Below are 115,343 nucleotides of genomic sequence, written 5' to 3'. Positions count from 1 at the left end.
AGGATTTATGACTGGCAAAAGGCATATCTTCTTAATGAAAAGGGTGTTTATGCGGATATGATGGGTGATTGTTTTCCAGATTGTTCTATAGCTTATGAAACGGTCAATGGCGTACAATATCGAAAAAATACCGAGCTCAGAAAAGCGGTTGGAACAGCATTTTCCTATAATAGTGGAACGATGATTTCTGGAGCCGCCGACTTATATCGTGTTACGAAAGCAAAAAGCTATTTAGAAGATGGTAAGAAACTCGCCGATGCGACTTTTATTTATTTTGGAAAGTTAGGGCAGCAGATTCCTGAGCACTATACCTATGCAACAGATGGTTTTAATAATTGGTTTAACGGCGTGTTGTTAAGAGGATATACCGCTATATCTCCCAATTATAGCAAGGCTGGACTGTATGCAAAATCTTTTCAGGAAAACTTGGATTACGGCTATACCCATTTCTTGAAAGATGGATTTCTGCCGAATGACTTGCTTGGAGGCTGGGCAAATGATAAAAGTAAGAATGATTTGGAGGGAATGTTTATGTTTACTTATGCAGCACAGTATGCAACACTTGCGCAAGTTGAACCAACAAAATAGGTGCACGCTTGGACGGACACCTATTTTTATTCAGATATGATTATTTGCTTGTTCAAGATTTAGATAAAGCAGTTTGAGCGTCCTGAAATTCGGTAGGACTTTGGCCAAACTGCTTTTGAAAATTACGTGAGAAATGAGTAGCGGAACTGTAGCCCAATAAATTAGAAATTTCGTAAACTTTATATTGTTTTTGAATAAGCAGTTCTGCCGCTTTTCTGAGCCGAGTTAAATTAATCAGTTCATTGGGTGATAGGCTGGATACCACATTGATTTTGCGGTAGAGCGTAGGTCTACTCATACAGAGAATATCTGCCATTCTATCGACATTAAACTGGGGATCATCGAGATGTTGCATAATGATTTCTTCAATTTTCAGCAAGAACTCCTGTTCACTCTGATTCTGGCCGATCTGCTGTATTTGCGACATCGGGTTTTTAATAAAAAACTCCTTGACCTTAACTCTATTCTTTAATAAACTAGCTATTTGTGCTCTTAAAAAAGCGGGCGAAAAAGGTTTTTCAATGTAAGCGTCGGCACCAAATTCTAAACCCTGAATTTTTGATTCAATACTATTTTTTGCCGTTAAAAGTATAAGTGGAATATGTGCATAAGCGATATTTTCTTTAATTCTTTGACAGAGCTCAAAACCATCCATTTCCGGCATCATTACATCGCTTACGATCAGATCGAAGTACTCCGTGGACAATAAGTCCAAGGCCTCTCTTCCATTGGAACTTGTTGTTATCTGATAATCTTCATTGAGATCATCTGCAATAAATTCGAGCAGTTCGGTATGATCATCTACTAATAATAAATTGGATTTCGCATTCATAATTATGGGTTTGTATTGTGATTCAAAGGTAACGTCAAGCTAAATACGTTCAATTGGAGGTCGTTTGTGCTATATAACAAGATACCTTGGTGTTTTAACGTCAGAGATCTTGTCAATGCCAAGCCCAGACCGCTTCCAGGAACATTCTTATTTTGTTTTAAACGATTGAATGGTTCAAAAATTCTTTCCCTTTCTTCTGAAGGAATTAAAGCTCCGTCGTTTTTCACGGTCAATATAAAGATATTTTTCTGTTTATCCATATTCAAATTCACTTCGATATAGGATGATGAATATTTAAGCGCATTATTCAATAAGTTGTAACAAATCTTGTCGAAAGCGTCTATATCGACCTGACCTATAATATCGGGCATAATGTGCGACACAATCTGCTTTCCCTGTACCTGGAGTGTGACTGTAAAATTGTTGATGATTTCCTGAACCGTTTGGCTTATGTTTTCTGACTCAAAGTGTAATTTGAATCCTTCCGTTTCGACCTGTCTAAAATCCAGTAACTGATTGCTAAGCGCAATCAACTTCTCCGTATTGTTCTGCATGGTCAATAATAGCTTGTCTGTTACAGGATTGTGATCTACCTTATCCATAAGCTTTTCTAGCGGGGCTTTGATCAATGTTAATGGCGTACGTATCTCATGGGCGACATCCGTGTAAAAATTGATTTTTGAACGGTAGAGTTCCTGCTCACGGAGATTTTGTACGGTTAAAAGGTGCTGTCGATTGCGCTGTTTGATCTTTTCATTGAAATGATGAATCACAAAGATAATGAGTCCGGCAAGAATGAGTGCATAGCAGATAAAGGCCGGTACACTTGCCCAGATAGGGGGAAGAATGGTGATTTTAAGACTGGCAAAAGTAGGAATCGTATTCCCATTGGGATCTTCCGCTTTTACAGTAAAAACATAGTTGCCGGGAGCAAGTTTGGTAAAATAAGCACGTTGATTGCTTGTAATATCTATCCAGTTATCGTCAAGACCATCCATTTTATAACTATAGTGAATAGAGTGGGGGGCTTGGTAGTGTAATGCCGCAAAATCAAGACTGAAGGATGATTCGTCGTGTTTTAGTTTGATATTTTTTGTGAATAAGATTGATTTTGATAGAATACTTGCATCGGTATATTGATTGATCGCTCTATTGTTGATGTAAAAATTAGTGATATAAATCGGTATTTGATTCTTATAGTTAATTTGGTTTAGTTTTTCAGGGTTGAAACGTATAAGGCCATTGATAGTACCGAAATAGAAGTTCCCATTGTCGTCATCAAAAGATGAATTGTAATTGAACTGAATCGTCGGTAGGCCTGACTCCAAGTTGAAGATCCGTTTTCTACCGCTGGGAAGATGGTAGCGTACCAGACCTTTTGAAGTACTCACCCAAAGGTTGTTTTGCTTGTCTTCTAGAAAGGCGAGTGTCACATTACTTGGCATTCCTTCCGCCAAGCCAATGTTTTCAAAGCTATCTTGATTTGGTTTTTTCTTTGCCATTCCACCTTCTGTAGCTATCCAAATTTGGTTTTGCGAGTCCTCAAATAAGCTATTGACCCTATTATTGGGCAAGGCATTGGGATCGTTCTGGCGATGGGTAAAATGCTTGAAATACTTCGTTGCCGGATTATAACAAAAAAGCCCATCTCGCCATGTACCTACCCAGATATTTCCCTCTTTATCTTCCAAAATAGTCGTATAAAACATGTATTCAGGGACATTATCAATCAGATGGAATGATTTTTTTTCGAGATCAAAGCGGTATAATCCGCGCGTTGAAGCGGCGAGAATTTCTCCTTTTCGAGTTTTATAGAGATAAAATAGAAAATTGCTTTGTAGATCAGAAGGGTTTGCATTGTTATTGCGATCAATGTGATAAATTACTTTTTGAAGCTTTGGCGAAAATATGTCCAGACCATTGACGAAGGTACCGATCAGTAGTTTATCACCAATGGGAAGAACGCCATGGATATTATTGTTTGCCAGATTCCCCCGCTTATCGAAAAAGTTTTGGATATTACCCGACTTAGGGTCCAGTTTAGATAGCCCTCCATTTTCGGTGCCTATCCATATATTCTGATCGATATCTTTTTTGATAATGCGTACAACAGAGCCTTTTAGGCTCCCGGGGCGATCTTGCGGGAGGAATTTTTCGATGATACTATTGTTCTTATGATAATAGTTGATCCCACCAAAATAGGTTCCCAACCAAATACCTTCATCCTTATCCTGTAGGATGTTATAAATGGCATTGTCAGATATACCCCAAGGGTTTTCTTGTTCTTTCTGAATGTTGATGTAACGTCGGCTAGCAATTTGATAAATGAAGAGGCCAGACTCCGTTGCAAACCAATATTCATGATCATTTGGCTGTATAATATCTCTGACATAGAGAAATTGATGCAGTTGATCTGGTCCAAGGATGGACTTAAGGGATTTATCTTGAAAGCGATAGCTATAAACACCAGTTTTTGAGGTGCCAATCAACAAGTCTCCCTGGCGGTTTTCTGTTATTTTCTCAATACTAAACCAATCTTTAGTACCATATTTCGCCTGAAAATCAAGTATGAGTACGGGTTTTTCGGAAGGACCTATCTGGAAGATTTTGCCTTCAGGAGTTCCAAAAAATACAGAGCCACTTTTTGTGCAGCTGATGGAGGTAATATAGAGATCTGATTTTGTAAATTGTTGAATTGCGTGACTAACTAAATCATGGCAATAGAGCATTCCATTTGATATAAACCAGATCCTTTTGCGTTGATCGGTAATAATAACAGGGACGTCTGCATTTTCAAATTGTTTGCTCAAGAGTCTAAATTGTTCATCGACAGGATCGTAGCAATAGATTCCCTGATCTGTTCCAATCCAAATTCTCTTTCGAAAGTCTTCTTTCAAAGAGATGATATTATTGCCACCTAAACTGTTTTTTCCAGATTTGGAGGCATCAAAATGTTTGAAATTATTACCGTCAAAGCGATTTAGACCATCTTTTGTGCCAAACCAAAGAAAACCCTGACTATCCTGCATACTACAGATGACCGCATTATTTGATAACCCTTCATTGATTTGATAATGATTAAAATAATAAGGCTGCGCATGGAGCAATCTCGGAAGCAACAGAAAGAATAGAAAACGTAAAGACTTCAGGTTGATCATGATCATTTGGTTATTGATACAAAATAGTGCTAAAATGAAACAATTTAATCTTATAATTTCTAAAAAAATTAAGACTTTAGCCTATATATTGTAATCGCTAAAATTATAAAAAATCTAGAAAAGGACGCAGGTTCTATCTAAACAAAGATTATAAACCATTTAAAATATTACGAATGAAAGGAAAAATGACCTTGCTTGGTCTTTCTGCAATGTTGGCATTTTGTGTGTCTTGTCAGCAATCGACGGGTTCTAAAACTTCAAAAGCAGATTCTTTATCGGCCTTCATGGATACTGCACAGTTCAGCGGAACTATTGATCAAAAACAGGCTTATCTATATGAACTGAGCAATAAAAATGGCGTACAAGCTTATTTTACCAATTTTGGTGCACGTTTAGTGGGATTATGGGTACCTGACAGTAAGGGTGAATTATGCGATGTTGTTTTGGGTTTTTCTAAAGCGGCTGATTATAATAATCCCAAAGAACCATTTTTTGGTACTATTGTAGGGCCTTTTGGTAACCGGATCGCCAAGGGGAAATTTAAATTGGATGATAAAACCTATACATTGGCGGTAAATAATGGACCCAATACGTTACATGGAGGTTTCAAAGGAGTGCACTTTGCCAATTGGACCTTAAAATCGTCAGATAAATCATCCCTTACATTTGCCTACACCTTACCTGATGGGCACGAGGGTTTTCCAGGAAATATCCAGATGGAAGTGACTTATACGCTTAACGATAATAATGAATTGATGATTGCCTATCGTGCTACTTCCGATAAAAAGACAGTGATCAATTTGACCAATCATGCTTACTTTAATTTAAATGGTGAGGGAAGCGGTACAATTCTGGATCATCAGCTTCAATTGTTTGCGAATGAATACACACCAGTGGATAGTACACTAATACCAACAGGGCAATTGGCACCAGTAAAGGGAACAGCTTTTGATTTTACAACCTTGAAACCAATAGGAAAAGATATTAATGCCAATGATCAGCAACTGAGCTTTGGAAAGGGGTATGATCATAACTTTGTCTTAAGCAAGGAGAAAGATGGCGAGTGGTACAAAGCAGCCCATGTGATTGGAGATAAATCGGGTATTGTTATGGATATTCTGACTGCAGAACCTGGAATACAATTTTATAGCGGTAATTTTATGAATGAGCAAGTGCAATTGAAGAACGGTAAAAAAGACTCCTTTCGTACAGCTTTTTGTCTTGAACCGCAGCATTTTCCGGATGCACCAAATCAGCCTAATTTTCCAACAACTGTCCTAAACCCCGGGCAAGTTTATCAAACGAAATCCCTGTATCGTTTTTCGGTAAAATAATACATATTTAATAATGATTGGTTTGAAAGTACACCACTGAAAAGAGGTGTACTTTCTCTTTTTAATAGACTTTAAAACGTTTTAGGTCTATTTTATTTATTTGATACAAATAGGCAGTTTTTTGAGAAAAAACGAAAGTCTGTACGATTGAATATACCTTAATTTTGGACAAATCAATTATACAAACTAATCAATCTAGGTATGTTTAAGGGTCTTAAATGTCTGCCAATATCTGCTACATTGCTCTGCTGTGCGAGCAGTTTTATCCCCTTAGCTAAGGGAGCTAATTTAATGCCAGTTTCTTCTGATGGGATCGAGTTGCAAAAAGCAATAAAAGGGGTTGTTAAGGATAAGGATGGCAATCCGATCGTAGGAGCTACAGTCGCTTTAAAATCCAAACCAAATACAGCCGTCTCAACAGATGCAAAAGGTAATTTTAGTCTGACAGGTGTGAATGCCGGGGATCTACTGACTGTAAGTTCGGTAGGGTATATTTCAAAAGAAGTGGCAGCGAGTGCCGATTTGGCAATTACTTTAGAAGATGATAATGCACGTATCGATGAAGTTGTTGTGGTAGGGTACGGTACACAAAAGAAAGAATCTGTTACGGGTGCAATTACGGCAATTTCTTCGCAGGATATTTCGCGATCGGTGGCAACAACAACTTCTGGAGCCCTGGTCGGAAAGATAGCAGGGGTCAATAGCCGTATGTCAGATGGACGGCCAGGAGCAGCCACAGGGATCAGTATTCGGAATATGGGAACACCCTTATATGTAATCGACGGTGTTCAAAAAGATGAAGGCCAATTCAACAATTTGGACTTCAATGATATTGAATCGGTTTCGGTATTGAAGGATGCATCGGCCGCTATTTATGGTGTACGTGCGGCCAATGGTGTTGTTGTTGTGACGACAAAGAAGGGAAAGCGGGGCGATAATAATACTTTTAATATCAATTCCTATTACGGCTGGCAGAGCATGTTCCGCTTTCCCAAGCCAGCAGATGCCAGTACTTATATCAAAAGCTATATTCAGTCTGATGCTATTCTCGGAACCGAACATCCACAATATACGTTGGCGGATCTTGAAAAATGGCAACAAGGTACCGAGAAAGGATATCGTCCTTTTGATTGGTATGATTATATTCTCAGAACCAGCCCACAGACCTATGTTTCGGGTAATGTCAGTGGTGGATCGGAGAAAATTAATTATTACCTGAGTGTAGGACATTTGGATCAGCAATCCATCATCCGTAATTACGGCGGTTTTAATCGTACCAATGTGCAAATGAATATTGACGCGAATGTATCGAAACGATTAAAGATAGGGGCCAATTTGAACGGACGGATCGAACAGCGCAAACAACCTGGAGTACCCGGTGCTGACGATACTTGGCAGGCCTTATTTGCGATATATCGTAACCTGCCTACAGCGCGACCTTTTGCCAACGATAATCCTTTGTATCCAACGCAAACATCGCCTAATGCCGAAACCAACTTTGCGATGTTGAATTATGATCTATCGGGTACATATCAGGAAAAATGGCGGGTGATGCAGTTAAATTTTAATGCGGAATATAAGATCACAAATGATTTGATTGCTAAGGGGACAATAGGCTATTATCTGGCCAATAAATGGATGGATAATCAAGAGTTTACCTATAAACTATATGGCTACGATGAGAAGACAGATACGTATCCGGTCACTTTTAGCATGGACAACCCTTGGCGGGAAAGATCTATTTCGCAGGTGGAAGAAATCTCCACCCAATTTACCTTAAATTATAATAAGCGATTCGGTAAACATGGAATCAATGCTGTGCTTGCTGCTGAGTCCATAAAAAGGGATAATCCAGACGTTTACGTGCACGATCGTCCAGCATCCAATGCCTTGAGTTTGATCTATTTTCAGACAATGGACACCTACAATGATACGGGCGTGAATACCCAGGCGAGAGCAGGTTTTGCAGGTCGGGTCAATTATGATTATGATCAGAAATATCTCTTGGAGCTTTCTTCGCGCTATGACGGTTCTTGGAAATTTGCTCCTGGAAGTCGATGGGGATTTTTTCCTTCGGTATCTGCAGGCTGGCGTGTTTCATCCGAAAAATTTTGGTCTGAAGGTATGAAAAAGGTATTGGACGATGTGAAATTAAGAGGATCTTACGGTGTATTGGGCGATGATAATTTGGATGCCTGGGAATATTTTGCTTTTGGTTACTTAAGTGGATATAATTATTTCCGGAAACCTGTCCGTGACGGCTATCAGAATATAGTCGGTTCAACAATTGATGGGAATTACGTGATTGGTTCTCAGGCGAGAGGTCTTCCTGTTAAAACACTTTCTTGGATTCAGGCCCATATGCTAAATGTTGGTTTGGACTTTAGTACGCTAAAAGGTAAATTAACAGGTTCGGTAGATTTCTTCCGTCGAAAAAGAACAGGACTGCCCGCGAAGCGAGAAGATGTATTGATACCGAATGAAGTAGGCTTTAGTTTACCTTATGAAAATCTGAATTCAGATATTCACCAAGGTATAGATGGATCATTAATGTGGCGGAGTAGCGTCAATGGATTTAACTATTTCGTAGGCGGTAATTTCACTTTCGCACGGCAAACTGATGGTGAGCAATATAAACCACGTTTTGGAAACTCTTTGGATCAATATCGGAAATCGATCTATGACCGTTATGCCTTTCTCAATTGGGGATTACATTCCATTGGACAATTCCAGTCCTGGGAAGAAATTGCAAATTATGATGTAGACAATGACCGTAAAGGTAACTCATCATTACGGCCGGGTGATATCAAGTACGAAGATATTAATGGCGATAAAGTGATCAATGAGCTGGATGAGCGGCCAATCGGATATCGACAAGGCGGCCTTCCTTATTTCAATTACGGAATTAATCTTGGTGGCCAATTTAAGGGATTTGATTTGGCAATGGATTTCACCGGAGCAGCTTTTGCTTCCTTTAATCCGAGTTATGAGGCCGTATTCCCTTTTCATGATGGTGGCAACAATCCGCAGTACTATATGGAAAACCAGTGGATGTTGAGTGATATTACGGATCCAAATAGTGCCTTGATCCCTGGAAAATATCCTACGTTAATTAAAGGAAATAGGGATCATAGCAATTATTGGCATAGTGACTTTTGGCTTACCAATGTCAACTATCTGAAATTAAGAAATCTGCAGATCGGATATACTTTGCCGGATAAATGGATGAAACCTCGAGGAATTCAGAAATTGAGGATATATACCATGATGCAGAATCTGTTTAGCATAGATAATTTGGGTGATATGAAGATAGATCCGGAAATCACAAGTGATTCGGGCGTTCAGTACCCAACAAACAGAGTTATAAATGTTGGTGTTACCTTAACTTTTTAATGAAGATGATAAATAAGAAAGTTATTTTATTGGGTGTATGTTTGGTATGTACATTTTCAAGCTGCAATAAATTTTTGGAACGGGAATCACAGGCTATTTTTACGGACGATCAGATCTTTTCGGATCAGAATATGATAAAATCTGTGCTAGCGAATTATTATGGACGGATTAGCTGGGGACAGCAATTTGGCGACAATGGATCTTTTGCGATGTTAGACGAGGCCGGATTTTCAAGTGGTGGCCCCAATACAATGCAGGAATTTCCGAATGACTTTTGGCGTATGTATGACTATGAACTGATTCGCAATCTGAATCAATTTATCGTAGGTGTTCGTCAATCATCATTGGACGAAAATAATAAAAAGAGTATCGAAGGCGAGGCGAGATTTATTCGTGCTTGGACCTACTTCAATATGATTAAGCGTTTGGGAGGTGTGCCTTTGGTGGGGGATAAGATCTATGACTATACGGGTGGTATGGATCCGGCAGAGTTGCAGACACCTCGATCAACAGAAGCCGAGAGTTATAATTATGTGATTAGCGAATGTACCGAGGCGGCTAAAATGCTCGGTATAGAGAAAACCATAAATTCAGCTAGAGCGAATAAATGGACAGCTTTGGCACTCAAGGCGCGAGCAAGTCTGTACGCTGCTTCTATAGCGAAGTATAACTATAAAACACCGGATGTAAAAACGGCAGGGAATGAGGTGGGGATTCCGGCAGCCGAAGCCAATAAATATTACCAGATAGCTTATGAATCCGCATTGGATATTATCAGCAATAGCCCTTATGCGCTCTATAATGGAAATGCCGACAAAGGAAAGAACTTCTACCTTGCCGTAAGTTCAAAATCAAGTAGCAATGAAGTTATTTGGGCGAAGGATTATGCGTATCCGGGTGAAACACACTTTTTTACCAACAATAACATTGCCTCATCCGTACGTGGAGATATTGATGCCAATTTTGTTACGCCTGTTTTAAATTTGGTGGAAGCATTTGAATATACAAATGATCGGAATGGTACGTTGAAAACGAAGACTGCCACGGGAGATTACATTTATTACAATAACCCAGAAGAGTTATTCGCCAATAAAGACGCACGCCTATATGGTACTGTAATTTATTCTGGTGCTGATTTTGCTGGTACCAAAATCACTTATCAAGCCGGTGTTCGATACAAAGAGGGGGGTGTTTGGAAGACGATGACCGCAATACCCGGTGCTTCTGATTCCAAATTTGGAGGAATTATTACAAGCAAAGATGGCCCAACGACTTCCAACGATATGTATGTCAACAAAACTGGATTTAATATCAGGAAATTTATCGACGAAAATAAAGATGCCTCTACTCGTGGGCGTGGATCAGATATCTGGTTTGTGCGCTTCCGTTATGCTGAATTTCTGCTGATTGCTGCAGAGGCCGGACTTGAACTTGGTAAACCGCAAGCTGAGTTAACGGGATATGTCAATAAGATTAGGGAGCGCGCGGGGATACAGCCATTGACGACTATTTCTTTGAATGATATCATTCAGGAGCGCCGGGTTGAATTTGCCTTCGAAGATCATCGTTATTGGGATCTGAAGCGTTTGCGTATTGCCCATGAAATCTGGAACGGAAGTGCTGATAATTACAATGCGGTGCACTATGCCCTATTTCCATATAAAATATATGCTCCAGGGGATCCGAACGATGGTAAATGGGTTTTTGAGAAACAGAAATCGAGTCATACACTCTATCCAAGAAATTTTAAATATCAGAACTATTATAATTTCATCGATCAAGGCTGGATTAATAATAATCCTAAGTTAGTTCGAAATCCTTATCAATAGCATTAGTCTTATGAAAACTTTTTTTTGTAAATTAATAGTCAGTTTGTGTTTGATCGTAGGTGTATTTGCTTGTGGCAAAGATAACTATGATGCACCTAAAAGTACACTGAACGGCCGGGTAACCTACAATTCAGAACCTCTGGGAGTAAGGGGGTCAAATCAGTCCGTTTCACTTCAACTATGGCAAGATGGTTTTCCACTTCGATCTGCTATTAATGTGTATGTGACGCAGGATGGTTCATTTGCTGCAAAGCTCTTTGATGGGCAGTACAAATTGGTGGCAACCAGCGGAAATGGCCCCTGGTTGAATAGTACCGATACAGTGCTGGTGAATGTACAGGGCAATACAAGCATCGACTACCCAGTTAAACCTTATTATACCATGAGTAATATTACTTATAATGTTCAAGGAAATATGCTAAAAGCTTCTTTTGAGGTCAAGACAATAGATGCTTCAAGAACGATTGATTTTGCAACCTTATTGGTCAATGATACAAAATTCGTGGATTTGGGTCAATATACCTATAAAATGGAAAAAACTGGAATTAGTACGGGGCATGTCGACCTGGAGTTGGATATCAAAGATATTTTGACCAAGAGTGCTGCAGTATATGCGCGTGTGGGCTTGAAGATAAGCGGTATCACCGAGGCGCTATACGATAGTTCACCTAAGAAATTAAAATAGCAATGATCAAAAGAACTAGCTTTTTAAGCCTATTCATGGGCATCGGTCTCGCTACCTCTGCGCAAACAGGAATAGCAACAGCTGTAGACCAATTACCATTAACCGGTAAGAATACACAATATGTTAATAATAGGGCTCCTTTAAGACAGAATGCCTTGATAAAATTACCCGTGGGCAGTATCGTCCCCGAAGGTTGGCTTGGGAAGTATCTGGAGCTACAGAAAGATGGTCTCACAGGCCATTTGGGAGAAATTAGTGCTTGGTTGTCCAAAAAAAATAATGCTTGGTTAAGTACGGATGGGAAAGGAGATTATGGCTGGGAAGAAGTTCCTTATTGGTTAAAAGGCTACGCTAATTTGGGCTACATCTTGAAAGATCCTAAAATCATAGCGGAGTCAAAGATCTGGTTAGAAGCAGCGCTAAAAAGCCAGCGTCCTGATGGATACTTTGGACCATTGATCCTACGTAATAACAAACCGGATCTTTGGGGAAATATGTTGATGCTATGGTGTTTGCAGTCCTATTATGAATATAGCGGTGACCAACGTGTTTTAACGTTGATGACAAATTATTTTAAATGGCAAGCCAATTTGCCAGATAGTTTTTTTCTCAAGGACTACTGGGAGAATAGCCGTGGTGGCGACAATTTGCTATCCGTATATTGGCTCTATAATAGAACACAAGGTAATGAATGGTTGATGGATTTAGCGGATAAAATCCATCGGAATACAGCCAATTGGCGGCAGAAAGATGATTTGCCCAATTGGCATAATGTCAACGTAGCGCAGTGCTTTAGAGAGCCAGCAACCTATTATCTGAAAAGCCAGTCGACTGCAGATCTTAACGCAACCTACGATAATTTTCATTTTGTCAGACAAGTATTTGGTCAGGTTCCGGGCGGCATGTTCGGTGCCGATGAAAATGCACGTCCGGGATATACCGATCCCCGTCAGGGAGTGGAAACCTGTGGAATGGTGGAGCAGATGGCTTCCAATGAAATCCTTCTCGGGATAACAGGCGATCCTTTTTGGGCGGATCATGCGGAAGAAGTTGCTTTTAATACCTATCCAGCCGCTGTGACAGCCGATTTTAAAGCATTACGCTATATCACGAGCCCTAATATGACTATTAGCGACAGCCATAATCATGCTCCCGGGATTGATAACAATGGGCCATTTTTAATGATGAACCCCTTCAGTTCACGTTGTTGTCAACATAATCACAGTCAGGGCTGGCCATATTATGCGGAGCATCTGTATATGGCAACAAATGATAATGGTGTTGCGGCAGTACTTTATGCCGCATCAAAAGCTGACGTCAAAGTCGGAAACAATCAAGCCATTCATATCAGACAAGAATCCAATTATCCGTTTGAAGAATCGCTGCGATTTGAAATAGGAACACAGGGTAAAACGGTTGATTTTCCCTTTTATCTCCGTATACCAGCCTGGGTGAAACAAGCCAAAGTAACGGTTAATGGTAAAAGTCAGGCTGTGGAAGCCGGTGCAAAATATATTCGGATTCAACGGCAGTGGAAAGACGGCGACAAGGTCGAACTTTCCTTACCGATGACCATAGATCTGAAAACATGGACTGCCAATAAAAATTCAGTTAGTATCCAGCGTGGACCATTGACCTATGCACTCAAAATCAAAGAGAATTATGTGAAAAAGGATAGTAAGGCTTCGGCAATTGGGGATTCTAAATGGCAGGAGACTGCAGATCCATCAAAATGGCCATCCTATGAAATCCTTCCTGCAAGTGACTGGAATTACGGACTTGTACAAAGTCAGCTACAAGCTATTGACCAACTAAAAGTAGTCAAGAGGCCATGGCCTAAAGATGCATTTCCTTTCGACGCAGAAGCAGTACCTATTTCGATTCTTGTGAAAGCGAAACGTATTGATGGGTGGAAAATTGATGAAAATGGACTAACGGGCGTATTGCCCCTGAGTCCTGTGGAAACAAAGGGTGAGGTGCAGGAAGTTGAACTGATTCCCATGGGGGCAGCACGTTTGCGCATTGCTGCTTTTCCAACTGTGAAATAATGTAAATACGATATATAAATAAATGACTTAACGATTTTTTATGATGAAGAAAACCCTATTTTTTGCCAGTTTGATGATGGCAGCACAATTGAACTTTGCTCAGGATTGGAAACCCGCAGGGTCACATATATTAACTCCTTGGGGCGAGAAAGTAACGGCACAAAAGCCACATCCTGAATATCCTAGACCACAATTAACCAGAACCAATAACTGGCAGAATTTAAATGGACTATGGAAATATGCTGTCACTCCAGTAGGCACTAAAGAGATTCCTCGTCAATGGGACGGAAATATCCTTGTTCCTTTTGCTATTGAATCGGCATTGTCTGGTGTTGGTAAAGAGGTCGGAAAAGATAAAGCCTTATGGTATAATAATACCATAACATTGGACAAGTCTGTCAATAAAAATAAAGTCCTGTTGCATTTTGGCGCGGTAGATTGGCAATGTGACGTTTATATAAATAACCAATTGGTCGGAAGACATGAAGGGGGCTTTGATCCTTTTTCGATGGATGTGACAAGCTTTCTAAAAAAAGGAGCAAAACAGGAAATAGCCATTCGGGTATGGGATCCGACTGATGATGGATCTCAACCACGCGGTAAACAGGTAAATAAGCCGAATGGTATATGGTACACACCAGTTACGGGAATTTGGCAGACCGTTTGGTTAGAAAGTGTTCCACAAACTTATATAGTGAGCACCAAACAGACTCCGCGATTGGATGATGCTGTCTTGGCCTTTCAAGCTTCCGTAGAAGGAAGTCAAGCCGGTGACGAGATAAAGGTGCGTGCATTGGATGGCGGAAAGCTTATTAAAGAACAAATAGGACAACCCAATACATCTTTTGATCTTTCGGTACCCAATTTGGAGCCCTGGTCGCCGAGTAACCCTAAGCTCTATGATTTGGAAATTCAGCTAATTCGAAAAGGAAAAATCGTAGACCAGGCGAAAAGCTATTTTGCTATGCGGAAAATAGCTATGCAGAAAGACGAAAATGGTGTTCAACGTTTAATGTTAAACAATAAGTTTACCTTCCAATATGGTCCATTGGATCAAGGCTGGTGGCCAGATGGTCTACATACAGCACCCACGGATGAAGCGCTGAAGTTTGATGTTGTTAAAACAAAGGAAATGGGATTCAATATGATCCGTAAACATATCAAAGTAGAACCGGCGCGCTGGTACCGTTACTGCGATAGTATAGGTATGCTTGTCTGGCAAGATATGCCTAGCGGCGATCTTGGCGGAAACCATTGGGATATGCAACCGGGAAAAATATCAGGTGGCAATCGGGATAAAGTACGTTCGCAGGAATCTGAGGGTTACTACAGAAAAGAGTGGAAAACCATTATGGAGGTATTGCACAACTACCCAAGTATTGTCATCTGGGTACCTTTTAATGAGGCTTGGGGGCAATTCAAAACAAAAGAAATAACGGAATGGACAATGGCTAATGATCCTTCAAGACTCGTAAATAGTGCCAGTGGTGGTAACTTTATGGAAACTGGACATATCTTGGATATTCATAATTATCCGGACGCAGCCATGCCTGATCCAAATTTGTTTGGCGCTAAGCAAGTGCTTGCATTGGGTGAATTTGGTGGTCTGGGATTACCGATCGATGGGCATTCCTGGCAGCAAAAAGACAACTGGGGATACCAAAGTTTTAAAAATAAAACGGAATTATTGGAGCGCTATAAACGCCTGATCCATGACTTGACACGTCTAATTCCTATGGGATTGTCTGCCGCTGTTTATACACAGACAACAGATGTGGAAGTAGAAACAAATGGTTTGATGACCTATGATCGTAAAGTTGTCAAAATGCCTGAAGCGGAATTGAAAGCTGCACATCAGGCGCTTTATAATGCACCTACCAAATAATTGATAGCTATATGGCCGCAACTCGGGTTGCGGCCTAAATTTATCGCTGAAAGTATACCTGTCAACCTAAACCTATTTTATACGAAATCAATGAAATTAAAATTACTAATTGCAACGGCTATTGTGTGTCAATCGGTATCGTCGTTTGCACAAAAACAAGTCCTTAAGAATGAGCTTCGCGCGCCTGCCTATCCTTTAGTAACAATTGACCCCAATACAAGTGCCTGGTCCTATAGTAACGAATTAAATGCGGATGTTGTACGACATTGGACCGGAAAATCCTTCCCCTTACTGGGTGTCCTTAAAGTGGATGGGAAATCCTATCGCTTCTTAGGTAAAGAAGAAGCGGAACTCTTGCCTTTGGCACGGATGGGCGAACATGCGGCATGGACGGGAAGTTACGTTGTCAGCGAACCCGCTTCTGACTGGATGAAACCTTTATTTGATGCACGGCAATGGAAGACTGGGGCAGCACCATTCGGTACCAAGGACAAAGAACCCAATGTGGAGACTGATTGGCAGGAACCTAAAATTTGGATTAGAAGGGAAGTTGAACTGACTGAGGATCTGACAGGAAAATCTGTATATATAGAATTTACACATGACGATGACGCTATTTTGTACGTCAACGGTATTGAAGTTGTTAATACAGGTAATTCGACAGGTAAAAATAGTCGGGTCAAACTGCCCGAACATGTCGTAAAAACATTGAAAAAAGGAAAAAATATACTGGCGGGTTATTGCTATAATAGGGTAGCGAACGGATATTTTGATTTTGGACTCTTTACAGAAAAAGAAGGTAGCATTCAATTTGACAATGAGGCGAAGCAGATCGCTTCCAATGTGCAGGCAACACAGACACATTACACGTTTAATTGCGGGCCCGTCGATTTAAATATTACATTTACTGCGCCGATGTTTCTGGATAAATTGGACTTAATGGCTAGACCCGTAAATTATCTTTCCTATATGGTCCATGCGAAGGATGGCAAGAAACACCAAGTACAACTTTATTTGGAGGCAGCACAAAATTGGGCACTGAATTCTCCACTTCAAGATGCAGCAAGCAGCTCCTTTGTCTCAGGAAATCTCCAGTTTGTAAAGACAGGAAGCAAAAGCCAGCAGGTTCTAGGAAGGAAAGGTGACGACCTACGGATAGATTGGGGGTATTTTTATATGGCTGGTGCAAAATCAAAGACAAAGTCCGCGGTCGGAAGTAGCCATCAATTACGGTCTAATTTTCTGAAGAGTGAAAATAGCTCTTCTTCAAATGGAGGTCAACAATTGGCACTGATGCAAACTTTTGATGTCTCATCAAGCTACCAGGATAAGATCTTATTGGGGTATGATGACCTGTATTCCATCCAATATTTTGGACAAAATTTACGACCTTATTGGAATACCAATGGAAATAGTTCCATTGAGAAGCAATTTGAACTGGCCGACAAAGAGTATACTGCTCTCAAAAAGGCTGCTGATAAATTTGATGCCGAATTATGGGGTACAGCTTTGCGCAACGGAGGTGAGGACTATGCCGCATTATGTGCCTTGGCCTATAGACAGGCAATCGCTGCCCATAAACTTGTCAAGGCACCCAATGGTGATCTGCTTTTACTGTCCAAGGAAAATGACAGCAATGGATCAATAGGAACGGTTGATGTAACCTATCCTTCAGCTCCGATTTTCTTATACTATAATCCGGAATTGGCAAAAGCACTAATGAATGCTATTTTTTATTATAGTGAAAGCAATAAGTGGACAAAGCCTTTTGCCGCGCATGACGTTGGAACCTATCCTTTGGCGAATGGCCAAACCTACGGTGGGGATATGCCCGTGGAAGAATCAGGCAATATGCTGATATTAACTTATGCTTTAGCCAAGGTCGAAGGCAATGCAGCTTATGCCAAAAAACATTGGAAAGTGCTATCTACCTGGGTAGATTACCTAGTAGATAAAGGTCTTGACCCAGAAAATCAGTTGTGTACAGATGATTTTGCAGGCCATTTTGCGCATAATGCCAACTTATCAATTAAAGCTATTTTAGGTATTGCATCTTACGGTTATCTGGCCCAAATGCTTGGTGAAGAGACTACGGCGAGAAAGTATCTGACCGAAGCAAAAGCAATGGCGATGAAATGGAAAGAGATGGCCGAAGATGGGGATCACTATAAGTTAACTTTTGATAAAAGTGGAACCTGGAGCCAAAAGTATAATATGGTCTGGGATAAATTGCTTAAGATGGATATTTTTGACCCCTCTATCCGTGAAACTGAAATTAAATACTATCTCGGCAAACAAAATAAATACGGACTTCCCCTGGACAATCGTCAGCCTTATACCAAAACCGATTGGATTATTTGGACGGCGACCATGGCAGATGATAAGCCTACCTTTGAGACATTTTTAAAGCCAGTCTACCGTTTTATGAACGAAACAACAGACCGTGTTCCCATGTCGGATTGGACGTATACAGACCGTCCTAAGAGAGCTGGATTTAAAGCAAGATCCGTTGTTGGGGGCTATTTTATCAAAATGTTGGAAGAGAAATTGGGAAAAGCAAAATAGCTTTTCCTATGATATAGAAAATAATATAAATAGAATAATAAGATGTTGAATGCAATGTTGTTAAGATATTGGATTGGCGGAGTTGCCGTAATGAACCTGTTGAGCTCCTGTGGAAGCGCTAGAGGTTCAGTGAAGCAGTCGGGTCAAATAACAAATGCTAGGGCTCAGCATAAGACCTACAGCAATCCGGTTTTCGAGCCTATACTTGCTGATCCTACAGTCGTTAGAGATCCTCAGAGCAAAATGTTCTATGCGTACGGGACAGCCGATAATTGGGGCGACGGAAAGGGGCAACGTCTGGTGTCTATTCTACAATCGGCTGATCTTGCTCATTGGACTTGGATTGGCACGGCCTTCAGCTCAAAACCGAGCTGGAAAGCCGAGGGGGGAATCTGGGCACCAGATGTGGTGAGGTTAAATGGTAAGTATATATTATATTATGCCTATTCAACATGGGGAGACCCCAACCCCGGTATCGGTGTAGCCCTAGCAGATAGACCGGAAGGCCCCTTTACCGATCAAGGTAAACTTTTTGATAGTAAGGAGATCGATGTGCCGAATTCAATAGACCCTTATTTTTTTACAGAAAATGGGAAGAATTATCTGTTCTGGGGTAGTTTTAGTGATGCGAATACGCAGGGAACATATGGTGTTGAACTCGATGAAAATGGGACCGCGGTACCTGATTTAAATAAAAAATTTAAAGTTGCCGCAGGAGATTTTGAAGCTGTGGTGATCTATAAACGAAAGGGATATTATTACTTTATCGGATCCAAAGGCTCCTGTTGTGAAGGAGAAAAAAGCAGTTACCATGTTCTTGTGGGCCGCTCTCGCAATCTGAAAGGACCCTATGTGGATCAGGAAGGTCGCAATCTTACACAGCGGGGGAGTGGAACACTGTTGTTAAAAGGAAATGATAAATTTGTGGGGACGGGCCATACTTCGCGCATTATTGCAGACGACAAGGGAAAAGATTGGATACTCTATCATGGTATAGATCCAAAACAACCTCGTGTGGCTACGGGGGGAAATCGCCGGATGCTATTTTTGGATCAGATTGTCTGGGATAAGGACTGGCCCAAAATTGAAGGGGCGACCAGCAGTGTTGAGGGGCAACCAGCACCAACGTTTAATATTAAATAGAATTTTCAATAGTTAGCAGTGGATCGCCGATTTTTGTTGGTCTTGATTTTCGCTGTCGATAAAAAATATGATACATCAAACGAAGAAACATTTTGAACTTCTTGACGCCATGCGTGGGGTGGCCGCAATCGCAGTCGTACTGTTTCACTTTATGGAAATTGCGCAACCGGATTACCGCAATAGTTTTATTCCACATAGCTATTTAGCCGTTGATTTCTTCTTTTGTTTATCGGGGTTTGTAATTGCCTATGCCTACGATCAGAAGTTGGTCACAATTGGTCTAAAAAGATTCTTTCTCTTACGTTTGCTGCGATTGCACCCATTGGTTATAATCGGTACATTGATTGGTTTATTCGCATTTATTTACGATCCATTCAGTAATTTGGCCGGCTCATTTTCAGTCTTGCAAAAGATGGGGATGTTCATCAGTGGGATAACGCTGATACCATATCCCGCTGTACCAGAACGATATTTTAATCTTTTTCATTTAAACCCACCTACATGGTCGCTATTTTGGGAATATATCGCCAATATAGCCTATGCTTTGGTCCTGGTACGGATTCCAAAAAAGTTTCTTTGGGGAATAGTGCTCCTCGGTGCAGCAGCGCTATGTGCCGAATCATTTCGTTCCGGCTATTTAGCTGTCGGTTTTGGAGCAGACAATTTTTGGGCTGGCGGAATTCGCTTATGGTTTTCGTTTTCAATGGGACTACTTATTTTTAGATCCAACTGGACTATTTCTAACAAGCTTCCTTTTTTCAGTATTCTAGGTCTACTTGCCGCCGTATTTTTTATTCCATTTTCTGAAGCTTATGGTAAATATATTGATCCTATTGTCGTTATCTTCTATTTTCCTTTATTACTCATGCTGGGGATAGGAGGGCAGCCTGTTTTTGGAGGCGTCAAGAAGTTATGCAAGTTCTTAGGTGATACTTCCTATCCACTCTATATCATTCATTATCCATTTATCTGGATTTTTATGAGCTACGTGGAACTCCATCACCCATCGAATAAGCAACTGGCCGCGATAATTGTAATTGGAATGCTGTTGTTGATTTTTTTAGCTTTATTAGTCTTTAAATATTTAGATGAGCCTATTCGGAAATATTACGGTCGTAAACTAAAGTAAATGGCGATGAAGCCAGTTACTGATGAACTGGAATACCTCCATTTTGCAGTCTTCATTAAGAATTTCATGCCGCATACCTGCATACAATTTAAGCGTTATATCGGTTTGCCCCTGTGCACTTAACTGTGCAGCACTTTTTTCAACGCCTATTCCAAAATCTCCAATTGGATCATCCTGTCCGCTGATAAATACAATTGGTAGATTTTTTGGAATATTCTTGGTAGCCTCGATATCTGTCGCTTGCAAGGAAAGGTCTAAAACGGTATGAAATCCATTGTTGGTAAACAATCCTCCGCAAAGTGGATCTTCCAAAAATGAAATACGGTTTGCCTGATTTATGCTTAACCAATTGCTGTTATTTTGGTTGGGCTCGTTCTTAAATCTAGCATTATTGCGTTTGTCAAAAATACGATTGATCAATTTACTTCTTCTTTTGGGAGCAATATTATTGAGAAGAGTAAGTAAAAGGCGAAAGGCTGTGGATCCTTTTTGACGTTGGCCTGTCCCTACGACAATGGCCCCCTTAAATTGCCTGCCAATTTTTTGTAAAACACAACGCGTAACAAAGGATCCCATGGAGTGCCCTAAAATAAATTGAGGCAGTTGTGGATAGGCTTCACGTAAGAAGTTACTCATTGTAATGGCGTCATCAATGAGTTGTTCTTTAGCCCCATGTTGTTTAAAATACCCCAATTGATCGGCATCTAGAGCTGTCTTTCCATGACCCAATTGATCGTAGGTTAAAACCGCAAAATTCTGTGTCGTTAGATAATTGGCTAATTCTTGATACCGACCACCATGCTCCTGCATGCCATGTACCAGGAGTATTGTTGCCACTATCTGATTGTCGTCGGGTACATACAAACGATAGAAAGTTTTATGTTCATTTTCAGTCGTCGCGCTGATTGTATAAAAATTGGATGCTACCTTGCTCATTATACCGCTTTATTTTAAGTAAACTAAGATAATTTTAGTGCATTTGCAAGTTTAACAATCTTCTTTCCGATTTTGTTCGAATGAGACCGAAAGGCTTTAAGGGCAGTTGATCAATGAAAATTAGCACGATTAAATTTTGTGGTTTGGGAATATTTTTTAGATTTGCATTAATTTAGAATTAATTTAAATAAAGTAGTTGTTCTATTTTAAACATGGGCTTGTCTGTATGCAGAAATTGTTGTAAAAAATCGAATTCGGAAAGCTCCCATGTTCTTAAAATATACGCATTTACACTTATATTCTGATGAAACCTGCACGATGTATTTCGACCCAAGTTATCGTATGACTGAAGCTCAATTTGCTGAATAATTGAGTAGGGAATGAATAGGCCATGTTACTTCATCAACTTCAAAAGACAAATAAAAGGATGAAAAAGACACTTTTAGCAGCTTTATTATTCGCTGCAACTTATGCACAGGCGCAAACAAATTCGTTAATGAACGGCGAGTTTTGGAAAGGTAAACCTACCTTGACAATTGTTAAAGAAGAAATCAGCAAAGGAAATAGCCCTTCTCAGCCTAATGCGGCATCCTTTGATCCAGTCACAATGGCGATATTAAATGGCGCTCCGACGGATGTTGTCAAGTTTATGATCGAACAAGAAGGGAATAGTGTAACGAAGAAGACGCATCACAGCCGTAGTTATTTACACTGGGCAGCGTCAAGTGGAAATGCGGAGCTTGTCGAGTTTTTAATTGCAAAAGGATCGGATGTCAATTACCAAGATAGCCATGGTTACCCAATTATTGCTTATGCAGCTTCGACAGGAAATACAAATACTGCCGTCTATGATGCTTTGTTTAAAGCGGGTGTGAATCCCAAACAAAAATATGAAGGTGGTGCTACATTAATGATGCTTGCAGCGTCTGCAGACAAGGACCTTGCATTGACGGATTATTTCATAAAAAAAGGATTATCTATTCAAGATAAAGACGAGTCGGGCCGTACAGTGACGGATTATGCGGCTAAACTTGGAAATACCGAGCTAATGGAGAAATTCATCGCCCGTGGCGTAAAACCAACCAATAATGCGTTATTTTTTGCGACTCAGGGTTCTAGACAAGCATCGAATGGTTTGTCGGTTTATACCTATTTGGTTGAAAAGTTTAAATTGGATCCCAAGGCTATAAATAAAGAAGGAGCGACAGTGCTACATGCTTTAGTTCGCAGACCAGATATGGCCGTGATCAATTATTTTTTGGATAAAGGTGTAGATGTCGCAAAAGCGGACAACGAAGGAAATACAGCGCTTATGGTGGCTGCTAGTGGTAAGGATGCTAAATTGGTCGAGCTGCTGCTTACTAAAGCGAAGAACGTAAATGCAGTAAATGAAAAAGGCGAGTCTGCATTGACTAAAGCAATAGCGAATGGAACTCCGGAAGTAGCTGCAGCATTGATTAAAAATGGAGCCGATACCAAGGTATTGGATAAGGAGGGTAATAACTTAGCTTTCTATTGGTTTAATTCTTACAAAGAATTGCCACAGGGGGGCAGACCAGGTGGCCAGGGAAATGTGTCACAAGGAGATGAGTTTAAAGAAAAATTAACTATCCTTAAGACGAACGGATTGGATGTTGTTGCTCCACAAAAAAATGGTAGTACATTGTATCATCTGGCGGTAGCCAAAGAGAATGTGAAGCTTATCCAGAAGGCCAGCGAACTTGGCGTAGATATTAATGCACAGGATAAAGAGGGAACAACTGCATTACACAAGGCAGCTCTCCTAGCGAAAGACGATTCCTTACTAAAAACATTGGTTTCGCTTGGTGCAAAAAAGGAATTGAAAACAGAATTCGATGAAACGGCTTATGATTTGGCGAAAGAGAACGATTTCTTGTCTAAATCCAATGTGCAGCTTGACTTTTTGAAATAAAATTAGATACAATTGAAGATGAATAACATAGTTAAAACAACGATAGCCACTCTTTTATTTTCGATGGCGGCCTTAAGCTCTTTCGCACAGGCAGCTAAATATAAGTGTATGATCCAAATGAATGCCTATGAAGGTGAGAAAGCCTACGTGGTGATTTCACTGATTAATCCTAGTGGAGCTTACGAAAAAACACTCGCCGTATTGGGATCTGATAAACAATGGTATAATACAATCAAGGAATGGTACAAGTTCCAAAATAAAACCAAGGAAAAGCTAAATGCGGTGACGGGTGCGTCAGTTGGTGGCGGTGACCGTGCCATGCGGACATTGGATATTGATGAAACGAAGTTTAACAAAGGGTATAAACTCCGTTTTGAATCTGCTGTAGAGGAACAAAAATACCATACTGCTGATGTTGAAATTGCTTTGACAAAGGAAGCTATCACTGAAAAAGCTAATGGCAAGGGATATATCAAACTTGTTAAGTTAAATAAAGTACAATAAGAAAAGGGGTAAAAATGCTGGTATCTATTTGGAGGTATGCACATTTAGCCTTAGCTATTGTTTCTTCTATCTTTTTACTTTTATTATCGATAACTGGCGTAATATTGGCCATTGACGCCGTCAACGAAAAAATTCCGCCTTATCGGGTTGAACATATTGAAACATTAAACCTTGCGCAGTCAGTAACAGCTTTGCGCAAGGTTTATCCTGAAATCATAGCGATATCGGTAGATCACAATCAATTCGTGAGTATTGACGCTATAGACGCAGATGGCAACACCGTGAAAGGTTATATCGATCCGAATACGGGGCGTCTGCTTGGCCCCCAATTGAATAAGTCCCAATTTGTTCAATGGGTGACAGCTTTACACCGCTCACTCTTTCTTAAAGTGACCGGCAGGGTGATTATTGGTGTGGTTTCATTTCTGTTGTTTCTTATTACTATTTCAGGAATTATTCTGATTGTCAAGCGTCAACAGGGCGTTCGACATTTCTTTGCCAAAATCAACCGGGACTTTTTCGCACAGTATTTTCATGTTGTTTCAGGACGTTTATTTTTGATACCAATTTTGATATTGGCCCTAACAGGTACCTATTTATTCCTGGTGCGTATTGAAATCTTAAAAAAGCCGAACCAAACAATTGAATATCCCAATAAGATGAAGGAAGATGTCCAATTGGAGGTAGCGAAATTTTCGATATTCCAAAATACAAAACTTGTCGATTTGAAGACGTTGGAGTTTCCGTTTATGGAAGACGATCCTGATGAGTTTTTTATATTGAAGCTTCGCGATCGGGAATTGACCATAAATCAGTTGAATGGAAGCTTGCATAAAGAAGTAAAGTATCCCTTTACAGCACTGGCCGAACAGTTTTCTTTGGATCTACATACGGGCAAGACCAATATCATATGGGCCATTATATTGGGACTCGCATCTTTGAATATTGTGTTCTTTATTTACACGGGCTTTGCAATCACATTCAAGCGCACGCGTACTAAAATCAAGAATAAATATAAACCTGAAGAAGCGGAGATTGTTATTCTTTTTGGAACGGAAAATGGAAGCACGCTGTTTTTCGCCAATCAGATCCATAAACAGCTCTTAGCGGATGGGCAAAAATCGTTGTTGCTCGGAATGAACCAATATCAATGCTTTCCAAATGCCAAACATTTGCTTTTGTTTACCTCAACATACGGGCTAGGAACAGCACCCTCCAATGCACTTCAATTTGAACAAAAGCTCAACAGCCATCCACAAAAGCAAGATGTACAATTTTCGGTTCTCGGCTTTGGTTCGAAAGCCTATCCCGACTTTTGTGCCTATGCGCGCGAAATTGATCATTTGTTAGAAAAACAAGTATGGGCTTCTCGTCTAACCGAGTTACATACCGTTAATGATAAGCATGTTGATGAACTTATTTCATGGATACATCACTGGTCAGAAAAGACTGATATCGCATTAGCTTCTGCTCCTGCTATTTATAGTGCTAAAGTCGTCGGATTGACAAAATTCAAAGTGATAGCGAAGTCTACTGTTTCATCAACCAATACAACTTTTACGTTATTATTGAAACCTTTGAGTAAGGTTAAAATGCAATCCGGAGATTTGTTGGCAATCTATCCCGCCCAAGATCAACGTGAACGTTTTTATTCGATCGGCTACAAAGATGGGATGGTTCAGCTTGTGGTGAAATTGTTTCCTGATGGATTTGGTTCTAGCTTCCTTTATCAATTGGAACCGAATCAAACCCTGCAAGCACGTGTCATGGTTAATCCAAGTTTTCATTTTCCGAAAGCCGCTAATGCAGTCGCTTTGATTGCGAATGGTACAGGGGTAGCACCTTTTATAGGCATGATTTCAGAAAATGAAAGTATGACTCCTTTACGTTTATATGCTGGTTTTCGCCATCGAAATGAAATGACTGCGCACTATGTGGATTTTGCTGATGAACAGCTGAAATTAGGGCATCTGCAGCAGCTTGAACTGGCTTTCTCGCGTGAGGAAAATCCACAATATGTCATGGATTTGATTCGTCGGGATGCGCCGTATTTTGTCGAATTGCTTGAAAAAGGAGGTTATATATTGCTTTGTGGTGCATTGCGGATGCAGCATGATGTTGAACATACTTTAAATGAGCTTCTCTTAGCACATATCGGCAAAACTATTGCGGTCTACAAAGAAAATGGACAGATCTTAACGGATTGTTATTAGTAAATTGGTGGTACTATAGCAAATCCCATCACTAAGACTACTTTTGGTATAGATCGATTTTATAATTCCTTTTTAGATCAATCGCATGAAGAACAATAAACAATGTGGCCTATTTTTAATGTTTTGCTTTCTATCCATTACTTCGGGTTTTTCGCAGGTATTGGTTAAACGGCAAGTCACCCTTATGGGCTCTGTTTTCGAAATTAGCTTGGTAGATCGGGATAGCTCGATTACAAATCAGCATATCGATGAAGTCATCTCCGAAATAGATCGAATAGAAAATCTGATTTCAGAATGGCGTCCGCAAACCCAAATAGCTGCGGTGAACCGCAATGCAGGGATTAAGCCAGTTAAGGTGGATAGAGAAGTGTTTGATCTAACACAACGTGCAATCCAATATGCTCAAAATTCAGGTGGTGCTTTTGATATCAGTATTGTTGCCTTAGATAAAGTTTGGCTATTTGATGGCAGCATGACCTCGATGCCCGCAGAAGAAGTGATTAAGAGGTCTGTCGAGAAAGTTGGCTATCAACACATTCGCCTCGATAGTGCGGCTTCGACAATTTTTCTGGAGTTACCGGGTATGAAGATCGGTTTCGGCTCTATTGGGAAAGGCTATGCGGCAGATAGGGGCAGGGAAATAATGAAAGCAAAAGGGATTGAAGCAGGTATAGTTAATGCTTCCGGTGATCTGTCGGCTTGGGGAAGCCCACCCAATAGCGATGCCTGGAAAGTGGGCGTAAACAATCCGTTCAAACCCCATCGAATGGTCAAAGTTCTTCGTTTGAATGAAATGGCCGTAGCAACTTCGGGCAGCTATGAGAAATATGCGGAGATTAATGGAAAACGTTATTCACATATTATAAATCCGGTGACAGGTTATCCAGCTACGGGATTAACTTCAGTGACGATTTATGGACCCTCAGCGGAAATCGCAAATGCACTCAGTACCTCAATCATGGTACTGGGCGAGAAAGAAGGGAAAAAATTGATTCAGCGTTTCCCCGCATATCATTATATTTTTATTACCGATACAGGTAAGGTTATTCAGCAGCGCCGGAAGTCTTAAACCATGGTACTACTTTTTTATATTGCATAAAGTGTATAGAAAGCATAGCCTATTAGCTGATTATCTAGTATATTTATGCAAATAAAGCGTATACGAAAGACGACGAAAAAGGAATGTGTCATGTTGCTCATGCGGTGGAAGTCAGCTAGAAAGTAGATCCATGAAAATAATTTAAAGTAAAAGTTTGGCTGATTCGTCTAGGCTGCTATGGACATTGCATACCAAAATCATATGGCAGAGAAAAATTCCAGATCATTTACGGACACCGTTAAGACTTATGGAAGTCAGCTGCTACGTTTTGTTAAGGGTAAAGTAAAGAAAACGGAGGATGCAGAGGATATCTTACAAGAAGTATGGTATCAATTCAGCCGTTTGACCAATATGGATGAATTGGAAAATGCGGGAGCTTGGCTTTATGCCGTTACACGCAATAAAATTACGGACAGCTATCGAAAAAAGAAAAGTGAATCGCTTGATGATCTGATTGATGGCGGCGATGATAGCGAAAGTTCATTTCCTATTCGTCAGTTTCTTTTGGCTGATGACTCCAATAATCCGGAGCTAAAATTATTTAAGGATATTTTTTGGGACGAACTGATGAAAGCATTGGACGAATTACCTGAAAAGCAACGTCGGGTTTTTATGCTCAATGAACTGGAAGACAAAACACTTCAAGAAATTGCAGTCATGGAAAATGAGAATTTAAAGACGATCATCAGTCGAAAAGGGTATGCAGTGAAGCATCTGAGAGTACGGTTGCGCAGTTTGTATGAAGAATTAAAATTTTAAAGAATTAAGCTATGAATGGAAGAATAAAAAGGCAGCGGAAGGGTAAATTCGCTTTTATGTTTGTCGCTATTATCGTTGGTGTTTTTTTATTGGTAGCGTTGTTACAATATTTATGGAATACGTTAATGGTTGACATTTTCAATTTGAAAACAATTACCTATTGGCAGGCGCTGGGACTCTTTGTTTTGTCAAGAATCCTGTTTGGCAGGGGATTTGGTAAACCGGGAGGTGGAAGATTTCGAAAGGATTTTCCACGTCAGATGGAAAAAGGAGAGGATCTTTCCGAAGAAGAAAGGGAGCGTTTGCGTGAGGAATGGAAGCGTCGTTTTGGCGGACGATGCGGATTCTAAAAAAAGAATAAAAATTTTAAAGTAAAAACTGTTGTTGGGCGTCTTCTTCTATAAAGGCGCCTTTTTTGTGTCAATATCCCGAAAGAAATAACAGAACGCGATGATCTGTCAGAATGGATGTCGGCTAAAGTAATAGTTAATTAAAAAATATGAAGGTCAATGTTAAGCAGATGAAACTGTGTGCTAACGGAAACCTTAAAAAAGATGTATTCAAATGAAAAATAAACTTCGATTTATATTGCCACGCCTGATAGTGCTTACGGCAATAGCAGGATTAGCAACCTTAATTATTGGGACGATCTTTAAACTCTTATTGTTTGGAACAGTTCTGTTTGGAATAGGAAGCTTTGCCGCAGCAAGAATGCGCAGGAGAGATAGGCATACATTCAAAATGGATAAGGCTCCAGTGTACCCGAATGTTCAGCGTCACTATAACACAGTTGTAGCGATTGTGCCTTTAAAGGGACAACAACGTTCGAAGAGAGCAACAATAGTTCCCGTTTATTAATATTTACAAAATCGCAACTGTGGATGCAATCCGGCGATCATTAATTCACACTTAGTATTCAACATTAAAAATTAAAGACATGTTTAAAAGAGATAATTACAGCAGAGGATATTCAAATCATAATAAATTTTGCGGACAGCATTTCAAGGACCGCTTTGAAAAATTTCAACAGCATTTTTTTGAAGGTGAACACAGTTCAGAAGGGCAACAGTTTATCCCTGCCAATATAGCAGAAAATTCGGAATTTTACGAAGTCCAGCTTTTTGCTGCTGGCCGCAAGAAAGAACAATTCCAAGTCAGTATAAATGATGGGATTTTAAAGATTTCTTGTACAGAAAACACACAGGACAATGGTATCGACTACATTTATAAAGAGCATGAAGGACTGCCATTTGAACGTGAGTTTCAGTTGAATGAACAAGTACTTACTGACAATGTGCATGCGAGTTTCGAGGATGGTGTATTGACCGTTATTCTTCCGAAGGATCTTGAGAAGGTAAAACGTCCCCAGGAAGTTGTTATTGATTAGTAAAGACCAGTCTATAATCTGGGCGCACATCAAAGTAAAGGTTGCTTATGTGCGCAAACTTAATCAGTGCAAGCGCTAATTTTGAAAAAGGACAGCATCGAATTTTGCTGTCCTTTTTTGTTTTACGTATTATTTATCGCCAATCTCCAGGCAGTGCAGAGATTTTCTTGATCAGGACCTTTTAAGTTTTTCACGCAGTTGTTCTTTGCCAAACCGCCAAAAGAAGTAGAACAAGCCTATAACAACTATAATGGCCATAAAGGGCACAAATATGGCAAGTATGGTCAAAATAGTAGAACCGATGGTTTCCATTGTCGAAATCATAAAATTACCAAAACCTGCCGTTCCGATAGAAGAGGCGGCTCGGGTGCCTGCCAGGGCCGTGCTGATGGTTGCTGCAGTACCGCCACCGGCTATAATTGCCATGGCCCAACGGACAAACGGTGAAATATCTGTAAACTGTATGGCAAAAAGTAAGGTACCTGCTATGGTTGCTAAGGGGATGGATAGGCTGTCCAATATATTGTCAATAAAAGGAATGTAGTATCCCGCTATTTCTAAAATCATGGCTACGCTTGTTGCTACTAAAACAAGCGTTGAGCCCGCCCAAGCCAATTCGTTGCCAACTTGGAACAGTTCCAGCCGGCAGCCAAGGCTCAATAAAAATAAGGGCATGAAAATCCGGAAGCCGGTGGCTGCCGCCAGACTCACGCCTATAAATGCACTCACCAAAAATGTAGATAGTTCACTCATGGCCAATATTTTTGATTCAACCTAATTGTAGAATAATAAAAGAATGGCTTTTGTTTTAGCAACACCGAAAATCGTTATTTTCTGGAGTCTCATTAAAAGATGATTTTCAGTATTTTGTATAATTGTCTTTTATGGATATAGATTTTGGTTATAGTGTATCGAATCATTCGATGTACAAGTGGGATCGCATTTGTGTAATTTTATGAAAGTGGGAGTCAAACAATTTGATCACTTAAGGTATTATATAAATAAACTTTCTTTTCATATGGACAATAACGAAAAAGACATTAGCAAATGCCCATTTCACAATGGTACTATGCGCAACGCCGTTGCGGGAGGGGGAACTCAGAATCAGGATTGGTGGCCAAATAGACTTCGTGTAGATCTATTGAGACAACACGCGAGCAAGTCAAATCCAATGGACGAAGGCTTTGACTATGCAGAAGCATTTAAACAATTGGATTTAGAAGCCGTAAAAAAAGATTTGCATGCTTTGATGACCGATTCCCAGGATTGGTGGCCTGCTGATTTTGGTCTTTATGGACCATTATTCATCCGGATGGCTTGGCATAGTGCAGGAACCTATCGGGTGAGCGATGGTCGAGGCGGAGCTGGGTCTGGGCAACAACGTTTTGCACCACTGAATAGTTGGCCGGATAATGTTAGTTTGGATAAAGCACGTCGCCTGTTGTGGCCTATCAAACAAAAATATGGTAAGCATATTTCCTGGGCGGATTTATTGATCTTAACAGGTAATGTTGCTTTAGAGTCTATGGGTTTTAAAACTTTTGGTTATTCCGGTGGACGCGTTGATGCATTTGAACCTGAATTGGATGTATATTGGGGGTCTGAAAAAACATGGTTAGGCGGTGATATTCGTTATGCACATGGTTCAGAAGGCGTAGTGGAGTCACACGGTGTATTATCTGCCGATGATGATGCGGATGGTAAACAACATTCGCGAAATCTTGAAAAACCGTTGGCAGCGGTACAGATGGGGTTAATTTATGTGAATCCAGAAGGACCGGATGGAAATCCAGATCCTATCGCTGCTGCAAAAGATATACGGGATACTTTTGGTCGGATGGCTATGGACGATGAGGAAACTGTCGCTTTGATTGCAGGTGGGCATACTTTTGGAAAAACACACGGAGCAGGCCCTGCCGACAATGTCGGAAAAGAACCTGAAGCAGCAGGCATAGAACAACAAGGGCTTGGTTGGAAAAGTACATATGGCAGTGGAGTAGGAGCAGATGCGATCACTAGTGGTTTGGAGGTTATTTGGACACAGAAACCGACAGAATGGACAAATCTTTTTTTTAAAAATCTCTTCGAACATGAATGGGAGTTAACAAAGAGTCCTGCGGGAGCGCATCAATGGGTAGCCAAAGGTGCCGATTCGAATGTTCCAGATCCTTTTGATCCGAATAAAAAACGTAGACCAACAATGCTGACGACCGATTTAACGTTGCGTTTTGATCCAATTTATGAAAAGATCTCGCGTAAATTTTATGAAGATCAAGATGCATTTGCTGATGCATTTTCTCGCGCCTGGTTTAAATTAACGCACCGTGATTTGGGACCGCGGGAACGCTATTTGGGTGCCGAGGTTCCTGCCGAAGAACTATTGTGGCAAGATCCTATTCCTGCTGTCGATCATGCTTTGGTCGATGCTGATGACATTAGCACATTGAAATCTGCCCTATTGAACGCGGGGCTCAGCACTGCCGAGCTCGTAACGACCGCTTGGGCTTCGGCTTCTACTTTCCGTGGATCGGATATGAGAGGCGGAGCAAATGGTGCACGGATACGCTTGGCTCCGCAGCGCTATTGGCAAGTCAATAATCCAACGCAATTACAAAAAGTTCTTACCGCGTTGGAGCAAATTCAACAGGATTTTAATGGAAAACAACAGGACGGAAAGAAGATCTCATTGGCAGACTTAATTGTCTTAGGTGGTGTTGCTGCGATAGAGCGGGCGGCTCGCGCTGCTGGACATGAGGTCAATGTACCGTTCCATCCTGGGCGTATGGATGCATCACAGGAGCAGACGGATGTAGAATCCATGGGCTATCTTGAGCCAATTGCGGATGGATTTAGGAACTATCGCAAAGGTGCTTATACCGTGTCTACGGAATCATTATTGATTGATAAAGCACAATCGCTTACGCTATCTGTTCCAGAATTAACGGTATTAATCGGCGGACTTCGTGTTCTTCAAGCAAATTTTGATGGATCCCAATTAGGAGTGATGACAGATCGTCCTGGGCAACTGACGAATGATTTTTTTGTCAATCTATTAGATATGGGAACAGCTTGGAAAGCTATTTCTCAGGATCGGGAAGTTTTTGAAGGATCAGATCGTAAATCTGGTGTTAAAAAATGGGAAGCCGGACGGGCCGATCTTGTTTTTGGCTCGAACGCTGAACTGAGAGCTGTTGCCGAAATATATGGCAGTGCCGATGCAAAAGATAAATTCGTACAAGATTTTGTGAAGGCATGGACTAAAGTGATGGAGTTAGATCGCTTCGATTTGCATCGATAGTTTGATTTAATTACCGTCTCGTTCAAGAACAGTTGGGTCGAAAACTTATAATAATATATTTAGGGCTTGTATCTTTTTAAGTACGAGCCCTATTTATTTCTGATGTGATCTATCATCACTCCCGCGCCTATCTAATGATAACTGATATGCTTTCCATGCGAGCACCTGCACCCCGGCAGCGTAGTGTATGCTTTCTATATTTTCATGGTTTAAATTTAGCCTGCCAATTTTATAGTCTAATTGGCATTCTTCCATTTGTACAGCAAACAAATCCCATTCCGCATGATGGATTTCAAAACAATAGATCCCATCGGATTTGTCCAAATAAAGACAGTAGCGTTCCGTAAGCCAGATGTCAAGTTCGGATTTAAAAGTAATAGCTTCCGAAATATGAAATATGCTATTTAGGGTAAATTCTTTTTCGCTATTATAATTCTTATAACCTCTAGCGTCGCGTACAATAGTAGATTTTTCATAAGGAAGATCGGAGAGTTTTTTCGCAACTAATGTAGATAAATATTTACTTGCTTCAATATTTATAAAATACACCCCCTTTTTGCCGTTTTGACTGATATAGGTGCGTACATTAATTTCAAGAAAATCCGATATCGGCGAAAGCGCAGGAACATTTCTAGGGCGAATATTTTTCATTTCAAATGCCACCAAAGAAACGTAAGATCTACCCTGGTATCGATCAATGGATAATTCCTCGGGTACTAAAGATCGGAGCAGTTCATAATCGACCTGAAAATGTAAGAAGAGTAAATCAAGCCATTCTTGATAGAACTGCCATGGGCCCGAAGGCATAGGCCATGGACGATGAAGATTATCCTGAAGGATCGTTTTAATTTTCTTAGACAAAACCTCCAATTTATACCTCTAATATCATTTTAATCTCACCTTAACCAAATTTTAATTTAATATATAAAGAATTAGGGAATTTTCTTTGGGTGTTTCCTATTTTGTGAAATAAAATTCAAGATTTGTGCTACTTTTTCTTCTTTGATCGGTAGTAACTTTGTATTGGTCTCAAAGGAATCTTTGATACTTTGTTAGGTTAAAGCTATGTGGAAGCACTTTATTTTTCTATTTGCAGTACTGTTGTTATCATTTAAGAATTTAAATGCAAACAGTCTTGTACTGAAAAGTGATAGTGTCGAATCCCAGTTTTTATCCTCCAAAAATACGTCAAAACATGCGGACCATTTGCGCATCATCCATTTTTCAAACGATCATAGTCAATTTTCTTCGCTCCACCCATCGCTTCAATCCATTGTTGCCGAAATGGACGTGGAAGTGGCACAAGATTGGTTGATGGATCGTTGGTTGGTTACGGTTGATTTGCTTTGGCATGAACTACTGCCATCCCCGCAACAGAAAGATTATCGGTATGAACATACCCTAGATCTAGAGCCTATACCCATAGCTCGATTTTTGCTGTTTGAGCAAATCAAAATTCCATGCTAAAGCATACGCTTTTCTTCACATCATACAGGCAAAGAAAGCTTTCATTTCTTTTCTAAATTTATTTATTTCTTAAAATATACCAATGCACGAGCTAAGTATAGTAAAGGATATTTTTGATACTTTGACCTCGCATTATGAGGCTAGGGTGGATGATATTCAAAAAATTCAAGTTACAGCAGGATTGTTGTCCAACATCCAGCCTGTATTGATCCAAAATGCATTTGATGCTTTTATTGCTGAAAATACGCAATACCAAGATATGGAAATGGAGGTCGTGGTCAACGATATCATTGCATATTGTGAACATTGTCAGAAAAATTTCCCGGTTCATTTTCATCGATTTGTCTGTGACTGCGGACAACCTTCTAGTACAATTGTTCAAGGGAATGAACTCTATATATCAAAAGTAATTTTTAATCAAGACTAAAAATCGTTTATCATGTCAGACAATACTTCAAATCCTAAAAGTTTAGGTAACCGTGTAGGTTCGGTTCAATGTGAAAATACAACGCTACATTTATTAAAGGCAAATGATTTTGTCGCAAAAGCCATCCGCGATAGACTGAAAGATGTTTGTGTAATTAACGTGTGTTCTTCTCCGGGTTCGGGTAAAACAACTTTGATGCAAGAGACGGGAAAACGTTTGGCAAAAGATTTGAATATCGCTGTTTTGGTAGGTGATCCGGAAACTGAACGTGATGCGGTTCGTATGCGTGAGGTAGGCATTAATGCATTGCAGATTGTTACTGGCGGAATGTGTCATATTGAGGCACAAATGATCTTACAGGCTCTGGATCATATCGATATCGAAGGAATAGACCTGTTGTTTATTGAGAACGTCGGGAATTTATTGTGTCCATCAGCGTTTGATTTGGGGGAAGATTACCGCGTGACCTTATTGGCGACGACAGAAGGTGACGATAAACCAAAAAAATACCCACGTATGTTTTTAACAAGCGAATTGATGTTGGTTTCCAAAGCTGATTTATTACCATATGTACCTTTCTCGGTAGATGCGGTAACGAAAGATGCACGCGAGGTGAACCCCAATTTGGAAGTTATTACAATCAGTACATTGAATGGAGACGGACTGGATAGCTGGTGTGATTGGTTGAAAGAAAGAGTTCAAGCAAAAAAAGAACAGTATAAAGCACTTGAAGCTAAATAATAGAGGATAAATGTGATTGTCAGTATAACAGTGATCCATATTCATTGTTATGCTGTCTTTCGATTTAGGAATATCCATGTTTGAGCGATATAAACAGCGTAGAGAAAAGTCTTATGTCTGTGAATGACGCGAGAATAAAAGAGATTTACAAAAATGAATGAACTGCCGCTTCCAATAGATAAAATCATAGCAAACTATGCGTTTGCCTCTACTGAGGTCGATCAAGTGCAACTTGAATGGTACGAAGTCCATAAGAGACGTTTAACACGCCATACTACCGGTGGAAAATCTATTCTTATGCAATTGGAGCAAGGAGCTGAATGGCACCATGGCGACGCTTTATTTCATCAGGAAACTTTGCAAGCGATCTTGGTTGTCAAGCCCTCGTTGACAATAAGATTCAATCCAACAGATTTGGTGCAGCTTGCAGATTTCGGTTATTTCATTGGAAACAGACATCTTCCAATATTCAACATTGCATCGGAAGGATCCCTTCGTTTGCCTTATGATGGGAGGCTATATGAACAGGTGTTAGCAAAATATGGAACTTCGATCCAGTTGGAAGAGGCGTTGTTGCTGTCTGAAGATTTAATTCGTCAACAGGCAAAAACGAAGAAGAGCCCTGATGTAAAGGCAATAGACGAGCATACTGGCCTGAGTGAGCAAGTCATAAATGATAATTAAATGAAAGTGAATCGTGTTATGCCCCCAATGCTTTTGTTGTTGTGCTTCTTATTTGGCGCCTGTCAAAATCAGCAATCAGGAGGTCTTAATGATCGTGTAAAGGCGATTGATAGTCGAGGTAAGGAAGTTAGTTTGCAGCAGACTGCAAAGCGTGTCGTTGTACTATTCCCTTCGCTTGTTGATGAAGTGTATATGTTGGGTGCTGGAAATAGCCTTGTTGGGATTCCCGAGCAAGTTTATCAGATGGAAGATACTTACACCTTTTTATCGAAATTAGACCCTCGAATAGCAAAAAAATCAATCGCAACGCCAACTTTCGGTGGACAAGCCAATAATGTAGAAAGCATTGTGGGGCTGAACCCTGATCTCGTGCTGACATTCAATACAGACCAGGATAATATTTCCCAATTAGAAAGCCTGGGAATTCCGGTGTTTACTTTTTCTTCGCAGGATGAAAAAAGTATTTTTAATGAATTGATAGGGATGGGAGCCTTACTCGGAAAGAAAGCGCGAGCGGAAGAAATTGTTCAATTCGTTTCAACGGAGATCAAAAAAATGACTGTTCCTAAGGATCAAAAACAAAAGAAGGTTTATTACGCCTGGTCTAAAGGGCGTGTTCTTTCCACATCCGGTCGCGGTAGTTTGATTGATATGGCGATCCGTCTTTCTGGGGCAGCTAATGCCTGTCCGCTGGAAATGGAAGCTCCAAATGTCGGTGCAGAAACCATCTATAAATGGAACCCTGATCTCATTATTCTTTGGAATTCAAAATTAACAGATGTCTACAATCTAAAGGAACTCGCAGCTTTGCCAGCTGTGAAAAATAAACAGGTGTTTGTGATGTCGCCTTCATTTCCATTCGATCCGCATACGGTAAAATTTATGCTGTTTGCAAAGCAGGTACGGCATTGGTGTTTTTCGGATTATACCAAACAACAACTTGATCAGGATATGACGGTAGCTTTTGAAAAACTTTACGGTAAAGCAGGACTACTTCAATGATACATCACTTAAAAAAGCTGTTTCTTCTGGTTGTTTTGCCGCTATTCGTTTTATTGTTCTCCTTATTGGTCGGCTCAAGTCAGAATATAGGTTTGGGTGAACTCTTTCAGCATATAGGTATGGAATTGGGGATTTATAAAGGGGCGAATGCAGCTGTACTTATTGGGAATATGGATACCATATTATGGCAAGTACGTTTGCCGCGGATTTTGTTAACTTTTATGGTCGGGGCAGCACTATCTTCCTCAGGCGGAGTTTTACAGGCTATTTTTAGAAACCCTATCGTCGACCCTTTCACGTTGGGTATTTCTTCGGGGTCAGCTTTTGGGGCTGCATTGGCTATGTTGTTTCCACTATTGTCGGTCAATCTATCCGCATTTTTGTTTGGTGTATGTGCAGTAGGTCTGACCTATTTCGTGTCGAATGCGGGTTTAAAAACATCGATTATAGGAATGGTTTTGGCTGGAATGGTTATTTCAGGTGTATTTACGGCTATGTTAACGCTGCTACAATACATCAGCGATCCCTATAAACTGCAGGCTATTGTACAATGGACAATGGGAAACCTTCATACGGCTTCATGGTCTAAAGTACAACATGCTTTTCTGCCAATAACGATTGGATTGTCGATTCTTATCCTGTTGCGCTGGAAACTAAATCTTCTTGCTTTGGGCGATCAGGAAGCCATTGCTGTCGGCGTTAATCCGAAACTATTGAAATTGGTATTAATTGCTGTTGCGACCATGATTACGGCCTCAGCTGTAGCAGCCGTAGGGGTTATTAGTTTGTTCGGATTAATTGTACCACATATCAGCCGTATGATCTTTGGTCCCAATAACAATATCGTCGTATGGGCTAATATCAGTATCGGCGGTACATTTCTTTTGCTTATCGATGACTTTTCTAGAGCAGTTATGCCATTTGAAATTCCGATAGGTGTATTTACCATGATTATAGGTGCTCCTTTATTTATTTACCTGATGCGCCGTAATGAAATTAACTGGAATTCATGAGTAACTCGATTCATATCAAAAATCTTTCCTTTGCTTATGGTAAAGACAGCATCCTAACAGATGTAAATATGTCATTTCCAGAGGGGAAGCTGTCTGTTATTCTTGGGCGAAATGGAAGTGGAAAATCGACCTTATTCAATATTATAGCAGGCTTAGAGAAAAAATACGAAGGCGCTGTATATATCGGCAAAACGGAACGACGGGAATGGAAAGTTGGCCAGAGCAAGGCTCTGAAATTAGGATTTTTGAACCAGTTTCATCAGACGACGTTCCCCTTTAAAGTTGTTGATGTTATTTTGACCGGTCGTGCTTCATTCTCCCGTTTTTCTCCCGGAAAGAAAGACTTCGAGGCAGTAGAACAGATCTTGGATAAATTTAACCTCACACACCTAAAAGATAAGCCTTATACCTCTTTATCTGGAGGGGAGCGACAATTGGTATTACTTTGTCGCGTGTTGGTACAGCAACCTGATATATTATTGCTTGATGAGCCTACCAATCATTTGGATCTGAAATATCAGATCGCGGTTCTGCAGACGGCCAAGGAACTGGTCAAGGAGGGGACAACCGTATTATGCGTGATGCACGATCCCAACATGGCATACCTTTTTGGTGATCAGTTTTATCTGATGAAAGATCATAGACTCTTGGATCTTGATGGTATGGAAAGGGAGGAGGTAAGAGAATTATTGGAACAGACTTATCAGCTTCCTTTGATCAGTTTGGAAAATCAGAACAAATGGATGTTTGTTCCGATGCTAAATGTAGGTTCTGCTTTTAATTCGGAGTGCGGAACAATAAATGGGACTTCGAACGAAATTGAGATGAATGCCCACTAAAGGAGTCGCTATGTGCTTCAGAAAGAGTCATTATGAAAAAGTAGTGATTTTCAAATTGAGCGCTCACTAGACTACACTATTATTAAGATAATAAATATAACAATATGAATAGCATCAAAGATCGTGGCAATATGTGGGTTGATGAAAAAGGATCTAACAAGCAATTTCTTTCCGTTCATCCTCATTTAAATAACATCAGTATATCTCGTGTAGGTGAGGAGGATATTGATGTGATATTACCATATGTTATTGAATTTCGGAGAAAGCTGTTTCCGATGTTGGATGCGAATAAAATTCCGAAAGATCTGCTTGCTTTCTCAGCAGTGTATCTGAGCTCGGAGGCTGGAGCATTTTTGCAGGCCAGAGATCATCAGGGGAAATTGATTGGGGTAATTGGTATGCTTGCCTACGATTATCGCTTTCCCTATCTGAATATAGATAAACGGAAAACAGTAGAGGTTGCCCGGCTTTTTGTGGAGCCAGCTTATCGCAGGTCGGGATTGGGAACAGCGCTGTTTCTGCATTTGACGCAGGTAGCAAAAGAAAAGGGGATTGAGCGGCTTTATCTACATACACATCCCTTTCTAACAGGCGCGTACGAGTTTTGGAATAAGCTGGGATTTCAGTTGAAGGATATTCGTGACGAATCGAATTTCCCGACAATACATATGGAATTATTTGTCGATCAAATCGCTTAACCATTGAAAAGGTTAAGCCAAAAAAAATATAAATTATTCGAATGAACAACATGATGAAGGCGCTAGCTTTCGCTTTACTGGCGAGTGCTTCTGTATCGGAAGCCGTTTATGCACAACAAGGTGTAGTCATCTTTGGAAAAATACAGGATGAGAATGGTGACCCCATCTCTGGTGTAACACTGACCTTAGCAAATGGACAACAGCAGACAAGTTCAAATAATCAAGGTGAGTTTAGTTTTGCTGGGATCAGCAGCTTTCCCGTACAGTTAAGAGCAGAAGCAATTGGGTATAAGTCTGTATTGCTAGATTTGAACGCCGTCAACTGGAACGCAAAAAAAGGTGTTAGAATAGGTATGGTAGCCGGCGACAATACCTTGGATGAGGTGTTGGTGACGGGCAGACGCAACAATTCATACCTGACAAACAATATGGAGCTGGGCGGCAAATTTGCTGGAAAATTAAAAGATCTACCACAATCTGTAGCTGTTTTGAGCAAGGAATTTATTGAGGATAAACAGGCTTTTACAACTGGGGCACTCATACAGGATTTGGCTGGAGTGACAGAGGCATCTTCCTATGATGATGTGGTCATTCGTGGTTTTAAAAGCGGTTATGAAACAGGTGTCCGGCTTGTCAATGGTTTGCGCTCGGGGTATGGTTATGGTAATAGTTATTATAATTCGCCCTTGACAATCAACCTTGAAAACATTGAGGTACTAAAGGGGCCAGGGGCTTCATTGTTTGGTGATATTGTACCTGGTGGTACAATTAACATGACGACGAAGAAACCTTTAGAAGATTTTAAGGGTTATTTGAGTTTTGCAGGTGGTAGTTTTGAAACGATGCGAACCACGGTGGATCTTGGTGGACCATTGGATAGTGCTAAACGGATATTGTATCGTTTTAATGCAGGATATGAAGATACAAAGACTTTCCGCGATGTAAATCGGCAGAAACGAATCATGGTTGCTCCTTCATTTACTTTCAAACCGGCAGAAGGAACAATAGTTGATATTGATATGGTATATAATCAGTTCAATGGTTATCTTGATCGGGGGATGGGGATTAAAGAGAATAATTTTTACGCTTTGCCGAGATCATTTACCTTGAGTCAGCCGTCAGATTTTTATAATTCCAAAACTTTTTCGTTAAGTGGCCGACTGTCTCAGCGTTTGGCAGAACATGTTAGTTTGAATCTGAGCTATATGAAATCCATCTATCAGGAGGATGTCAATGAACACCGGACAATGAACACCTTTGCTGATGCGCCACATAATACAATTATGAATATGCGTTTTTTTGATCGTCATGGACGTGACTATACGGATAACGTTGTCGGTTATGTGAAATGGGATCTTTTGGGCAATAGAGTCGATCATCATTTGGTTGCTGGGATTGATTTTGCCCAATATCGGGGCGACAAAGAAAACCAATTGCGGGAGGCGCGGCAGCAAACTGTAGATGGCAAAGTCGTCCCGTTGACTTTTGATTTGAACAATCCCACTTATACCACTCATGATCTAACTAATTATGTATGGCGCACGGGAGTCGCTTATCCATTTTTGAGCCCTTATAAAACAACGGGTAAATATATACAGGATCAAATCAGCATTGACGACAGACTGAAACTTATTGTAGGTCTACGTCATGAACACTATTCTTCTGAAACACTTGATGGACAAAATCGGTTTCATGCGACACAAAATGCCTTATTACCTCGCTTTGGTGTGACCTATGGAATCAATAAGCAGATTAACTATTTTGCAAGTTATTCACAGGGATTTGTACCTGTGGGCGCCAATTTTATTCAGAATTATAAAGACTACGGAGCCGATAAGCCATTTGATGCAGAGCGGAGTTTTCAGGTAGAAACAGGGGTGAAAACAGGCTTCTTTAAAGAACAATTACAGGTGGATCTCTCCTTGTTCCGAATTGAACGACGGAATATGCTCATTGCAACTGGAACAATCAATGATTCAGGACTGCCAGAATATAGACAATCTGGCAAAGCACTATCACAAGGCGTTGAGCTAGATGTTCGTGGACAGCTAACGCGGGAGTTTCAGGTCATGGCCAATTATACCTATAATGATACGGAGGTAAAATCGTCCTCTATTCCTTCGGAAGTCGGACAGTCGCTGCCGGGAGCACCCAAAAATATGGCCAGTGCCTGGTTAAAATATGTGTTTTCAACAAGCAGCTTAAAAGGCTTGGGTTTTGGAGCCGGTGTTTATTATGTAGACCGTAAACGGATGGATAACAGTATCGGAAAGGATAGTGATGGGAATGCACTCTGGGGACAATGGCCTTCTTATACAACTGTAAATGCAGCGGCATATTATCACGTAGGAGCAATGAAAATTGCTATGAATCTGAACAACGTATTCGATAAATACTACTTTTTAGGTGGTTTTGACTACACCAGAGCATTTGCTGGTGCTCCGCGAAACATCATGGTATCAGTTGGTTACTCTTTTTGATCCTGAAAATAGCACTTCAGAAACACAAAGCGGGCTTTTTCAACAAATTTGGACTATTTAATTCAAGATTTGTGCTAGTCAGATAGCCCGCTTTGGTTGTAAATTTGAATAACAAATAATAGAATTGTGAACACAAGAATGAGGGTTGTTTTAGTCTTTTTAGTTTTCCTTTTGAGCACCTTGCTCATGAAGGGAATGGCTATGCCTACGCATTCGAGTGCACTAAATCCGATTGTTAGTTTAAGGTTGTCTTCTACCTTTCCTACTCAGGTGGAAAAGGATTCAAGGCCGTCTGAACGAGAAAATTTGATCGCTGCGGTTAAAGATCATGATCTCTATGATGTCACCGAACAGATCGATTTAAAAGATGAATGGAGCAAGCTGCTCTTTTGGGGAGTTCTTTCTATTTGTCTTTTTGTATTCTGTTATCCTGTATGTCTCAAAATTCAGAATAATAGAAAACCTTACATGGATCGCTTGATCCTACCCCCAAAATATATTCTTTTCCAAAGTCTAAAAATTCCATTTCTGGGATAAAAAACTCCATTTCTTACGATGCTGAGCATTGGTTCGCTATGCGATCCGCATAGGCTAAGTGTGTCATTTTGATCACGATTTTGAACGATTTTTTTAGGTCGTGTGGCATCGCTATGACTTGTTTTTTAATTGAATTAACAACAATTTAAATAATATTTATATGCATTTATTACCTAGAGAGACAGAGAAGCTATTGCTTCATCTTGCCGGCGAACTAGCAAAAAAACGTAAAGCTAGAGGATTAAAATTAAACTATCCGGAATCTATTGCATTGATTAGCAGTGAACTTTTGGAAGCTGCTCGTGACGGACGTACTGTTGCTGACTTAATGCAGTATGGTGCAACGTTGTTGACACGTGAAGATGTGATGGAAGGCATACCTGAAATGATTCACGACGTACAGATTGAAGCTACATTTCCAGATGGTACAAAACTGGTTACTGTTCATAACCCGATTCGCTAATTGTTAAAAATATAATCTATGATCCCAGGAGAATTTTTTATTGCAGATGGCTATGTGATCTGCAATGAAGGTAGAGAAGTAACAACCATCACCGTGACGAATACAGGTGATAGACCAATTCAGGTAGGTTCACATTTTCACTTCTTTGAGGTGAACAAAATGATGGAATTTGATCGTGAGAAAGCTTTTGGCAAGCGATTGAATATTATTGCCAGTACTGCTGTGCGTTTTGAACCAGGCGAATCAAAAGAAGTAGAATTAGTTCCTTATGCAGGAGCGAGAAAAATCTATGGACACAATGATTTGGCCAATGGAGACACCGAAACCGAAGTTGCGAAAGCAAATGCAATGAAAAAAGTAAAAGAACAAGGCTTTAAAAACAAAGTATCATGAGTTTAAAAGTTAGCAAATTAAATTATAGCGCCATTTTTGGCCCTACAAGTGGTGATAAAATCCGTTTAGGAGATACAGATATCATTATTGAAGTTGAAAAAGACTACGCTTACTATGGCGACGAAGCTAAATTTGGTGGTGGTAAAACGGTTCGTGATGGGATGTGCCAATCTTCGGTCCATACACGGGACGAAGGTACATTGGACATGGTAATCACAGACGCTATTGTAATAGACCACTGGGGTATCGTGAAAGGTGATATCGGTATTAAGGATGGTAAAATTGTTGGTGTTGGTCGTGCTGGAAATCCAGATACCATGGATAATATTACCCCAAACATGATTATCGGTGCTTCTACTGAGGTACATGGTGGATCAGGGTATATCCTAACTCCAGGTGGTATTGATACTCATATTCACTATATCAGCCCAACACAAGTTGAAACGGCCTTGTATAGTGGTATTACAACAATGATTGGTGGTGGTACAGGTCCTGCAGATGGAACAAATGCAACGACAGTAACACCAGGTAAATGGAATTTACGCCGCATGTTACAAGCTGTTGAAGATCTTCCAATGAACTTCGGTTTCTTTGGTAAAGGAAACGTCGGTACGGAACAACCTATTGTTGAACAAATTGAAGCCGGCGCCTTAGGTGTTAAAATCCACGAAGATTGGGGGGCTACTCCAGCAACAATCGACAGAGCGTTGACAGTCGCTGATCAATATGATGTGCAGGTTGCCATCCATACAGATACGCTGAATGAAGCGGGCTTCTTGGAAGACACAATCCAGGCAATCAACGGACGTGTCATCCATACATTCCATACAGAGGGTGCTGGTGGTGGTCACGCTCCGGATATCATCAAATCTGCGATGTATCCAAATGTATTACCAGCATCGACAAATCCAACACGTCCATTTACAAAAAATACAATTGACGAACACTTGGATATGCTGATGGTTTGTCACCACTTGAGTAAAGAAATTCCGGAAGACGTCGCTTTTGCGGATTCGCGTATTCGTCCAGAAACGATTGCTGCTGAGGATGTATTACAAGATCGCGGTGTATTCAGTATCATGAGCTCGGATTCGCAGGCAATGGGACGTGTAGGTGAAGTAATCACACGTACATGGCAGACTGCAGACAAGATGAAGAAACAAGTAGGTCCATTGCCTGAAGATGAAGGTAAGGACAACGATAATTTCCGTGCACGCCGCTATGTAGCGAAATATACCATCAATCCAGCGATCGCGCACGGTATTTCGAAGTATGTTGGTTCAATTGAGCCTGGTAAAATTGCTGATATGGTGATCTGGCGCCCAGCTTTATTTGGCGCAAAACCAGAAATGATTATTAAAGGCGGGATGATTATCGCTTCAAAAATGGGGGATGCAAATGCCTCTATTCCTACACCGCAGCCAATCATCTTAAGAACAATGTTCGGTGGTTTAGGTAAAGCTGTTCACCAAACTTGTTTTGACTTTGTCTCTAAAATTTCATTGGAAAAGGGAATTAAGGAAGAATATAAACTGGAAAGAACTTTACTTGCCGTAGAAAATTGCCGAAATATCTCCAAAAAAGATATGATCCACAATGACGCTACACCTGAAATTATCGTTAATCCAGAGAATTATGAGGTAAGTCTTGACGGTGAGATCTTGCGGTCAAAACCTGTTGATACAGTTTCGTTGGGACAACGATACTTCTTGTTTTAACCCTATAACTACTTTTTTATGGCGTGATCCTATATCACGCCATAAACTATGAAAAACAATATGTTGATGAAATCATCATGGGCTTATCAAAAGCGCATAAGAGAGGGAATAATGACTGCTCATGATGTTTCATTAAGCTAAAATACGATTTACGCTAATGAAAAATTTGAAGATATTTTTAGGCTGTTGTATAGCAATGGCGTGCTTTACCATACAATCTGCCTATGCGCAAAAGGGAGGTATCATGGTTTATGGGTCACTGAATTACCACGAAACGACTGCTGGGCATCAATTTAGTGCCGCTCCGGTGGGTGCTGCCTATTTTTTCACCGACAACATGAATGCGGGGCTAAACTATGGATTCAATTCTGCTAAGGATAAAGCACTGGATTTCACAGATCATTCGCATGAAATAGGACCTTTCTATAGTAATACTTGGCCTCTGAGTGAGCATTTCATGTTAATTGGTCAGGTTGATGTGCATTATTTGTGGGGCGATCAACATGTCGCTACCGGAGGTACTATGGTCGATGGTAAATACAATGGCTATCTATTCAGAGTGTACCCGCTTGTGGGTATCGCCTTGGGAAAAGGTTGGGCATTAAAAGCTAAAGTGGCAGAATTGTCTTATAAAAAGAGAAATAGTAAAGATGCTGCTATTCCCAATGATCACGAAGTCATTACAGGAATCAATGGATCAACTGTAGGTTTAGGCTTGTCTAAAAATCTATTTGTTAAGAATTAAAAAATGATAATCACGGAAATCACAAGGAATATTCATGGTGAGCAGATCACTAAGCGTCTGGATTCGCTTGCTATTGAATGGTATGAGTCGACCAAACGTATTCAACGTTTACGTACCGCGGAGGGAATGGATATTGCTGTCAAATTGTTGGGTAATACATCCAGCTTGCAGGATGGTGATATCTTGTACGAAGATGAGGAGAAAATTGTTGTGGTAACGATCAAACCTTGTGAAGTCATCCGTGTCATGGCAATTGATTTCCTGCGAACTGCTTTTGTAAGCAGCGAAATTGGAAACAAACATTTGCCTCTATTTGTGGAGGCAAATGAATTGCTTATGCCTTATGAACGGTCAATGTACGAATGGCTAACTAAACAAGGATTTGATCCACAGTGTTGCGAGCGTCAACTTTTACATCAGCTCAATGCAAATGTCGATCCCAAACATCATCAGAAGATAAAGTCTTCGACTAAAAATATCCCGCTTTTGATCAACGACAAAGCCTTCATGAATTCGCAAGCGCCAACAGCTATGAAGGGAGACTGAAGTTTCGTTCTGCTCGATAACCGAGCGTAGTTAGCTTATTGATCCTATAATGTAAAAAATAGGAATCAGGAAAAGGGATGGTTCAGATAAAAAAGGATTACAGCAGTACTTTCTTTTCATAAAAGGAAAAACTTGGTACAGCTTTAATATCCAATGGTAGAGAAGATTACACAAGGGGCGGGTTGGTCCTTGAAGATATATACTTATAATAAAAAATAATGTCAATGAAAAATACATTTCTAGGCAAGTTACTCCATCTAGCAGATCCAACATTGCCAATTGGTGGGTTTACCCATTCAAATGGACTGGAGACCTATGTGCAACAGGGCTTGGTCTGTGATAAGGTTACGGCGGACAACTATGTGCGTCATAACCTCTGGTATAATTTGAAGTACAATGATGCTGCTTTGATGAAATTGGCCTATGAAGCAACTTCTTCGCAGGACATGGATGCATTGATCGGCCTAGATCAAGAATGTACAGCATTAAAAAGCCCAAGAGAAATTCGCGATGCCAGTAAAAAACTGGGCGTACGTATTTATAAAATATTCAGTCGGTATCAACAGCAGGATTTTATGCTGTCTTGGGGTGAATTAATCCAAAAGAAGGAAGTAGATAGTCATTACTGTTTGATGTATGGCATGCTGGCGTCACTTTTAGAAATTCCTTTGGAAGAAGCGTTACACGGCTTTTATTATAATGCCGCTATTACGATGGTGACCAATGCTGTAAAACTTGTGCCGTTAGGTCAATTGGATGGCCAAGATATACTTTTTGGTTTACATGATGATATACTTGATCTCTGTAAAGAGACCTTAACAGTTGAACGGAATTTAGTGGGCTTATGCAACATTGGATTTGATATCCGTTGCATGCAACACGAACGATTATATTCTAGAGTTTATATTTCTTAAAAAACAATTAAAATGGAAAATAGAAAATATGTTAAAATAGGGGTTGGTGGTCCAGTAGGATCTGGTAAAACAGCATTATTGGAAAGATTGAGCAGACGTTTGATGAATGAAATTGATCTTGCCGTAATTACGAATGATATCTATACGAAGGAAGATGCGGAATATATGGCCAAAAATAGTTTGCTACCCCGTGAGCGAATTATCGGTGTAGAAACTGGCGGTTGTCCCCATACGGCGATACGGGAAGATGCAAGTATGAATCTCGAAGCTGTCGATGAACTAGCAAGCCGCTTCCCGGATTTAGAGTTGATTTTAATTGAAAGTGGTGGTGATAACCTGACTTCTACCTATAGTCCGGATCTTGCCGATATTACCATTTTTGTAATTGATGTTGCCGAAGGTGAAAAAATGCCTCGTAAAGGTGGCCCGGCAATTACAAGATCAGATCTGTTGTTGATTAACAAGAAAGATTTGGCACCCTATGTAGGTGCAAGCCTAGAAGTGATGGAGCATGATGCACGTAAAATGCGTAAAGGTTCTCCATTCTTGTTTTCAAATCTGAAAACTGGCGATGGTTTGGAAGAGATCGTGGGCTGGATTAAAAAATACGCACTCCTTCAAGATATTGAGGAGCCAAATTTACTACGTTAATTATGATTTGTTCTTTAGATATTAAAATAGCACATCGCGAAGGAAAATCCTTTTTAAAAGATGCATATGCGACACAACCGTTTCGTATCGTTCCTGTTGGACAATATCAAAAAGACAATGCCGCGTACTTGATGATCATGAGCTCATCCCCAGGCTTACTCGACGGTGATGACCACCGTATTCAAGTGGATATTGCTCCCGGATCTAAGTTGCAATTGCAGACACAGGCTTATCAGCGTCTATTCCATATGAAAGGGCATTCGTCCCAAACTATGGAAGTGAATGTAGGCGAAAATGCGGTTTTTTCTTATGTACCCCATCCTGTAGTACCGCAGCATTCGTCTCATTTTTTGAGTCATAACATTGTGCATCTTGCTTCAAATTGTCACTTATTGCTGAGTGAAATCGTGACCTGTGGGCGGAAAATGTCCGGTGAGGAATTTATGTACAATCACTTCCAGAATTTGACCGAATGTTATGTCAATGGCAGACTCGTTGTAAAAGATAATGTATTGTTACAGCCAGATCGTATGCCCATACAAGGTTTGGGCATTTTGGAAGGTTATACGCATCAGGGAACCTTGATCTATCTCAACAGTGCCGGCTTGAATCCGAGCGACTGGATCGAGACTTTCCATGAACAATACGGTGAAACTAAAGACGTCGCGTTTGGGATTAGTGAATTGCAACATGACGGTTTTATGGTTCGCGTTTTAGGCTACGGTGCCGAGCAGCTTTATCTTCTTTTTAAAGAAATGCAAAGCGCATTATGGGACAACATATTTTTGAATAACAACTAATTATATTCCAATGAAAAATAACATCCTAGCTTTTATCAAAGCTTTCTTTAAAGGATTTGGGCAAATTATGTTACAGGGTAACATTTGGACAGGTATTTTATTTATATGTGCCATTATTTATGATTCGGCGCTCATGGGCTTTGCAGGAATTCTCGCCAATATCGTGGGGGTATTGACTGCCAAGTTGATGAAATTTGATGAAGATCATATCAATGATGGACTTTTCGGATTTAATGCCACGCTTTATGGTATTGCTTTGGTTTTCTATTTTCAGACAAACGTCTGGGTATGGGGAGCTTTAATCGTAGGATCTGCGTTGACCACGATCTTGATGGGCTTTGCATTAAAGAAGAATCTGCCCGTATTTACATTTCCTTTTATCTTAATTACCTGGATCGCATTGTATGTGTTGAGTATTCCAGAATTGGCCTTGCGGACAGTACCTGAGCATTTTGTTGATATTCAGGAAATGGACGACTTCTTAATTGAAGGCCATGCTTTTGGTCAGGTTATTTTTCAGGGTAGTTTAATTGCTGGATTGATCTTTTTTATTGGGGTTTTCCTGAGCAATCCCATGGGAGCACTTTATGGTTTCGCTGCTGTTATTATCAGTGTTTATATTTCACACCATGGCCATGAATCTGCTGACATGACCAACAATGGCATCTTTAGTTTCAATGCGGTCTTGGTTGGAATCGCCCTAAGCGGCCCCCGTGTTAGAGATGGTGTATATGTTCTAATCGGAACAATTATCGCCACCTATTTTGATCATTTTTTGATTCACAACGGATGGACGACATTGACTTTTCCATTTGTTTTTGCGATGTGGGCTATGCACCCTGTGAAACTTATCGATAAATGGTTGGTGAATAAATTTTCATCAGCCGAGGGGACTTCATAGTCCTTTTGTGAACTAAAATTTTATGTATGTTTAAATTTCGTTTAATAAAACTATTCCCAATAATGCTCTTATTGGGAATTCATGTAAATACGGTCTATGGACAAGTCAGTCCGCCGGGATTAGGAAAAGCAAGGACCGCATCTTGGTCAGTTTTGGGCTTGCGTAGGAAATTGGACAGTGCTGGAACGAAGGAAGCATTGACTTATATTGGCCTGGGTACCAAAAGCACTCCCGATGATTCAAATCCTTTTCATAAACAGGCCATTTGGGTACTAAACCATGAAGTCTACCATAAATTTGCCAAAAACCAGCAATATAGTTATGCTGTAAGCTATCGTCGCCAAAATATCTATGATGAGGCGGCACCTTATCATAATGAAGGGGTCGAGCAAGAGTTTAGGTTATATGGACGATATGCGTATATATTTACCCTTAATGATCGCTTGAAATGGAAAAATACGTTAAGGCAAGAGTTCCGAAAGTTCTTTACAGCTGATTTTCAAAAGACAGAAGAAAATTTTCAATTTAGGACCCGCTTGAAGTCGCAGCTAAATTTTAAAATTTCGGCTAAAAATAAGCAAGAATTGGCTTTGAGCGCAGAGGGACTTTTTGCAATCAGTAAACTCTACGAACCTGTTAGTGCCTGGTCAAGCTTTGGCTATAAAGAGACCCGTCTAGGTTTCTATTACATGACAGATATTCCAAAGACACCTTTGCGATTGGATCTGGGTTATATGAACGACTTAATTAAAGGCTATGACAAAGTAGATTTCGGGGTTCATTATCTAGCCGTAGACTTAATTTGGAATCTACCTTACCGTAAAAAGCATTAGTCCGCCATAAACTTATGTTTTCTATAGTCACTGGGTGAATACCCAGTGATTTTTTTGAATAGCCTGGTGAAATACGAGGGCGATTGAAATTTCAATTCAAAGGCTATTCCAGCAATATCTCTCGTAGCGTCCTGCAGGAGAATCTGGCTATGTAAAATACTTATTTCGCTAATCCATTGCTTTGGCGGCTTGTTTGTCGCTTCTTTAACACATTTATTGAGGTAGTTTTCTGAAATATGCAATAAATTGGCATAGAATAATACGTTTTTATGATCGATATGGAACTTTTGGACGTATTCACGAAAACGGAACGCAATATCTAACTGTCTGCTCATCGGGGCCTTTGTCTCAATATCCGATTTTATCACCTTCAATAGGATACACTGCATCATGGAGATGCAGACTTCCATTACGCGACCCTCGGTAAAAAGTTCTTCTTCCAATAACATCAACATTTGCTGGATCCAATGCGCTACATGCGGTTTAAGTGTGGTAAAAGGATGGGAATTGAAAAATTTAATATCGTTTATACCAAGCTCAATATCAGTTACAATTTCATTTTCATAGACCACAAAAAAACCTTCTACATCATCGGAGATTGCCAGCGTAGCCGTAATATTACCTTGTTTGATGTTAATGACCTGGTTTTCGGTCAGTGTATAAGAGGCACTCTCCAGGTGCTGTGTCAATGTGCCTTTCGTAACAAAAATGAGAAAATTAAAGGTTGTACGATAGGGGATGACGGGCATCAGGATACTGCGAAGGTAGCTTTCAATTCGATAGACTTGGATTTTATTCTCGTTGAACAGATTATGCTCCGAAACATCCGGTAGAAATAGTTTTTTGTACTCGTAATTGTTGATGATCTTAATCGAATTTTTCATAGTCTTAAAACAACGTACTTAACAACGAAATCTTATAAAAGAAATAGTTGTATGTATGACAAATATACTTAAAAGTTTGCGAAAATTGTGTTAAAACTACCTGTGCTTATACAATGAATTAGGCTGTTGAATGGGGTATAATGGCGCTGTTAGTGCCTATTTTCATTGCCAGCTTTTAAAAACTCGTCAGAGAAATTTATAGGCTATTTTTCCCTGTCGAATTTCTCTTTGTTATAGGATGCCGAGGCGCCTTTGGGTATGGATAGGGAGGACCATTTTTCATCGATACATATTTTTCCGATATAAACAATCTGTCCGATGTGGTAGGGGTAATGTGCAATCTGCCGCAAAATAGCTTCCATGACTGTATGCTCTTCATTGCGTATATAAATAACTTTTTCTAGGTCATCTTCTACAAGGGATTCAATGGCTTGAAAGAGACAGTTCCATCCGGCATTCCAATGATCAACAAGCTCTTTGCGGTCTGTCCAGGTATTCTCAAACTCCAGATCCCGGTTTCTATTATCTTTTTCTCCGTCCGTGCTGAGAAAATCGGTCCAACGTGAAAGCATATTTCCACTTAAATGTTTCACAAGCAGTGCAATGCTGTTGCTCGAATCATTTGGCTGCCAAAATAGTTGTTCAGTACTTAATTGATCAAATGTTTTATCACCCAGTGATTTATAATATTGAAATTTTTTTAAGCAGCTCGCTAGAAAGTTATCCATCCTTTTGAAGTTTATGATTTTATACTTTCAAGATACGAAAATGCCAGGAATCCTCGATGACTAGAATCTGGACTCCATGTAAAGAATTGCTTTTAATGACAGGAGGCCGTTGCAGTTGAATAGGATAGGAAAAAGAGAATCGGTTAAAAAAGCAAAGGTGATACTGGGGATTGTATCACCTTTAAGCTAACTAAACATTAAACATAAATAAACAGTCTTTTTAAAGACCACACTAAAAATTACATGACTATTCTGCCACTTGTTGATTTGTCAACCTGGACATTTTTCGGTTGATTTTTTAACGCAATTCTTGCTGATGTAGAAACATTTCCCTGTAAGTTTTCTTTCACGCTGAGCGTTACATTGGCAGACGAATTGGCTTGTATTTGGGCATTCGTTGTCGTGAAACGGCTCATATCAACCGATGCTGATGAGTTGGTGTTCAGATTTAAATTTGAAGCGCTACCCGCAATTTCTTGCCTAGACGAACTATTTGCCGATACTTGCAAATTTTTACTGCTCACTTCTGTCGTTAACTTACTTGAAGAACTTGTTGAAAGGCTTATATCATCTGCAATTAATTTTTTAAGGGATATGCTAGCCGAAGACGAAACGTCAACAGAGATTTTATCGGCCTTAATCGTTTCGTCGGTATGAATCGAACTGCTGGATGATGCGGAGAAACGTGTTGGTATCTTGCTTGAGTAAACAGTTACACGATTGTTTCTCGCATTTCTGATCGAACTGTTTCTTTTATACTGTACATAGAGTGTGCCGTTTTTTACGGTTGTTTCGATAAGGGATAAATGCTCGGGATTATCTGCTTCAACAACAACCTCATTGCGATTAGAATGAATATAATCCACACGTAGTGAAGTCGCTGATGAAATGGCATCTGGCGCCGTGATCTTGCGTGTTTCGCGTTCTTGTGCCTGGGCTACATATAAAAATGAAATAAAGGCAATGGTTAAGATTCTTTTCATTATTTTTCTGTTATTAGTTTAAATTTATTGTTATTGAAAGTTTCATGTTAATTTCCCTTTTACCATTTCTTATGCAGCCGTATTACAGCTTATCGTTAACTGCTACTTGTAGTATAATAGTGATGCCAAAACTTAAAATCATCGTAAATGATTGTTTATCACTGTTTTTTTGTTTTACATCTACTTTTGCGAATGCTCATTACCGAACAATAGCTGTTCGGTATCGGACAGTTTGCGTTTTTTACCATACCCTTCGCTCGTAAGCTGCTAACCAGAACTGATACTCTAATTGGGAAGCTGTTATAAATACTTGTCGCATCTTCTCCCGATTTGTTGCAGTAGTTTCTGCTGCAATTTTGTCAACGTAGTTTTTTGCCTTGACAACTCCCTGTGCAAAGTCGTCACCACTATAGGTTTCTATCCATTTGGAATAGGGATTCCCCTGTGTATTTGCCGCGGCTACAATATGGTCGCCGACCTCTTTATAAATCCAAAAACAGGGGAGTGTTGCCGCCATAGCGACCTCAACGCTCTCGAAAGCGGCTACGCTTTTAAGAAAATGGACATAATGATGGCAGGTTGGTTCGATTTTGTTGCTCTTGTCGGCAGGACTTAAACCAAATTCCCGAAAGTAATTTTCGTGTAATGCCCGTTCAACAAGAAGCGCATTGCGACCAAATTCGAAGTAGTCCAATGCTTGTTGGTTATCCGCACTTTTTGCACCTATAAAGGCGAGCACACGGCCAAATTCTTCTAAATAGAAAGCATCCTGCTGCATGTAAAATTGAAATTTATCCAGAGGAAGACTGCCATCACTAAGCTGAACAATAAACGGCATAGTAAGTATATCAGAATAAATAGCTGTTATGGATTCCCAGGCATGATTAGTCCAGTTCATATTGAATAAGTTTAAGGGGGTTGTGGAAGTGATTTAATGGCCCATTTCCTTTGCCAATGACCAGGTCTTTGCTACCAGCTATTGCTGCGTGTATATAAGCCAGTGCAAAGTCTACTGCGCTATCGAGACCAACGCCTTGTGCCAATTGGCTCGCAATTGCTGAAGAAAGCGAACAACCTGAACCATGTGTGTTTTTGCTGTTAATTTTTTGTGATTTGAATTCAATTGGTGGATTCTTATGCTGGAACAACAGGGATGTTAACTCTTGACTTTGGAGATGTCCGCCTTTAATCAGTACGGATTGACAACCCTTGGCCAATAAGTGATTTCCCGCTTTTTCCATTTTTTGGACGTCGTCGATAACTTCGTCTACTAAGACACTTACCTCATCTAAATTTGGCGTAATTAGGGTTGCCAAAGGAAAAAGAAGTTCGATGCAGGCCTGAACGGTATCATCGTGAATCAATTTGTGTCCGCTAGTCGAGACCATGACTGGATCAAATACGATAGGCCCTTTATATTCTTTTAAATAGGTGCTAATAAGCTCCACAAGTTCAATATTGTGTACCATCCCGATTTTGATTGCATTGGGATAGATATCGTCAAAAATGGCATCTAGTTGGTCTTGGACAGCTGCCATAGGGATCTCATAAATACGTCTTACACCTTGTGTGTTCTGAACAGGTAAGGCGGTTAAAACATTCATGGCATAACAACCTAATGCAGATATGGTTTTGGTATCTGCTTGTATGCCTGCTCCACCACTACCATCGAACCCTGCAATGCTGAGTACAGTCGGGACACTGTATTTTTTATCTTTTGTCATTTTAATAGTTCTTTTAGTTGTGCACTGGCAGCTCTGGGATCTTGACTTTGGCATATGGCCGAAACGACTGCAATGGAGTCTGCACCTGCGTTCCAAGTCTCTGCCGCAGTTTGAAAATTCATTCTTCCGATCGCGATCAATGGTTTTTCCGTCCTATTCCGAAGTTGTTTTAAACCCACAATTCCCCATTCAGTAATTGTATCCACTTTGGTTCTCGTTGAAAAAATGGGACTTACACCAAGGTGGTCGACGGCGTACATTTGTTGACTTTCCAGTTGCTGCATATCTTCTATAGACCAGCCTATGGTCAATTTATCGCCATATTTTTCTCGAATAGCGAGTGGCTGGAAATCATTTTGCCCCACATGTACTCCCCATGCTTCGATTTGGGCTGCGATTTCCACGGAATCATTGATCACGAGCGGAATACCATAATGATCGGTTAGTTTTTTTAAACGGATGGCTTTATCCAAAAATGTAGCTGGATCGTCAACTTTTTCGCGCAATTGTATAAGATCGACTCCACCTATGATGGCTTCTTCGGCAACATGGAGCCAATTTTGAGGATAACAGTCTCGCTCGGAAATTACCAAATACAGGGGGTAGGGGAAAAGTGGATTAATACGCATAACGTTTGATTTTGAGCTTTGATTTTAGACGTTCTGCATTGAGCTGATAGAGTTCATCATAGAGATTCAATTGCAGGGTGCCCGGGCCAGCTGCTGTTTGGGCAGCGAGTTCTCCCGCCAAGCTCAAAATGGACACACCGGCAACGGCTGCTTCAAAATATTGGTCTGTAACACCTAGAAATGCACCAATGAGTGCAGTAGCGCTGCAGCCTAGTCCGGTGACTTGCGTCATTAAAGGATGACCATTATAGACCTCAACACGGTGTTGTTCGGAGAGGATATAATCGATTGCTCCAGAAATGCAGATAATGGAGCCGGTCTGTTCCTGCAATAATTTGCCAAACCGGAGTGCATCTTTGCTATCTGTCGTACTGTCGACGCCTTTTGTGTTCGGTTGGTTGAAATTGTACAGCGTCATGATTTCTGATGCATTTCCACGAATAACGGTTGGTTTGAGATCCAGTAGATTGGATAATAAATCATTGCGGAATGCTGATATCCCAGCACCAACAGGATCAAGTACCCATGGCCGTCCGATGGTATTGGCATGTTCGGTAGCAACCAGCATAGCTTCGGCTGTATCTTCACTCAAGGTGCCGATATTAATGACCAGCGCTTGCGCAATATCGACAACTTCGCGCACTTCCAACGGGCTGTGTACCATCACAGGGGAGGCGCCTACAGCTAAAAGTGCATTGGCCGTATTGTTCATCACGACCAGGTTGGTGATGTTGTGGATAAGAGGTTTTTCAAGCCTCAGCTGCTCTAATAGTTTGATAATTGAATCTTCCATTCTTTTTGCTTGTCGTAAGATGTTTCCGTGCGGCTTTGACGGGAAGAAGAGAGATAGCCTGTGCAGTATAGAGGTTTGCTGTACAGTTGATGTTTGCTTTTCCCTACGTCGGTATAAACCGAATCAGGTTCAAAGGGACTATCTCAATTCTATACAGAATACCCCCAAAGCCATATCAAACTTAAACAAAAAAGTGGACTTTTTATATAAAAAAACGCAGAGCTGTTAGCTGACCAGGCTAGATGAATACATTGCTGTATTAAGATCCTGATTTTTGTTCAGTACGCATTTCGATATATTTTTCGGGAGTGTAGGTGACACGCGCAAAATTTTTGGTCAAAAGTTCTTTTTCTATAGTCTTCCCACCCTGAAATTTAAAAAACTTCTCGCGCCAGATCTCGTTTTTCCGAAAGAATTGATTGTCTATTTTCAGAAATTGATGTTCTTTTTCAAAGACATGGTATGCAAAATCCAGTTCTTGGTCTATTCGCAATTCGCCCTCTAAGCATTTCTCCGTAAACCATAGATTTATTTGGAAAGTGTATGGTGTATGGTTGGTGAACTGATAATCACGATAGTTATAAAACACCGTAGCACCACTGCCGAATGGTAATACACGGCCATCGTCTGGAAAAGGGTCAAAAGAATGATGATAACGTTCATTGACGGTAAGCGGACTATGGATTACAAGCCAATGAATGAGGTTGGATATTTGACAGATTCCGCCGCCAATACCCGCTCTCGCTTCACCGAAGGATAATTCCATGCCCGGCAAGTAGCCTTTTTTTGCAGTTGGCAGTCCAACGAGTTTACAGAAAGAAAAGGTTTCCGTCGGTCTGATGAGAATGCCGTTAATCTCCGCTGCAGCAATTTTCAGATTGGTAACTTTATTGATCTGCAATTGCATATTATTTTCGCCCAGTTTCTTCAATAATACAGACTGGTGTTTTTTGATACGGAAGGGAAGCTTTTCAGCTGATTTAGCTGCTGTATATTTTTTGTTATCACATAACCATAGGGCTTTCCTATGTATTCTTCTGGCCCATACCGCTAAAAAATAGAGTATTGGGTGATGTTGACTGATCAATTTTCGTTTTCTCAATTCGGCGTTTTATTATCCCTATCAAAATTAATGCTGAAATATTTTTTTTTCTACTTTTTACAGGATTTCATCGAATCTTTTTTTGTAAAAACCGGGATCTTGATTTCATCCGACAATAGCGGTTTTTCAGTGAGTGCTTACATCGTTCTTCTCGCCTGTCGGTATTTTGTCGTGAGTTGGCCATCCTTGTTATAAATCAAACTTTCATAGGCACAGTTGCCCAAATCTTTTACAATTGATTTTTGCTGTAAGACGCCCTCATAATAAAATTCATCAATTGTTTCGTTAACACGGTAAGATCGCTTGATCTCAGCTGTAAGCCTACCTGTTTGATCAAAGGTCTGGCGTTGTGAATATTCACTTATTTCCGGGTTGCTATACAGATAGTGGACACGGTTTTCTACCTGGTCATTTCTGCCGGAAATTTCCTCAACAATTCGATTTTGTTCATCATACTGATAAATGGTCCAGTCTATCCGTTGATATATAAAATGAATGGATTCACTTTTTATAACCTGAAGTTTACTGTCCAAGTGGTATATCATCGCTGATTGTAATGTGGGGTCGTAGGACACAATAGCATTGGGGAGATATCTGTAAATTGTACTGCTGCTCCATTTACTATTTTGAAGGTACTGTATGGAGTCGATAAGTCCTAATTGATTATAGAATCTTTTGCTGAAATAATTATTTCCGCCAGAAAGATTGTTGGATGTGAGCTCTTTGCCTTCTTCATAAACAGTCGTCATAATTGCACCGGATTGTACCTCATTTTCGTCCGAAAACTGCTGCATGACATAGGTGCCGTCGCATTTATTTTTACGCTGACTGTAATAAAGAGGGAGAGCGGGGTTGGCTATTATAGCCGCTGCATATTGCCTGGATGGAATAAATTGGACTTGTGCGATTGAGTCAAAGAAATGTCGGGCATTATAGTGTGCCGAAGGTTTCTTTGATGCAATTTGTGTGCTGGTGTTTAATATCGGTTTGGCTACTGCCAAATAGGTATTACTATCGTATATGATCTTGGGTTTGGCTAATCCATCAAACAAGATCATGGCATGACGTTGCTTCAATGACAATACGTCGATGGTCCATTGTTGATTTTTAACGATAAATGTAAGTTTTTTTGCATCGGTTTTTGTGACCAGTAACTTTGTTGTGCTAAAAGGCACTTGCTTGAAAATCGCAGCAGCATTTTTTTCGTGTAGACGCATGATAAAATCAGTTGATTTATCGGACTCATTGGTTACAAACAGAACTGCCTGTGTAGGGCTAGCTATTGTTAGCGATTTTGCGGTTTGAGATTGTGCGAAGGAACTATACAACAGCAATAGCAGCAACTGAATGATAAAGGGGGAAATTGATAGCCTCAAATTATGACTCATTTGGGTGGATATTGCTGTTGTTGGTTATTAGTTAATTTAATACTTCTTTCAGAAATAATAAGGTATGGTCCCAGGCACGTTTAGCCATCACTGGATTATATTCTGCTGACTCGGGATTGGTAAATGTATGTCCAGAATTTGCGTAGGTGATTATTTGCCAGTCTGCTTTTCCTTCATTTAATTCCTTGACCAACCCATCGTAATCTTCTTTTGATACACTTTTATCGGCTGCAGGGTGCTCAATGAGTACTTTTGTTTTAATTGAACCATTGGGTCTATCGGCAGCTTTGGATAGGCCTCCGTGGATACTGATCACTGCATTGACGGGGAATCCGGCTCTCGCGGCTTCTAAGGCTCCTGAACCTCCAAAACAATAGCCAATGATTGCAATTCTCGTCGGATCAGCACCTTCTTTTTTCAGTTGTTCTAAAGCGAGCATTATGCGATGCTGATAAGCTTTGTAGTCTGTCTTGTAATGGCCGGCAATTTTCGAAGCTGCGGTGTTGTCCGAGGGAATATTTCCCTCTCCGTAGATGTCGGCAATGAACGCGATGTACCCTTCTTTTTCAAGAAGCAATGCCGCTTGTTTCGCTTCGTTGTCAATTCCCTTCCATGCAGGAAGAATTAAAACGGCCGGCCCTTTTTTTGCCCTATTGGCGGTTACCAGTCCATTGAGTTTTTGTTCACCATCCTGGTAAGAAACCTGTTTTAATTGTTGGGCTTGTGTAGTCATGGTGACCATAGTAAGCATCAATAGTGTCATAACTGTTTTCATCTGTAAAGAATTTGTTCCACTCATTATTTTGTGTGATCAGAAATGAACCTAATTTGGAGTCCATCTCAACTAAATATAATTTTCAATGTACATTTTTTTCACTGTCGCCAACCTGAAGCTACGACTTGATGGATTCAATGATACCAATAACATCGAGCTGTCCGAGACCTTGATCGTGTGCTTTCCCGTAGGTTTCGAGTAAGGTCTTGAGGAGGGGATAGTCAGCACCGGCTTGTTGAGCCAGTCGAATATCTTTCAGCATAAGGTCTAGCGCGAATGCAGGACTGTAGTTTTCTTCTACAAGTAAGGGTGTCTTTACCTTGGTCGCACCACTGCCACTGGCACTATCGTTGATGATTTCGAGCATATCGCTTCGTTGAATTCCCAGTTTATCTGAAAATAAGATCGTCTCCGCGAGACCTTGGTAGATCGTAGAAAGGAAATAGTTGATCGCAAGTTTGGCGGCAATTCCCTGTCCATTTTCGCCGAGATGTTTGATCGATTTTCCCATCTGCTCGAGGTATAGTCGGGCGCGATGAAGGTCTTCGGGATCACCACCGACCATAATAATAAGCGTACCCTCAGTCGCTGGTTTGGTGCTGCCGGCAACGGGAGCATCTATAAAAGCAGCGCCTTTTTCTTTTAGCTTAGTGGCTATTGAAATACAGCGTTCACGAGATATTGTACTCATATCGACAAATAATTTGCCTTTGATCTCCCTTTGTAGGATTTTTTCATATACTTCGCTGACTGCTTCATCATTTGTGAGCATGGAGAATATAATGTCGCTATGATCGACTAATTCACCTATATCTTCTCTGATAATTGATTGCTCTTCAAAGCCTGCTGCTTTAGCCTTGTTTCTATTGTAAACAGAAAGGGGGAATCCTGCTTTTTCTAGATTTTTAGCCATGGGGTATCCCATGTTTCCTAATCCTATAAATCCTAATTTTTCTATCTTCATCTAAAAATTACATTAATTGCTCTTGAAATTTACGTATAGCTAAAGATACAAATGTTTTGGTCATTACACCAATACCCTAATTTCGTTACGAAGCAGCACTATTTTATCTTCCTGTTCCAGTTTTTTTAAAATTCGGGAGACAACGACTCGGGACGTATTTAAATCGGAAGCGATATCCTGATGCGTAAGGGTGAGTATTCGGTCGTCATTCAGCTTCACTTTGGCTTTCAAATAGTTGATGATGCGTTCTTCCATGTTGGAAAAAGCTAGACTATCAACAGCTTGTAACATTTCGTCCATACGGCTTGAATAGCTCGAGATGATGAAATTTCGCCACGAAGGGTATTTTCCCATCCAAAGGTTGACAAGCTCATTTGGGATCATCGCTACAGTCGTTGTTTTTTCTGCGAGCGCACGAATTTCACTTTTTTTATTCCCGAGACAACAGGCTATCGACATTGTACAGGTTTGACCTTTTTCCAGATAGTAGAGCAACAATTCGCCTTTATCTTCATCCTCCCGGACAATTTTTATTGCCCCATCCAAGAGGAGAGGCATAGCCTTGATATATTGATTGGTATCAATGATGAGATCACCTTCACGGAACGTTTTTATATGCGCGTTTTCCGCTATTTCAGCGATTAGTTCCGGTTCAAGAATGCCTGTATAAGCTTGTTCTATGGATAACATATTTTTTAAATTAGTTAAAGTTAATTATTTATAGGCTTATTTCAGCTGTTGTGAGAAGAAAAGAAGGTCGGTGGAAATGGCGGATTGAAAGAAACAATTTTAGTAGCTCATGAGGATAGGCTATAAAATCTTGTGTCCAATTCATAAAAATCGTAAAATTGATAAATTTTGATTTATTCAAAACAGACAAAATATTATTCTGATTATTTTTAATGTTTTTTCAAGAATAGGATGAATGTATTGTGTTTATTTTATGTATGCTGTATTTTCATTGTATCTTTTTGCTGAAATTTGCTGTTTTTCTGTGGAAGATTAAAATTTATTCTTTCTATATAGAGATACTGCATGATATTGGTATTGTTAAAATTAGTTAAAAAGACAATCAATTCCTAATTTTGCGGCACAAAAACAAAACAATCACATCTAACATGAAAAAGTCTTTACTTTTTTTTGCCCTTGTTTTTGCTAGTTATAGTGCCGTTCAAGGTCAAACAGCAAATACTGGTTCGGTTTCAGGAGTTGTCAAAGAAGCTACTGGACAAACGGTTAAAGGAGCAACTATTAAAATTACCCACATCCCAAGTGGACAAGTAGTAAGTGGCTCAGCCGATGCCCAAGGAAAATTTCAAATTTTAAATCTTCAAGAAGGTGGCCCCTATAAAGTAGAGGTGACTTACATTGGTGAGACACCGGTGGTTTTTGAAAACATCCTATTGAAATCGGGCGAGTCGTTGAATTTGAATCCAACTTTTACGGCTGGATCTTCAACAAATTTAGATGAGGTTGTTGTTGTCGGTCATGGTGTCATTGATATTGCTGAAGGAAGAAAAACACCGATTGCCGTTTCGACAATCCGTAAACAGGATTTGGAAGAAAGGGTGGGAGCACAGGATATTACTTCTGCTTTGGCTAATACCCCTTCGGTTTATATCACTGGTCAGGCAAAAGGTTTCGGAGAGTCATCCATGACAACACGTGGTTTTGATCAATCCAATACAGCATTTCTTTTAAATGGTCAGCCTATCAATGGTATGGACAATGGTAGCGTCTATTGGTCAAACTGGTCGGGTCTGACAGATATTGCCTCTTTGGTGCAAATCCAACGCGGTTTGGGATCATCTAAATTAGCGATTTCATCTGTCGGCGGAACCGTAAACTACGTGACACAATCCACTGCAATGAAAGAAGGTGGTTTTGTGCGCACTACCGTTGGTAACGATATGTTTATGAAGGCAACTGTAGGTTACAATACGGGACTTATGAAAAATGGTTTTGCAGTTTCAGCGATGTTTACCCAATGGTCAGGTAATGGTTATATGGATCATACAGAGGGTTCTGGTCAAAGTTACTTTCTATCGGTAGGTTACAAAGCCAATGAAAAGCATAATCTGAACTTTATGGTGACCGGTGCACCACAATGGCACAATCAAGGTTACACCTCTAAATTATCTAACTACCTAACAAACGGCAGACGTTACAATGATAATTATAAGGATGCAAACGGCGTGATGATGAATGCACAAAAGAACTTTTATCATAAGCCGGTAGCCAACTTGAACTGGGACTGGACCATCGATGATAAATCATCTTTGTCAACTGTCGTTTACGCATCGTTAGCTGCTGGGGGTGGCCAATCCTTGCGAAGCGATAAATATAATACCGGTAAATATTTAGCGGCCGATGTGAACAACCATCAATGGTTTGGATTGGTATCTAATTATAACCGTAAACTTTCTGAATCCTTGAATTTTAATGTGGGTTTTGATGTAAGGGACTATAAAGGTACACATTATCGTAAATTGACTGATCCACTTGGAAATACAAATGGTGTCGTATTAGGCGGTAATGTTAATTTTCCTAATAAGCCATTGGTTACCAATACATACTCAACGAACCCTTGGAAAGCTTTCTCAAGTAAACCTGATTCGCGTGAAGATCGTTTAGCTTGGGATTACAATCAATACATCCGTTATGGAGGTTTGTTTGGTCAATTGGAATATGCGAAAAATGGTTTTACAGCATTTTTCCAAGGATCGGTTTCCGAACAACAAAACAAACGTTCTGATTATTTTCAATATACACCAGGTAATGAAGATTCTAAGGACGTGAATAATTTTGGCTACAATACGAAAGGTGGTGTAAGTTATACATTGGGACATCATAGTGTTTTTGGTAATGCAGGCTATTATTCCCGTCAACCTTATCAGAACAATATTTTCATGAATTTTGCGAACGATATCAATGAAAATGCTGAAAATGAAAAAATCCTTGGTTTGGAAGCAGGTTATAAGTTTGCTTCTCGATTCCTGGATGTGAATGTCAATGTTTACCGCACAACTTGGGAAAATCGTGTTACGGGTAGTTCGAGCTTAGCGACGGCAGATGATGTGAAAAAATATAATCCGACAAATGATCCTGGTATTCTGGTTGAAGGGGCATATCTTTATACCACAAATTACGGTGTAAAACAGGTACATAGAGGGGTAGAAGTTGATTTTGAAGCACGCCCGATCGAAAAATTAAGCTTAACAGGTTTCTTATCGATAGGTGACTGGAAATATGACGGTGCAGTAAACTCTGTCGTACGTAACGATAACCGAGTAGAATTAGGACGCTCTGAGGTTAACCTAACAGGTGAACATGTAGGTAATGCTGCCCAAACTTCTTATGGGTTTGGAGCCAAATATAAGGTGTTTAAAGGTATTTCTGTTGACGCAAATTACAGATATTATGAGCGTTTGTATGCTTCGAATTATCGCAGAGAGGTAATAGATGGCCAAACATACGGACGTTATATGAAATTACCTTCTTTTAATTTATTGGATGCTGGTCTTTCCTACCAACTGAAAGTAAGTGATAAGAATACCATGAGTTTCCGTGTAAACATGAATAACGTACTCAATAAATTCTATATTTCCGAGGCTACTTCCAGTAATTTAGTTACTGATGTAAATAATAGCTGGAATGGTATAGACACGTCTAACTTCGTGTTGATCGGACAAGGTAGAACTTGGAATGCATCGGTGAAATTTACATTCTAATAAAACGTACTGAATAGCAAAAGGTCCACAAAATATTGTGGGCCTTTTTTTGTTTTTTAATAAAAACTTAATAATTTTAGGTGATCTAACTGTCAACCTGATGTTGCATAAATTAATTTGTCTGGAAAATTTACAGATCGGTACTGTCCATTTTTCTGCTTTTGTTGTTAATTTGGATGGTGGAAATACAGGCTTTGCTTTATTTATTAACCAAGAAAATGACCCAATCTTTATTTTTCGAAAAGAAAAGAAAAATGAGGTATCTTTCCATGTAAATGAAGAGCAATTCTTTTGGATTGTAAAAAACAGCCATTTTACACCCGCAGAACGTCAAAACTTTTTTGCAGAGTTTGTTGAGTTCCTCCGTTTGATGGAAGAGAAGGTTTCTAATTATGTCTTCAAACGGGAAAAATTAATCCGCTTTACGAATTCGAGGGATATTGTCCGCTATAAATACTTGTATTTGACAGGAGAAATTAGTTGAGGAGAATAGTCTAATATCGCACTTGATCTATGTTTAGATTTCTTTTGTAATGAAATTTAGCTTAGTTTTGGGTATGAAGCATATGATTTCAAATCTAGCTGTTATTCTACAAAACAACGCTTTTGTAGCATCAGATTTTACACTGCCCGTACCTATACTTCTTGCTAAGTTTTCTTTTTTACCTATTGCATCATTTTTTCCGGAAGAGACGCGATCCTTTCCTACTGATGGGCTTAATTCAGTCGAACAGAGCGCGCTTAAACATATATTAGAAGGATTTAATAGCGGAATTATCGGTAATGGAGATCCTGTTGCTCTTTTGGAACAGGCGATTGCTCAGACTCATCATGCGCTTGCTTATAGTTATCTGGGGCTTTATTATTTTAAAATCGCGGATTATGATAAAGCGATTACAACATTTACAGATGCAATCGAACATTACGAAGAAGAACCATTTTTTTATGCGAGCCGCTGCTTGGTCTATAGGCTAATCGATGAAGATGAGGGCGCTTTCTATGACTACCAGATTGCCAAACGACTGGATTTTAATTATCATAGTGTATTGGAATGGCAGGAAAATCAAGCTGAACTAACTTATTTTGAAGCTGAAAATCTGGTTATTCAGGAATTGGAGTCCAAACCTAAGCAACTGAGCTCGGATGAAATAAATTCATTGGGACTCGAATATGTTCATAGCTATAGTTATCTAAAGGCAATAGACCTTTATTCTTCGGCTATTGCAGCATCAGGCGGTAAAGACAGCAACCTTTTTGTTTTTAGAGGGAGTTTGTACCTAAAATTGACCTGTTTTGAATTGGCGTTATCTGATTTTAATCAGGCTATTGCACTCGATGCGAATAAATCTGCAGCCTATATATTCCGGGCAAAAGTTTTTGAATCCTATCGGGATTCCCAAAGTGCGTTGCTAGATTATGCCAAGGCAGAGGAGATAGACGCTGATTCGTCGATTGTCTATGAAGAAAGGGCTTCTTTGTTTGAACGTTTGGGGTTGTTAAAGGAGGCATTGATGGATTTTGACCGTCTTGTTGTCCTCAATCCAGAGGATTTTTATGTTTATTCTCTACGGGCTGATTTAAATGAAAAGCTAGAGGATTTGCCGGGAGCACTGGCGGATTATTCCAGAGCAATCGATTTGAATCCATATTATTCGGATCTGTATTCTTACCGTGCGGCGATTCGGGAAAAACTGGGCGATCCAATAGGGGCCAAAGCCGATTTGGATAAATTCAATGAATTAGAAGATGAATAAAATGAAGATATCTAAAAAGGCGGCTCAAACTTTTTAAGGATAGGATGTCTGAAAAGGTTGAGGGTATACCTATAAAATTGTAGCAAAAAGGGGCGGTCCAACTGGACTGCCCCTTTTTTTGAACGTTATTTTGTTTTGAAGAATTATCTATTTAATAACTCTTTTTATTTTATTGGAACGTTTTATGAGTTTGTGTAATTTGTCATAATCCTCGGATGCGATAGAATCATGCAGTGACTGGAGCTGCTTGATATGTTCTTCAAGTACTTCGAGCACATTCTCCCGATTTTGCTTGAAAATAGGTGTCCACATATCTGGGGAACTTTTGGCTAGACGCACGGTCGATTCAAATCCCGACCCTGCCAGTTCGAAGATACGTCCTTGCGATTTTTCTTTCTCCAATACCGTCAATGCGAGAGCGAAAGAAGTCAGATGGGAAATGTGAGACACGTAAGCGGTATGCACGTCGTGTTCATCCGCATTCATAAAGCAGCTGCGCATCTCCAATTGGTCGGTGATGGCATCGGCAATCTCGAAGGCATCTTCATCGGTTCTAAATGCCTCGACATAAACCATCATTTTGCCTTTGAATAAGCCCGCTATTGCAGCCTCTGGGCCCGAATACTCTGTTCCCGCCATTGGATGGGCAGCGACATAGCGCCCCCTGTTAGGATGATCCTTGATTTTATTGAGAATATTTGTTTTTGTTGATCCCATGTCAATAACAACCTGATCAGTAACTTGATCCAGTATTTGGGGGACAACTTGTAAGATGGCATCTACAGGAATTGTAAGCACCAGCACTTTACACATCTTAATCGCGTCTTCCAGGCTGGCTGTTTCGTCGATTAAGCCGATCTGCATCGCTTTATCCAAGTTTTTTTGACTCTTATCTACACCGATTATTTTGTCGCAGAATTTTGTTTCTTTTAGGCGAATGGCAGCCGAACCACCTATTAAGCCTACGCCGACAATGGCTATGTTCATATATAAACAATTATATTAATTTCTTAGAAACTATCTTTTATTCGCTGGATTGATTCTTTGAGTACCTCTACCGTGGCGCAAAGGCTGATGCGTATATATTGATCGCCCTTATCTCCGAAAATTCCACCCGGTGTAATAAATACCCGTGATTTTTCCAAAACTGCATCACTCAATGCATAACCGTCTTTGTATTTTTCGGGAATGCGCGCCCATACGAATAGCCCTACTTGGTCTTTTTGATAAGTACACGCTAACAAATCCATAATCTCATAAACCTGTTGACGTCTTTCCGCATAAATCTTGTTTAGATCAGCATACCAGGATGCGTCCAGTTGCAAGGCTTTTGCGGCAGCAAGTTGGACAGGTAAAAACATACCCGAATCCATATTGCTTTTGAAACGCAGCACTTGGTTTATACGTTCTTCGGCGCCTACAAGTACACCAATTCGCCATCCAGCCATATTAGAAGACTTGCTCAGCGAATTCAATTCAATGGCTACATCTTTCGCTCCTGCAATACTCATGATACTTTTTGGCGTATCTGTCAAGATAAAGCTGTATGGATTGTCGTGACAAATCAGTATGTTGTGCTCTTTGGCAAATTGAATCAGCTCTTGATAGAATGCATCAGGTGCGGATGCACCGGTAGGCATGTGTGGATAGTTTATCCACATCAATTTAACCTTTGATAGGTCTTGCTTTTTGAGCTCATCTAAATCAATAAGCCAGTTTTTCTCTTGGGTAAGATTATAGGTTATTGCTTCGGCGCCACTTAGTCTTACTGCTGCGGCATAAGCTGGGTAGCCCGGGTTGGGAATAAGCGCCTGATCACCTTCTTGAAGATAGGTCATACAAATGTGCACAATACCCTCTTTTGATCCAATTAAGGGCAATATTTCGGTATTGGGATTAAAAGTCGCGTTATAATAGCGTTGGTACCAATCAGCAACGGCTTGTCTTAGGGCGGGGGCGCCTTTATAATTTTGATAGCCATGCACATTTGGAAGTTGGGCATTCGTATTTAGTGTCTCGATCACCTCCGGGTGTGGAGGCAAATCTGGACTTCCGATTCCGAGGTTGATTACGCGCGCACCCTGTCTATTCAACTCGTCTATTTCTCTTAATTTTTTGGAGAAATAATATTCTTCGGTGTGCTGCAATCTTTTGGCAACGTCTATTTGCATTGTTATTTTAATAAATTTGGTGTTTGAATAAGGCTAAATTAGGGAATTATCTATAAAAAGGAGATTTTTTTGTCGATTTTTCAAGGTGAACAAACTGAAGGTGTTGTTCTTGACCTATAACAATTTTATAGTCCCTCAATAGGATATGTGCTTTTCTTGATTAATTTGTTATTTTTGTTCAATTTCCTCCGTAAAAATCTTAAAGAAGAGGAGAGACCGACAAATTATTTTTTGTGTAAAAGTAATTTGTCTAAGTTCAAAATAAATGAAAACATACTTTAGGCTCTTATCGTTTGCTAAACCCATCGAGAAATTTGCAATCCCATATGTGATTTTCACGCTTATCACGGTTATTTTTAGCACATTGAATTTAGCATTGCTTGCTCCATTACTCCATACACTCTTTAATGCTGGTCAAACGACCGCCGAGGCAGTAAAGCCGGAAACTTATACGGATATTCTCGCTTGGTTTAACTACTATGCCAGCGTTGCCAATAACCAGTTTGGAGCCTACGGCGCATTGAAATACGTCTGTATTGTGATTGTAGTCTCCGTTTTTATCAGTAATCTGTTTCGTTATTTCTGTCAGCGTATTATGGAGAATTTTCGTATTCATACCTTGCTCAAATTGCGTAGAGCGGTATTTGATAGTGTAATGGATCTACATGTAGGTTATTTTACAGGACAGCGAAAAGGAGATATTGTTTCTAAAGTTGCGTCTGATGTGCAGGTCGTGCAGTACTCTGTGACGGGGACTTTACAGGTGGTTTTTAAGGAACCATTGCAATTGATAGCCTATATTGTGATGCTTTTCAATATCTCTGCACAATTGACATTCTTTTCACTCTTGGTGATTCCTATCTCCGGGTTTTTTATTGCAAGGATTGTTAAAAACCTCAAAAGTCAGGCCCATGCTGCTCAGGAATCTTATGGAAATATGATTTCCTATCTGGATGAAGCGTTGTCAGGTATTAAAATTATCAAAGCCTTCAATGCGGTATCCTTTATTAAGAACAGATTTCATAATGAAAACGAACATTATGCAAATATCGGCCGTTCTATGGCTAGAAGACAACAGTTAAGTTCACCAGTTTCCGAATTGCTGGGGGTTATTATGGTGGCAATTATTCTTTTGTATGGAGGTCATTTGGTGCTTTCCGGTGACAAGAGCTTAACCGCTCCCGAATTTATCGCCTATATCGCTATTTTTTCACAGGTGATGCGTCCTGCAAAAGCTTTAACAGATTCTTTTAGTGGTATTCACAATGGTCTTGCTGCCGGTGAAAGAGTCTTGGAGCTCATTGATGAAAAGACTGAAGTGAAAGATCGTGCGGATGCGAAGGCCGTGAAAAGCTTTGAGAAGAATATTGTATTTAATCAGGTGAACTTTTCATATACCAAAGATAAAGAGATTCTCCAGAACATTGATCTGACAATCGAAAAGGGGAAAGTCGTTGCCTTGGTAGGGCCTTCCGGCGGGGGGAAATCGACGTTGGTTGATTTAATTCCTCGCTTTATGGACGTCACAGGTGGTCAGATTCTCTTTGATGGTATTGATTTACGGGATTTAAAACAGGATTCTTTACGTGATATGATCGGTGTGGTCAATCAGGAATCCATTTTGTTTAATGACACGATCTTTAATAACATTGCATTTGCCAATCTTTCTGCCAGCCAGGAAGAAGTAGAAGCTGCTGCACGTATTGCCAATGCGCATGAGTTTATTTTGAAAACAGAACATGGATATCAGACTAACATTGGCGATCGGGGGGGGAAATTATCTGGCGGACAACGTCAGCGGATTTGTATCGCGCGAGCTGTTTTAAAGAATCCACCAATTATGCTTCTTGATGAGGCGACTTCTGCTTTAGATACTGAGTCTGAAAAATTGGTACAGGATTCACTTTATAAATTAATGGACAATAGAACAACTGTTGTTATTGCCCACCGTTTAAGTACCATTCAGAATGCGGACAAAATTGTTGTTATTGAAGCTGGAAAAATTGTCGAGGAGGGTAGCCATAGTGAGCTCATCCAGCGCGATGGTTTATACCGAAAATTAATAGAGATGCAACAGTTCACTGATTAAGTCCCTTTTTTAAGAGCTTTGTCAAATTAGTTGTTGTCACATTTTTTATTATAACTTTTGTTGCCTTTTCGGTACATTTGAATTAAGATAGGAGATACATTTAATGAACGCAATAGATAAATTGAATTTCTTGATTAACGACAAAAATTTAGCTGTCGAATTGAGAGATATAGCGGAGAAAGTGTTGCGAGAGGAGCGTATCACTTTTGATGAAGGAGTTCTTTTATATGAAAAAGGTGAGTTAGGCTATCTTGGTGTGCTTGCTAACTATATTCGTGAGAAACGTCATGGTGATCATACTTTTTTCAATCGCAATTTTCACATTGAGCCGACTAATGTTTGTGTCTATGACTGTAAGTTCTGTTCTTATTCCAGATTGATAAAAGAACGGGCTGAAGGTTGGGAGATGGAAGTCGATGGCATGATGGATATTGTGAAAAAGTACGACAATGAGGCTGTTACTGAAGTTCATATTACAGGTGGAGTTGTTCCTAAACAAAACCTTGAATTTTATGCCGATTTTTTTCGTCAATGTAAGGCACACCGGCCAGAGCTACATATCAAAGGACTGACACCTGTAGAATATTACTATATTTTCAAGAAAGCAAAATTGAGCCATTACGAAGGCTTGAAATATTTGCAATCCTGCGGTTTGGACTCTATGCCAGGGGGCGGAGCGGAAATCTTTCATCCGGAAGTAAGAGAACAGATTGCGCATGATAAATGTACAGCTGAACAATGGTTGGATATTCATGAGCAGGCACATAAGCTGGGCATGCATACAAATGCAACGATGCTGTACGGTCATATTGAGCAGTTTTGGCATCGTGTAGATCATATGGAGCGCTTAAGACAGCTTCAGGATAAGACCGGTGGTTTTCAGACCTTCATCCCCCTAAAATTTAGAAACAAAGAGAACCAAATGTCTCATATCGCTGAAGTGTCAGTTATTGAAGACTTGCGGAACTATGCTATTGCTCGAATTTACATGGATAATTTTGATCATATCAAGGCCTATTGGGCAATGATTTCGAGAGATACGGCACAGTTGTCTTTAGCCTTTGGGGTAGATGATATCGACGGAACACTGGATGATACCACAAAAATATACAGTATGGCGGGGGCTGAAGAGCAAAAGCCGGGAATGACTACGCAAGAAGTTGTGGAGCTGATTAAGAATGTCGGACGCCATCCTATTGAAAGAGATACGTTATATAATGTGGTTACGGATTATAAGGATTTCGTATTTGATCAAGGTAACCAAAAGAAAAGCTACTACGCATTACCCGTTGTAAAATCATAATTAGACTCATACTTTGAAAAAGACATTTTATTTTATACGACACGGACAGACTGATCTAAATCTAAAAGGTATTGTGCAGGGGAGGGGTGTTGATTCACCACTCAATAAAATGGGGATAGCGCAAGCTCAGGCTTTCTTTGAACGTTACAATACAGTGCCTTTTGATAAAATATATACATCAACTTTACTCCGTACTCATCAAACTGTACAAGGATTCATTGATCTGGATTTGCCTTGGGAGCAGCTTGTTGGATTGGATGAAATAAGTTGGGGAGTCTATGAAGGAAAAGAACAAACACCCGAATTGCTGTCTGGTTTTGAAAAATTGGTCGCTGCGTGGCGTAATGGAGAGTTGGATGTCAGTATTGAAAATGGAGAGTCTCCTCAAGAATTAATGGCGCGTCAGCAAGTCGCATTGGATCATATGCTTGCCCAGACGAACGAAAAGAATATACTGGTCTGTATGCACGGACGTGCGTTACGGATTATGCTTTGTCTTATGACCGGTGTCGATGCCCGTTATATGGATGATTTCCCGCATACAAATACTGCTTTATATAAATTGTTGTATGATAACGGTCAATTTGAGATTATCGACCATTATAATACGACACACTTAGAAGCATTGATAAATGAATAAAATTAGAGTTTCTGCCGTATCGTATACAAATACTTATCCATTTTTGAATGGAATACGTAAATCGAAAGTAATGGAGCAAATCGACTTGAGCGTTGATTATCCGAGTGCATGTGCGCAAAAAGTAATCGATGATCAAGCTGATATTGGTATTATTCCTACAGCTGCCTTATTAAGTCTTCCCGAATATTACATCAATACAGATTTTTGCATTGGTACAGAAGGTGCCGTCGATTCCGTGTTTATTTTTGCCAATAAACCTATCGAAGAGGTGAAAACATTACGTCTCGATAAACAATCGCGCACTTCAAATGGACTAGCCCGCGTCTTAATTAAGAACTATTGGAAAAAAGAAGTGGAATTGGTCACTGACGAATCTGTTGAACCAGATGCTTATGTTTTAATTGGAGATCGCACCTTTGGCAAAAAGAACGCAGTTCCTTATATCTACGATTTAGGAAAAGAGTGGTTTAATTTTACAGGATTGCCTTTCGCTTTTGCGCTATGGGTAAGTAATAAGAAGCTACCTGACTCTTTTGTGAAGCAATTTAATGAAGCTTTAGCGTATGGTGTTGAACATGCAACCGATGTTATTGCCGGTCTCCCGGAGTTTGAAGGTTTTGATTATACCAAGTATCTGACGCAGCACCTGAATTTTCATTTAACGGATAAAAAGCGTGAAGCTGTACATTTGTATCTCCGCTACTTAAAAGAATTGGATTAACCAGAATTCAATGACCGAACCCAGGCCAATGTCTTATATTCTGCCATAGACATTCTTAAATCAGATTTGCCAGGTAAGCCTTTCAATGTATCATGATGAAGGCTTACCTGGCAATAAGATTGCATTCTAAATTAGCAGATAGCCTCCTGTTTCCCGTTAACCATATCCGATCGGATCAATGATCCGATTACCATAATTGTTTCTTTCCTATGTTGTGCATTGCTGGCATTTAATTTATGGCCATGTTGACATCATATTATATATTAGCAGCGGGTTAACACTATTTTTACACGGTATTAACAAGGGGTTAACAGGGGTTTTACCCCAGGTAACCCCCTGTTATACCCCTGTTAACCCCCTGTAATCCCCCTGTTATTACAGGAACTGGTCTTAATTTTTAGTTAATAAGGAGCTTCGTTAAAGTGACGCATTTTTATGATAAATTTTGACTTTAACTGTGCACAGGATGTTTAGACTATTGATCGATGTGATGGAACAGCAATTAGGTACGCCCTATTTTTACTTTGCGGCCTTTGATTTTTTGCCCACTAGCCTTATTGATAATAACGGAAGCAAGCTTTCTTTTAACGGCAACATAAGCGACCTTATCTTTCACTTCTATTATACCAATGTCTTCTTTTTCAATACCTTCCAAATGCAGGAGAAAACCTACGATGTCAATTTTATTGACTTTATCTTTTCGTCCAGCACTAACATAAAGTGTTGCAAAAGGTGAGTTTTCAGGGAGGTCATAGAATTCAGGAAATTCCTCTTCAGGTATTTCTGTAGGGATATAAGGATATACTTCTTCTGGTTTGAGGATAACATAAACATCACCCTTCGCTTGCATACGGGCAGTACGTCCATTGCGGTGAATAAAACCGTCTTCTTTGTGTGGCAACTGGTAATGTATAATGGCATCAACCTCTGGAATATCTAATCCCCTTGCAGCCAGGTCTGTTGTAATCAGTACATTGTTAGAATGGTTTCGGAATTTGAGAAGCGCCAGTTCGCGATCCTGTTGTTCTAGTCCACCATGAAAGGTGTCGTGAATAATATTGCGATTGTCCAGTAGTTCGCTGATGTGATCGACTGCATCACGATGATTACAGAAGATAATCATTTTTTTCGTCCCGATCTTGCAGATGAGTTTTAGTAATGCCTCCAATTTCTTTTGAACAGGGGCAACTACTTTTTTAATTGTAATGCGGGGTATATTTTGTGAATCATTCAGGAAATCAACAAGAATAGGCTCCTCTATCTGTGTAAACGGTGGGATTGCATCCATCATCGTTGCAGAAGTCAATATCCGCGATCTGAGGGTTGGTATATGTCGAATAATGAAATCCATTTGTTGTTGAAATCCCAGTTCCAACGATTTATCAAATTCGTCTAACACGAGGGTGTGGATATGGGACGGATCAAAATTTCCTTCTTCGATATGTTGTTTTATACGTCCTGGAGTTCCTATAATAATTCCTGGAGCATCTTTGAATTCATTTTTTTCGATACGGGTACTATGACCGCCATAGGCACAGGTGACTTTGTGGCCTGTGGCCACCTTACGGAGTACTTGTTCTATTTGTAAGGCAAGTTCGCGAGTTGGTACTAAGATCAATACTTGAACCTCCCGAACGATTTCCTTCAATTGCTCTAGAATGAGCAATGAAAAGGCCAGGGTTTTACCAGATCCTGTGGGTGAAAGTAAGATGAAATCATGGTCTTTTTGGTACGATTCCACTACTTTTTCTTGCATCTCATTTAAGGATGAGATACCTAATTTATTTAAAATAGCTTCTAGCTGCATTTAGCAAAAATACAAAATACCGCTATTTTGAAAGGAACAAACTCGAATGAAAATTTTTTAGGCATTTTATGTTCAAAAAAACAAGGTAATCAGTCTATAAAAGATGATTACCTTGCCTTGATTTGTATCGATATACTGAACAACGCCGTATTGTTACCGCGTCGTTAATTCTTAATAAGTATTGTTTTATAGAATATCAATACCTTCTTGTCTTAATGTCTCTTTTTTATCTTCTTCCCAGATACTGACTTGCACCTCTCCAATATGTTGTTTCTTGAGCATAAACATACATACACGTGATTGTCCGATTCCACCACCCATAGATTCTGGCAATTGGTCATTAAGCAGCATGCTATGGAAAGTCAGTTTGGACTTTTCTGTACAATTTCTAATTTCCATTTGATGTGCCAAAGCCTTTTTGTCGACACGGATCCCCATGGATGAAAGTTCAAAAGCTGAATTTAAAATTGGGTTCCATACGAGAATATCTCCGTTCAATCCTTTGTGCCCAGCCTCATTGGCAGTACTCCAATCGTCATAGTCTGCGGCGCGGCCATCGTGTGCAACACCATTGCTGAGTGCCCCTCCGATACCATATAAAAATACAGCACCATATTCTTTGGAGATTGTATTTTCACGTTCTTTTGCACTTAGATTAGGATATTTTTGCAGTAGTTCTTCAGCCGAAATGAATGTAATGGTTTCGGGTAGAATAGCTTTTATCTGTGGATACTTGCTTTCAACTTGTCGTTCTGTAAATCGTAGCGCATCGTAAATTTTTAGTACGGTTTCTTTCAGTAAGGCTAAATTACGTTGATCTTTATCGATTACTTTTTCCCAATCCCATTGGTCTACGTAAATGGAATGAATCGGTGTGTAATCTTCATCGGGACGGAGAGCTTTCATGTCTGTGACGATGCCCTCTCCAGGCAGCATTTCAAGCTCTTTTAAGCGGACTCTCTTCCATTTGGCCAATGAATGTACCACGACAGCTCTTTTTTCATTCAATGATTTAATCGGAAATGATACAGGACGCTCAATTCCATTTAAATCATCATTTAACCCTGTGCCGTCTAAAACCACCAATGGTGATGAGATCGGAATTAGATTTAATGTTTTCTTTAGTTCTTGGACAAATGTATCTTTAACGAAGCTGATAGCAACTTCGGTATTTAAAAGTTTTCTTCCCTCCATATGAGTCAAATGAAATACCATGCGTGGATTGATACGCATAGTTTTATTTTTTATTCAGTTATTTCATACAAAAGTATGAAAATATCATTGGTTAATCTGTTTGGTTGTGATTTTTAATATTTATCCATTAAAAAGTTGAAAAAATAAAAAAATTCTAACAAAATGAAGATAGGTCAATATTTTATTATAAAACTAATAATTTGTTGGTGCAACCAAAAGTGTTTGGTTACTTACCAAAAGAGCCTTGAAATATTTCAAGGCTCTTTTGCTTATGGTGGATCGAAGGGGCGTTCTATACGGAGAAGCTTTCGCCGCAAGCACAGGTACGGCTTGCATTGGGATTGTGAAATTCAAATCCCTTTCCGTTCAAACCATCCGAATAATCAAGTTCGGTACCTGCCAGGTACAAAAATGATTTGATATCTAAACAGACTTTTACGCCTTTATCTTCGAAAAATTGATCACCTTTTTTTTCTTCATTATCGAAATTCAGCTTATAACTCAATCCCGAACAACCGCCACTTTCTACAGCAACACGCACAAAGTAATTGCTGTCATATTGCTCATCCTTCATGATTTCCTCGATACGAGTTTTTGCTTTGTCAGTAACTGTAATCATAGTATTATCCTTTGTATTGAACAAAGATACATACAATCTTGTTATATTTTGTCTCTTATAAAGTTTTTAGAATGTCATAAATTAGTCGATCAGGCCGGCTTGGAAGAGCTGCCATATTGGCGATTGATCGCGTATTTTTTTTACAGCCTCTTTGATGAGTTGCGCAGCCTGAATAATCTCTTCTTGTGTAGTCAGGATACTGAGGCTAAAACGGATTGCTGCGAGCGCATGTTCTTTGGGTACGCCCATAGCGAGCAGGACATGTGAGGCTTCCCTGGAGCCTGTTACACAGGCCGCACCTGACGAAAGTGCCAAGGTAGGGCAGGCAGTCATTATTTCACTTGCAAGCACATGTTTAAAGCTGATGTAGCTGGTATTGGGCAATCGTGTACAGTTCTTCCCATGAATGATGATTTCAGGAATACTACCTAAAATTTCCTCCAATAAATCACGATTCTGCCGGACGGTCGTGTAAGCCGCTGGGTTAATCAGGGAAATGGCTTTTCCAAAGCCAACAATTGCAGGAACGTTATATGTACCGCCTCTGAATCCATTTTCCTGTCCTCCGCCTACAATCAGGGAGGCGATTTGAATCGGTTTTGATTTTCGACGGATGTAGAGTGCGCCGACTCCCTTTGGCCCATGGAGTTTATGAGCGCTCAGGCATAGAAGGTCTATGGGGGTCTTTTTTAGGTCAATGTCGATTTTTCCGATAGCCTGTGTTGCATCACAGAAGAATAAGATGTCTTTTTCTGAACAGATAGCAGCAATCTGTTCTACAGATGCACATATACCGGTCTCGTTATTTGCAGCCATGATGCAGACGAGTATAGTCTGCGCAGTAATGGCGTTTTTTAAGTCATCGATAGCGATGGCTCCTTTCGTATCGACAGGGAGGTATGTGATTTGCGCTCCTTTTTTTGTCAATTGTTCACAGCAACTGAGCACAGCCTTATGTTCTGTTGAAACGGTGATGATATGATTGCCTTTCGAGTGATACCTGTCAAATATGCCGCAGATTACAGTATTAATACTTTCTGTTGCTCCGGAATTGAAAAAAATTTCTTTTGATGAGCAGTTCAGGGCATCTGCGATTTGTGTTCTGGCTGATTGGATAGCCGCATTGGCTTCACGTCCCATCTGATGATAGACGCTCGATGCATTCGCATAATTCTGGATGAAGTAGGGAGTCATGTCATTCCACACTTCATCCAAAACTCGGGTTGTTGCGTTATTGTCCAAATAAATGATATCCTTCATTCGGATAAAGATAAGGATAATGGCGTTTATGCTGAAGCCTTCACATCAACTTCCTTTTTTTTGACATTTGGATCATACCTTAAGCCTGGAGTTAACCAATACATCAGTATGATACGGGAATAGCGGTAGTTGAATGGAGACATTAAAACAACGCTCATGATAGCAACTGTTGCATAGAGTATAAAAGAAGAATCATTACCTGTCAGGATATAGGTTGCCATACAAGCAGTAACCATCTCTGCGATGGAGAATGCATAGGTCACATACATAGCACCATAAAAATAACCTGGCTCACGTTCGTAACGAAGTCCACAATATTCGCAATGGCTATTCATCTTTTGTACTTTAAGACCATAGGCAGGGCCTTTGTATACATGGCCGATTCTGCATCTTGGACATTTTGCTTGCCATGCGGCTTTAAATTCAGATAATTCGTATTTAACCTCTTCCATAGTTATAGTTGTTTTCTGAACTCTTCTGGTGTGAGTCCAGCGGATTTTTTGAAAAATTTAGTAAAATATGAGTTGTCATTGAACTGCAGCTCATCTGCAATTTCACTGATATTTAAATTTCGATTGACCAATAACCTCTTCGCTTCGAGTACAATACGGTTTCGGATAATTTCTCCTGCCGATTGCCCGATGTAAGATTTACAGATCGCATTCAGGTGATTAGGTGTGATAAATAACTGATCTGCGTAGACGCTGGGCAATTTGGTAGACTTAAACTGCTGCTCAACAAGCTGCTGAAAGCTATTGAATATCTTGTGATTATAGGGAGTGCCATGTTCCTGATAATCTTTTTCGGTTGAAATGGATATATATAATATAAACTGGAGTAGAAGCGTGCGGATATAATCTTCCGATAGCCCCGCGGCCTTAGCCGCTAAAATATGTTCAAGAATAGTAATCGACTGATTTCGAAATTGCTCGCCAATCACAAAAATCAAGTGTTCAATTTTACCTTGCAAGAAGCTAAAGCGCTCTAGATAATCGGTCCGCAAAAGAAAGGACTGAAAGTAATCAATGGAAAAATTGACAACATAGCCCTCTTCATCGCCTGTGAAATTCCAGGTATGCACCTGGCCCGGAACCATAAAATAGATTTGATAGGGTTCAATCTTATAGTGATTAAAATCAATAATATGTTCTCCGGAACCCTCGGTAAATAGGACGAAATGAAAAAAATTATGTTTGTGCGGAAACACCATATCCTGATGCTTGATGATATATTCTTTTAGATCATCAATATGAATCGTTGTCTTATTGTTGAGATCAATACTACAACTATCGATAACGGGAATGGTGTTTTTCTTATCCATACAGCAAAATTACGCTAAATATTCTTTTTTTAGTGGTGTTTATTTGGTGTTTTGTGGTGTTTTTCAATGATTTTTAAATTTTAATGCCATATGTATTATGTTGGAACAATCCTTGTGCCTAAACTGGTGAAAATATATTTAATAAAATGGAAAGTAATTTAAATAGTTTAGGGACCAGATTTGGGCGATTGATCGATATTGTTATTGAATCTATTCCGGGGATTATCGGTGGAGTTATCTTACTGATTCTTGGGAAATATGTAATCAGTTTTGTGGATCGGATGTTACATAAGCGTTTCGAAAAGAAGAATGTAGATCCTTCCATTCGGGCATTTATTTCCAGTATTGCAAGAATAGTTATGTGGGTGATGTTGCTTCTTACTGTTGCGAGCCAGATTGGCATACAGACCACTTCTTTTATTGCAGCTTTATCGGCATTTGGATTGGCTGTCGGCATGGCGCTCCAAGGAAGCTTGAGCAATTTTGCCGGAGGAGTACTGATTTTGATGTTTAGGCCATTTGAGGTAGGCGACTATATTTCAAGTGCTAACGGCACTGCGGGGACGGTGGAACGAATCGATATTTTGTATTCGACACTTATCGGTGATGATGGCGTACGTATTTTTAGCCCCAACGGTCCGCTAGCCAATTCTGTGATTAAAAATTACACAAAAATTGTACAGCGTATGTTTGAATATACGATCACGATTTCGTACGATAAAAATGTAAAAGATGCAAAAGATATTATTCTCCGTGTACTTCGTTCAAACGAAAATATTTTGATGAGCCCTGAACCAACGGTATTTGTAAAGGAACTAGGTGATAATTCGATGGTGTTGACCGTTCGTGCCTGGACCAAGAGAGAGCACTATTGGCCAGCTCGTAATTCCATGCAGGAAAAGATTATGCTGGAATTGGAAAGAAACGACATTAGTTTATCATCCAATCCTACACAGATTAGTATTGTCTCAAACTCAAATGACCAAGGGCTTTCTAAGGGGCAGGTCTAGTCCGTATTAAGAGACTGTATGAGTACAAAGTACCGGTAGGCAATAATAGCCTGCTGGTACTTTTTTAATTTTAAAGGATCCTTTTTGCTATACTTTGGCAGGATAGCTTTATTGATGCTGTTTAAAAATTGGAAGAATCGTCTTTTCATGGATAAACTTCGTTATTGATAATCTGAGGCATTTTTTTTCCGTCAATTGCTGTAAGCAAGTTACTGGCAGCCATAACAGCCATATTATCCCGCGTTTCTTCTGTAGCAGAGCCAATGTGTGGCAGTATACAAACATTTTCCATATTTAACAGCGGATTTTTCGGATCCATCGGTTCGGGATTTGTCACATCAAGTCCAGCTCCCCATAGTTGACCGGTCTTTAAGGCTTCTGTTAGATCTATTTCATTGACCAATCCGCCTCTAGCGGTATTAATCAATATAGCGGAGTTTTTCATGCGCGCGAATGTATTCTTGTCAAAACGGTTTTTAGTCTCCGGTGTCAGAGCTGCATGTAGTGAAAGGACATCGCTCCGCGTGAGCAGATCGTCGAAATTAACATATCGTGCGCCAAGAATTTGTTCCGCTTCTTCATTACGGCTTCGGTTGTAATAGATAATTTCCATGTTATACGCTGCTTTGGCTTTTCTTGCGAATTCAAAGCCGATCCGCCCCAGTCCATAAATACCCAGTGTTTTGTTGTTGAGCTCGATGCCTAAGTTTGCAGTAGGGTCAAACCCTTTCCATTCGCCCTGCAAAATTCTCTTGTGGTTAAAAAATGCCTTTCTTGATACCGAAAGCATTAAAAGGAATGCGACATCAGCTGTTGCTCCCGAAAGTATGCCTGGCGTATTGCTTACAGGTATCCCATGCTTTGTAGCGGCAGAGATATCCACGTTGTCATAGCCGACACTCATGAGGGATAGGGCTTTAAGATTTGGGCAGTTTTGGAAAAAATTAGCATCAAATTTCTGCATCCCGCCATTAAGGACATAGTCGGCTTGCTGGCTGGCTTTGATAAGTTCCATTTCCGATAGGGGATTTGGGGAATCGTGCATGGTTATATCGTGACCGGCTGATTTTAATAGATCTATCCCTTTTTGCGGAATTCTTTTTGTGATAAATATCTTCATGTAAATAGCTGCTTTTTTAGCTTGTTTGTGATTGATCCTTGTGAATCAATTTGTATTACCTTATAGTCAAAGTTAATTATCAATCATTGCTATTACAACAAAAAAAGCCATATTGTTGTTTCAATATGGCTCATTATTCTATATTTTTTGATCTTTACTTTTTACGGAGCAAATAGTCCAAAATCGCTTTACCCTTGTCATCTGCAGAGATGGCTGAGTTGGACAGGACGATTACCCCACTTTTTTTATCTGGGGATAAGGCTAGATAGGAACTGCTTCCGGCGGTTCCGCCATTGTGCCAATAGACCGTTAGGTCATCAATCAGATTCATGTGCCATGCAAGTCCCAGGTCTGTATCTGGAGGTAGAAAAAAAGTAAATAATCGGGTGTTTGCCATTGCATTTTCCAAGGGAGTCTGCGGCATCTTGAATTGTGCATTCGCAAATTTAAGCAGATCCTCGAGAGTCGATTTTAATCCACCAGCGGGACCAAAAGCGTCAAATGACCAAGGAATTACTTCTTGACCATCTTTGTTGTATACTTTAAAGGTATCTTTTCTTTTAGGATCTAATACTTGAAAGGTATTACTCATTTCAAGCGGCTTGCAGATAATATCTTTTACAAGTTGCTCGTAGCTTTTCTTGTAGATGCCACATATAATGTCTCCCAATACGGCGTAACCGAGGTTGCTGTACTCATATTCTTCGCCAGGATTTTTTTTGTTTTTAAAGCTTGATAAGTAATTATAAAGTGCTTTTTTGTCGTATGTTTTGTAAGGGTCGTTTTCGTTAAATCCTTTGACTTTGTCCAGATTGTCAGGAAGTCTAGGTAAGCCAGAGGTATGATTGGCCAACATCTGAAACGTTATTTTTGAAAGCTCTTCATTCTTTTTGAGTGTATCGGGGAGAAAGAGCGATATGGGCTGATCTAACGTGATCGTTCCTTCTTCAACTAGATTTGACAAAAGTATGGCGGTAAAGACTTTGCTCAGCGAACCGATTTCATAAATAGAGGTTTTTGTGGGTGGTGTCTGGTTACCTTTGGCTGTCTCTCCATAAAAATACGTTTTAGTTTGTCCATTTTTTAGGATGCCAATTGCAAGTGATTGTGTGTTTTGCTGTTTCAAATAAGCATTGGCAACAGAGTCTACAAAAAGGTCATCGTTATCGACAGATTTTTGCGTAACAGGTACTACAATGTTTTTTTCCACTTGAGGCTTTATTGCCAATGGGGTGATTTTTAGTGTGTTGAATTTTAAGGTTGAATCTGTTGCGAAAAGGACTTCATAGGATTCACTGTCGAAGTCCATTTGATAAGTAGCAATCCCTTTTTCAAATTCTTTTACAGTGGAGCTTTTGACCCTTCCTAAAGGATAGAGCTCCTGTAGTACTTGTGTAAATCTGGGTAGGCTAAATTGTTGTTTGAAGGAATCACTGGCCAAGTTATAGGCTGAGTCTGTCATCTGGGAATTGATGAAAAATTCCAGCCTATTGTAAACTCCTCTGTTGATCTGTTCCTCAGGATTCGTTTGGGCGAAGGAGTAAGATGTGATGCCCAGCAATACTATTGTAATAAAATTTTTCATAACTATTGATGGGCACAAATCTACGGAATGTTTAAATTCCAATCAATTGTTTTAATCGAGCATAGCCTGATTTACTGATATTGAGCTTTTCGCCTGATACCAGTGCCGCAATGTAAGAATCCTTTTCATAAGGTTCTAGTTTGGCTAACTGATCTACTTTGATGATAAAAGAGCGGTGAATACGAACAAACTGATTTGGATCCAGCGATTTCTCAAAAAATGCCATTGTTTTATTCTTTAGATACATGCCATCTTTGGTATGAATTTTAACATAGTCATCGTAAGACTCTAGGTATTTGACTGTATCAATCGGAATAATCTTGATTTGGGTGCCTGTTTTTACAACAATACGGTCGATTTTTGTTTCGTCTTGTGCTGTCAGCACTTCATAGTTGGGCTGTACCTTTTTCTCAGGCGCAGAGTAGCTTGCTCTGAACTTTTCTAGGGCTTTTTTGAAACGCGTCGGCGAAACGGGTTTTAAAAGATAATCTAGTGCATTCTTTTCGAAAGCTTTCAAGGCATATTCGTCAAAAGCGGTTGTGAAAATGACTGCTGGCGGATCGTCCACAAGTTCAAGCATTTCAAATCCCGTCAATTTGGGCATCTGTACGTCCAGGAAAATTAAATCGGGCTCGTGTGTATGGATGGCCTTTACACCTTCAAAGCCATCGCCACATTCAGCCATGATGGATATATCGGCTTCATTTTTTAGGTAACCCGCAATAATGGAGCGTGCTAGGGGTTCATCATCGATAATAACGACTTTAATCATATTGAGGTATTTTTAGGGTACTGATAAATATATTGTCTTGAATTTGAGTTTCCAGCAGATCATTTCTTCCATAGAGGAGGTATAAACGACGTTGAATGCTCGAAAGCCCAAACCCAGTGCCTTTTTTCGGTTTAGATTGTTCTTCGGTGTCGAAAGGGTTCGTGATTTGAATCAGTAATTGACCGTCATTCGACTGGCATCTTATTTTTATTTCGACCTGATCCGTTACATTGTAAAGTCCGTGCTTAATAGCATTTTCTACAAGAGGTTGGATGATCATTGCTGGTAATTTGTTGTTGAAAATTTCTTCTGAAGAAGAAATGGATGTATGTAGTCTATGGCCAAAACGTACTTTCTCGATATCTAGATAAAGCTGGAGGTGGTCAAGTTCTTCTTCGAGTGTGATGATCTGGTTATTTTCTTTTCTTAATGTCCCTCTCAAAAAATCCGAAAGCTGGAATGTCATATTTCGGGCTTCATCGGGATTGGCACCAATAAGCGCTATAATTGAGTTCAGGCTATTGAATAGAAAATGGGGCTGTAACTGTTGTCTTAGATTATAAAGCTCGGCCTCCCTGAGCAGGTTTTCGGATTCCTGTTTCCGTTTGATATTGTTGATATTGTCTTCTTGAATATTCCAGACAATATTGATAATGGCGACAGATGTCAAGATAAGGAAGTTAACAATGCCGCGATAAGGTAACGTTAAATCCAAAAGCGGGGTAAAGGTAGATTGAATAAAGTAACTCATCAAAAACCGGCTTAATGCAATGCTTATTCCGCCCATGATTAAGCCGATGATGAGTACTTTCCAGATTTCCCGCGGTTGCGGGGTGTAGAAATTGAGTGCTGATGACATGCCATAACAGCAAAACATCATCACAAGACTATTTATAAAAGAATCTTTAAATGCGAGCTGTTGATCGAAACCAGAACGAAGCATCAATAGATATTGTAACGCAAGATATCCGATAAATACGGATATACAGATAATGCCAATTAATCGACTTTTAACACTGAGGAACAGTTTGTTTTTCATCTATTAAGCATTTTTTATGGTTAAATTACCTAATATACAGGTGCCTGTTATATAGATTTTTTTATCCGTATCAGGGTTATAGATCGTTTGGAACCTGCGGTCATCGACAGAACCCAAGATCGACGCAACATTGCTAAATACTGTCCAATGCGGAGGTATAATAATACGCGCACTGCCGAATAATTGGAAGGTGTCGATAACAATCGGCTGTTGAATGTCTGCTTTCGTCAGATCAAGTTCAATGCTCCCAAATACGTTGGTCAAATTGCCACCTCTAAAATGTTTGGAATAGATTACTTTCTTTTGGCCCGCAAAGATGGTGTTCAAATTGAGGTTGTCCTCAAATGAATGGTGAAAGGAATCTTTCTCTTTGTCGCCAAAAGCCTGCTGATTAGGCGAGGCTTGTTGGCTTGAACCGTATTGTTCGTTAAATGGTTTTGATTCCTGGTTGGGCGCACCACTGTCTATCGTGTCTTCTGCAGGGATATTGACTCGCTTGTCCCAATCATAAGAGCCTTGCGGCGGATTGGGGTACGCTGGGGGAACCATTGGAGGTTTCCTTTTGCTCATGATAAAGTAAATCCCAAGAGAAATAATGATGATCGGGACGGTTACGGAACCAAAATCTGTACGCATCATTCTTGAGATAAGACTCGCTCCACCTATGATTAATAGGATAATTGCCGATTTTTTCTGAAATTGAGAATTCACTCCGATGACCAATCCGATGATAATTAGTATGGTTGGCCAGCTAAATAACCAATCCGGGAACCAGCTTCCTAAATTTAGATTATTCAATAATAAGAATATACCTACGATGATTACAATCGCTCCTACAATATTGCGGCTATTATTGCTGTTTGGTATGATGGGTTCTTTTTCCATAATGTTTTTACTATTTATGACTCAAAGATAGAGGCACAAATTTATTATACATATTTGCTTTAGGTAATACAACTTATATTTTCGGTAAATGTAATGATTTCGTCGGTAAAAAATCTTGTTGTTTATTTTTTATCTCGGCTATAAATAGAAGTGAACTGCCATTTTTACGCGTAATTGTCTTTTTTTTTAATATTATTTGGTGTATTAAAATGAATTATTATATATTTATCAAAGATTAAGATTACTTTAAACTTAAATAACAACCAATGGGAGATTTTGAAAACAAAGAACGTGAAGAAGTTTTTTCAAAAAAGGTGAGAGCAGGTAAGCGTACTTATTTTTTTGATGTAAAAGCAACTCGATCGAACGATTACTACATTACTATCACAGAAAGCAAGAAGCGCTTTGAGGATGGCCAGTTTATTAAGCATAAGATTTTCTTATACAAAGAAGATTTTGAAAAGTTCGCTGAGGGTTTGACAGATGTGGTTAATTACATCAAGTCAAATCAAGAAGTAATCGAGAAACGTTATGAGCCTAACTTTGATGATGCATATGCTGAAGAAGCAGGTGCTCGTTCAAAAGATGATTTTTCGTTCTAGCATAAATGGAACGAAATCTTAATGAAAAAAAGAAATAAAAGCCACTGATGTGGCTTTTTTTATTGCTTTATAACCGATGCTGTACTTGGAACCAAGGTGATGGTTATAATGGTATATTTCGCAGGAAATCATTTAGCACGGCATTAAATTTTTCGGGTTCCTCGAGATTTGGCAAGTGCCCGGATTCTTCAAACTCCATATAGCGGACGTCGGGTATATTTTCGATCAGGATATTTGTTTGTTCTTCGCTCATCAACTTATCGTGTTTCCCTTTTATGATCAGTGTTGGGATAATAATTGTTTTCAACGAATGGGTTGTATCTGTTCGAGAAGCTAGAGCAAGTTGTGTCGCGCAAATGCTGGCGACTTCATTTCTCCGAATACAGCTTTTGATGAGTTCAACAGCTTCGGGGTTTTCACGGATTGTTTTATCGTGAAACACATTCGCGATAAAACCAATGGCAAAAGGTCTTCTGCCATATTTTAATAAGGCTTGGATGGAATCAAAACGTTTTTGTTTCCCTTTGTTGTCGTCGGAAAGCGAATTCGTGTCACAGAGGATAAGTCCTTTGAGCTGTTGTCCGATGAGTTCATATGTCCTGAGTGCAATGTACCCCCCCATAGAGATTCCACAAAGGATGACATGATTGAGGTCGAGTTTACGAATAAACTCCACAAGATCTTTAGCAAAAACATCGACCGAGAAGAAACCATGTCCATTGGTGCTTAGGCCATGTCCGCGAACATCAATGGCGATGCCCGTATAATCTTCGTCAAGCTGTAGGAGTTGTTGTTTCCAGGTGTTTTTGTTGAAGGGAAAACCATGGATGAAAATGACTGTTTTTGGCGAGGGATATAATTTGCTGGGGCGAATATAGTAGGAGATACTGATATCTCCGATGCGAATTTTACTGAGTTTTAATTCTCTTTTGCTCATGAATGCTAACATTTGTCCGTGTCTGAAAAAAAAAGTTGATATTTTAAATATAATATTATCAACGAGATAAAAGAAATGTTGTTGTATAAAGTTTAAAAAAGAGAAAAAATGTTTGTTAAATCGATAAATATATCGATATTTGCATCACCAAAACGGAAAAGGATATCGGATTTGTTTTGGTTGCCTAGCGCTCCTAGCTCAATTGGATAGAGCATCTGACTACGAATCAGAAGGTTAGGGGTTCGACTCCCTTGGTGCGCACAAATACAGGTTCTGTATGTTAAAAAAGGCATTCCTAGCTCAATTGGATAGAGCATCTGACTACGAATCAGAAGGTTAGGGGTTCGACTCCCTTGGAGTGCACAAAGAAAAGCCAGTCAATTTGATTGGCTTTTTGTTTTTTGAAGCTTTACAGCAAGGCAGTCGATGGAAGGGGGGAACTTCTTTTTGAAAAAAAATTTGTAAAAAAACGAATTCTGACTATATTTGCGTCACCAAAACACATGGGACAGAGTTCTAAACGTAATGGTTTATTGCGCTCCTAGCTCAATTGGATAGAGCATCTGACTACGGATCAGAAGGTTAGGGGTTCGACTCCCTTGGAGCGCACAACTGAAAAGCCTAGTCATCATCTGTGATTAGGCTTTTATTTTTTAACTCGTTTTAATTTCTTAAATAAAACTATGCTAAACCTTGTAATATTTGGCCCTCCGGGTGCAGGTAAGGGAACCCAATCTGCAAAGCTTATTGAAAAATATCAATTGGTACATGTTTCAACTGGTGATATTTTTAGAGCACATATTAAAGGTCAAACGCCGCTTGGTCAACAAGTGAGCCAGATTATTGCTGAGGGAAATTTAGTGCCAGATTCGATTACAATAGCAATGCTGGAAGAGGAAGTAAAGAAAAATCCGGATGCGAAAGGATTTATTTTTGATGGATTTCCTCGTACTGTTGCTCAAGCTGAGGCTTTGGATGCTTTTTTAGAAGGTATCAACACCTCAATTTCAGTCGTAATCGCACTGGATGTGAATGAGGATGAATTGAAAGAGCGTATTGCCAAACGGAGAGAGATTTCTGGCCGTGCGGATGATGATGCGGATAAATTAGTGAAGCGTATCGATGAATATTTCACGAAGACGATTCATGTATTGCCTTATTATGAGGCTCAGGGTAAGCTTTCTAAAGTGAATGGTATCGGCGAGATCGAGACTATCTTTAAGAGCTTAACCGATATCATCGATAATTATTAATTGAAATAAATACTTTTAGACTGTAATAAATTGTAATGGCGCAAGGCTCGAATTTTGTTGATTATGTGAAAGTGTGTTGTCGTTCTGGACACGGAGGGGCAGGTTCAGCTCATTTGCATCGTGACAAGCACACAGCGACCGGTGGTCCCGATGGTGGTGACGGCGGTCGTGGAGGGCATATTATACTGAAAGGAACGACCAATCTATGGACTTTACTCCATTTAAAATATCGTAAGCATATTATCGCATCAAACGGTGAGTCTGGCGGCAGTTCTTTGCGTACCGGGGCAACTGGACGTGATGAGATATTGGAAGTGCCACTGGGTACAATTGCGAAGGATGCGGAGACAGGAGAGGTGTTGTTCGATATCACAGAAGACGGTGAAACCAGAATATTGGTTCCGGGTGGAAAAGGTGGGCTGGGCAACTGGCATTTTAAGTCGCCAACACAGCAGACTCCACGGTTTTCGCAACCTGGTCTTCCAGGGAAAGAACAGTGGATGATTCTGGAATTGAAGGTTCTTGCTGATGTTGGATTGGTTGGATTCCCAAATGCGGGTAAATCAACGTTGTTGTCGGTTGTCTCTGCTGCGAAACCAGAAATTGCGAATTACCCCTTTACAACACTGGTACCTAATTTGGGTATGGTGAGCTACCGGGATAACCGTTCCTTTGTTATGGCCGATATTCCAGGTATTATCGAAGGGGCTTCAGAAGGAAAAGGATTGGGGTATCGTTTCTTGCGGCATATTGAACGAAATTCTGTTTTGCTGTTTATGGTGCCAGCTGATACGGACCGGACAATTCGTGAAGAATATGCCATTTTATTAAATGAATTGACTGCATATAATCCTGAGTTGGCAGATAAGCCCAAATTGTTGGCTATTACGAAGTCTGATATGCTCGATGAGGAGCTGGAGAAGGAAATGGAGCAGGAGCTACCGGAAGATGTGCCTTATATCTTCATTTCTTCGGTGACAGGCAAAAATATCTTGCCATTGAAAGATATGATCTGGAAAGCAATCAACTCTTAAAAGTTGAATACATAAACAGAAAAGGCGCTCCACACCGTGAAGCGCCTTTTCTGTTTCTATTAAATTCTATATGTCGCTAAAAAAAGAACATTTTATAAGTTTTTTTGTTAATTTCATGCTATTATTTTATCCCGGATGGAAGGCTGGTTTTTAGCCCCATTACCAAATTAAATCTAAATGAAAACAGAAGACGAAAAGTATTGCGTAGAATGCGGCAAGTTGATTAATATCAAGGCCGAGGTTTGTCCCTATTGTGGTGTAAGACAACCTATATTTTATGCCAACCAACCCTTTCAGCAACAAAATAACACGTTTCAGGATGACAGATGGTTGCCAGCATTGTTATTTTGCTTTTTTCTAGGTCCTTTTGGAGCACATCGGTTCTATTTGGGGCAAATTGGTACTGCCGTTATTCAGCTGCTTACCTTGGGCGGTTGTGGTATCTGGTATCTGATCGATTTGATTATGATTCTTGTCGGAAAATATAAGGATGCAGATGGCAATTACATTAAGAGTCCTATAAACAATAATTAATGATTTATATCCTGCTGAAATACCTTAAATATCATTGGATCTATTCGTTGATATTGGGGTATTTCGGGATTGCTATAGGCTTATATCTTTTCACGGATATCCATATTCTTGTTCCTTGCCTTTGGAAGGCTGTAAGTGGCTATGATTGTCCGGGATGTGGTCTTACTACCGCTTTGATTGCTTTGTTGCGCTTGGAGTTTCGAGAAGCCTGGTTAGAAAATCCATTGATTTATATGCTTGTTCCGCTATTAACAAGTCTGATTTTGAGAGACTTTGCAACGTTTTGGAGGAAGGAATTAGTTGAAGAATAAAAAAATAAAAAATGTTTTCACTTTTAAGTGATATGTCGTAACTTTGTCTCCCGTGAAAATTAAAGTAGAGTCTTTATTGGTAGGTGCCTTAGGAAACGGTTTGTCAATCGTGATGATGCATTGTTAATTGATATTTAGCCCATTTGAGGGCTTTTTTTATATCCAATCAAGAACGCTTTAAAATTCATAAAAGTAAGGATACACATTTTATAATATTACATCGATAATGACCAACTACAGCAAATTGCCTGCAATTTTAGTTTTAGAAGATGGTACAGTTTATCACGGTAAAGCCGCTGGTAAAATTGGTACGACTACTGGGGAAATCTGTTTCAATACAGGAACAACTGGTTATCAAGAGATTTTCACAGATCCATCTTATTTTGGACAAATCATGGTAACCACCAATGCGCATATTGGTAACTATGGTATTGATGAGGATGATACCGAATCAAATCAAATTCAGATTGCGGGGCTAGTTTGTAAGAACTACAACATCAACTATAGCCGTAAAATGGCTGATGAATCTATCCAAAGCTACTTTGAAGAGGGTAATTTAGTTGGTATTTCTGATGTGGATACCCGTTCATTGGTGCGACATATTCGTGATAAAGGAGCGATGAATGCGATTATTTCTTCTGAAACAACGGATGTTGAAGAATTAAAGCGTCAGTTGGCTGAAGTTCCTTCAATGGATGGGCTTGAGCTGTCTTCAAAAGTAACAACAGCTGAGCCTTATTTCTTTGGTAATGAAAATGCTTCGTTACGTGTAGCGGTTTTGGACTTGGGTATCAAGAAAAATATCTTGCGCAATTTTGAGGCTCGTGATGTGTATACAAAGGTTTTTCCTGCGAAAACAACATTTGAGGAAATGGAGAAATGGAATCCGGATGGTTATTTCATTTCCAATGGTCCTGGCGATCCAGCACCGATGGATTATGCTATCGAGACTGTAAAAGCTATTTTAGATGCAAACAAACCGATGTTTGGAATTTGCTTAGGTCACCAGATCTTAGCATTGGCAAACGGTATCCGTACAAGCAAATTGCATAATGGACACCGTGGTATCAATCACCCCGTGAAGAACATTATCGCCAACCGTTGTGAAATCACTTCGCAGAACCACGGTTTTGGGGTTGTGGCTGAAGATATCCAAAATTCTGAGAACGTCGAAATTACACACGTTAATTTGAACGATCAGTCTATTGAAGGTATCCGTATCAAAGGACAGAAAGCATTTTCGGTGCAATATCACCCAGAATCATCACCGGGTCCACATGACTCGCGCTATTTGTTTGATGATTTTGTAGCGATGATCAAAAACTAAATTGTACAATATTATATAAAAAACCCTTCAGATCTTGAAGGGTTTTTTATTGTATTTATTTGAACAGTTATGCCGATGGGGCATATTTTATTCATAATAAATAGGGGAATAAATACATTTTTTATTATATTTGATTGTGAAAAATGTCTGTAGATAAGAGTGTGTCTTATTTACACTAAGTAATGAAAATAAATTATAGTCTAATAAAGAGATGAGTTTAATTATCGATGTTCATGCGCGTCAAATTTTGGATTCGCGCGGTAACCCTACAATTGAGGTAGATGTTACTACACAAAATGGTTTTGTTGGTCGTGCAGCTGTTCCTTCAGGTGCTTCAACTGGTATTCACGAAGCAGTAGAATTGCGTGATGGCGACAAGTCAAAATATCTAGGAAAAGGTGTTTTGAAAGCTGTTGAGAATGTAAACACTAAAATTGCAAAAGCACTAGAAGGTGTGGATGTTTTCGAGCAAAATGCCATCGATAAAATCATGATTGATTTAGACGGTAGCGAAAATAAAGGAAACTTAGGCGCAAATGCTATTTTAGGAGTTTCTTTAGCTGTAGCGAAAGCTGCTGCACAAGAGTCACGTCAACCATTATACCGTTATATCGGTGGTGTAAATGCGAACACGTTGCCTATTCCTATGATGAATATCATCAATGGTGGTTCACACTCTGATGCACCTATCGCATTTCAAGAATTTATGATCATGCCTGTGGGTGCGCCTTCATTCTCTGAGGCTTTGCGTTGGGGTACTGAGGTTTTCCATACCTTGAAAAAAATCTTACATGACAGAGGTCTTTCAACTGCAGTAGGTGATGAAGGTGGTTTCGCGCCAACTTTTGAAGGTACTGAGGATGCTATCGAAACAGTTTTGAAAGCGATTGAAATCGCTGGTTACAAACCAGGTCAAGATGTTTGTTTAGCGTTGGATTGTGCTTCTTCTGAGTTCTACAAAGACGGTAAATACGATTATACGAAATTTGAAGGTGATAAAGGTGCTGTACGTTCTAGTGAAGAACAAGCAAGCTATTTGGCTGAATTAACAGCTAAATACCCTATTATTTCTATCGAAGATGGTATGGCTGAAGACGATTGGGCTGGATGGAAAACATTGACTGACAAAATCGGTGACCATGTTCAATTAGTAGGTGATGATCTTTTTGTTACAAATACAAAACGTCTTCAACAAGGAATTGATACACATACAGCAAATTCAATTTTAGTGAAAGTAAATCAAATTGGTTCATTGACTGAAACAATCAACGCGGTTACTTTAGCTCAAAATTCTGGTTATACTTCTGTGATGTCACACCGTTCGGGCGAGACTGAAGATGCGACTATCGCTGACTTAGCTGTAGCATTGAACTGTGGACAGATCAAAACTGGTTCTGCTTCACGTTCTGACCGTATGGCTAAATACAATCAATTGTTGCGTATTGAAGAGGAATTGGGTGGTAATGCCCGTTTCATCGGTAAAAACTTTAAATACGCTAAAAAATAAGCTAAAGTTTGATTTTTAATATAAAAAGCCGAAGTATCTTCTACTTCGGCTTTTTTTTGTGTGAAAAATATCCTCAATGATCTTTTCTATCGTTGCCTCTAGCACCAGATCTGATATCCTGTCTTAGAATAAAGTATTTCCTGTGTTTTTGTTGGGATAGGTTAGATCCAAGTCGAATGTTGCATTCAGTTTTTTGATAAAATGCGTCGCCAGTAAGGGTGATTCCACCTCAATATTCTGGTGGATAAAGAAATACAATTTTTGCAATCCGTTTTCGCGCCAAAGTTTCAGCACATCGATCCATTGATCCAGTCTATCATAGTCTGATGCATGATTGGCACCTACATACCGGATGAAAGCAATCGGCGTAGTCAAGCGCATATGGAGCATGTCTCTCCGGCCGGCGGTATCGACCAGTACGTTGGTCACATTGGTTTCCTCCAACAGCGCATATAATTCTTTTGTTACTTCGGGTTTGGAAAACCAATCTTTATTCCGGACTTCTAATGCTAGCGGGACTTCTTTTGGCCAGTCATGAAGAAATAGTTTTAAACGGGCCATGTCCTTTGGATTATAATTGTCGTGCATCTGAAGAAAAGCCATTCCCAGCTTTTCGTCGAAATGAACAATGGAATCCGTAAATAATTTTACTTTATCACCCGTATTTAATAATCTGCTGAAATGGCTGATGGATTGTGGTATTTTTGGGAAAAACTTGAAGTTAGCAGGTGTTTTCTTTTTCCAGGTCTCTACTTGGTCTATGCCAGGTGAATTGTAGAATGTAGCATTGAGTTCAATGCTGTTAAACTGTGTGGAGTAATAAGCAAGTTCGTCTTTTGTACCTCTGGGATAAAAGCCTTTTAAATCTTGTTTATTCCATTTTGCACAGCCTACATATACCTCAAAAGGTTTGTCAATTTTGAAGTGCTGTAATAAGGTTAAGGTTTCTGGTGTAGTAGGAGGAAGGGTAAAATCGATTTCCTCGGGATGTTCTACTTGGCCGAATTTCATATCAGTTTTTTCTTAATTTATAATCAAATAATAGATGAGCCAACAATGCCAGCAGCGTATAGCATGTGCCTACGAAAATAACACCGGGCCATTGGAAGTGTTGCCATGCTTGTGCAGCAAAAAAAGTGCCTGTTGATCCACCAATAAAATAGCTGACCATATATACGGTATTTAGTCGGTTGTTGGCCCCGAGGTTTAGCGCATAGAAATCGCTTTGATTCAGGATATGCATCGACTGTAGGCCAAGATCGATGAGAATAACACCAAGGATCAGGCCCCAATAGTAATTGTCGAAGAGGGCGAATAATAGCCAGCTAAGCAGCATCAATAGAATAGCGTATAAGATAATTCTGGCTTTACCGATATATATGGTCAATCTATTGACAAAAGCGGCCGCAAGCGCACCGCAGGCCCCCACAAGTCCAAATGCTCCGGCGGTTGCTGGCCCATCGAAGAAAGGAGGGCCTTCCAGGTGGAACACAAGTGTCGTAAAAAAAGCAGAGAAAGCCCCAAATCCCATGGCACCACGAAATGCTGCGAGCTGCAACACCGGCTGTTTTTTCGCGAAGTTCCAGACCGAACGCATCAATTCGCGATAAGAACCTTTGAAATTAGGCAGTACCTCTGGTAGCTTGATTGCTATGGCGATGGCTGTAATGACCATAATTGCTGACGCTATCCAATACATTTCGCGCCATCCGAAGTAGGAGCCAACAAACCCGCTTACAACCCTAGAGAGTAATATACCGATCAGCAGACCCGACATAACCATACCGATCGCTGAAGCCTGCTTTTCTTTGCTCGCTAGTTCGGCTGCCATGGGCACAAAAACCTGTGGAATAACAGATGTGAAACCTATCAGAAAGCTGAATAGCAATATAGATAGGATAGAAGTGGACATGGCCATACCTACCAAAGAAAAAATAATGAAAAAGAAATCGATCAAGATCATTTTCTTTCGCTTAAACATATCTCCTAAGGGAACGATCAGTAACAGGCCAAAGGCATATCCGATCTGGGTTAACATGGCCGAATTACTGACCATGGCCTCATCAATATGTAGGTCTTTGGCAATCAAGCCCAATAGTGGTTGATTGTAATAATTGTTGGCGACTACCAAGCCTGTGGCGATGGTCATCAGCCACAAGGTTGCTTTGGATATTTCGTTTTTGGAATCTATTGTTTGCGACATGAGCAATTAATGTAATTCATCCCAGAGATCCTGAAATTTCTGTTTTAATGCTGCTACTTCCTGTTCCAATTGTCCAATTCGATCGAGTAAGACCTGATCGTTCGAGGAGCTGCCTACAGGAGCGCTATTTTCATACGCTTCCAGATTGATTTCTCCTAATAAATGAATGTAGCGGACTTCTTTATGCCCTATTTGTTTAGGCAGAGACTTCAGGTAGCCTTCTTGTGTCAATTTTTCCAATTGTTCATTGATTTCGCTCAATGATTCAAATTCATAAAGTCTTCCCGAGTTTGAATTAATTTCGCCGGCGGTCATTGGTCCTCTGAGTAGTAATAAGCAAACAATGGTTAATTCAGAAGGGACCAAAGGAAATTGTATGGCAAAATTGTGTTTATACTTTGTTACGCGAGATCCTCCGCCAACAACTGTCGAGATTAAGCCTTTTTTCTTTAATATATCCAATGTAGCGATAATATCTTCTTCTGTATATTGTACAACCGGTTTTCGGGAAGTTTTTTGGTTACAAGCAGCTTGTAAGCTGTTGATTGTCATTGGATAATATTCCGGGGTTACTTTTGATTTTTCGATTAGTGAGCCTAGTACACGTTGTTCCATGGCAGACAATTGGGGCAGATTAGTTGTTTCCATTTATTTTCAAGAATATAAATTGATGATCGAATACAAGTATGCTGTTATGGCAACATAACATTGGCTTGCTGTTTGTTCCTTCTCAAAGATGCCCTTTTTCTCATATAACTCCAAAAGATCTTTTTCTTATCTTCGCATGAGTAATATTAGATTTAAGGTGCTTAAAATAGCTTTTCGTCCAGAATTTGTCCATCCCGTCAAAGAGGGGCATCGATTTCCGATGCTGAAGTACGAGTTGATTCCTTTACAGTTAAAGCATGAAGGGCTGGCAGAGGAGTCAAGTTTTTTTAGTCCCGAACTTGCCAGCTTTGAATCATGTTGTCTGGTGCATGATCCAGTCTATGTCAAACAGCTATTTGATTTGACTTTGGATCCTAAAATGATTCGAAGAATAGGTTTTCCGTTAAGCCAAAGTCTTGTTGATCGGGAACGTTACATCTTGGAGGGGGCAATTCAAGGTGCAAAATACGCCCTTGAGTATGGTGTTGCTTTTAGTATTGCGGGTGGAACACATCATGCAGGTTATGATTTTGGCGAAGGCTTCTGTTTGATGAATGATCAAGCAACTGCCGCTGGTTACTTGCTGAAGCACAGACACGCTAGCTGCATCCTCATTATTGATCTGGATGTGCATCAAGGAAATGGTACTGCCCATATTTTTGAGGGGCATAAACAGGTATTTACTTTTTCTATGCATGGTGAGAAAAATTATCCATTTGTCAAACAGCGTTCCCATCTGGATATTGGTTTAGCTGATAACATTCGGGACCTTGAATATCTCGCATTATTGGAAGACAGTTTATCCGATTTGTTTAGACGGGTTGAACCGGATTTTGTTTTCTATCAGGCCGGCGTGGATATTTTGAAAACAGATAAACTGGGGAAATTAAATTTAAGCCCCGAGACCTGCAGCCGACGAGATGAATTGGTCTTTCAGATGTGCCATAAACACCATATTCCTGTTCAGGTAAGTATGGGTGGGGGATATTCTCCCGAAATTAAAGACATTGTCAATGCACATTGTCAGACTTTTAAAATAGCAATAGATTTATATAATTTATAAGATAAGAATATGTTTTTTCACCAAGATGCGACTTTTGAAGCATTATCTGTTCATCGTGTAGGAAATAAGGCACAAGATGAATTTTATATTTTGTCAGATGCACCTGTTTCTCTTGAAGGGGATGAAGTGTTACCTGGATTGCTGATGCAGTATTTTATGAGCCCTTTTGCAAAGGTGAATGAGGTATATCGCTTATATCATCCCAATGGAGAGTTGGAACTGAATGAGATTTTCTATTTTGCAAGACAATATTTCAAGGAGCAGCTTCCATTTCACGATTTTTCCCAACAGATTTCAAAACACCTTTATGAAGTATCTAGCCATCCAAAAATAAAGGGGGGTGAGGTGTATGTTGTTGCCTTAAAGAATGTTCAGATAGAAGGAGAGGAACATGATGCCATTGGTATATTCAAATCCGAAAATAAGGAGACCTATCTGAAAGTGTATCCGGAGCAAGGTGCTTTTATGTTGGAATATGAGCAGGAGGCGATCAATATCAATAAGCTGGACAAAGGCTGTATTATTATCAATGTAGAAGAAGAGGAGGGGTATAAGGTGCTGGTTCTCGATCAGACAAACCGTCAACAGGAGGCAGTGTACTGGAAAGATGAATTTTTGCAGCTGCGCGTGCGTAACGATAATTTCCATCAAACGGGGAATTACCTGAAAGTGTATAAGAACTTTGTTCAGGAAAAATTAGACGAAACATTTGAATTGGAGAAAGCGGACAAGATTGATCTGATGAACAAATCCATGAATTACTTTAAGGAAAAGGAAACTTTTATCCAGGAAGAGTTTGAGGAGGAAGTATTGGGCAACCCGCAGGCGATTGCTTTATTTCAGGATTTTAAAGCTGGTTTTGAAGATGAATTTGACTCTCCATTTCAGGCAAGTTTTGAAATCGCAGATAAAGCCGTGAAGAAGATGGAATCTTCCTACAAATCTGTGTTAAAGCTCGATAAGAATTTTCATATCTATGTTCACGGTAAGCGTGAATACCTTGAGAAAGGTTATGATGAGGATAAGGGTATGAACTACTATAAGCTTTATTTTGAGAACGAAAGTTAACCGTTTTATATTTTATTGAATGGAAAAGCGCAATAAAATGGCTGTTTTCACTGCTGTATTATTTCTAATTGGGATTTTTCTTATTTCTTTGATCGAGAAAAATAGCCAGTGGATTGAGACATTTTACGCGCGCGGTTTTTATCGCCTTTATGGTTATGTGCCAAGAATTGTTTTTGGTTATATTCCTTTTAGTATAGGTGATCTATTTTATGCGGCAGTTGTTATATTTTTATTCTATTTGGCTGTCAAGTTGATCGGAAATTTATGGAAAGGAAGATGGAAAAATTCCTTTCGTTCGGTTTTGTTTATCATCAATCTGCTATTAGGGCTCTATCTTTTCTTTTACCTATCATGGGGTTTAAATTATTACCGTAAGCCAATTAGTACAAATGTACAATTGCAAGTCGATAGTTTAAAGCTGGCCGACTATCTTGTCGTATTGAATGGATTTTTGGATAGTACAAATACGCTACGGGAAACAGTAGAGCCATCGCAGTGGGATGAGCATAAAGATTCAATTCAAGAAGACTTGAATAAATGGGTAGGACAGGATACGACTTTCGCAGATTTCTTGTCAAGCGGGCACATTGGAGCAAAATCTCCGCTAAATAGTAGAATAGTTTCTCTTTTTGGGGTTTCAGGCTATTTTAATCCATTTACGCACGAAGCTCAGGTCAATAAAGCAATGCCAGTCACCTTCTTACCTTTTACGACAGTGCATGAACTTGCGCATCAACAGGGTATTGGTTTTGAAGACGAGGCAAATTTTATAGCTTTTGTTCGCTTACAGCAACATCCTCAGACCTTTTACCGATACTCGGCTTATCTACAGACGACACTTTATATGTTACGTGAACTGCAGGGTATGTATCCTGATTTAGGAAAGGATTACAAGGGAAGATTAAGCGCAAAAGTATTGAACGATATGGAAAAAGAAAGGTATTTTTGGAGTCAGTATACGGGTTGGGTTGACGATGTGATGGGAATATTTTATAATCAGTATCTGAAACACAACAATCAACAGGAAGGCATCGCGCGATATGATCGGATGACTCGATTAGTATTGGCCTACGAACTTAAAAGAAGAGGATGTAAGTAATAAAATATAGAAATAAAAAAGCCGTATTATAAAAGAATAATACGGCTTTTTATGATTTTAACAATATTCTTATTGCGTTGAAATAAGTTCAAATGTTCCTTCAGTTCCAGGGCTTCCAGAATAAATCTGTCCTTGAGGCAAGCCTCTCAATCCGGTAGGAGCGGTTTTAATCCGATCATAGATGTTTCTCAAGTCTGTATTTGCATTGACGGCTCGACCGCCTGCTGCTACATCACCATAAATATAATTAGTAGCTTTCTTGTTTGTTGTTTGGGGTTTAATACTTCCGTCAATTAAATTGACTTTGACTTTTCCCCCATTTCCATTCGGAAAGGTTTTGGTCCCATTGAAAGCGTCATCTCCTTTTGCAATGATATAAAGGGAACCCAATTTTTGGAAATTAGCATTGATGTCAAAGTTGGCACCATTATTCTTTCCATCGGTCCCATAAATCGTTGCTTTATTTCCAATTTCAGCATAACCAATGGTTAGTTTTACATTTTTCTTGCCGTAGAAAGATAGGGCAGAATTATCTTTCATGATCAAGGTATCAATATGCATAACAACAGTAGAGTCCCGGCTATCGATATTTTTTTTTGCCTTTTTGCCAATTTCCAGTTTAGAAATATGTTGTGTTTCTTGTGCTTTTCCTGTTAAGGCTATTGCAAAGCAAAGAAAAAAGCCTAGAATAATTTTAGATTTCATAAAACTTTTAATTAATTGTGACTACTAGTAGTTTGACAAATAAAAGGCAAAAGAGTTTAAATCTTAGCGAGATATTTTACGATCAATTTGGCCGTTTTCTCAGAAGCTCCTGGAGAACCTAGTTTTTCTGCCAGAATATCGTAGTTTTCCATCACACTTGCTCGATGCTCTTTATTATTGATTAGTTCTCCTACTTCATATGAAATATCGTATGCAGTACAGTCATCCTGAATCAATTCCCTCACGGATAGAAAATTATTAATTAGATTCACTAGAGAGATAAATTTAACCTTGATGACTAATTTAGCTATCCATACAGATATTGGGTTAGCCTTATAAACGACAACCTGAGGTACCTTCAGAATACCTGTTTCAAGAGTAGCCGTTCCACTAGTAACGACAGCGGCTTCTGCGTTATGGAGAATATCGTAGGTTTGATCGAAGATTACAGGAATATCAATACCCTTAAAAAACTGCTTGTAATAGGCCTCTTCAAAATTAGGGGCGCCCGCAATGACAAATTGATGGACGGGAAAGAAAAACGGAAGTTCGGCCATGACCGGAAGAAGCTTGGAAATTTCCATTTCCCGGCTTCCCGGTAAAAGCGCGATAAGCGGTTTTTCCGAAAAACCATGCTGCTCTCTAAATTTAGGATTGAAATTATAGCTTGAAATTGCATCTAAAAGCGGGTTGCCAACGTAATCAACGGGCATGCGCCACTTTTTATAAAAATCTACCTCAAAAGGCAAAATACAAAACATATGGTCGACAATCCGTTTGATTTTCTTCACGCGACCTTGATTCCAAGCCCACACTTTAGGAGAAATATAGTAGCATGTTTTGATTCCATGTTTTTTTGCAAAATCAGCAATTTTCAGATTAAAACCCGGGAAATCTATGAGAATAACAGCGTCCGGTTTTTCTTTTAACAGATCATTTTTGACGAGTTTGAGATTCTTTGATATCTTAGGTAGGTTTTTCAAAACTTCAATGAAGCCCATAAAAGCCATTTCTGAGGTATGTATCAGCGCTTTTTTCCCAGTCTCTGCTTGCATTAGATTTCCCCCGACTATTTGGAAAGTCGCATTTGGGTCTTCAATTTTTAATGCTTTAATAAGATTGGCACCATGTAAGTCCCCTGAAGTTTCACCTGCAATAAGATAGTATTTCATATGTCAATGATTTATTCTTTAATGATCATATGGAATATCCTTTTTATCGTTAAAACTGCGTTTAGTCTTACGAACGGATATTTCATTGAAATGATCGTTTTTGAACTGTTAAAGATAAGATTATTCTATGTATATGATGACTTTGAACATATTATTCCATATCTTTAATTAAAGAAGTTCAACTTTTGAAGAAAATATCCTAAGTATAAAAGCTAAATAGTATTTTTGTCTTATGCAACGATTGTGGTCTTTAATAAGAAATAAGTATTTGTTAGCCGCTTTGGCTTTTCTCGTGTGGATGTTGTTTTTTGATCGAAATGACTTTGCCACGCAGTATAGTTATCAAAAGCAGAAAGCGAATTTGGAAAGTGAACGCTCCTTCTACCTGAAGGAGAATGCCGCCATCATTAAGACAATTAACGATATTCGATCAAATCCGCAAGAAGTGCAACGTATTGCTCGTGAGAAGTATAAGATGAAAAAAGATAATGAAGATATTTATGTGATTACTAAAGTAGCAGCTAAAGAGAATCATTAAGATCCACGGTATTGACTAAAAATAAAACAACGGCCATCATGTTTACATGACGGCCGTTGTTATAAAGTATATAGATATGGGTATTTTAATTTGCGGCTTGCGCTACTAAACCAATGTATAATGGTTTCTTTTCATCATTAGCTTTGCCTATGAGTATTAATGAATAATAATAGCCTTCAACCAATTTAATGTCGCTGCGTGTTGCGATTGTTTTCCCCGCTTTATCACGAGCTGTTACAGTGAATGTGCCACTTTTTTGAGCGATAAAGCCCTGATGGGCACTTGCCGAATTCTGAGTTTCCTTTGCTCTATTTGTCCATTCTGATGGGGAAGCCTGATCGCCTATTTTTAGGCTAACCATATCTGTGCCTTCAGCAAAATTAAAGAAGCGTAAACCGGTCTCCGTATTTTTGATGTCCTTATTGATTCGATCTGTCGTGATTACCTGAACTGGTTTGGCTTTTGTCCCAAATAAAAAGGATGTATAGATGGTGCTATCTTTGATAGTAATTGTAGTATCCGTCAAAATACTGTTATATTCGGCGGAAACAGCTATTTTTCTAGCCCCAGTAAATAAGCCTACTTGCGCATAACTTTTGAATCCCAGTGGATAATTGGGGTTTTGAAGCGAACCTCCGTCTGCGAAATATATAACTGCATTCGCATCAGTATATCCATTGACCATGGTAAGCAATGCAGCAGGAATTGGCTGGTCATCGTTATCTTTTAGACAGCTTGTTAGAAAGAAGGCCGCTAAAGCAATAGCAATAAAATTAAATAATCTATAGTTTTTCATAACCGTGTAATATTAAAATCTGTTTTTGTGACTCACATTGCGCTTGTGTTGTCTATTATACGGAGATGACTGACACTTTGCTACAGCGATTTGTAAAAATAATAAAAATCTATATTCAGACCTCGTTTTTTATTCCGATAGCCTTTGCAAGCCAGTTTTTAAAGATGGTGGTTAATCGGATCGGCAGCAGGTGAAATATGGTTCTTAGGCAAAATTTAATCAGTTTGAGGGAAAGGATTTGCTTATGCTTGATAAACAATCCGATTTTGATGTGCGTTTGGTTGTGCGCGAGGATTTGGATTGTTAAACTAGTAATCCTAATTTTGAGGTATGAACAATAGAATCAAAAGAATTGCGAAAGGAATGTTTGAGCAGTTTAGGCATCGTAAAATTACGGAATCTGAATTTGTACAGGCGGAGGCAAAAGCGAGGAATCTAGGGGGCTATATGGACGACTTCAACGTATTAATTGCGATGTGTAAGGACACAATTACGGGGAAGTATAAAATGGATAAATGGAATTTATCGATTATTATTGGAACGATACTTTATGTGGTTTCGCCGATTGATGCAATTCCTGATTTTATTCTAGTAGGTGGGTGGATAGATGATGTGGCCATTGTTGGTTATGCGATTCGCAAACTTAGCGCTGAGATGGAACAGTATAAGCGTTCAAAGTTTCCTGTAGAAGCGAGATAAATAAAAAAAGCTACTTTAGAAAAGTAGCTTTTTTTATTTATTATTGAAGTTCAACTAATGCTTAAAGTGTCTAACACCTGTTGTTACCATAGAGATTCCTTTTTCATTGGCCATATCAATTGATAACTGGTCTTTGATTGAACCACCAGGTTGCAATACCGCCGCGATACCAGCTTCTGAAGCAATTTCCACACAATCTGGGAAAGGGAAGAAGGCATCCGATGCCATCGCACAGCCTTTAAGGTCAAAACCGAAAGAAATTGCCTTCTCAATAGCTTGTTTCAATGCATCTACACGAGAAGTTTGCCCTACACCTGAAGCTAACAAAGTGCCATTTTTAGCAAATACGATTGTATTTGACTTGGTGTGTTTTACAATTTTGTTCGCAAAATAAAGATCCTCCAGTTGTTCTGCAGTTGGCTGTACTTGTGTTACTGTAACCATTTGTTCAGGTCCTTCAATCGTATTGTCTTTATCTTGAAGAATGACGCCGTTCAATAAAGTTTTGAACTGTTGTTCTGGCAATGTAACCTCTTTACGAACCAAAATAATTCTGTTTTTCTTTGCGGTAAGTATAGCAATCGCTTCTTCAGAATAAGAAGGTGCAATTAATACCTCGAAGAATAATTTGTTAATTTCTTCAGCTGTAGAAGCGTCAACTTGCCCGTTTGTAATTAAAACTCCACCAAAAGCTGAAACCGGGTCACAGGCTAAAGCATCTAACCAAGCTTGTTTGATTGTTGAACGGGAGGCAACTCCACAAGCATTTGTATGTTTTAAGATCGCGAATGTAGGTTCTGTGAACTCATCAATTAAAGCAACTGCAGCGTCAACGTCAACCAAATTATTGTAAGATAACTCTTTACCGTTTAATTTGTCAAACATTTTGTCCAAATCGCCGAAGAAAACTCCTTTTTGATGCGGATTTTCACCATAGCGTAACACCTGCGCTTTTTGCTCAGATTGTTTAAATACCTGAAGTGGATTTTCTTGATTGAAATAGTTAAAGATTGCAGTATCGTAATGCGAGGATGTATTGAATGCACGTTTAGCAAATTCCTTACGTTGTTCCAATGACGTATTACCTTCTTGGTTTGCTAATATTTCTTCCAACGCTTTGTAATCATTTTTGGAAGAGATAATAACGACATCGTTAAAGTTTTTAGCGGCAGCGCGGATCAATGAAATTCCACCGATATCTATTTTCTCGATAATATCTTGTTTCGATGCACCGGAAGCAACAGTTTCTTCAAAAGGGTACAAATCCACAATAACCAAATCGATCTCAGGTATTTCATACTGAGCAAGCTGTTGTTGATCCGACTCAAGCGGGCGGCGAGCCAAAATACCGCCAAATACTTTTGGATGCAATGTTTTTACACGGCCTCCTAAAATAGAAGGGTAGCTGGTGAGGTCTTCAACTGGAACAACATCTATACCTAAATCTTTGATAAATGTTTCTGTTCCACCAGTGGAATAGAAGGTAACACCGTATTTGTTTAATAATTCAACTAAAGGAGCAAGGCCGTCTTTATAATAGACTGAAACCAATGCATTTTTAATCTTTACAGGATGGTTCATTATGATGGATTTGTTTCGTGGCGCAAAGATAGGTATTTAAAATCTTGATACCAATAAATCAAGTACTTTAAATAGAAAGGAGAATCTGTTTATGAGATTCTCCTTTCTACATTGTTTTAATTTTATACCAAATTGAGCTTTAATTTTAGCTCTTCAGAAATTTGATTGGTGATATCCCAGATTGGTTCTGGTTCATCGGTATTGTTAAATATGACCTGATCGCAAGTATCCTGATAAGGAAGTAGGTACTCGTTGTAGGATGGTAGTACATGGTTTATCCATTTGTACATGACATCATCTTCAAAGTAGCCCCGTTCAACCAGATCGCGGTGTAAACGTCTTCTTAATGCAATATCCTGATCAGCGCTTAAAAATATCTTATGATTGATTAAATTATTAATTTCCGTATAATAGAAAATGAATAGACCCTCAATAATTAAAATGGGTGCTGGTTTAATCTCTAGTATTTTGGGCGTTAATGAAGGGTTGTTAAATGTATACTCTTCTTTATATATTGTCTCACCGTTAAAGAGTGCCTTGATATCTTTATAAAAAGCATCTCTGTCGATTGATGTCGGAATATCGAAGTTATAGAGCCTATTTTCCTCCTGGGTTTTAGTATTGGCAGGGATGTAATAATCATCTTGGGAAATTAAGGTTACCTCATTGGGCTTAAAATGTTTTAAAAAACTATTTAAAAAAAAAGTCTTTCCAGAGCCACTACTTCCGGCAATTCCTATGACATACGGTTTGTTATTCATTCTTACTATGCTATAAAAGCTATTTTATTCTGTTAATTTTCTAGAGGTAATCCATACGCAATTTCGACCTGGAAGCGTTTATCAAGTGCGCCTATGCTTGCGGCGGCAGACTTTGACAACACGACAATTGCATTTTGGTTTTCGGCATTATCATTAAATTTACCGACCACTTTAGCGTAAGTAACACTTTTGGTCATTGGGTTGGTAATTTTTAGAATAGTACCTACTGGAGCGCTCTTATGAAGAGCAAGGTTGCTTGTACCCTGGGATGAAAGTCCATCAATCCATACGCCAATTCCACGTTCTGATTTTTCACGTATTCCGTAGCGGTTTGTTGAAATTTGATTTTCTTCTTTATCGTCATCGTCAGTCGAGTCAGGGGTTACAATTTCGATCCCTTTAGGTTCAACTAATTTGGGTCTTTCCGGAGGAAGGGGCTGATTGGGAATCATCAGTTTCATTCCGCCGCCAATAACGTTATTTTTTAAATTGTTCGCTTTTTTGATATCTTCAACAGAGATACTGAATCTTTTCGATATGGCATAAAGCGTCTCTTTTTCACCAACGATATATTCCGTAAAACCTTCTTGCTGTTGCGGGTTACGAGGATTGGGCGTTACCGTATTGCTATGATCATTGGTAATGGCAGATTTCGCTTTTCGACCAGTCGGAATCTTGACAATTTGACCGAGGCTTAATGTTCCATTACCATTTATTTGGGTCAATTGGCCCACCGTTGTTTTATACTTTTTACTTAACTGGTAATAATTGTCTCCTTTTTCAATTTTGAACAACACGTATTCTTCACCATTGATTGCTTCAGTTCCTACTGAATCAGGGATAAAATCAGTACGTAAAGAAGTTGAATTCTTTGCTTCAACTTGTTGAATAGCTAATATCGCGATGGATAGAATAGCTATCTTTTTATATGTTTTTAATTCGAATAAAACTTTCATATATTTTGCAATTATACTAAATACGAAACAAACTCCCGTTTATTATCTGTCAAAAGGAATATTTGTTCGTGAATAAGAAAATAAATGTTGAAGAGCTTTAGTTTCAGCTCGGAAACTGCAATAATAGACTCTGTCAATTTTTCTCTTGTGGATTGCACTAGCCTGATTTGATAACGATTGTTTCTGTCTTTTTCATAGAAAGCCCAAATAAAGTAGTCATTCACCGTATTTATCCAGATTTCGCCATCAATTGGGAAGTCCTTCAAAAAGATGGGTATTTCACCATTGTAGATAATAGGATAGACGAGCATGTTGGCATAAGGTTTAATGGAATTCTCATTTTGGCTTTCAATCGACATCGATTGGAGGTTTAAAAATAATTGGAAGCCTTCTGCTATTACTTTTGGTCTAATAAGCACCCCTTGATCAACCATACCGATGAATATATAGTTGAACCAGGTTTCTTGAAGCTGTGGATTATAGCAATCGATTACCTGTATGCCTGCGTCAATAGGTGAATTATTGGCAATCTTCTTAAGTATTAATTTTTTATTCTGGATTCCACCTAATACCCATTCTTTGGCAATAGCCTTAAAGTCGCGTAGAATGGAAGCTCCTTCAAAAGTGATGACATTAAAATAGGGGAGGGTATCGTCTGGATTTCTGGTCTCTATAGCGATCAATTTATTCTCCGCATCGATTTCTATCCGCCAAATCGGGTATGTGAAAACGAAATTGAATGCTTTTGAAATTGAGTGATTCACCATGTAATTTTTAATCCGAGGGGACAAACTTAGATAAAGTTGCTTTTATATACAAGTATAATTATGAGATAAAGTCGGTTTAAACGGAATTTTTCAATAGGGGGAGGGAATTTTGGCGACGAGATCTTCACGTATTGGTTTTTATCATTTATCTTGATCTGGTTGACGGTGATAAACGGAGAACGTCCAGACTTGCTGGACGTTCTTTTAAAATAAATTAAAATTTAGAACCGATGGTCAAAATAACACTCGTTCTTTGATTTTTGATATCTGCTAGTGGGCTAGATGATTTCCAGTGAGCTTCGTCAATAATATATGGGCTTTCTTTAAAATTTACGGCATTATAAGCACCTGTTAAATCGATGTACATACCGCGACCAAGTTTAGCTCCAACACCTAGTGAAGCTGTATAGTCTGTATAATCAGCATTTTTGTAAGGGTTACCATTGTAGTTGAAACCGGCTCTTCCGCTAAATACATTATTAAATAAAACTTCACCACCGATTCTTGCATTAATTGCACCTTGGTAAGTGTCTTTGATACTTTGATTCATTCTATCTTCTTGCATTTGGTTGTAACCGCCAGCATCTTTATAGCGAATCGCTGCATAATCTACCCACTCCACATCGGCGGTAATCAAACCTCTTGAAAATAATTGGCTCGCCCCTAAGGAAAGGCGGTAGGGAGTATTCATGTTATATTCCCAGGAGCTATTACCTATTTTATCGTTCGTTACAAATTGAGCACGGGCTTCATTTGCATTAGGCAAAAAGTAATTAATTTTAGTGTAATTTTCAGAATCATCCTTGATATTCATAAATGTCGGTGACTTGGCAGTGAACCCCATACTAAAAGTAGGCGTAAACTTATAGATCATACCTAATTTAAAATCAATTCCTGTGCCATCCGTAATCTGATTATAAGTTTCAAATAGCTCGTAATCGTTGTCGAGATATTGATACTCTGGATTTTTTGGGTTTAAAAACACAGACTTGCTATTGTAATCCTTTAATTGTGCTTCGGTCATTGTTTGACCATATTCGGTGAATAAGTTAGCCGTATTATAGCGGAAGCTGGTGAAACCTAGGGATGCACCTAAGTAAAGCTTGTTGCTATAATTTGCTCCAAAGGACAATACAGATTCTGATTTACTGCCTTTTTCATAAATAGAATTGACTTGTTCGTTCCCAGGATACGATCCCATCTTTTTACCAATGGCAATCGGATAGAAATCTTTTGAATTATTTGGGTCGTCATCAACCATAAATGAATTTTGATAGAAGTCCTGTCCCCAACCTCCAGCATTGCCTTCAGCTGCTAAACGATCGGCAAAGGAATGGGTAATAGAATTGTCTGTATTAACGCCTCTATATTCTAGACGGTTATCATATACATAGTTTCTATTATAGGCAATACCTACGTTGAAATTTAACCAGCCTCTATCTAAGTTGCCTCCATTGCGGTAAGTTGGGAGGTGAAAAACAATTCCAGCATTATCTAAGTTGAAATTATTCTTGCTGCTGTTTGAATTTTGACCAAAATAGTCGGTTTTGTTTTTATTATTAAGGTACCTGCCAGTTACTGATACATCAGACTGATTGAAGTAACCCAAACCTGCAGGGTTACTCGTAATCGAACTAATATCCCCACCTAAAGCGGTAGATGCATTTCCCATGGCTTTAAAACGAGCTGTTCCGCCATTGTCCCCTTGGGAAAATAAAAGTACATCTTTCGTATATTGTGCTTGAGTAGTCCCTGCTGCACCTAAAACGAATGCAGTTCCAAAAAGTAGTTTTTTGATTGTCATATGCTGAAATGTCGTCAATAATAATCAGTAGCATACACTATACTGTATGCTACTGTTCAAATGCTTTTAACTATCGAGTACGTCCTCCACCAGATCTTGAGCTACCGCCTCCGGAAGAGCCTCCACCTGATCTTGAGCTGCCACCTCCAGAAAAACCACCACTAGAGCGTGATGATGAACCGCTATCATAGCTTCTTGTTGGAGGGGTATATGTTGGTCTTGACGTTGAGCTCGGGTTGCTAGAACGTGTTTCGATCGAACGGCTCATCGGACGAGATACTTCGCCAGAGCTTGTACGTGATCGCGCACCATTATTATAGTAATCACTTGTACGCCGTGTGCTATTCGGGTAGGAACCATTTACGCGCTCGGATGTTCTTGAACGTGTACCATCTGAATAACCCCTGTTTGATACGCCATCGGAAGTTCTTGTTCTACCTCCAGTTCTATCGTATGAAGAACTACGTGATGATACAGAACCATCAGTATTTCTTGATCTGCTAGCAACGGATGTGATTCTTCCTCTAGAATCACGTGCTACGCCGGTACGGTCATATCCTCCAGAATTTCGAGCAACGCTATTACGGTCGTATCCCCCCGAAGTCCGGCTTCTTGATGATGAACTGCGCGTGTTATAGTTATCCCTATATACAGATCTACTTGAAGCGTAACGTGGATTTGAGTTACCCCAGTAACCACCACCCCAGTAACCGTTTCCATACCAACCAGATCCCCAGTAGCCACCGCCATACCAGCCACCCCAAGGTCTATAGCCTCCATACCAAGGAGATCCCCAGCCCCAGCTAGATCCCCAACCCCATCCGAGACCAATTGACCAAGATGATCCCCAACCAGAGTTCCATCCCCAGCCCATTCCGAATGATGGCCCATATCCGTACCAACCGCCAAAACCATAGCCATACCATGGGTCAAAAAACGGGTCGAAATAGGTCATCCCTGGTGTTGCGTAATAAAAACGGTTGATACGATTGGCATATTCAAGATCTTCATAGGAATCACTGTTGTAATCCTGATCGGAATATTCATCATCGTAGTAACCACCTTGTGCTTGCCCATTTGGTTGGGCTTGATCTGCATCTGTGTAATAATAATCTGGGCTTTGATAAACCTTTTGTCTCGCTTGCCCACTATTGCCATAGACATCGTCGCCATAGATTTGCCTACTCGTACCGCAGGAACCTAGCATGAACGCTCCTGTTATGGCAAGTGCTCCGATAAATAATCTATTTTTTTTCATAATATCCTAAATCCTTATTTTCGATTATACAGCCTTATTTACTATCTTAGACGCAAATTTCTCGACGGGGTTTAATCGAAGTAATCAAAAATACAAATATTTTTTATTGAACGCTTTTCGTATTAGAATTGCAGACGAGATTTAACGTAAGAATGTTACAATAATTTATCAATTTCATATGAGTAAAGGAATAACAAGTCGTGCAGAAGATTATTCGCAATGGTATAATGAGCTTGTGATCAAAGCTGATCTCGCTGAAAATTCAGCTGTACGAGGCTGTATGGTGATCAAACCATACGGATACGCTATCTGGGAAAGAATGCAAGCAATCTTAGACAAAAGATTTAAAGAAACAGGTCATAGCAATGCTTATTTCCCTTTATTCATTCCCAAGTCATTTTTTTCTAAAGAAGCAGCCCACGTTGAAGGGTTTGCTACTGAATGTGCGGTAGTAACACATTATAGATTAAAAAATGATGGCACAGGTAAGATTGTTGTTGACGAGGAGGCGAAACTGGAGGAAGAGTTGATCGTGCGCCCGACGTCCGAAACGATCATATGGAATACCTACCGCGGATGGATTGAGTCTTATCGTGATCTTCCGATCTTAGTGAACCAATGGGCGAACGTGGTGCGCTGGGAAATGCGTACGCGTCTTTTCTTGCGTACAGCTGAGTTTTTATGGCAAGAAGGACACACAGCTCATGCGACTAAAGAGGAAGCTATTGCTGAAACAGAACGTATGCTTGATGTGTATGCGGAGTTTGCTGAGAATATTTTAGCTGTACCCGTTGTACGTGGTAGAAAGACAGAAAACGAACGTTTTGCCGGTGCATTAGATACCTATTGTATTGAAGCATTGATGCAAGATGGGAAAGCGTTACAAGCTGGAACGTCCCATTTTCTAGGACAAAATTTTGCAAAGGCTTTTGATGTGAAGTTTACTTCTAAAGAAGGAAAGCTGGAGCATGTATGGGCAACTTCTTGGGGTGTTTCTACACGTTTGATGGGCGCATTAATTATGGCACACTCGGACGATCAGGGATTGGTATTGCCACCAAAATTGGCGCCAATTCAAGTTGTTATCGTTCCGATTTTTAAGACTGAAGAAGAAAAAGCACAGATTGATGGCTTTGTGAATCAGTTGACAAATGAGTTGAAGGTAAAAGATATCTCTGTGAAATATGACGATCGGGATACACAGCGTCCTGGTTTTAAATTTGCAGAATGGGAATTAAAAGGTGTCCCTGTCCGTGTAGCTGTTGGCGCAAGAGATATGCAAAATGGTACTGTAGAATTGGCGCGTCGCGATACCCAAACAAAAGAAACGGTTGCTCAGGGAGGCTTAGCGGGTACTATTGCACAGTTGCTAGATACAATACAGGAAAATATATACCAAAAAGCTTTAAATTTCAGAACATCTCATTTTACTGAGGTGAATTCATATGAAGAGTTTAAAGAAGTATTGGAAGGAAAGGGTGGATTTATCTCCTGTCACTGGGATGGGACAACAGAAACAGAGAAACGTGTCAAAGAAGAAACAAAAGCAACGATCCGTTGTATTCCTTTGGACGCGAAGGAAGAGGAAGGTATCTGTATCTTTACTGGTAAACCTTCGAATAAACGCGTGCTTTTTGCGAAAGCTTATTAATAGTTTCGTCGTATGAAGATACTCATTTTGGGATGCGGTTGGCTCGCGGAGTTTTTTGCTATCCACATGAAAAATCGAGGCCATGAGGTCTGGGCAAGTACGACAACATCTGAAAAATACCATCGGCTTAAAGCTGATGGTATTTTTTCGTTTATCCTGGACTTTGATTGTGAAAGCTTTCCGGAAAACGCTGATTTACCTGATCAATTTGATTTCGTATTGAATAGTATACCCGCGAGCCAGAAAAATAGTTTAACGGTTATTGAAAACAGATTTTCAAACATCAAATTATTTTTTGATCATATTACATGGGGGAAACAGGTTTTCTTGAGCTCTATTGGGATTTATCCCGACAAAGATGCGGTATTTGATGAGTCCTATGCTGATACGGCAGAGCTTTCATCAAAACTCTTATTCGCGGAAGAGTGTATGTTGGGATTGACTCATACAATAGTTTATCGTTTAGGAGGTCTGTTTGGTAAAAATCGTGTTTTTGCTAAATATTTTTCCGAACGTATCTGTACAACAGGAGAGCAGCGAGCCAATTTTGTTCACATTGACGATGTGGTCAGGCTAGTAGAGGAAGCATCTTGCCGTGTGTTAAAACATACTATTTATAATGTCGTTGCACCCTTACATCCTAAGAAAATGGATGTTATTCTAGCTTCGGCAAAGAAATATGGCTATGCTTTGCCGCTTGCGTTCGAAGCTGAGGATGTGACGCAAAAAATAGTTAGCGGAAAATTACTTCAAGAGGAATTGGGATATCAGTTTATCTCACCTGATCCTTTACAGTTTTAATTTATTTTTATTTTAGAAGAAAAATGAATTTGTGATTATCAAGGTGGAAAAATTAAATAATTTCATTATTTTAACCTCAATTCTACGAAGGGAAATTTAAGTAGAAGGTCATATTTGTTGAAATTTATCGATATAGACTGGTGTTTCCCAGATATCGACATATTCCTTTAAACAAACCGATAATAGATTTAGTATTTTAACAGCTTATTATAATAGAGCCATGACAAATGTAGAGAGACATCAATATATCTTAAAACAATTAAAGGAAGTCGGCGCAGTTCAAGTAATTGATCTATGCGAGGAGTTGGGTGTTTCTTCTGTGACGATTCGGAAGGATTTGACCTTGTTGGAAGATAGCGGATTGTTGTTTAGAACGCATGGCGGGGCAACACAATATAATCCTTATACGACTGACCGTACGGTATTCGAAAAAGAGAAGCTTCGTTCGGATGATAAGAGCAGGATAGGAAAAAAGGCTGCTGAAATGATCGAAGAAAATGACTCAATCATCATTGCTTCAGGAACGACCATGCAGTCGTTGGCAAAGCAGATCGTTCCTAAGGGTAATATTACCGTAGTAACATCGGCATTGAATGTTGCGATGGAATTGATAAAATATCCTTCGGTTGAAATCATGCAGATGGGAGGGACGCTTCGTAAAACGTCTACATCTGTAACCGGAAAATATGCGGAAAATTTATTACAGGATTTTTATTGCAGTAAGTTGTTTTTGGGGGTAGATGGGATTGATCTGGAATACGGCGTATCAACTTCGAGTGCCCAGGAAGCACAATTAAATCGCATTATGATCGATACAGCGCAAAAAGTTGTTGTACTGGCAGACTCTTCTAAATTTGGACGTCGAAGTTTCGGACGAATTTGTGGTTTTGATAAAATTGATGTGCTTATTACCGACGATAAAGTAAATACCAGCTTTGTAGAATCGTTGGAAAAAGCTGGGGTCAACGTTATTGTTGTTTAACACGGCTTAACTAAAAATCAAAGCGGAGCTGCTTATTTTTATCATAAAAAATGTCCCCAAAAGAGTGTTTAACTTTTTGGGGACATTCTTTTATGGATAGCTTTTTTTAGCTCAGTGCCGGCTCTTGCTGGCTTAAACAGTGAAAACTTCCCAGTCCCCAAATAATGTCCACAGAGTTTATTCCTATGACTTTACGTGTAGGGAAACAGCTTTGGATGATCTCTAGGGCTCTTTGATCATTTTTATCGTTGAAGATCGGTACAACCACGACTTCGTTTGCGATATAGAAGTTTGCGTAAGAAGCTGGTAATCTTGTGTCGTCATAGATAACCGGTGCCGGCATTGGAAGTTCAATAATACGAAGTGATTCGCCATTTAAAAGCTTGAATGAACGAAGTGTTTCTAGATTTTCTTGAAGTATTTCATAGTTTTCGTCTGTCGGATCTTCTTCCACGACCGTTAAAACTGTGGTTTCGTTAACGAAACGAGTAATGTCATCAATATGCCCATCTGTATCATCGCCAACGATACCATCTCCTAGCCATAAAACTTGTTCCTGTCCGTAAAATTCTTTTAAATAAGTTTCTACTTGTTCCTTTGTCAGGTGTGGGTTTCGGTTTTCATTTAATAGACAGGCTGTCGTAGTCATAATAGTTCCTGCACCATTAAACTCAACGGAACCACCCTCCATGACGATATCAGGAGTAAATAAAGGCAGGTTAAATTTTTGGGCAATGCGTGTCGGAACGACGTCGTCGAAATCGAAAGGTGGATATTTCCCCCCCCATGCGTTATAGCCCCAATCAACAACTGCTTTTTGATTTGTTGTCTGGTTGATAATAAAAGCTGGGCCGTGATCCCTGCACCAAGCATCGTTGGTCGGATTAAAATAGAACTCGATATTGCTAAAATCTGCTGTCACTTCTTTTAATGCTGCAATAGCAAAATCTCGCATTTCCTCATTCGCAACGTTAATTCTTACTTTCTGCCCTGCTGCTACGACTTTAATAAATTCGCAATAAGGCTTGTATATAGTTTCAATTTTCCCAGGCCAAGATTCCTCTTTATGAGGCCAGCTCAACCATAAAGCTTCTTGCTTTGCCCATTCTGCGGGAAATGAGAATCCCTGTTTTTTTGGGGAATTGTCAAAATATGCCTGTGTGAATGTCTTTTTTTGTTCCATACTTATTTTAGGGGGATTAAAAAAGCCATTTCAGTTTGTCTCAGCACGGCTATGTGCGTTCGAAACCGAAATGGCTTGCATATCCAATATTAGTCTTCGTCAATAAAACGCTTGGTGATTGGTGCGTATGTTTCAATTCTTCGGTCTCTCAAAAATGGCCAATGTTTTCTGAAATAATCAGATTCATTCAAATCCAGTTCGACAACCTCAATTTCCTCTTTGTCATGTGAAGCGAGGTAAAGCAATTTTCCCTGTCCGTTCGTTACGAAGCTTCCGCCCCAAAACTTCATTGCACCATTTTGTTCAAATCCTACGCGGTTAACGGATACAACAGGAACACCGTTAGCGACTGCATGGGAGCGTTGTATTGTTTGCCAAGCATTATATTGATCTTTGTTGGTTTCCTCATCTTGGTCTGTTGCCCATCCAATGGCAGTCGGGTAGAATAAGATTTCAGCACCCATCAGTGCAGTAATTCGAGATGCTTCAGGGTACCATTGGTCCCAGCAGATTAATATACCGATTCTTCCAAATTTTGTTTT

General features: G+C 39.7%; 107 protein-coding genes, 3 tRNA genes and 1 riboswitch (2 of these 111 cut by a window edge). Of the genes, 65 read left to right on the top strand and 45 right to left on the bottom strand.

The window, feature by feature from the left end; translation table 11 throughout:
* Positions 1-588, top strand: partial view of a glycoside hydrolase family 76 protein gene (locus AB1Z56_RS12280; RefSeq protein ID WP_426792159.1) — the 3' end only. It extends 876 nt beyond the left edge of the window; 588 of the gene's 1,464 nt are visible here — the last part of the coding sequence; its start codon lies off the left edge, out of view; its stop codon occupies positions 586-588.
* Positions 589-640: 52 nt separating this feature from the next.
* Here the strand turns inward: AB1Z56_RS12280 and AB1Z56_RS12275 are convergent, their stop codons facing one another.
* Positions 641-1,420 (bottom strand): response regulator transcription factor, encoded by a 780-nt coding sequence (locus AB1Z56_RS12275; protein WP_426792158.1) that lies wholly within the window; start codon positions 1,418-1,420, stop codon positions 641-643.
* A 2-nt stretch (positions 1,421-1,422) separates the two neighbouring features.
* On the bottom strand, positions 1,423-4,578 hold the full coding sequence (locus AB1Z56_RS12270) for a two-component regulator propeller domain-containing protein (protein ID WP_426792157.1): 3,156 nt from the start codon (positions 4,576-4,578) through the stop codon (positions 1,423-1,425).
* Positions 4,579-4,751: 173 nt separating this feature from the next.
* Here AB1Z56_RS12270 and AB1Z56_RS12265 point away from each other — a divergent pair, with 173 nt between their 5' ends.
* From AB1Z56_RS12265 to AB1Z56_RS12225, 9 genes are all read left to right on the top strand, one after another.
* Positions 4,752-5,912 carry an aldose epimerase family protein gene (locus AB1Z56_RS12265; protein ID WP_426792156.1) on the top strand — a complete coding sequence of 387 codons (1,161 nt, stop codon included), beginning with the start codon at positions 4,752-4,754 and terminating at the stop codon, positions 5,910-5,912.
* Positions 5,913-6,113: 201 nt separating this feature from the next.
* Entirely contained in the window at positions 6,114-9,305 is a 3,192-nt protein-coding gene (locus AB1Z56_RS12260; RefSeq protein WP_426792155.1) for a SusC/RagA family TonB-linked outer membrane protein, read from the top strand.
* A 5-nt stretch (positions 9,306-9,310) separates the two neighbouring features.
* Positions 9,311-11,134 carry a RagB/SusD family nutrient uptake outer membrane protein gene (locus tag AB1Z56_RS12255; protein WP_309363136.1) on the top strand — a complete coding sequence of 608 codons (1,824 nt, stop codon included), beginning with the start codon at positions 9,311-9,313 and terminating at the stop codon, positions 11,132-11,134.
* A 10-nt stretch (positions 11,135-11,144) separates the two neighbouring features.
* Positions 11,145-11,819 carry a DUF3823 domain-containing protein gene (locus AB1Z56_RS12250; RefSeq protein ID WP_313267260.1) on the top strand — a complete coding sequence of 225 codons (675 nt, stop codon included), beginning with the start codon at positions 11,145-11,147 and terminating at the stop codon, positions 11,817-11,819.
* A 2-nt stretch (positions 11,820-11,821) separates the two neighbouring features.
* On the top strand, positions 11,822-13,867 hold the full coding sequence (locus AB1Z56_RS12245; RefSeq protein WP_426792154.1) for a beta-L-arabinofuranosidase domain-containing protein: 2,046 nt from the start codon (positions 11,822-11,824) through the stop codon (positions 13,865-13,867).
* Positions 13,868-13,907: 40 nt separating this feature from the next.
* Complete coding sequence (locus AB1Z56_RS12240; protein WP_426792153.1) at positions 13,908-15,752, top strand: glycoside hydrolase family 2 protein; 1,845 nt, start codon at positions 13,908-13,910, stop codon at positions 15,750-15,752.
* Positions 15,753-15,842: 90 nt separating this feature from the next.
* On the top strand, positions 15,843-18,317 hold the full coding sequence (locus AB1Z56_RS12235) for a glutaminase domain-containing protein (protein WP_426792152.1): 2,475 nt from the start codon (positions 15,843-15,845) through the stop codon (positions 18,315-18,317).
* 54 nt (positions 18,318-18,371) lie between these two features.
* The gene (locus AB1Z56_RS12230) at positions 18,372-19,460 is read left to right on the top strand and encodes a family 43 glycosylhydrolase (RefSeq protein ID WP_426792151.1); all 1,089 of its coding nucleotides are present in this window, start codon (positions 18,372-18,374) and stop codon (positions 19,458-19,460) included.
* A 67-nt stretch (positions 19,461-19,527) separates the two neighbouring features.
* The gene (locus tag AB1Z56_RS12225; RefSeq protein ID WP_426792150.1) at positions 19,528-20,589 is read left to right on the top strand and encodes an acyltransferase family protein; all 1,062 of its coding nucleotides are present in this window, start codon (positions 19,528-19,530) and stop codon (positions 20,587-20,589) included.
* Here AB1Z56_RS12225 and AB1Z56_RS12220 read toward each other — a convergent pair.
* On the bottom strand, positions 20,581-21,525 hold the full coding sequence (locus tag AB1Z56_RS12220; RefSeq protein ID WP_426792149.1) for an alpha/beta fold hydrolase: 945 nt from the start codon (positions 21,523-21,525) through the stop codon (positions 20,581-20,583). The genes AB1Z56_RS12225 and AB1Z56_RS12220 overlap by 9 nt on opposite strands.
* A 427-nt stretch (positions 21,526-21,952) precedes the next feature.
* Between AB1Z56_RS12220 and AB1Z56_RS12215 the strand changes: the two genes are divergently transcribed.
* The 8 genes from AB1Z56_RS12215 (at position 21,953) to AB1Z56_RS12180 (ending at position 29,420) form a co-directional block, all read left to right on the top strand.
* Positions 21,953-23,458, top strand: a complete 1,506-nt coding sequence (locus AB1Z56_RS12215; RefSeq protein WP_426792148.1) for an ankyrin repeat domain-containing protein — start codon at positions 21,953-21,955, stop codon at positions 23,456-23,458.
* 18 nt (positions 23,459-23,476) lie between these two features.
* The gene (locus tag AB1Z56_RS12210) at positions 23,477-23,962 is read left to right on the top strand and encodes a DUF2271 domain-containing protein (RefSeq protein ID WP_293906939.1); all 486 of its coding nucleotides are present in this window, start codon (positions 23,477-23,479) and stop codon (positions 23,960-23,962) included.
* A gap of 14 nt (positions 23,963-23,976) precedes the next feature.
* Complete coding sequence (locus tag AB1Z56_RS12205; protein ID WP_426792147.1) at positions 23,977-26,175, top strand: PepSY domain-containing protein; 2,199 nt, start codon at positions 23,977-23,979, stop codon at positions 26,173-26,175.
* Between the two features lie 85 nt (positions 26,176-26,260).
* Positions 26,261-27,244: an FAD:protein FMN transferase gene (locus AB1Z56_RS12200; RefSeq protein ID WP_426792146.1), complete on the top strand. Its 984-nt coding sequence runs from the start codon at positions 26,261-26,263 to the stop codon at positions 27,242-27,244.
* Positions 27,245-27,475: 231 nt separating this feature from the next.
* The gene (locus tag AB1Z56_RS12195) at positions 27,476-28,033 is read left to right on the top strand and encodes an RNA polymerase sigma factor (RefSeq protein ID WP_309363159.1); all 558 of its coding nucleotides are present in this window, start codon (positions 27,476-27,478) and stop codon (positions 28,031-28,033) included.
* 11 nt (positions 28,034-28,044) lie between these two features.
* Entirely contained in the window at positions 28,045-28,383 is a 339-nt protein-coding gene (locus tag AB1Z56_RS12190; RefSeq protein ID WP_293906931.1) for a hypothetical protein, read from the top strand.
* A 214-nt stretch (positions 28,384-28,597) separates the two neighbouring features.
* Entirely contained in the window at positions 28,598-28,891 is a 294-nt protein-coding gene (locus AB1Z56_RS12185; RefSeq protein WP_293906929.1) for a hypothetical protein, read from the top strand.
* 79 nt (positions 28,892-28,970) lie between these two features.
* Positions 28,971-29,420 (top strand): Hsp20/alpha crystallin family protein, encoded by a 450-nt coding sequence (locus AB1Z56_RS12180; protein ID WP_426792145.1) that lies wholly within the window; start codon positions 28,971-28,973, stop codon positions 29,418-29,420.
* Positions 29,421-29,591: 171 nt separating this feature from the next.
* Here the strand turns inward: AB1Z56_RS12180 and AB1Z56_RS12175 are convergent, their stop codons facing one another.
* Entirely contained in the window at positions 29,592-30,173 is a 582-nt protein-coding gene (locus AB1Z56_RS12175) for a DUF4126 domain-containing protein (RefSeq protein ID WP_426792144.1), read from the bottom strand.
* 265 nt (positions 30,174-30,438) lie between these two features.
* On the opposite strand from AB1Z56_RS12175, the gene katG reads away from it, so the two are divergent.
* On the top strand, positions 30,439-32,718 hold the full coding sequence (katG, locus tag AB1Z56_RS12170; protein ID WP_426792143.1) for a catalase/peroxidase HPI: 2,280 nt from the start codon (positions 30,439-30,441) through the stop codon (positions 32,716-32,718).
* 93 nt (positions 32,719-32,811) lie between these two features.
* Here katG and AB1Z56_RS12165 read toward each other — a convergent pair whose 3' ends face one another.
* Entirely contained in the window at positions 32,812-33,579 is a 768-nt protein-coding gene (locus AB1Z56_RS12165; RefSeq protein ID WP_426792142.1) for a YqjF family protein, read from the bottom strand.
* A 204-nt stretch (positions 33,580-33,783) separates the two neighbouring features.
* Here AB1Z56_RS12165 and AB1Z56_RS12160 point away from each other — a divergent pair, with 204 nt between their 5' ends.
* The 20 genes from AB1Z56_RS12160 (at position 33,784) to AB1Z56_RS12065 (ending at position 50,570) form a co-directional block, all read left to right on the top strand.
* A complete protein-coding gene (locus AB1Z56_RS12160; protein ID WP_426792141.1) occupies positions 33,784-34,185 on the top strand; it encodes a hypothetical protein in 402 nt (133 codons plus the stop codon).
* An 82-nt stretch (positions 34,186-34,267) separates the two neighbouring features.
* Positions 34,268-34,612, top strand: a complete 345-nt coding sequence (locus AB1Z56_RS12155; protein ID WP_426792140.1) for a hydrogenase maturation nickel metallochaperone HypA — start codon at positions 34,268-34,270, stop codon at positions 34,610-34,612.
* A gap of 12 nt (positions 34,613-34,624) precedes the next feature.
* A complete protein-coding gene (gene hypB / locus AB1Z56_RS12150; RefSeq protein ID WP_293906917.1) occupies positions 34,625-35,353 on the top strand; it encodes a hydrogenase nickel incorporation protein HypB in 729 nt (242 codons plus the stop codon).
* A 153-nt stretch (positions 35,354-35,506) separates the two neighbouring features.
* Positions 35,507-36,037, top strand: a complete 531-nt coding sequence (locus AB1Z56_RS12145) for a hypothetical protein (RefSeq protein WP_343555289.1) — start codon at positions 35,507-35,509, stop codon at positions 36,035-36,037.
* Positions 36,038-37,039, top strand: coding sequence for an ABC transporter substrate-binding protein (locus AB1Z56_RS12140; RefSeq protein ID WP_426792139.1), 1,002 nt, complete (start codon positions 36,038-36,040; stop codon positions 37,037-37,039).
* A complete protein-coding gene (locus AB1Z56_RS12135; protein ID WP_426792138.1) occupies positions 37,036-38,052 on the top strand; it encodes a FecCD family ABC transporter permease in 1,017 nt (338 codons plus the stop codon). Before AB1Z56_RS12140 ends, AB1Z56_RS12135 begins: the two co-directional genes overlap by 4 nt.
* Positions 38,049-38,891 carry an ABC transporter ATP-binding protein gene (locus tag AB1Z56_RS12130; RefSeq protein ID WP_426792137.1) on the top strand — a complete coding sequence of 281 codons (843 nt, stop codon included), beginning with the start codon at positions 38,049-38,051 and terminating at the stop codon, positions 38,889-38,891. The genes AB1Z56_RS12135 and AB1Z56_RS12130 overlap by 4 nt, the downstream gene beginning before the upstream one ends.
* Positions 38,892-38,995: 104 nt before the next feature.
* Complete coding sequence (locus AB1Z56_RS12125) at positions 38,996-39,589, top strand: GNAT family N-acetyltransferase (RefSeq protein ID WP_309363183.1); 594 nt, start codon at positions 38,996-38,998, stop codon at positions 39,587-39,589.
* Positions 39,590-39,630: 41 nt separating this feature from the next.
* A complete protein-coding gene (locus tag AB1Z56_RS12120; protein WP_426792136.1) occupies positions 39,631-42,069 on the top strand; it encodes a TonB-dependent siderophore receptor in 2,439 nt (812 codons plus the stop codon).
* A 126-nt stretch (positions 42,070-42,195) separates the two neighbouring features.
* A complete protein-coding gene (locus AB1Z56_RS12115) occupies positions 42,196-42,606 on the top strand; it encodes a hypothetical protein (RefSeq protein ID WP_309363186.1) in 411 nt (136 codons plus the stop codon).
* Positions 42,607-42,766: 160 nt separating this feature from the next.
* Positions 42,767-43,069 carry an urease subunit gamma gene (gene ureA / locus AB1Z56_RS12110; protein ID WP_309363188.1) on the top strand — a complete coding sequence of 101 codons (303 nt, stop codon included), beginning with the start codon at positions 42,767-42,769 and terminating at the stop codon, positions 43,067-43,069.
* A gap of 18 nt (positions 43,070-43,087) precedes the next feature.
* Positions 43,088-43,462, top strand: a complete 375-nt coding sequence (ureB, locus tag AB1Z56_RS12105) for an urease subunit beta (RefSeq protein WP_309363190.1) — start codon at positions 43,088-43,090, stop codon at positions 43,460-43,462.
* Positions 43,459-45,180 carry an urease subunit alpha gene (gene ureC / locus AB1Z56_RS12100; RefSeq protein WP_426792135.1) on the top strand — a complete coding sequence of 574 codons (1,722 nt, stop codon included), beginning with the start codon at positions 43,459-43,461 and terminating at the stop codon, positions 45,178-45,180. Before ureB ends, ureC begins: the two co-directional genes overlap by 4 nt.
* Before the next feature lie 157 nt (positions 45,181-45,337).
* Positions 45,338-45,925, top strand: coding sequence for a hypothetical protein (locus AB1Z56_RS12095; RefSeq protein ID WP_309363193.1), 588 nt, complete (start codon positions 45,338-45,340; stop codon positions 45,923-45,925).
* A 3-nt stretch (positions 45,926-45,928) separates the two neighbouring features.
* Positions 45,929-46,471, top strand: coding sequence for an urease accessory protein UreE (locus tag AB1Z56_RS12090; protein ID WP_309363195.1), 543 nt, complete (start codon positions 45,929-45,931; stop codon positions 46,469-46,471).
* 224 nt (positions 46,472-46,695) lie between these two features.
* Entirely contained in the window at positions 46,696-47,385 is a 690-nt protein-coding gene (locus AB1Z56_RS12085) for an urease accessory protein UreF (RefSeq protein ID WP_309363197.1), read from the top strand.
* A gap of 12 nt (positions 47,386-47,397) precedes the next feature.
* Complete coding sequence (ureG, locus tag AB1Z56_RS12080) at positions 47,398-48,036, top strand: urease accessory protein UreG (protein WP_046675418.1); 639 nt, start codon at positions 47,398-47,400, stop codon at positions 48,034-48,036.
* A 2-nt stretch (positions 48,037-48,038) separates the two neighbouring features.
* The gene (locus tag AB1Z56_RS12075) at positions 48,039-48,836 is read left to right on the top strand and encodes an urease accessory protein UreD (RefSeq protein WP_309363201.1); all 798 of its coding nucleotides are present in this window, start codon (positions 48,039-48,041) and stop codon (positions 48,834-48,836) included.
* Between the two features lie 10 nt (positions 48,837-48,846).
* Positions 48,847-49,737, top strand: coding sequence for an urea transporter (locus AB1Z56_RS12070; RefSeq protein ID WP_309363203.1), 891 nt, complete (start codon positions 48,847-48,849; stop codon positions 49,735-49,737).
* Positions 49,738-49,763: 26 nt separating this feature from the next.
* Positions 49,764-50,570 (top strand): hypothetical protein, encoded by an 807-nt coding sequence (locus AB1Z56_RS12065; RefSeq protein WP_426792134.1) that lies wholly within the window; start codon positions 49,764-49,766, stop codon positions 50,568-50,570.
* Here AB1Z56_RS12065 and AB1Z56_RS12060 read toward each other — a convergent pair.
* The 12 genes from AB1Z56_RS12060 to AB1Z56_RS12005 form a co-directional block, all read right to left on the bottom strand.
* On the bottom strand, positions 50,567-51,454 hold the full coding sequence (locus AB1Z56_RS12060; protein ID WP_309363207.1) for a helix-turn-helix domain-containing protein: 888 nt from the start codon (positions 51,452-51,454) through the stop codon (positions 50,567-50,569). The genes AB1Z56_RS12065 and AB1Z56_RS12060 overlap by 4 nt on opposite strands.
* Positions 51,455-51,657: 203 nt before the next feature.
* Positions 51,658-52,182 (bottom strand): DUF1572 family protein, encoded by a 525-nt coding sequence (locus AB1Z56_RS12055; RefSeq protein ID WP_426792133.1) that lies wholly within the window; start codon positions 52,180-52,182, stop codon positions 51,658-51,660.
* Positions 52,183-52,421: 239 nt separating this feature from the next.
* Entirely contained in the window at positions 52,422-53,165 is a 744-nt protein-coding gene (locus AB1Z56_RS12050) for a GIN domain-containing protein (protein WP_309363210.1), read from the bottom strand.
* A gap of 241 nt (positions 53,166-53,406) precedes the next feature.
* Entirely contained in the window at positions 53,407-54,063 is a 657-nt protein-coding gene (gene tenA / locus AB1Z56_RS12045) for a thiaminase II (RefSeq protein WP_426792132.1), read from the bottom strand.
* A complete protein-coding gene (gene thiD, locus AB1Z56_RS12040) occupies positions 54,050-54,889 on the bottom strand; it encodes a bifunctional hydroxymethylpyrimidine kinase/phosphomethylpyrimidine kinase (RefSeq protein ID WP_426792131.1) in 840 nt (279 codons plus the stop codon). The genes tenA and thiD overlap by 14 nt, the downstream gene beginning before the upstream one ends.
* Positions 54,886-55,518, bottom strand: a complete 633-nt coding sequence (gene thiE, locus AB1Z56_RS12035; protein WP_426792130.1) for a thiamine phosphate synthase — start codon at positions 55,516-55,518, stop codon at positions 54,886-54,888. The genes thiD and thiE overlap by 4 nt, the downstream gene beginning before the upstream one ends.
* Positions 55,508-56,311 (bottom strand): hydroxyethylthiazole kinase, encoded by an 804-nt coding sequence (gene thiM / locus AB1Z56_RS12030; RefSeq protein ID WP_309363218.1) that lies wholly within the window; start codon positions 56,309-56,311, stop codon positions 55,508-55,510. Before thiM ends, thiE begins: the two co-directional genes overlap by 11 nt.
* 83 nt (positions 56,312-56,394) lie before the next feature.
* Positions 56,395-56,487, bottom strand: a riboswitch (TPP riboswitch).
* A gap of 83 nt (positions 56,488-56,570) precedes the next feature.
* On the bottom strand, positions 56,571-57,413 hold the full coding sequence (locus AB1Z56_RS12025; protein ID WP_426792129.1) for a VanW family protein: 843 nt from the start codon (positions 57,411-57,413) through the stop codon (positions 56,571-56,573).
* A 137-nt stretch (positions 57,414-57,550) separates the two neighbouring features.
* Positions 57,551-58,801 carry a hypothetical protein gene (locus AB1Z56_RS12020; RefSeq protein ID WP_426792128.1) on the bottom strand — a complete coding sequence of 417 codons (1,251 nt, stop codon included), beginning with the start codon at positions 58,799-58,801 and terminating at the stop codon, positions 57,551-57,553.
* Between the two features lie 31 nt (positions 58,802-58,832).
* Positions 58,833-59,576, bottom strand: a complete 744-nt coding sequence (locus tag AB1Z56_RS12015; protein WP_426792127.1) for a dienelactone hydrolase family protein — start codon at positions 59,574-59,576, stop codon at positions 58,833-58,835.
* Positions 59,577-59,694: 118 nt separating this feature from the next.
* Positions 59,695-60,540, bottom strand: a complete 846-nt coding sequence (locus AB1Z56_RS12010) for an NAD(P)-dependent oxidoreductase (RefSeq protein ID WP_426792126.1) — start codon at positions 60,538-60,540, stop codon at positions 59,695-59,697.
* A gap of 63 nt (positions 60,541-60,603) precedes the next feature.
* Complete coding sequence (locus AB1Z56_RS12005; protein ID WP_426792125.1) at positions 60,604-61,230, bottom strand: Crp/Fnr family transcriptional regulator; 627 nt, start codon at positions 61,228-61,230, stop codon at positions 60,604-60,606.
* Between the two features lie 428 nt (positions 61,231-61,658).
* On the opposite strand from AB1Z56_RS12005, the gene AB1Z56_RS12000 reads away from it, so the two are divergent.
* From AB1Z56_RS12000 to AB1Z56_RS11990, 3 genes are all read left to right on the top strand, one after another.
* On the top strand, positions 61,659-64,271 hold the full coding sequence (locus AB1Z56_RS12000) for a TonB-dependent receptor (protein ID WP_426792124.1): 2,613 nt from the start codon (positions 61,659-61,661) through the stop codon (positions 64,269-64,271).
* A 100-nt stretch (positions 64,272-64,371) separates the two neighbouring features.
* On the top strand, positions 64,372-64,755 hold the full coding sequence (locus AB1Z56_RS11995; protein ID WP_309363232.1) for a hypothetical protein: 384 nt from the start codon (positions 64,372-64,374) through the stop codon (positions 64,753-64,755).
* A gap of 49 nt (positions 64,756-64,804) precedes the next feature.
* Positions 64,805-66,025: a tetratricopeptide repeat protein gene (locus AB1Z56_RS11990; RefSeq protein ID WP_426792123.1), complete on the top strand. Its 1,221-nt coding sequence runs from the start codon at positions 64,805-64,807 to the stop codon at positions 66,023-66,025.
* Between the two features lie 147 nt (positions 66,026-66,172).
* On the opposite strand, the gene AB1Z56_RS11985 is transcribed toward AB1Z56_RS11990, so the two are convergent.
* Positions 66,173-67,012, bottom strand: coding sequence for a prephenate dehydrogenase (locus AB1Z56_RS11985; protein WP_426792122.1), 840 nt, complete (start codon positions 67,010-67,012; stop codon positions 66,173-66,175).
* Between the two features lie 23 nt (positions 67,013-67,035).
* Positions 67,036-68,196, bottom strand: a complete 1,161-nt coding sequence (locus AB1Z56_RS11980; RefSeq protein WP_426792121.1) for a pyridoxal phosphate-dependent aminotransferase — start codon at positions 68,194-68,196, stop codon at positions 67,036-67,038.
* Between the two features lie 265 nt (positions 68,197-68,461).
* Here AB1Z56_RS11980 and AB1Z56_RS11975 point away from each other — a divergent pair, with 265 nt between their 5' ends.
* The 4 genes from AB1Z56_RS11975 to AB1Z56_RS11960 all read left to right on the top strand — a co-directional run bounded on the left by AB1Z56_RS11975 (position 68,462) and on the right by AB1Z56_RS11960 (position 72,949).
* Positions 68,462-70,285: an ABC transporter ATP-binding protein gene (locus tag AB1Z56_RS11975; RefSeq protein WP_426792120.1), complete on the top strand. Its 1,824-nt coding sequence runs from the start codon at positions 68,462-68,464 to the stop codon at positions 70,283-70,285.
* Positions 70,286-70,388: 103 nt separating this feature from the next.
* The gene (mqnE, locus tag AB1Z56_RS11970; RefSeq protein WP_309363241.1) at positions 70,389-71,588 is read left to right on the top strand and encodes an aminofutalosine synthase MqnE; all 1,200 of its coding nucleotides are present in this window, start codon (positions 70,389-70,391) and stop codon (positions 71,586-71,588) included.
* Positions 71,589-71,601: 13 nt separating this feature from the next.
* A complete protein-coding gene (locus AB1Z56_RS11965; protein ID WP_309363243.1) occupies positions 71,602-72,228 on the top strand; it encodes a histidine phosphatase family protein in 627 nt (208 codons plus the stop codon).
* Complete coding sequence (locus AB1Z56_RS11960; protein WP_309363245.1) at positions 72,221-72,949, top strand: menaquinone biosynthetic enzyme MqnA/MqnD family protein; 729 nt, start codon at positions 72,221-72,223, stop codon at positions 72,947-72,949. The genes AB1Z56_RS11965 and AB1Z56_RS11960 overlap by 8 nt, the downstream gene beginning before the upstream one ends.
* A gap of 502 nt (positions 72,950-73,451) precedes the next feature.
* Here the strand turns inward: AB1Z56_RS11960 and AB1Z56_RS11955 are convergent.
* The 6 genes from AB1Z56_RS11955 to AB1Z56_RS11930 form a co-directional block, all read right to left on the bottom strand.
* Complete coding sequence (locus AB1Z56_RS11955) at positions 73,452-74,705, bottom strand: DEAD/DEAH box helicase (RefSeq protein WP_426792119.1); 1,254 nt, start codon at positions 74,703-74,705, stop codon at positions 73,452-73,454.
* Between the two features lie 237 nt (positions 74,706-74,942).
* Positions 74,943-75,989 carry an aspartate--ammonia ligase gene (gene asnA / locus AB1Z56_RS11950; protein ID WP_426792118.1) on the bottom strand — a complete coding sequence of 349 codons (1,047 nt, stop codon included), beginning with the start codon at positions 75,987-75,989 and terminating at the stop codon, positions 74,943-74,945.
* A 253-nt stretch (positions 75,990-76,242) separates the two neighbouring features.
* Positions 76,243-76,569 carry a HesB/IscA family protein gene (locus tag AB1Z56_RS11945; protein ID WP_046675441.1) on the bottom strand — a complete coding sequence of 109 codons (327 nt, stop codon included), beginning with the start codon at positions 76,567-76,569 and terminating at the stop codon, positions 76,243-76,245.
* A gap of 81 nt (positions 76,570-76,650) precedes the next feature.
* The gene (locus tag AB1Z56_RS11940) at positions 76,651-77,829 is read right to left on the bottom strand and encodes a cysteine desulfurase family protein (protein WP_426792117.1); all 1,179 of its coding nucleotides are present in this window, start codon (positions 77,827-77,829) and stop codon (positions 76,651-76,653) included.
* A gap of 26 nt (positions 77,830-77,855) precedes the next feature.
* Positions 77,856-78,281 carry a DUF983 domain-containing protein gene (locus AB1Z56_RS11935; RefSeq protein ID WP_309363254.1) on the bottom strand — a complete coding sequence of 142 codons (426 nt, stop codon included), beginning with the start codon at positions 78,279-78,281 and terminating at the stop codon, positions 77,856-77,858.
* A 2-nt stretch (positions 78,282-78,283) separates the two neighbouring features.
* Positions 78,284-79,150 carry a helix-turn-helix domain-containing protein gene (locus AB1Z56_RS11930; protein WP_426792116.1) on the bottom strand — a complete coding sequence of 289 codons (867 nt, stop codon included), beginning with the start codon at positions 79,148-79,150 and terminating at the stop codon, positions 78,284-78,286.
* A 146-nt stretch (positions 79,151-79,296) separates the two neighbouring features.
* Between AB1Z56_RS11930 and AB1Z56_RS11925 the strand changes: the two genes are divergently transcribed.
* Positions 79,297-80,160, top strand: coding sequence for a mechanosensitive ion channel family protein (locus AB1Z56_RS11925; RefSeq protein WP_309363257.1), 864 nt, complete (start codon positions 79,297-79,299; stop codon positions 80,158-80,160).
* 145 nt (positions 80,161-80,305) lie between these two features.
* On the opposite strand, the gene AB1Z56_RS11920 is transcribed toward AB1Z56_RS11925, so the two are convergent.
* From AB1Z56_RS11920 to AB1Z56_RS11900, 5 genes are all read right to left on the bottom strand, one after another.
* A complete protein-coding gene (locus tag AB1Z56_RS11920; protein ID WP_426792115.1) occupies positions 80,306-81,280 on the bottom strand; it encodes a 2-hydroxyacid dehydrogenase in 975 nt (324 codons plus the stop codon).
* Between the two features lie 154 nt (positions 81,281-81,434).
* Complete coding sequence (locus tag AB1Z56_RS11915; protein ID WP_426792114.1) at positions 81,435-82,865, bottom strand: serine hydrolase domain-containing protein; 1,431 nt, start codon at positions 82,863-82,865, stop codon at positions 81,435-81,437.
* Between the two features lie 31 nt (positions 82,866-82,896).
* Complete coding sequence (locus AB1Z56_RS11910; protein ID WP_309363263.1) at positions 82,897-83,637, bottom strand: LytR/AlgR family response regulator transcription factor; 741 nt, start codon at positions 83,635-83,637, stop codon at positions 82,897-82,899.
* Positions 83,630-84,676, bottom strand: a complete 1,047-nt coding sequence (locus tag AB1Z56_RS11905) for a sensor histidine kinase (protein WP_309363265.1) — start codon at positions 84,674-84,676, stop codon at positions 83,630-83,632. Before AB1Z56_RS11905 ends, AB1Z56_RS11910 begins: the two co-directional genes overlap by 8 nt.
* A 3-nt stretch (positions 84,677-84,679) precedes the next feature.
* Positions 84,680-85,561, bottom strand: a complete 882-nt coding sequence (locus AB1Z56_RS11900; protein WP_309363267.1) for a LiaF transmembrane domain-containing protein — start codon at positions 85,559-85,561, stop codon at positions 84,680-84,682.
* Positions 85,562-85,827: 266 nt separating this feature from the next.
* Here AB1Z56_RS11900 and AB1Z56_RS11895 point away from each other — a divergent pair, with 266 nt between their 5' ends.
* Positions 85,828-86,163 carry a DUF3276 family protein gene (locus AB1Z56_RS11895; RefSeq protein WP_209574768.1) on the top strand — a complete coding sequence of 112 codons (336 nt, stop codon included), beginning with the start codon at positions 85,828-85,830 and terminating at the stop codon, positions 86,161-86,163.
* 103 nt (positions 86,164-86,266) lie between these two features.
* On the opposite strand, the gene AB1Z56_RS11890 is transcribed toward AB1Z56_RS11895, so the two are convergent.
* Positions 86,267-87,100, bottom strand: a complete 834-nt coding sequence (locus AB1Z56_RS11890) for an alpha/beta fold hydrolase (protein ID WP_088163631.1) — start codon at positions 87,098-87,100, stop codon at positions 86,267-86,269.
* A gap of 187 nt (positions 87,101-87,287) precedes the next feature.
* On the opposite strand from AB1Z56_RS11890, the gene AB1Z56_RS11885 reads away from it, so the two are divergent.
* The 9 genes from AB1Z56_RS11885 (at position 87,288) to eno (ending at position 93,066) form a co-directional block, all read left to right on the top strand.
* Positions 87,288-87,361 (top strand) — tRNA-Arg (locus AB1Z56_RS11885).
* A 28-nt stretch (positions 87,362-87,389) separates the two neighbouring features.
* Positions 87,390-87,463: transfer RNA gene (locus AB1Z56_RS11880), tRNA-Arg, on the top strand.
* A gap of 172 nt (positions 87,464-87,635) precedes the next feature.
* Positions 87,636-87,709: transfer RNA gene (locus tag AB1Z56_RS11875), tRNA-Arg, on the top strand.
* A 74-nt stretch (positions 87,710-87,783) separates the two neighbouring features.
* Positions 87,784-88,353 carry an adenylate kinase gene (locus AB1Z56_RS11870; protein WP_293906818.1) on the top strand — a complete coding sequence of 190 codons (570 nt, stop codon included), beginning with the start codon at positions 87,784-87,786 and terminating at the stop codon, positions 88,351-88,353.
* Positions 88,354-88,388: 35 nt separating this feature from the next.
* Complete coding sequence (obgE, locus tag AB1Z56_RS11865; protein WP_046675449.1) at positions 88,389-89,387, top strand: GTPase ObgE; 999 nt, start codon at positions 88,389-88,391, stop codon at positions 89,385-89,387.
* 177 nt (positions 89,388-89,564) lie between these two features.
* Positions 89,565-89,921 carry an NINE protein gene (locus AB1Z56_RS11860; RefSeq protein WP_088162229.1) on the top strand — a complete coding sequence of 119 codons (357 nt, stop codon included), beginning with the start codon at positions 89,565-89,567 and terminating at the stop codon, positions 89,919-89,921.
* Entirely contained in the window at positions 89,921-90,232 is a 312-nt protein-coding gene (locus AB1Z56_RS11855) for a DUF2752 domain-containing protein (protein ID WP_309363272.1), read from the top strand. The genes AB1Z56_RS11860 and AB1Z56_RS11855 overlap by 1 nt, the downstream gene beginning before the upstream one ends.
* Positions 90,233-90,458: 226 nt before the next feature.
* The gene (carA, locus tag AB1Z56_RS11850; protein WP_426792113.1) at positions 90,459-91,559 is read left to right on the top strand and encodes a glutamine-hydrolyzing carbamoyl-phosphate synthase small subunit; all 1,101 of its coding nucleotides are present in this window, start codon (positions 90,459-90,461) and stop codon (positions 91,557-91,559) included.
* Between the two features lie 211 nt (positions 91,560-91,770).
* Positions 91,771-93,066 (top strand): phosphopyruvate hydratase, encoded by a 1,296-nt coding sequence (gene eno, locus AB1Z56_RS11845; RefSeq protein ID WP_046675452.1) that lies wholly within the window; start codon positions 91,771-91,773, stop codon positions 93,064-93,066.
* A gap of 123 nt (positions 93,067-93,189) precedes the next feature.
* Here eno and AB1Z56_RS11840 read toward each other — a convergent pair whose 3' ends face one another.
* Genes AB1Z56_RS11840 through AB1Z56_RS11830 form a run of 3 tightly spaced genes read right to left on the bottom strand, consistent with a single transcriptional unit; the run spans position 93,190 to position 95,917 of the window.
* Positions 93,190-94,077: a DUF72 domain-containing protein gene (locus AB1Z56_RS11840; protein ID WP_426792112.1), complete on the bottom strand. Its 888-nt coding sequence runs from the start codon at positions 94,075-94,077 to the stop codon at positions 93,190-93,192.
* A 1-nt stretch (position 94,078) separates the two neighbouring features.
* The gene (locus AB1Z56_RS11835) at positions 94,079-95,269 is read right to left on the bottom strand and encodes an MFS transporter (RefSeq protein ID WP_426792111.1); all 1,191 of its coding nucleotides are present in this window, start codon (positions 95,267-95,269) and stop codon (positions 94,079-94,081) included.
* A gap of 6 nt (positions 95,270-95,275) precedes the next feature.
* Positions 95,276-95,917 carry a YceH family protein gene (locus AB1Z56_RS11830; RefSeq protein WP_309363280.1) on the bottom strand — a complete coding sequence of 214 codons (642 nt, stop codon included), beginning with the start codon at positions 95,915-95,917 and terminating at the stop codon, positions 95,276-95,278.
* A 136-nt stretch (positions 95,918-96,053) separates the two neighbouring features.
* On the opposite strand from AB1Z56_RS11830, the gene AB1Z56_RS11825 reads away from it, so the two are divergent.
* From AB1Z56_RS11825 to AB1Z56_RS11815, 3 genes are read left to right on the top strand one after another with little or no spacing between them, the layout of a single operon-like run.
* Positions 96,054-96,980 carry a histone deacetylase family protein gene (locus AB1Z56_RS11825; protein ID WP_309363282.1) on the top strand — a complete coding sequence of 309 codons (927 nt, stop codon included), beginning with the start codon at positions 96,054-96,056 and terminating at the stop codon, positions 96,978-96,980.
* Positions 96,981-96,989: 9 nt separating this feature from the next.
* Positions 96,990-98,048 carry a nucleoid-associated protein gene (locus AB1Z56_RS11820; RefSeq protein ID WP_426792110.1) on the top strand — a complete coding sequence of 353 codons (1,059 nt, stop codon included), beginning with the start codon at positions 96,990-96,992 and terminating at the stop codon, positions 98,046-98,048.
* A 19-nt stretch (positions 98,049-98,067) separates the two neighbouring features.
* Positions 98,068-99,147 carry a DUF3810 domain-containing protein gene (locus tag AB1Z56_RS11815; protein ID WP_426792109.1) on the top strand — a complete coding sequence of 360 codons (1,080 nt, stop codon included), beginning with the start codon at positions 98,068-98,070 and terminating at the stop codon, positions 99,145-99,147.
* A 69-nt stretch (positions 99,148-99,216) separates the two neighbouring features.
* Here AB1Z56_RS11815 and AB1Z56_RS11810 read toward each other — a convergent pair whose 3' ends face one another.
* Entirely contained in the window at positions 99,217-99,852 is a 636-nt protein-coding gene (locus AB1Z56_RS11810) for a hypothetical protein (protein ID WP_309363288.1), read from the bottom strand.
* Positions 99,853-99,908: 56 nt separating this feature from the next.
* Positions 99,909-101,024: a lipid-A-disaccharide synthase gene (gene lpxB / locus AB1Z56_RS11805; protein ID WP_426792108.1), complete on the bottom strand. Its 1,116-nt coding sequence runs from the start codon at positions 101,022-101,024 to the stop codon at positions 99,909-99,911.
* 232 nt (positions 101,025-101,256) lie between these two features.
* Between lpxB and AB1Z56_RS11800 the strand changes: the two genes are divergently transcribed.
* The gene (locus AB1Z56_RS11800) at positions 101,257-101,562 is read left to right on the top strand and encodes an FtsB family cell division protein (protein WP_075993394.1); all 306 of its coding nucleotides are present in this window, start codon (positions 101,257-101,259) and stop codon (positions 101,560-101,562) included.
* A gap of 85 nt (positions 101,563-101,647) precedes the next feature.
* On the opposite strand, the gene AB1Z56_RS11795 is transcribed toward AB1Z56_RS11800, so the two are convergent.
* Positions 101,648-102,358, bottom strand: a complete 711-nt coding sequence (locus AB1Z56_RS11795; RefSeq protein ID WP_309363293.1) for a DUF4397 domain-containing protein — start codon at positions 102,356-102,358, stop codon at positions 101,648-101,650.
* A 330-nt stretch (positions 102,359-102,688) separates the two neighbouring features.
* Between AB1Z56_RS11795 and AB1Z56_RS11790 the strand changes: the two genes are divergently transcribed.
* Positions 102,689-103,057 (top strand): YkvA family protein, encoded by a 369-nt coding sequence (locus AB1Z56_RS11790; protein WP_205400911.1) that lies wholly within the window; start codon positions 102,689-102,691, stop codon positions 103,055-103,057.
* A gap of 54 nt (positions 103,058-103,111) precedes the next feature.
* On the opposite strand, the gene purH is transcribed toward AB1Z56_RS11790, so the two are convergent.
* From purH to AB1Z56_RS11760, 6 genes are all read right to left on the bottom strand, one after another.
* Positions 103,112-104,638, bottom strand: coding sequence for a bifunctional phosphoribosylaminoimidazolecarboxamide formyltransferase/IMP cyclohydrolase (gene purH / locus AB1Z56_RS11785; protein WP_426792107.1), 1,527 nt, complete (start codon positions 104,636-104,638; stop codon positions 103,112-103,114).
* A gap of 122 nt (positions 104,639-104,760) precedes the next feature.
* On the bottom strand, positions 104,761-105,399 hold the full coding sequence (locus AB1Z56_RS11780) for a uridine kinase family protein (protein ID WP_075993390.1): 639 nt from the start codon (positions 105,397-105,399) through the stop codon (positions 104,761-104,763).
* Between the two features lie 32 nt (positions 105,400-105,431).
* Positions 105,432-106,355, bottom strand: a complete 924-nt coding sequence (locus AB1Z56_RS11775; protein WP_309363299.1) for a LysM peptidoglycan-binding domain-containing protein — start codon at positions 106,353-106,355, stop codon at positions 105,432-105,434.
* Between the two features lie 11 nt (positions 106,356-106,366).
* A complete protein-coding gene (locus AB1Z56_RS11770) occupies positions 106,367-107,122 on the bottom strand; it encodes a hypothetical protein (RefSeq protein WP_426792106.1) in 756 nt (251 codons plus the stop codon).
* 214 nt (positions 107,123-107,336) lie between these two features.
* Complete coding sequence (locus tag AB1Z56_RS11765) at positions 107,337-108,926, bottom strand: OmpP1/FadL family transporter (RefSeq protein WP_309363303.1); 1,590 nt, start codon at positions 108,924-108,926, stop codon at positions 107,337-107,339.
* A gap of 70 nt (positions 108,927-108,996) precedes the next feature.
* Complete coding sequence (locus AB1Z56_RS11760) at positions 108,997-110,184, bottom strand: hypothetical protein (RefSeq protein WP_426792105.1); 1,188 nt, start codon at positions 110,182-110,184, stop codon at positions 108,997-108,999.
* Between the two features lie 178 nt (positions 110,185-110,362).
* On the opposite strand from AB1Z56_RS11760, the gene proS reads away from it, so the two are divergent.
* The 3 genes from proS (at position 110,363) to agaR (ending at position 113,618) form a co-directional block, all read left to right on the top strand.
* Positions 110,363-111,835: a proline--tRNA ligase gene (gene proS / locus AB1Z56_RS11755; RefSeq protein WP_309363306.1), complete on the top strand. Its 1,473-nt coding sequence runs from the start codon at positions 110,363-110,365 to the stop codon at positions 111,833-111,835.
* 12 nt (positions 111,836-111,847) lie between these two features.
* Entirely contained in the window at positions 111,848-112,636 is a 789-nt protein-coding gene (locus AB1Z56_RS11750; protein ID WP_426792104.1) for a GDP-L-fucose synthase, read from the top strand.
* Positions 112,637-112,856: 220 nt separating this feature from the next.
* A complete protein-coding gene (gene agaR / locus AB1Z56_RS11745) occupies positions 112,857-113,618 on the top strand; it encodes a transcriptional repressor AgaR (protein WP_309363308.1) in 762 nt (253 codons plus the stop codon).
* Positions 113,619-113,724: 106 nt separating this feature from the next.
* Here the strand turns inward: agaR and AB1Z56_RS11740 are convergent, their stop codons facing one another.
* The gene (locus AB1Z56_RS11740; RefSeq protein WP_426792103.1) at positions 113,725-114,801 is read right to left on the bottom strand and encodes an agmatine deiminase family protein; all 1,077 of its coding nucleotides are present in this window, start codon (positions 114,799-114,801) and stop codon (positions 113,725-113,727) included.
* An 89-nt stretch (positions 114,802-114,890) separates the two neighbouring features.
* Positions 114,891-115,343, bottom strand: partial view of a carbon-nitrogen hydrolase gene (locus AB1Z56_RS11735; protein WP_075993381.1) — the 3' portion only. It continues 423 nt past the right edge of the window; 453 of the gene's 876 nt are visible here — the last part of the coding sequence; its start codon lies off the right edge, out of view — the gene reads right to left on this strand; it ends in the stop codon at positions 114,891-114,893.

Source organism: Sphingobacterium sp. WOUb80 (genome assembly GCF_050058145.1).
Taxonomy (GTDB): domain Bacteria; phylum Bacteroidota; class Bacteroidia; order Sphingobacteriales; family Sphingobacteriaceae; genus Sphingobacterium.
Note: the sequence above shows the minus strand (reverse complement) of the source record. Positions and strands in the feature narration are given on the sequence as shown.

What these genes read in the sequence shown, in the direction of transcription:
- AB1Z56_RS11895 (WP_209574768.1), top strand. Translation starts at nt 85,828, where the DNA reads ATGGGAGATTTTGAAAACAAAGAACGTGAAGAAGTTTTTTCAAAAAAG.
- AB1Z56_RS12010 (WP_426792126.1), bottom strand. Translation starts at nt 60,540, where the DNA reads ATGAAGATAGAAAAATTAGGATTTATAGGATTAGGAAACATGGGATAC.
- thiM (WP_309363218.1), bottom strand. Translation starts at nt 56,311, where the DNA reads ATGGAAGATTCAATTATCAAACTATTAGAGCAGCTGAGGCTTGAAAAA.
- AB1Z56_RS12000 (WP_426792124.1), top strand. Translation starts at nt 61,659, where the DNA reads ATGAAAAAGTCTTTACTTTTTTTTGCCCTTGTTTTTGCTAGTTATAGT.
- AB1Z56_RS12190 (WP_293906931.1), top strand. Translation starts at nt 28,045, where the DNA reads ATGAATGGAAGAATAAAAAGGCAGCGGAAGGGTAAATTCGCTTTTATG.
- AB1Z56_RS12245 (WP_426792154.1), top strand. Translation starts at nt 11,822, where the DNA reads ATGATCAAAAGAACTAGCTTTTTAAGCCTATTCATGGGCATCGGTCTC.
- AB1Z56_RS11795 (WP_309363293.1), bottom strand. Translation starts at nt 102,358, where the DNA reads ATGAAAAACTATAGATTATTTAATTTTATTGCTATTGCTTTAGCGGCC.
- AB1Z56_RS11910 (WP_309363263.1), bottom strand. Translation starts at nt 83,637, where the DNA reads ATGATTAAAGTCGTTATTATCGATGATGAACCCCTAGCACGCTCCATT.
- proS (WP_309363306.1), top strand. Translation starts at nt 110,363, where the DNA reads ATGAGTAAAGGAATAACAAGTCGTGCAGAAGATTATTCGCAATGGTAT.
- AB1Z56_RS12205 (WP_426792147.1), top strand. Translation starts at nt 23,977, where the DNA reads ATGCTGGTATCTATTTGGAGGTATGCACATTTAGCCTTAGCTATTGTT.
- katG (WP_426792143.1), top strand. Translation starts at nt 30,439, where the DNA reads ATGGACAATAACGAAAAAGACATTAGCAAATGCCCATTTCACAATGGT.
- AB1Z56_RS12255 (WP_309363136.1), top strand. Translation starts at nt 9,311, where the DNA reads ATGATAAATAAGAAAGTTATTTTATTGGGTGTATGTTTGGTATGTACA.
- AB1Z56_RS11770 (WP_426792106.1), bottom strand. Translation starts at nt 107,122, where the DNA reads ATGGTGAATCACTCAATTTCAAAAGCATTCAATTTCGTTTTCACATAC.
- AB1Z56_RS12230 (WP_426792151.1), top strand. Translation starts at nt 18,372, where the DNA reads ATGTTGTTAAGATATTGGATTGGCGGAGTTGCCGTAATGAACCTGTTG.
- AB1Z56_RS12200 (WP_426792146.1), top strand. Translation starts at nt 26,261, where the DNA reads ATGAAGAACAATAAACAATGTGGCCTATTTTTAATGTTTTGCTTTCTA.
- AB1Z56_RS11990 (WP_426792123.1), top strand. Translation starts at nt 64,805, where the DNA reads ATGAAATTTAGCTTAGTTTTGGGTATGAAGCATATGATTTCAAATCTA.
- hypB (WP_293906917.1), top strand. Translation starts at nt 34,625, where the DNA reads ATGTCAGACAATACTTCAAATCCTAAAAGTTTAGGTAACCGTGTAGGT.
- AB1Z56_RS11985 (WP_426792122.1), bottom strand. Translation starts at nt 67,012, where the DNA reads ATGAACATAGCCATTGTCGGCGTAGGCTTAATAGGTGGTTCGGCTGCC.
- AB1Z56_RS11960 (WP_309363245.1), top strand. Translation starts at nt 72,221, where the DNA reads ATGAATAAAATTAGAGTTTCTGCCGTATCGTATACAAATACTTATCCA.
- ureG (WP_046675418.1), top strand. Translation starts at nt 47,398, where the DNA reads ATGGAAAATAGAAAATATGTTAAAATAGGGGTTGGTGGTCCAGTAGGA.
- AB1Z56_RS12185 (WP_293906929.1), top strand. Translation starts at nt 28,598, where the DNA reads ATGAAAAATAAACTTCGATTTATATTGCCACGCCTGATAGTGCTTACG.
- AB1Z56_RS12250 (WP_313267260.1), top strand. Translation starts at nt 11,145, where the DNA reads ATGAAAACTTTTTTTTGTAAATTAATAGTCAGTTTGTGTTTGATCGTA.
- AB1Z56_RS11810 (WP_309363288.1), bottom strand. Translation starts at nt 99,852, where the DNA reads ATGAAATCTAAAATTATTCTAGGCTTTTTTCTTTGCTTTGCAATAGCC.
- thiD (WP_426792131.1), bottom strand. Translation starts at nt 54,889, where the DNA reads ATGACAAAAGATAAAAAATACAGTGTCCCGACTGTACTCAGCATTGCA.
- AB1Z56_RS11740 (WP_426792103.1), bottom strand. Translation starts at nt 114,801, where the DNA reads ATGGAACAAAAAAAGACATTCACACAGGCATATTTTGACAATTCCCCA.
- AB1Z56_RS12120 (WP_426792136.1), top strand. Translation starts at nt 39,631, where the DNA reads ATGAACAACATGATGAAGGCGCTAGCTTTCGCTTTACTGGCGAGTGCT.
- AB1Z56_RS12175 (WP_426792144.1), bottom strand. Translation starts at nt 30,173, where the DNA reads ATGAGTGAACTATCTACATTTTTGGTGAGTGCATTTATAGGCGTGAGT.
- AB1Z56_RS11955 (WP_426792119.1), bottom strand. Translation starts at nt 74,705, where the DNA reads ATGCAAGAAAAAGTAGTGGAATCGTACCAAAAAGACCATGATTTCATC.
- AB1Z56_RS12070 (WP_309363203.1), top strand. Translation starts at nt 48,847, where the DNA reads ATGAAAAATAACATCCTAGCTTTTATCAAAGCTTTCTTTAAAGGATTT.
- ureC (WP_426792135.1), top strand. Translation starts at nt 43,459, where the DNA reads ATGAGTTTAAAAGTTAGCAAATTAAATTATAGCGCCATTTTTGGCCCT.
- AB1Z56_RS11890 (WP_088163631.1), bottom strand. Translation starts at nt 87,100, where the DNA reads ATGAGCAAAAGAGAATTAAAACTCAGTAAAATTCGCATCGGAGATATC.
- mqnE (WP_309363241.1), top strand. Translation starts at nt 70,389, where the DNA reads ATGAACGCAATAGATAAATTGAATTTCTTGATTAACGACAAAAATTTA.
- ureB (WP_309363190.1), top strand. Translation starts at nt 43,088, where the DNA reads ATGATCCCAGGAGAATTTTTTATTGCAGATGGCTATGTGATCTGCAAT.
- tenA (WP_426792132.1), bottom strand. Translation starts at nt 54,063, where the DNA reads ATGAACTGGACTAATCATGCCTGGGAATCCATAACAGCTATTTATTCT.
- AB1Z56_RS12135 (WP_426792138.1), top strand. Translation starts at nt 37,036, where the DNA reads ATGATACATCACTTAAAAAAGCTGTTTCTTCTGGTTGTTTTGCCGCTA.
- AB1Z56_RS11780 (WP_075993390.1), bottom strand. Translation starts at nt 105,399, where the DNA reads ATGAATAACAAACCGTATGTCATAGGAATTGCCGGAAGTAGTGGCTCT.
- AB1Z56_RS11775 (WP_309363299.1), bottom strand. Translation starts at nt 106,355, where the DNA reads ATGAAAGTTTTATTCGAATTAAAAACATATAAAAAGATAGCTATTCTA.
- AB1Z56_RS12220 (WP_426792149.1), bottom strand. Translation starts at nt 21,525, where the DNA reads ATGAGCAAGGTAGCATCCAATTTTTATACAATCAGCGCGACGACTGAA.
- AB1Z56_RS11790 (WP_205400911.1), top strand. Translation starts at nt 102,689, where the DNA reads ATGAACAATAGAATCAAAAGAATTGCGAAAGGAATGTTTGAGCAGTTT.
- AB1Z56_RS12090 (WP_309363195.1), top strand. Translation starts at nt 45,929, where the DNA reads ATGATAATCACGGAAATCACAAGGAATATTCATGGTGAGCAGATCACT.
- AB1Z56_RS11995 (WP_309363232.1), top strand. Translation starts at nt 64,372, where the DNA reads ATGTTGCATAAATTAATTTGTCTGGAAAATTTACAGATCGGTACTGTC.
- AB1Z56_RS11935 (WP_309363254.1), bottom strand. Translation starts at nt 78,281, where the DNA reads ATGGAAGAGGTTAAATACGAATTATCTGAATTTAAAGCCGCATGGCAA.
- AB1Z56_RS12085 (WP_309363197.1), top strand. Translation starts at nt 46,696, where the DNA reads ATGAAAAATACATTTCTAGGCAAGTTACTCCATCTAGCAGATCCAACA.
- AB1Z56_RS12155 (WP_426792140.1), top strand. Translation starts at nt 34,268, where the DNA reads ATGCACGAGCTAAGTATAGTAAAGGATATTTTTGATACTTTGACCTCG.
- AB1Z56_RS12055 (WP_426792133.1), bottom strand. Translation starts at nt 52,182, where the DNA reads ATGGATAACTTTCTAGCGAGCTGCTTAAAAAAATTTCAATATTATAAA.
- AB1Z56_RS12265 (WP_426792156.1), top strand. Translation starts at nt 4,752, where the DNA reads ATGAAAGGAAAAATGACCTTGCTTGGTCTTTCTGCAATGTTGGCATTT.
- AB1Z56_RS12235 (WP_426792152.1), top strand. Translation starts at nt 15,843, where the DNA reads ATGAAATTAAAATTACTAATTGCAACGGCTATTGTGTGTCAATCGGTA.
- AB1Z56_RS12260 (WP_426792155.1), top strand. Translation starts at nt 6,114, where the DNA reads ATGTTTAAGGGTCTTAAATGTCTGCCAATATCTGCTACATTGCTCTGC.
- AB1Z56_RS12050 (WP_309363210.1), bottom strand. Translation starts at nt 53,165, where the DNA reads ATGAAAAGAATCTTAACCATTGCCTTTATTTCATTTTTATATGTAGCC.
- ureA (WP_309363188.1), top strand. Translation starts at nt 42,767, where the DNA reads ATGCATTTATTACCTAGAGAGACAGAGAAGCTATTGCTTCATCTTGCC.
- carA (WP_426792113.1), top strand. Translation starts at nt 90,459, where the DNA reads ATGACCAACTACAGCAAATTGCCTGCAATTTTAGTTTTAGAAGATGGT.
- AB1Z56_RS11825 (WP_309363282.1), top strand. Translation starts at nt 96,054, where the DNA reads ATGAGTAATATTAGATTTAAGGTGCTTAAAATAGCTTTTCGTCCAGAA.
- lpxB (WP_426792108.1), bottom strand. Translation starts at nt 101,024, where the DNA reads ATGAAATACTATCTTATTGCAGGTGAAACTTCAGGGGACTTACATGGT.
- AB1Z56_RS11900 (WP_309363267.1), bottom strand. Translation starts at nt 85,561, where the DNA reads ATGGAAAAAGAACCCATCATACCAAACAGCAATAATAGCCGCAATATT.
- AB1Z56_RS11760 (WP_426792105.1), bottom strand. Translation starts at nt 110,184, where the DNA reads ATGAAAAAAAATAGATTATTTATCGGAGCACTTGCCATAACAGGAGCG.
- AB1Z56_RS12210 (WP_293906939.1), top strand. Translation starts at nt 23,477, where the DNA reads ATGAATAACATAGTTAAAACAACGATAGCCACTCTTTTATTTTCGATG.
- thiE (WP_426792130.1), bottom strand. Translation starts at nt 55,518, where the DNA reads ATGCGTATTAATCCACTTTTCCCCTACCCCCTGTATTTGGTAATTTCC.
- AB1Z56_RS11980 (WP_426792121.1), bottom strand. Translation starts at nt 68,196, where the DNA reads ATGCAAATAGACGTTGCCAAAAGATTGCAGCACACCGAAGAATATTAT.
- AB1Z56_RS12270 (WP_426792157.1), bottom strand. Translation starts at nt 4,578, where the DNA reads ATGATCAACCTGAAGTCTTTACGTTTTCTATTCTTTCTGTTGCTTCCG.
- AB1Z56_RS12195 (WP_309363159.1), top strand. Translation starts at nt 27,476, where the DNA reads ATGGCAGAGAAAAATTCCAGATCATTTACGGACACCGTTAAGACTTAT.
- AB1Z56_RS12275 (WP_426792158.1), bottom strand. Translation starts at nt 1,420, where the DNA reads ATGAATGCGAAATCCAATTTATTATTAGTAGATGATCATACCGAACTG.
- AB1Z56_RS11860 (WP_088162229.1), top strand. Translation starts at nt 89,565, where the DNA reads ATGAAAACAGAAGACGAAAAGTATTGCGTAGAATGCGGCAAGTTGATT.
- AB1Z56_RS12060 (WP_309363207.1), bottom strand. Translation starts at nt 51,454, where the DNA reads ATGAAAAATTCGATTAAGATCATCAACAATTACGAGTACAAAAAACTA.
- AB1Z56_RS11820 (WP_426792110.1), top strand. Translation starts at nt 96,990, where the DNA reads ATGTTTTTTCACCAAGATGCGACTTTTGAAGCATTATCTGTTCATCGT.
- AB1Z56_RS12240 (WP_426792153.1), top strand. Translation starts at nt 13,908, where the DNA reads ATGATGAAGAAAACCCTATTTTTTGCCAGTTTGATGATGGCAGCACAA.
- AB1Z56_RS12180 (WP_426792145.1), top strand. Translation starts at nt 28,971, where the DNA reads ATGTTTAAAAGAGATAATTACAGCAGAGGATATTCAAATCATAATAAA.
- eno (WP_046675452.1), top strand. Translation starts at nt 91,771, where the DNA reads ATGAGTTTAATTATCGATGTTCATGCGCGTCAAATTTTGGATTCGCGC.
- AB1Z56_RS11925 (WP_309363257.1), top strand. Translation starts at nt 79,297, where the DNA reads ATGGAAAGTAATTTAAATAGTTTAGGGACCAGATTTGGGCGATTGATC.
- AB1Z56_RS12065 (WP_426792134.1), top strand. Translation starts at nt 49,764, where the DNA reads ATGTTTAAATTTCGTTTAATAAAACTATTCCCAATAATGCTCTTATTG.
- AB1Z56_RS12020 (WP_426792128.1), bottom strand. Translation starts at nt 58,801, where the DNA reads ATGAGTCATAATTTGAGGCTATCAATTTCCCCCTTTATCATTCAGTTG.
- AB1Z56_RS12140 (WP_426792139.1), top strand. Translation starts at nt 36,038, where the DNA reads ATGAAAGTGAATCGTGTTATGCCCCCAATGCTTTTGTTGTTGTGCTTC.
- agaR (WP_309363308.1), top strand. Translation starts at nt 112,857, where the DNA reads ATGACAAATGTAGAGAGACATCAATATATCTTAAAACAATTAAAGGAA.
- AB1Z56_RS11830 (WP_309363280.1), bottom strand. Translation starts at nt 95,917, where the DNA reads ATGGAAACAACTAATCTGCCCCAATTGTCTGCCATGGAACAACGTGTA.
- AB1Z56_RS11800 (WP_075993394.1), top strand. Translation starts at nt 101,257, where the DNA reads ATGCAACGATTGTGGTCTTTAATAAGAAATAAGTATTTGTTAGCCGCT.
- asnA (WP_426792118.1), bottom strand. Translation starts at nt 75,989, where the DNA reads ATGCGTATCAATCCACGCATGGTATTTCATTTGACTCATATGGAGGGA.
- AB1Z56_RS12215 (WP_426792148.1), top strand. Translation starts at nt 21,953, where the DNA reads ATGAAAAAGACACTTTTAGCAGCTTTATTATTCGCTGCAACTTATGCA.
- AB1Z56_RS12225 (WP_426792150.1), top strand. Translation starts at nt 19,528, where the DNA reads ATGATACATCAAACGAAGAAACATTTTGAACTTCTTGACGCCATGCGT.
- AB1Z56_RS12160 (WP_426792141.1), top strand. Translation starts at nt 33,784, where the DNA reads ATGTGGAAGCACTTTATTTTTCTATTTGCAGTACTGTTGTTATCATTT.
- obgE (WP_046675449.1), top strand. Translation starts at nt 88,389, where the DNA reads ATGGCGCAAGGCTCGAATTTTGTTGATTATGTGAAAGTGTGTTGTCGT.
- AB1Z56_RS12095 (WP_309363193.1), top strand. Translation starts at nt 45,338, where the DNA reads ATGAAAAATTTGAAGATATTTTTAGGCTGTTGTATAGCAATGGCGTGC.
- AB1Z56_RS11840 (WP_426792112.1), bottom strand. Translation starts at nt 94,077, where the DNA reads ATGAAATTCGGCCAAGTAGAACATCCCGAGGAAATCGATTTTACCCTT.
- AB1Z56_RS11940 (WP_426792117.1), bottom strand. Translation starts at nt 77,829, where the DNA reads ATGAAGGATATCATTTATTTGGACAATAACGCAACAACCCGAGTTTTG.
- AB1Z56_RS11930 (WP_426792116.1), bottom strand. Translation starts at nt 79,150, where the DNA reads ATGGATAAGAAAAACACCATTCCCGTTATCGATAGTTGTAGTATTGAT.
- AB1Z56_RS11920 (WP_426792115.1), bottom strand. Translation starts at nt 81,280, where the DNA reads ATGAAGATATTTATCACAAAAAGAATTCCGCAAAAAGGGATAGATCTA.
- AB1Z56_RS12005 (WP_426792125.1), bottom strand. Translation starts at nt 61,230, where the DNA reads ATGTTATCCATAGAACAAGCTTATACAGGCATTCTTGAACCGGAACTA.
- AB1Z56_RS12145 (WP_343555289.1), top strand. Translation starts at nt 35,507, where the DNA reads ATGAATGAACTGCCGCTTCCAATAGATAAAATCATAGCAAACTATGCG.
- AB1Z56_RS11750 (WP_426792104.1), top strand. Translation starts at nt 111,848, where the DNA reads ATGAAGATACTCATTTTGGGATGCGGTTGGCTCGCGGAGTTTTTTGCT.
- purH (WP_426792107.1), bottom strand. Translation starts at nt 104,638, where the DNA reads ATGAACCATCCTGTAAAGATTAAAAATGCATTGGTTTCAGTCTATTAT.
- AB1Z56_RS12130 (WP_426792137.1), top strand. Translation starts at nt 38,049, where the DNA reads ATGAGTAACTCGATTCATATCAAAAATCTTTCCTTTGCTTATGGTAAA.
- AB1Z56_RS11870 (WP_293906818.1), top strand. Translation starts at nt 87,784, where the DNA reads ATGCTAAACCTTGTAATATTTGGCCCTCCGGGTGCAGGTAAGGGAACC.
- AB1Z56_RS11815 (WP_426792109.1), top strand. Translation starts at nt 98,068, where the DNA reads ATGGAAAAGCGCAATAAAATGGCTGTTTTCACTGCTGTATTATTTCTA.
- AB1Z56_RS11975 (WP_426792120.1), top strand. Translation starts at nt 68,462, where the DNA reads ATGAAAACATACTTTAGGCTCTTATCGTTTGCTAAACCCATCGAGAAA.
- AB1Z56_RS11835 (WP_426792111.1), bottom strand. Translation starts at nt 95,269, where the DNA reads ATGTCGCAAACAATAGATTCCAAAAACGAAATATCCAAAGCAACCTTG.
- AB1Z56_RS11765 (WP_309363303.1), bottom strand. Translation starts at nt 108,926, where the DNA reads ATGACAATCAAAAAACTACTTTTTGGAACTGCATTCGTTTTAGGTGCA.
- AB1Z56_RS11905 (WP_309363265.1), bottom strand. Translation starts at nt 84,676, where the DNA reads ATGAAAAACAAACTGTTCCTCAGTGTTAAAAGTCGATTAATTGGCATT.
- AB1Z56_RS12075 (WP_309363201.1), top strand. Translation starts at nt 48,039, where the DNA reads ATGATTTGTTCTTTAGATATTAAAATAGCACATCGCGAAGGAAAATCC.
- AB1Z56_RS11855 (WP_309363272.1), top strand. Translation starts at nt 89,921, where the DNA reads ATGATTTATATCCTGCTGAAATACCTTAAATATCATTGGATCTATTCG.
- AB1Z56_RS12125 (WP_309363183.1), top strand. Translation starts at nt 38,996, where the DNA reads ATGAATAGCATCAAAGATCGTGGCAATATGTGGGTTGATGAAAAAGGA.
- AB1Z56_RS11915 (WP_426792114.1), bottom strand. Translation starts at nt 82,865, where the DNA reads ATGAAAAATTTTATTACAATAGTATTGCTGGGCATCACATCTTACTCC.
- AB1Z56_RS12015 (WP_426792127.1), bottom strand. Translation starts at nt 59,576, where the DNA reads ATGAAAACAGTTATGACACTATTGATGCTTACTATGGTCACCATGACT.
- AB1Z56_RS11945 (WP_046675441.1), bottom strand. Translation starts at nt 76,569, where the DNA reads ATGATTACAGTTACTGACAAAGCAAAAACTCGTATCGAGGAAATCATG.